This window comes from Montanilutibacter psychrotolerans, assembly GCF_003719825.1.
Lineage (GTDB): Bacteria > Pseudomonadota > Gammaproteobacteria > Xanthomonadales > Xanthomonadaceae > Montanilutibacter > Montanilutibacter psychrotolerans.
Genome location: NZ_RIBS01000005.1, coordinates 226037 through 341379, shown reverse-complemented (window position 1 = coordinate 341379; position 115343 = coordinate 226037). Strand labels below are relative to the sequence as shown.

Sequence of the window (115343 nt, the reverse complement as noted above, 5' to 3'; positions counted from 1 at the left end):
GTCATCTGGGCCACCTGGAGGCGCTGTTGCGCGGCATGGTGCGCGACGACGCACAGGCCATCGATGCGATCGCGATCATGGGCGAGCCGGAGCGACATCAGGCGCTGAAGGCGTGGAACGACACCAAGCGCGCCTACCCGCAAGACCGATGCGTCCACGAACTGTTCGAGCAGCAGGCCGCGAGTACGCCGGATGCGGTGGCGCTGGTGCACGAAGGGCTGCAACTGACGTATGCGGAACTGAACCGCCGCGCGAACCGGCTGGCGCACTACCTGCTGGCACAGGGCGTGAAACCGGAGGATCGGATCGCGCTGTGCATGGAGCGCAGTCCAGAGCTGATCGTCGGGCTGTTGGGAATCCTGAAGGCAGGCGCGGCTTACGTGCCCCTGGATCCGAGCTATCCGGCCGCGCGCCTGGCCCATCTGTTGCAGGATGCGGCGCCAGTGATGCTGTTCACGCAGGAGCGCCTGAAAGGGAAGCTGCCGGAAAGTGCGTTGCGCACAATCGCGTTGGATGCGGACAACGACGAGATCGAGCTTGCGCCCGACGGCAATCCTGATTCAGTCGCGCTCGGACTGAAGCCCCAGCAGGCGGCGTACATCATCTACACCTCCGGTTCGACCGGCGAGCCGAAGGGCGTGATCGTGCCTCACCGTGCGATTAATCGTCTTGCGATCGACAATGGATACGCAGCGATCGGCAGCGACGATTGCATCGCTCATTGCAGCAATCCGGCATTCGATGCCTCGACCTTCGAGATCTGGACGGCATTGCTCAACGGGGCACGCGTGCTCATTCTCGCCAAAGAGGATCTGCTGGAACCGGCGCGGTTCGCCGCAGCGTTGCGGTCGCATCAGGTCTCGGCCCTGTTCCTGACGACGGCCTTGTTCAACCAGTACGCGGTCGCCCTGCCTGGGATCTTCGGTGGTTTGAAGTATCTGCTGTTCGGCGGTGAGCGTTGCGATGCGGGGATCGTCCGCCAGCTGCTGCGCGACGGTGGGCCGGAGCATCTGCTCCACGTTTACGGCCCAACCGAAACAACGACCTTCGCAACCTCGCACGTGGTCGCGGCCGTGGCGGACGATGCACTGACCGTGCCGATTGGCGGGCCCATCTCCAATACCACCGTTTACCTTCTGGATCGGCATGGCGAGCCGGTGCCGGTCGGAGCGGTCGGCGAGATCTACATCGGTGGCGCGGGAGTGGCGCTTGGGTATCTGAAGCGGCCTGAATTGACCGCCGAGCGATTTGTGGTCGATCCGTTCCAGCCCGATCCGCACGCCAGGATGTATCGCACCGGCGATCTCGCACGCTGGCGAACAGACGGGGGCATCGAGTTCCTGGGCCGCAACGATCATCAGGTAAAGATCCGCGGCTTCCGCATCGAGCCGGGCGAGATCGAAGCGCAATTGCTGCTGCATGGCCAAGTGCAGGAGGCGGTCGTGCTCGCACGCGACGACATCTCCGACGGCAAACGCCTGGTGGCTTACCTGACGCATACCGGGATCGCGCCGGAGATCGAAGACTTGCGCACGCACCTGCAGAAAACGCTACCCGCGTACATGGTGCCGAGCGCATTCGTAACGCTGGATGCGTTGCCGCTGACGCCCAACGGCAAGCTCGATCGCAAAGCGCTTCCGGTGCCGGACGCCGATGCGCTGCCGCGGCGCAAGTTCGATCCGCCGCAAGGCGAGGTGGAGATCGCGCTGGCGCAGCTGTGGAGCGAACTGCTGCGGGTGGGGCGGGTGGGGCGCAACGACAACTTCTTCGAACTGGGCGGACACTCGCTGTTGATCACCCGTCTGATCGACGCGGCGCGTCGGCGCGGCCTGATCATGGACTTGCGCCAGGTGTTCGATGCCCCGACGCTCGCAGCCCTCGCGGCCGTGGCAATGCCGGGCGAGCAGGGGGCGAACGCGCAGACCAATCTGATACCGGTCCGAATCGCCGGAGCCCAGGCGCCGCTCTTCTGCTTCCATGAAGGTTTCGGCAGCGTGCTGGCCTATGAACGGCTGGCCCGCTTCATCGACGCCGACATCCCGGTCTACAGCATCGAAGCCAGGGCGATGCACGAGGACCCGCCGGTCTACCGATCGCTCGTCGACATGGCGCGCGACTACCTCAAGCAGGTCCTTTCCGTGCAGCCGGTGGGGCCTTATCGGCTCGCCGGATGGTCGGGTGGCGGACTGGTGGCCTACGAGATTGCGCGTGGGTTGCTCGAGCTAGGCGAATCGGTGAGCTACCTGGGAATGATCGATACCTACAAGCTCAAGCCGGAGGACCTGGAAGGCGAGATCGCCGAGACCAAGCACTATCTGATCCGCACGCTCGAGTACTTGCGTCCGGATCTGTCGCCAATCGTCCTGAGGGGGCTGCTCGCGTTCGACAATCTCGACGCGATGGTCGCCGAGTGCCATCGCAACGGTTGGCTGATGCCGGAAGTGACCAGCCACGAGATGGATCGGCGTTTCCAGGTCGCCAACGACATCGCACGCGCCTGTGTCGAGTACACGCCGTCGTTGCTCGCGATGAACGTCGATCTGTACAGCGCACAGGAACCAGCTCGCGCCGACCGCAGCAATGGCTGGTCGGCACTGCTTGGGCCGCGCCTGACGATCACTCAGGTGGGCGGCACCCATATGTCGATGATGCAGGACGACACGCTGATCGCCCAGATCGCCGGCCCCATGAACCAATCGCTGCGCGTCACCCATGACGCGCCGACCCGTCCTGCGCAGACGGAGTCGCGCAGCGCCGACTTCACTCTCTCCCAAGGAAAGGTATGACCCAGAAGACCTTCAAGTCGCTCGCTCCAGGAATCCGCAGCATTCCGCTGATCAATTCGTGGTTCGCGCACATGTATCTCGTCGCCCCGTCGACGTTCGGGCACTACACGCGCTACCACCTGGACCTGCTGGACTCCTTCGTCGACGATCCGTCGCAGCATCTGGAGTCCATCAAGATTCCCGAACTCATCGGTGGCCCGTTCATCAACTACACCGGCGATCCGGCCGACATGGCGAAGTTCCGCGACCGCACCCGCGAGCGCTGCGGAACCCAGTTGCGCGGCGCCGAAGCGATCAACGGCATGTACCAGATGCTGCTTGCACAGGCCAAAGGGTCGGGCGTGCCCGGCCTGTACGCGCAGGTCGACGAGCTGATCCGTCACGGCGTCGAACTTTCCTACGACGTCTGCAAGAATCCCGTCGCGCGCATCATCGAGAAGGTGTTGTACGAGAGCCCGCTCTACGATGCCTCCCTGCAGACCTGCATTCTCGAGAAGGCGACTTACGAGCCGCGCACCTTCGTGTTGAGCACCCCGCAGATCCGTCGGCAACCTTCCTCGGTGGAACTGCGCCTGCCGTTCGGCGATCCGCTCTGGAACCACATGAGCAGCGGCAGGCACGACATCGGCGAACTGCTCGAGATGCTGCGGCCCCACATCGACGATCCAGCGCGGGAAATGCCCCTGCTGGAGGGAATGTTCATCGATCACCCGTCCAGGCCAAAAGCCGACGATCTGGCCGCAGACAAGGTGCGCGTGCGCTATTTCGGTCATGCCTGTGTGCTGGTGGAATGCGCCGGCGTGAGCGTGCTCGTCGACCCGCTGATCAGCTATCCCGGCGAATCGACGGTCGATCACTTCACCTTCGACGATCTGCCCGCGCGCATCGACTACGTGTTGATCACCCACCCGCACCAGGACCATGTCGTGCTGGAAACGCTGCTGCGCCTGCGCAGCAAGGTCGACCACGTGGTGGTCGGGCGGGCCGGCGGCGGCAACCTGCCGGACGTGTCACTCAAGCTGATGTTGAACTACTGCGGCTTCGGGCAGGTGATCGAGCTGGGCGAGTACGAAAGCATCGAGTTCGAGGGGGGGCGCATCATTGGCGCGCCGTTCTACGGCGAGCACGCCGACCTGGACATTCGATCGAAGCTCGCCTTCGGCGTGCAGATGCACGACGTGAATTGCCTGTTCTTCGCCGATTCCAACCCGCCCATGGCGGAGTTCTATGCGCCGTTGAAGAAGCTGATGCCGCGCATCGATTGCCTCTTTCTCGGCATGGAGTGCGTCGGCGCACCGGCGACCTGGCTCTATGGCCCGCTGCTGCAGAAGATGCTGACCCGCGGCGAAGACCAGTCGCGCCGCCTCGACGGATGCGATGCCGCCAAGGCGCTGGAAATGCATCGCTACTTCGACCCCGAGCGCATCTTCGTCTACGCAATGGGTGCGGAACCCTGGCTGACGCATATCACCAGCATCCTGTACTCCGAAGAGTTGCCGCAGTTCAAGGAGGCGAGGGTGCTGGAATCGACCGTGCGCTCGCAGGGCCGTCAAGCGGAAGTCCTGTATGGCAAGAGGGAGCTGCTGCTTTGAACGCCCCCCGTTCGTCCCTGGGCTCGTTGTGGCGGCTGCTGCGCCTGGCCAAGCCGTCCGGCGTGCTGCTCTCGACCGCAGCTGCCATGAGCCTGGTGTCCGTCGCCGGTACGCTGGCCTTTCCGGTACTGACCAAGCAACTGGTCGACGAACTTGCAAAGGGTGCCGTCGATACTTCCAGCATCACGCTGCTGGCAGTGGTCATGCTCGCCGGGGCGGTCGCTTCGGCGTTGTCGGCCTACCTGTTGAGCCGCGTCGGCTACGATCTGATCGCCGCCTTGCGCACCTTGTTGATCGACAAGCTGCTCAGACTGCCCGTGGCGTCATTCGACCAGGAAAGCACCGGCGAGCGAGTCAGTCGCGTTCTCAACGACTGCCAGTCGATCTCGGAACTGGCGACTCGGCAGGCGATCAACCTGCTGAGCGGCGTGCTGGTGCTGGTGGGTTCCATCACCGTGCTGATGTTTCTGGATACCTGGCTCACGCTGACGGTTCTCGGCTGCATCGTGCTGGCCTTCGGCGTGGTGCTGCCCCTGGTGGCGTTCCTGGAAAAGTTGGCACTCAGCACCCAGGACCGCACCGCGAAGCTGGGCGGCATCTTGACCCATGTCCTCTCCGAGATCCGTCTGGTGAAGGCGTTCACGGCCGAATCGCGCGAACGCGAGCGCAGCCGGCTGGAGATCCAGGACATACGCAACCTCGGCATCCAGGTGGCGAAGATCAGCGCGGTGCTCGGACCACTGATCAGCCTGTCGCTGACCGCGGCGATCCTGGTCGTTCTGATCTATGGCAGTTCGCGGGTGAGCAACGGCAGTATCAGCATCGGCACGCTCACGGCGTTCATTCTCTACATCTTCAATGTCGCCGTGCCGCTGATCCAGCTGACGACGTTCCTGGAGGAACTGCAGAAGGCCAGGGGCGCTTCCACGCGCATCGCCGGGCTGCTTCAGGGTACGGAAGAATCCACCGGGGGCGAAGCCGTGGCCAGCAGCCACGGGACGCTGGAGTTCCGCAACGTGTCTTTCAGCTATCCCGGACGCGAATCCAAGGTGCTGCACGAGATCAACCTAGTGTTCCAACCGGGAACGACCAGCGCGCTGGTCGGTGCCAGCGGCAATGGCAAGACCACCGTCCTGTCGCTGATCGAGCGGTTCTACGCGCCGACCGACGGCAGCATCCTCTACGACGGCAAGTCGATCGGTGACTTCGCACTGGCCGCGTGGCGGGAGCGCATCGGCTACGTGGCACAAAGCGCGCCGATCATGCCGGGCACTGTGCGCGACAACATCCTCTACGGACTCAGCGACGATTTTCCCGACGACATGGTGAACATGGCCGCCGAGAAAGCTGGAGCGTTGGCGTTCATCGAGCAGATGCCGCAGGGGTTGGACACCATTCTGAGCGAGCAGGGCGCAAACCTTTCAGGAGGGCAGCGGCAGCGTATCGCCATCGCCCGGATGTTCCTGCGCAATCCCGACATTCTGATACTGGACGAAGCCACGTCGAGCCTGGATAGCGAGACCGAACATCAGGTCAAGCTGGCGCTGGAGTCCCTGATGCAGGGGCGCACCAACATCGTCGTCGCGCATCGCCTGTCCACGGTCATCCATGCCGACCGGATCTACTTCCTCGATCGTGGACGCATCTCGGGCTCAGGCAGCCACGATGAGCTGCTGACCACGCATTCCCACTACGCGCGTCTGGTTTCACGGCAGTTCCGCGAACCGGTCCGCGAGGCAGTGGAGGAGCCGCTGCTCGAAGCAGATGCAGGTTGATGCGCGCCCAGCAGCGGCGGCCACGCACACCGGTGTGTGGTCGACCTGAAACAACGGAACGCTTCTTGATACTTCTACACGAGAGAATCTCCATGAGCATGCGCAATGAGCTTCAGGAAGTGGCGGGGCGCAAAATTCGCTTCAACGTCCAGCCGCTTACCCAGGCGCTGAGCTGGGCAAGTCAGAACAGGGAGTCGGTCAAGACCATCCTGCACGAGCACGGCGCGTTGCTGATTCGCGGCCTGCGCTTCCACGGCACCAAGCAGTTCGGCCAGTTTCTCCAAGAACTGTTCGGCGAAGACCTGGCCGAGTACACCTACCGCTCCACGCCTCGCACCAAGCTCGGCGGAAATGTCTACACCGCGACGGAGTATCACCCCAGCGAGACCATTCCCCAGCACAACGAATCCTCCTATGCAAACGTGTGGGCCATGCATATCGGCTTCTTCTGCATGATTCCTCCGGCAGCGGGCATGGGCGGCGCCACTCCGCTGGCCGATAGCCGCGCGGTGCTGGCCCGGATCCCGCCCGAGATCGTCGAGAAGTTCGAAACCAAACAGCTGCAGTACGTGCGCAACTACGGCAACGTCGATCTTCCCTGGAGCGAGGTGTTCCAGACCGATGACAAGCAGCAAGTCGAAGCCTTCTGCGAAAGCAACAACATCTCGTTCGAATGGACCGAGAACAACGGACTTCGCACCAAGCAGATCACCCCGGCCACGGCAGTTCATCCGGTAACCGGCGAGAAGATCTGGTTCAACCAGGCCCATCTGTTTCACGTCTCCGGCCTGGCGGAGCAGGTCGCCCGCGACATGCTGTCGGTGTACCGGGTGGAGGATCTTCCGCGGAACGTGTACTTCGGCGATGGCACCCCCATCGACGTCGAAGATCTCGACCGCATCCGTGCCGCCTACGACGAAGTGAAATTTCATTTCGACTGGCAGAAAGACGACATCGTCCTGTTGGACAACATGTTGTATACCCACGGCCGGCAACCCTATTCGGGTGCACGCAAGATCCTGGTCGGCATGGCCAAAATGCACGGGCGCGCATGAAGATCGCAAAGGCGTTGCGACATGCCGCACAGCGATCCAGCTGTCGCAACGAACTCTGGAGGCGTCTACGCGAGCCGGGTTGGGTCATCTGCATCACGGTCTTGGTCAATCTGAGCGCCTGCAGCGAGCAGGGCAAGACCGTGTCTGCACCGGCTACCACGCCCAGCCTCACCGTCGAAACTGTCACGCCGCGCATGCAGGTGCTGGCGCGCCAGGTCAATGCCTCCGGCGCGATCGCGGCCTGGGAGGAAATTGCAGTGGGTGTGGAAGTGTCCGGCCTGCGCGTCACCGAAGTATCGGTGGAAGTCGGCGATACGGTGCGGCGCGGCGACGTGCTGGTCCGTCTCGACGCACGCACATTGCGCGCGAAGGCCGCCCAATCCGAAGCCGCGCTGGCCCAGGCCCAAGCCAATGCCGCGGTTGCGGCCAAGCGGGCCAAACGCACCCGCGAGCTCGCCACACAGCATTTCATCTCGCAGCAGGATGCCGACCAAGCCGAAGCGGAAGCCATCAACGCGGAGGCGCAACTGCGCACCGTGCGATCGGCACTCGAAGCGGCACGCGTGGAACTCGACTTCACCGAAGTACGGTCACCACAAGATGGCGTCGTCTCCGCGCGCAGCGTGCATCCAGGACAGGTCGCCGGCGCGACGGGCGAACTGCTGAGGCTGATCCGCGACCGCCGGCTTGAATGGCGGGCTGAGCTGGCGGAGGCCGACCTGACGCGAGTGACGCCCGGAATGCTCATACGCCTGGCCGGCCCGGACGGCGCGACCGTCGAAGGCCGCGTGCGCCAAGTCTCGCCTGCGCTCAACGAGCGACGCAGGACCGGACTGATCTACGCCGACCTGCCCCAGCCCGGCCCACTGCGGGCCGGCATGTTCACTTCCGGAGTCATCGTGCTGGGCAACGAACAAGGTCTGGTGATCCCGTTCGACGCGGTGGTCCGCCGCGACGGCCGCGCCTATGCCTACGTCGTCGACGACCAGAACCGTGCGCGCGAGCGACTCATCCAGACCGCAGTCACCGCCGGCACCTACGTCCACGTTCGCGAAGGACTGCGCGCCGACGAACGGGTAGTCGCCCGTGGTGGCGGCTTCCTGGGTGACGGTGACCTCGTACGTGTGACCACACCCAAGTCCCGCGGCGGCGGGCAGGCGATATCGAGCTCGGCGGCGAGATGACATGAACGGATCTTCCTGGTCGATCCACCGGCCGCTTCCCGCGATCCTGGTGTTCATCCTGTTGTCTGCGGCGGGCCTGTTCGGATTTCTAAAGCTCGCGATCTCCGAATTTCCGGACATCAGCGTGCCCACGGTAGTCGTGACCGTAAGCCTGCCCGGCGCGTCGCCAAGCACGTTGGAGACGCAGGTCACCCGCAAGATCGAGGACGCCCTGGCCAGCGTGCCCCACATCGACGAGATGCGGTCCACGGTGAACGAAGGTGTCTCGGTTACCCATCTCAGGTTCGCGCTCGAGCGCGATGGCAACGTCGCCAAGGACGAAGTACGCGACGCCGTCGATCGCATACGCGCAGACCTGCCCAAGGAGATCGAAGCGCCCATCGTGTCTCTGGAGAATGTCGAGGGCGGTGATGTCGTCACCTTCGCCATCGCAACGGAAGGCTGGAGCGACGAGGAACTGAGCTGGTACATCGACGACACGGTGAGCAAACGTTTGTTCGGCCTGGCTGGCGTCGGCGGGGTAAGGCGCATCGGCGGCGTCAATCGGGAAGTGCGCGTGGATCTGAGGCCGGAGGCCTTGCAGGCCCTGGGCGTCAGCCCCGCGACGTTGTCGCAGCAACTCGCAAGCATTCAGCAGGAGCAGCCTGGCGGTCGAACGACAGTCGGTGGAGGCGAGCAGGCGGTGCGGACAGTGGGCACGGTAGACGAGCTGTCGGATCTCGCCGACTTCACGATCTTCACTCCCGATGGCCGGCAAGTGCGGCTGTCGACCATTGCCGACGTGCGCGACGGCGATGCGGAAGTTACCCAGATCGCCAGCCTCGACGGCAGGCCGGCGATCGGCTTTGCCGTCCAGCGCACGATTGGTTCCAGCGAGGTCGATATAGGTAAGGCGGTACGAGCCGAGATCGAAGCGCTCGCGCACGGGCAGCCGCGCCTGAAGTTTGTCGAGGCTGCGTCCACCACGCCCGAAGTCGAGGCGTCCTACGAATCCTCCATGACGATGCTGTGGGAAGGCGCGCTACTGGCGACGCTGGTGGTGTGGTGGTTCCTGCGCGACTGGCGCGCCACCCTCATTGCGGCGGTCGCACTACCGCTGTCGATCATTCCCACCTTCGCGGCGATGCACTGGTTCGGCTTCAGCCTCAATGTCGTCTCGCTGCTGGCGCTGGCGGTGGTGGTGGGCATCCTGGTTGACGATGCGATCGTCGAGGTCGAGAACATCGATCGCCACCTGCGCATGGGAAAGACGCCGAAGGTCGCAGCGATCGAAGCCGCCGACGAGATCGGGCTCGCGGTGATCGCCACTTCATGCACCCTGGCCGCGGTGTTTATCCCGGTGGCGTTCATGCCCGGCATTCCGGGAAAGTTCTTCAAGGAGTTCGGCTGGACAGCGGCGACCGCGGTGATGTTCTCCCTGCTGGTGGCGCGGCTGATCACTCCGATGATGGCTGCTTTCATGCTGAAGGCGTCGCCTCACAAAGTAGGTGATTCCAAGTTGATGCAGTGGTACCTGCGCTGGGCCGATCGCGCACTGCGCCACCGCGGCAAGACCTTGCTGCTGTCGGCGACGCTGTTTCTCGGATCGATCGCCGCCATGCCATTTCTGGAGACCACGTTCATCCCGGCCAGCGACGGCGATCACAGCAGCGTCCTGTTAGAACTCCCGCCCGGGACGCCGCTGCGCACCACGCGGTCGGTGGCCGAGGACGCGCGACGGCGCATTGCCGCGATGTCCGAGACGGAGCACGTCTTCGTCACGGCCGGAACCGGCGGCCTGGATGGCGAGGGCGGGGCAGGGGCCGATGAGGTACGCAAAGCGACGCTCATGGTGAAGTGGCGCAGCGGGCGCGGGCGCAACCAGCAATTGCTCGAAGCCGACTTGCGCGATCGCCTGCAAGACTTGCCCGGCGTGCGCATCAGTTTCCAAGGTGGCGAACCGGGGCGCGCTCTGCAACTGGTGCTCGCGGGCGATGACGCGACGAAACTGTCCCAGGCTTCGCGCGACGTCGAGCGCGCGATTCGGCAGATGCCGGGCTTGGGTGCGGTCAGCTCTACGTCTGCATTGGTGCGTCCGGAAATCATCGTGCGACCGGACTCCGCGCGTGCCGCCGATCTGGGCGTCTCCACCGCGGACATCGCCGCCGCTGCGCGCGTCGCCACGCGCGGCGACTATGAGCAATTCCTTGCCAAGCTAAATTTGCCCGAGCGGCAGGTGCCGATCCGTGTCCAGCTTGCCGGCGGCGCGCTGTCCGATCCGGAGTTGCTGGCGCAGCTCAGAGTGCCTACCGCATCGGGGGACGCGGTGCCGTTGTCGGCGGTGGCGAACATCAGCACTGGCAGCGGCCCGTCGCAGATTGATCGTTTCGGTCGCAAGCGCAACGTCACCATCACTGTCGATCTCAACGGCCGCCCGCTCGGCGAGGCCGAGGAACATATCAATGCGCTCGAAGAACTGCGAAATCTTCCGCCGGGCGTGGCGCTGCAGCCGGTTGGCAATTCAAAGATCTTCGTCGAGATGATGGTCGGCTTCGTCGTTGCGATGTTCACCGGCATCTTCTGCGTTTACGCGGTCCTGGTGCTGCTGTTCAACCACGCCAGCCAACCCGTCACCATCCTGGTCGCCGTACCGTTGGCGGTAACCGGCGCGGTCGCGGCGCTCATGGTCACAGGGACCGACATTTCGCTGCCGGTCCTGATCGGCCTGATCATGCTGATCGGCATCGCAGTGAAGAACTCGATCCTGCTGGTCGATTACGCCGTGATCGCGCAGCAGAAACTCGGCATGACCCGACACGAGGCACTGCTGGACGCCTGCCACAAGCGCGCGCGCCCCGTGCTCATGACCACGCTCGCGATGGGTGCCGGGATGCTGCCGATCGCGCTGGGATTCGCTGTCGATTCAAGCTTCCGCGCGCCGATGGCGATCGCAGTCATCGGCGGCCTGATCTCCTCGACCGTGCTGAGCCTGGTGGTGGTGCCTGCTGCGTTCACGCTGATCGACGATGTCGAGGACCGATTGATCCGGCGTTTCAGGGGCCGACTTCCACAAGACGGCAGCGCGCAGGAGCCTGCGCGAGCCTGATCGCTGAATTCATGGGGCAGGGTGCTGGCATTTCCGGCGCCATTGCCCCGCAAACGGCCTGTTCAATCGCGACGCGAGCGGGATCGTCAGGCGACCCAGGACATGGGTTCCGGCGGCGAAGTCGGCACGCGCGCCCATCGCCGTTTGACGGCCAAGCCACGGTGCCTAGCGGTGACCGGCCCGCTCCAGGAAAGTGAGTAGCTCCACTGGCGTGCGCACGCCCAGCTTGTGCATGACGCGGGATCGATGGACCTTGATGGTTTTCTCCGCCACGCCAAGATCCGCGGCGATCTGCTTGTTCAGCCGTCCCGTGAGCAAGTAGGGAACGACCTCGCGCTCCCGTGGCGTAAGCGTGTCCAGCAGGGCCTGCGCGTCCTGGCGCTCCACGGCGGTCCGATGTGCGGCGCAAGACCGGGCCACGCCACGCTTCACTGCATCCAGCAGCGTGTCGGCGTCGACCGGCTTGGTCAGGAAGTCCACCGCGCCGGCCTTCATCGCACGCACACTGCTGGGGATGTCGCCGCGGCCGGTGAGGAAGACCACCGGACAGTCCACGCCACGCGCCAGCAACTGCGCCTGCAATTCCAGCCCGGTCATGCCCGGCATGGCGACGTCGAGCACGATGCAACCCGGAACCTCCGGGTTGTAGGCATCCAGGAACTCGTACGTTGACTGGTTCAGCGACACCTGGAACCCATCGCTCGTGAGCAGGCGGGCCAACGCCTTGCGAACGTCTGGGTTGTCATCCACCACGTAAACGATCGGCTCCATGCACTTACCCCTGCCGCGGAAGTTCGAAGCAGACGCGCGCGCCGCGCGGCGCGTCGTTCTCGGCCCAGATTCGTCCGCCGTGCGCCTGGATGATGGTGCGGCATACGGCCAGCCCCAGGCCCATTCCCGTCGCCTTGGTCGTTTCGAACGGCGCGAAGATGCGTTCGAGCATTGCCTCCGGAATCCCGTCGCCGACGTCGGCGACTTCGGTGAGTACGCCGACCTCAGATGGCGCCGTGTGCACGCGCACGACGCGTTGACCGGGCGAAGACTGCATTGCATCGCAGGCATTCATGACCAGGTTGAGCAACACCTGCTGTAGCTGGACGCGATCGCCAAGGCAGGACGGCAGGCCGGGCGTGAGATTCATGCACACCGCCACGCGTTGATCGAGTAGCTCGCTCCGCATCAGCCGCATGCAATCCTGCACCACCTCGTTGATCGCCAGCGGCGCATGTTCACGCGCCTCTTTCTTCAAGAAGCCGCGCATGCGTCCGATCACCTCGCCGGCACGCCGGTCGTTCTCGATGATGTCCGACAGGATTTCCGGGATCTCGGAAAGGTCCGAAGGATCGCGGCGCAATATCCGCTGTGCGGCCTGCGCATTGCTGAGTATCGCGGCCAGCGGCTGGTTGAGTTCGTGGACCAGCGATCCGGACAATTCGCCAAGCATGGTCACGCGCGACAGGTGCGCCAGGCACGCGCGTTCGGTCGCCACCTCCTGCTCCGAGCGAAGGCGGCGCAGCTCGCTCTCCTGCAACTGCATCGCCAGACGGTTGGAACGGACCAGTTCGCTGACCAGGCGGTAGCTCGTCGCGACCAGGACGATAACGAAGCCGGGTGCCGCGATGAGTGGGGGCCTGGGCAGGCCAAGCGTCATCAAGACGGCGGAAGCCAGCATGATCCCGATCAGCAGGAACCAGCTGCCGCCAACGACCAACGCCGCGTTGCGGATCGGCGCAGGTTTGCGCATGGCACGCGCGATGGTCTGGCCGATGTAGATCAGTACCAGCGCGTTGCTGACCTGAGCCACGACGACCCAAGGATTGGCTTCGCCGATCGGATGCGATAGCGACACACCCCACCAGGTGGACCGACCGACCTCCTCGACGGCAAGGAAGTTGAGGTTGTCGCCCACGGTGAAGTCGATCGCCAACGCCAGCACTCGGAACGTGGCCGCAGTGATCGCGATGCGCACGGAGCCGTAACCGAACCAGTGGTGCAGCACGTACAGAAGCGACAGCACGATGGCCGCGATGGCCACGTGCATCCATCGTATGAAGCCCGCCATTTCGCCCGGCGACAGCGTGCGGTAGGCGGCGAGCTCCAGCAGCGCGAGCATCGCGATGGAGCCGGCCGCCAGTGCGAATGCCAGATGCACACGCTGCGCGGGCCGTGTGAACCAGACCACAACGTGCGCGAACCCGACAACCAGGCTTGCGCTCGCGAGCATGGGCCATGCGAGGTCGATCCAATTCATTGTGAGCCCTCGGCGCGCCTCGCTCCGCCGAGGAAATTTAGCACACCGACCCTGCTGATCGGAGGACTCCCAGGGTTGACGGCGGGCATGCCTGTTGCGATGCGTGCGACCGTTCGCGACGCCGGTTCACGTGCGCGAGCGTAGGCCCAAGGGCCAATAGCCGGCTTGCAATCGAGACCGCTAACGTAGCGCCGATGCACAGAAGGTCGCCCGTCGTAGCCGTCGTAGATGACGAAGAACACGTCAGATTCGCACTGCATCGCCTGCTTCGTTCCGCAGGATTCGAAGTGCTCGTTTACGGCTCTGGTAGCGAGTTTCTACGCCACGCGGCAGCCAGCGCGCCCGACTGTGTCGTGCTCGATCTGCACATGCGCGGTCAAAGCGGCTTCGATGCGCAGGAGGCCCTGGCCAAAGCACAGCTGTCGATTCCCGTTGTGATGCTGACCGGCAACGACACGCGCGAGAACCGCGCGCGTGCGATTGCCAATGGCGCCAACGCCTACCTCACCAAACCCATTGACGACGAGATCTTGATCGATGCCATTGTCGCGGCGATACGGTCCCGCGGCTCCCATGCATAGCGTTGCGGAACCCAGCCCATGAAATCCTCTTGCTTTCGGCCACCACGAACCCGCCACGCGCTGCGCGCGTTGGCAATCCCGTTGCTGTCGTGCGCCGCGACACTGCCGTATCCGGCGCACGCGTCGTTGCTGAGCGGCGACACACTCGATACCGCTGCCAATGTCGTTTCCTGGCTCGCGTTGCTGATCGTGCCGGTGGTTCTGATCAGCGTGTTCTGGCTGGTCCATATCCTGCCGGAGAAAATCGCCGAGAAGCGCCGGCATCCTCAACTGGCGGCGATCAAGACGCTGTGTCTGCTGTCGCTGTTCTTCGGCGGGCTGCTGTGGCCGCTGGCCTGGCTCTGGGCCTACACGAAGCCGGTGTTCCACAAACTCGCCTACGGCACCGACGTCGATGATCACCCCGAGCATGGCGAGGCACTCACCCCTCTGCACGATGCGGGCATCGAGCGCCAACACGAGATTGCAGCCTCTGCGGCGCCGGCGCACGACGCGCGTCAACACGAGGCAGACGAACTCAAGCAACGCATCCAATCGCTGGAAATGGCGCTGGCGATGGCCAAAGGTCCGGCGCATGCCGACAGCAAAAGTACAGGCAGTTCCGCGGAGTAACCCATGGAAATCATCCTTCTCCTGATCTATTCGTTCTTCGTGTGGCTGGTCTTCTTCAAGTTCAAATGGCTGCCGTGGAACTTCGTCTCGCAGATCATCGTGGTTACGCTGCCGATCTTCGCCATGAGCGCGATGATCCTGATCCTCAACGTCGTTGCCCCTTCCTCGGCCGACGTGCGCGTCGTCAACTACGTCGTGCAGGTGGTTCCCCGCGTGGCCGGACGCGTGATCGAGGTGCCGGTCGAGGCCAATCGCCCGGTCAAGAAGGGCGACGTGCTGTTCCGCATCGACCCGGTGCCCTTCCAACAGGAACTGAAGGCGCTGGAAGCCAGGGTCCCCGAACTGTCCGCCAAGCTCGACAGCGCGAGGGCCTACCAGCGCGAACTCAATGAGCAGCTGAAATCGGCGCGATCCGTACGAGACGCGGTGGGCTCCCGCCTCGCACTGGCCGAACGCCGCGAACGCCAGACCGGCGAACTGGCGCTGTCCGGTGCTGGCCCCAGATTCGACCACGAGCAGGCTCAGACCGAAACGGCGAGCCTTCGCTCGGAACTGGCGTCGACCTCGGCGCAGGTGGCCCAGGTGCAGCAGAAGCTGTCGGCGCGGACGAGCGAAGGCCAGCTGTCTGAAGTCGTGCAGGCGCATGCCGCGCTGGAACAGCTGGAGGCGCAGATTGTCCAGGCGCGCTGGCAGCTCGACCAGGCCACCGTACGTGCGCCGTCCGACGGCACCGTCATCAACCTGCAACTGCGCGAAGGATCCTATGCCGCGAACCTGCCGTTGACGCCGGTGATGAGTTTCGTCGAACGCGAGCAATGGGTGCTGGCGATGTACGCGCAGAACGAACTTGGCAATGTCGAGCCCGGGAACGAGGCCGAGATCGCACTGAAGACGCATCCGAACCGGATCATCAAGTGCGAGGTCGACTCGATCGTGTGGGCCACGGGCATGGGCCAGATGCCGATCAGCGGCATGGTCCCGCAATCGGGTGCGCAGTCGATCCCGCCGGGGCGCATCGCGGTGCGCTTGCGTCCCGCCGGAAAGCACAAGGACGTGTTCCTTGCGATGGGTGCGCACGGGCAGGGCGCGATCTACACCGATCACGGTGAGCTGCTCCACATCATCCGCAAGGTGATCATCCGTGTCAGCTCGAAGCTCGACTGGCTGGTCCTTAAACTTCACTGAGGCTGCCATGTCCCCCGTTGTTCGTTTCCGTTTCCCCATCGCGCAATGCCTGCTGACGTCCTGCCTGCTCACCTCACTCGTGGGTTGCGCGGTGCTGCCCGAGCCCACCGGCGCACAAGTGCAGGCGCAGGCGCTTGGCCGCACAGTGATCCCGCCCAACTGGTCGGCCACGGCGAGCGCGGCGCAGGTCGACGAAGGCTGGCTGGCGAGCTTCAACGACCCCGTGCTCACCCAGCTCGTGCACGAGGCACTGGCCAACAACCCCGACCTGCACATGGCCGCGGCGCGGCTGGAGCAGGCCAACGCGCAGGTCGACATTGCCCAGGCCCGGCTCAAGCCGAGCATCGGCCTGCTCACCCGTGGGGGCTCCAAGCCGGTGGCGGACATGGTCCCGCTGCTCAGCGGTGCGATGCTGCGCCTGTCGTGGGAAATCGATCTGTGGGGCGGCATGCGTTACGGGCGCAACGCCGCACGCGCCGCACGCGACGCGACGAGTGCCGAGTATCGCTACGCCCAGCAGTCCCTGGCGGCTTCGGTCGCGCGTGCGTGGTTCCTCGCCAGCGAAACTCGCCAGCAGCGGGAACTTGCAACCGAGATGGTGCAGTCGGCCCAGACGCTGCTGCAACTCACCGAGCAGCGCAAGCGCGTGGGCGCAGGCAGTGACAGCGACGTGATCGCGGCGCGTATCGACCTCAGCAGTTACCAGGACGCGCAGCAGCAGATCGAACTCGCGCACCGTCAGGCCCTGCGCGCATTGGAACTGCTGCTAGGACGCTATCCGGGTGCCGATCACGCCGCATCCGCCACGCTTACCCCGTTTCCCGGGCCGGTGCCCGCCGGAATCCCCATGGACGTTCTCAATCGTCGTCCAGACATGCTGGCCGCCGAGCGGCGCGTCGCCGCGGCCTTCGACAAGATCGGCGAAGCCCGCGCTGCGATGCTGCCGACATTGTCGCTCTCGGCCGGCTACGGGCGCCTCAGCAACGAGGTCCTGGAAACGCGCGACAACCTGGAGCGGCGAGTTTCCAGCATCACCGGCACCGTCGCCGCGCCGCTGTACACCGGCGGCGCTCTCACCGGGCAGGTGGCGCTGCGCACGGCCGAACAGAAGGAAGCCGTCGCCGACTACGCGCGCCGAGCATTGATCGCACTTGGTGAGGTCGAGGGCGCGCTCAACGCCGAGCGCATCCTGGGCGAGCGCGAACGCATCCTCAATGACGCCGTCCTCGCGAGTCGAGAAGTGACGCGTCTGGAACAGACCGCCTACCGGGTGGGCAAGTCCGACCTGCGCGCGGTTAACCAGCGTCAGCTTGCGACTGGCGCCGCAGAGGTCGCGCTGCTGGCGGTGCGGCGCGAGCGTCTGAGCCGTCGTGTCGATCTGCACTTGGCGCTCGGCGGGAGTTTTGACGGCCGGACGGCGGCCTCGGAAGCGAGTGATCCGATGCGGCCATTGTGATTCCATGGTCGTGACTCGGAACGCGCGACAGCAGGCGGTGCTCTTCCCGCGGCGGAGCAGGTCGCTGAGCATGGTGGCATCGCGCCGCGTCCCGTTGAAGTCGGTCCGGATCCAATCGGGCTACCTGGGTGAGGGCGGGTAGGGGATCCCTATGCCATACGCCTCAGCCGCGCCCGCGTCCCTCGATGGGGGGCGTGGTCTTGCCACCCGGTCCGGGACGCCGCCGCTCCCAGAATGGCATGTGCGCCCAGCGCGGCTGCGTCGCATAGAAGGAGCGCAGCTGCCCGAGATGCACACGATGAATGTCATGCAGATGTTCGGCGTATCGAGTTGGCGCTTCGAGGTCACCGCCATCATGGGCGATAAGCGCCTGCGCTCCCTTCAGGCCTGTGTACAGCGCATTGCTGATGCCTTTTGCCGACAGCGGGTCGAATGCGCCAGCGGCATCGCCGACGGCGAGCCAGCGGTCTCCGGCGGCGTGGTCGAGTTCGGTGCTGCTGGCATCGGCGCCTCGAGCGCGGCCGCTCGGGCGATAGCCTTGCTCGGCGAACAGCTCTCGCAAGCGGCGGGTCTGCTGGAGCTTCACCCATACGCCATTGCCGTCGAGCAGAGCGCGGGAGTCGACCAGGTCGGCGTCCGACAGGAAGGCGGCCACGCGCTCTCCTCCAGGCAACAACACGCTGTACCACCAGCCGTCCTCTACCGCCTCCACGCAGGTGCGACCGTCTTGATCGCTTCCGTTCTCGCTGCGCATTCGCAGATAGAAGGCGAGTAGACGGCCGTGCTGCCTGCGCAATGCACCGAGCCGGCGTGCGAGCGTCGCAGCACGGCCACTGGCGTCGATCAGCCAACGCGTCTCGACCTCGCGCATGTCGTCATCGATAGGGCGCAAGCGCAACCGCTGGGTCGGTTGCGCACCTGCGTCCGTCCTTGCATCGAGGTGCAAACGCGCAGATTCGACGACTTCGGCACCTGCATCGTGCGCGGCAAGCCGGAGCAGACCATCGAAGCGTGCGCGATCGAGTTGCAACCCATGGCCGTGCAACTGGAACAGGAAATCGCTGGCATGCGGCGCGTCTTCGCCCCAGAAGGCGAGCGTGCCGTGGCTTGGTCGATGGCCATCGGCCAGAACGCGATCGAGTACGCCCAGTTCGTGCAGCAGGCTGCGCGCGGAGGGGGGCAGGTTTTCGCCGATGCGGAACGCGCGCTCGCATCCGCTATCGGCGAGCAACACGCGCATGCCCGCCCGCGCCAGCACGATAGCGGCGGCGGCCCCCGCAGGGCCGCCGCCGGCTATGGCGACATCGAAACCGCGCATGCGCTTCAGTCGCGTTGACGTGCGCGGCGCACCGGCAAGGGCGCAGCGTTCGCATCCTCGTGCGAGTCGAAGTTCGCGCCGACGGGCAACGGACGTGCCTTGGGATGCACTTCGACCGTGACCGCTTTGGCTTTGAGCATCGGTGCCGCCAGTGCCGCCTCACTCATGCTGGCTGCATCGGCCGGTGCGACATCAGGGCCGTAGGACGCGACCATCATGTTCGCGGGGAACGCCGGATCTCCGACTACACCGGGACGTGCTTCTACCAGTCCCATCGAGCCGAAGATGAGCACCATCTGCTCCATCTGCGCAGCCGTCGTGCCGTGCAGCGGCTTGTTCCAGTTTGTGCGATTGGAGAATGCCTCGATTCGTTGCGCCATGGGCTCCTGCGAGTCGACCACGATGGCGTAATCGTCCGCGGTCAACACGTGGTTTGGCACGCGGGCGGGCCAGAATGTCGGCGCGAACGGGTCGTACTGGGTGTCGTAGCCGGCGCGGCAGAAGGCGGTGTCTGCCTGCCAAGGCAGCCCCATCCAACGACTGATGTCGCCCGGACCTTGCGCATGCAACGGGCCTCGTGCGGACAGTATCGTGGCCTGATCGACCGTGGCCCCGTAGTCCGGCTCGGGCACGCCTTCGGGACGCAGTCGGATGCGGTATGGCTTGTGGTAGAGGGTGAGATGACGCATCGGCCAAGTCATCTCGCATCCAGGATGAAAGGCGTCTGCGAGACAGAACTCGAGCGCAGCGCGATCCAGCATGGCTGGCTGCTGTGCCAGGGGCACGTCCTCGATGCTTGCCGGCGAGCTGCGTTCGGGATCCCAATCGTCAACGAAATCGCCGCTCATCCAGCGCTTCAGGATGTCGTATTGCGTCTGGCTGATGCTGGCATTCTGGCGCGGGCTTTCGCCGGCCGGCACCTCCATCGCGTCTCCGTATACCCAGGGCCAAGGCAGTTGGTTGCCGTCTGGCGGATTCGGCGGACGGAAGCTATTGAGCACTTGCCGGCGTAGCTCGGCGTTGAGGTCGTAGTCGCCGGCCGGTGGCAGCGCCGACAGCCGCGCAATCAGAGCAGGGTTCTCGAAGTCGTAGCGGCCGCTGTGGCCAAACTGCGTAGCAAACCCCTGATTCACCCACTGCAGGCCGGAAAGACGCTGCAGGATAGGATAGACATCGTCGGCGAATGAAATCGGGCCTGTAGCCTGTATCCATCCGGCTTGAAGATAGAGGTCGTTGAGAAGGTCGTACATCGTTCGCACGGCCTTGACCTGTGGCGCGTAGTTCGGCGGCGCAGTCACCACCCACGCGGATTCGACCGGGATGTCGCGACCTTCGATGGTCACCGTGGCCGCTACCGGCCCGTCGCAGGTGTCGTCGTACCAGCCGTCGGCGTTGATGAAGGAATTGCCATCGCTGGGAATGAATATCGGCGTGCCGGTCGGTGAAGCCGATACACCGTAGCCGCCCAGGAACAGCAAACGCCCGTTCGAGTCGGTCTGCAATTCACCGATTTTTACCGACACGCCCGTGAACTCCCCAGCACAATCGACGGCGGGCGCGTTGCGGCCGGCAATGCTCTGCTTGCCGGCGTCGATCACCAGGGTATTGCGCGCCGCTACCTTGGCGTTGCGCCGGGGCAGTACGGTGTTCGCGGCTTCAGGAATGTCCATCGCAATCTGCCATTGGTAGCAGGCAGCCTTGCTGTTGGCGACGTGGACCGTCCACGCGATGTTGGCCCAGTCCGAGGTCAGCTCGCGCACGACTTCACCGGCCGAGTTGTAGCCGTAGATTCGAAACTCCACGGCCTCGCGTTTGAGAGCACCGCTGGCGTCACGGTAGGAGCCAGGGGCGCGTGGCGGCGGATCGGCCACCTGGGGGCCTATGTAGAACGCTTCGCTATTGCCGACTCGGGCAATTCCGATGGCCGGATGGATCGCGGCGCGGACGATGCGGGTGTCCTTGGCCTGGGGGTAATCAACACTTGGCGCGTATTGCGGTGGGCGCTCCACCACAGGCTCGGCAAGCGGTACGCCGTTGACGTTGCGACGGTTGTCTGCCGAGGCGCTATAAACGACTTTGCGCGCCTGAGCGATGCTGCCCACCGGCGTGTGGTCGGGTAGGGCATGCCAGGGGTTGTAAGCGAGGTTTTCGCCGTAGGCGGATTGGCCTCGTGCGTCCAGGTCCTGCTGCGGCAATTCGAGAATGCCGAGCTCCACGGGCGGGCTGGCCTGTTCGCTCCAGCGGACGGTTGCCGCGTCGAGTGGCATGTCCTGATCGTTGGTCTGGAACTGGGCGAGAAAGCGGAAGCGAGCGAGGCCTTTGCGCAGGCGGCCATGCAGATCGGCACGTAGGTAGAAGGGGTCGGCGTAGTCGGGCGGCGCATCGGCCGGCGGCGCGGTCAGCGGCTCCAGCTTGTACTTCACGAAGCGACGTTCTCCGAAGCGCGACGGAAGCACGCTCCAGTAGTCGGTGGTAAGCACGGATCCGACGGTCTTCTTCATGTCGTCGAGAATCTGCGCGGTGACCGGATGCGCTTGCAGGTACTCGTCGCCCTTGCCGTGCAGGGACTGGCAGGTGAATTCGCACATGTCCTTCACGGTATCGACAAAGAACACGTCGTGGTTCTGCAGAATGAAGTCGTGGGTAGTCGCGTCCTGGTCGGGCTCCAACAGCGTTCGGCCTTCAACGCCGAACAGTTTGATGGCAATGCCGGTGGTGCCTTGGAGGTCGGGACTGCCGGGCTGCACGTCGGCGGAGAACCGCACCCACACCGGATACTCGGGCTTCTGCGCAAACACGCCGACTCGCAACGACTCGGGCAGATCGGGGGCCACCGTGAAGCGACCGTGCGCTACGCCGTGCAACCTCAGGAACACCGGTCGGGTTGCCGGATCGCGACCCGCGGCCATGCCGCGCCCCTGGAAGTAGTCGACGAACAACTGCTTGAGTCCTGCAACCGGATCGCTATCGCAGCAACACGGACTGGGCGGCAGGATCGGTGGCAGGCGAACGGGCGCGTTGGCAGCGCACTCGCTGTCTGGTTGCGGCGATGCAGATGGAGTGGTCGTGATCATGCCAAACCTCCTTGTCGGGCGATTTTGGAGCGTAGGCAGCTCTCCGGCGCAAACAGCCACTTCGAGCTGATGGGAGAATCAAACACGCAAGGCACGAGTGAGTCGACAGTACCGAGTTTCTCGTCTGCTGTGTGTGGCAAGAGAGGCTCGACCACCTGTCGGTATCGCCAGTTTCGGCACGGCCCCCCACTGCTAACCTGCCGTTGACGTTCCGGGGCAGGGGGCTCTGTGATTCGACTGGCTGCAGTTCTCGTGCTGTTGGCGCCCGGCGTTGCCGGCGCACAGCAGGTTTACAAGTGCGTCGGCGGTGGCGGCGCTATCAGCTACCAGAGCGAGCCTTGCGCGGCGTCTCAGCGAGCCGTCAAGGCGTGGGATGCCACGCCCGAGGCTCCACCAAGCAACGAGGAGCTTTGGCGCCGTCACCGGGCGCAGCGTCGTGCTGCCGCGGAATCAGCGTACTTGTCGCGCCTCGCGGGCACGGATCGCCTCAGATCGCCCAGCGTCGCGTCTGGTGCGATCGTTCGAGTAGAGCGAGATTCCTCGCAATGCGACTACTGGCGCCAAGAGCGGCAGCGCCAGCTGTACGACAATCCGAATGCCCAGGTATCGGCGCAGCATCGAAGCTGGCTTCACATGAAGGTTGCGGAGGCCTGCAAGTAGACTCTCCTCGCGCCCGGCTTGCTCCGCACCTGGACGCAATATCGCAGCTGGCTTCAAAGGTTGAGGAAGGAGGCGGCATGTCGGCTGAATTTTGCGTCGGATTTGAAAGTGACGTCTGGCTCAATGAACATCGCTCAGAGGTCGAGAATAGGATCGCTACTTTGAGTACTTTCGTCCGCCGCTCCGGACGGGCGTTTTGGCTGCAGGGAATTGAGAGCAGGTCTGTGCCTGATGCACGGGATTACGATGTCAGAATTTTCCTCGATAGTGCTCAGACCATTCTCGTGGAAGTAAGCGCACATCCCGCAACCATAGAGCGTGAGTTGACTGACTTCTTGGCCTGGCTGAGAAGCCATACGTCGATTTCTATGGAAGACGAAGATGGCGAGCCTTCGAACTGGTGCAAGTAGCTCACTCGCGCCCGGCATGCTCCGCACCTGGGCGCAACTCAGCCACTCGTCGACGGAACTCGACCACCTCGTCCGTCCTACGGCAAACCTTCTTTTTCGCCTCTGAGCGCTCGCGCCACAAGATCCCGAGCAGCCGCCTGAAACGCCAACCGGCCCACTCGGGGCCGGTCAGATCGAATCGGTTGTTCGCAATGCGGTCGTGCAACGCGGCAGCGCAGCTATTCGGTGGTGGCTGTCCTTCAAGCCAGCAGGGCGGTCGCTTCATGCGTCAGGCCTCGTTCCATGAGTTGGGAAAGGAGGCTGTGCAGCTTCCGTGCCACCCGTCGAACACTTCGCATAATGTCTATTATGTAAAATGCCAGTCGGGCTGATCCGCGAGCCCGAATGCCTATCATCGTGCGACCTCGACCACGACCACGCCATGCTGCGGGGTCTTTGCTATCAGGGGACTGAAATGAGCGATGGGAACGACACCGACCACGTTGACCTAGGCGGCCGCCGCGGCACAACGGCGTCGTAGTACATGCCGCGTTGCTCTGCACACTGAGTTGCATGTAGCTTCGGCCACGGCCTACAGGACTTGTCGTCCACCACCTCTGCGAAATCCTCAAACCAAGGAGCCATGGCATGTCACTCATGTACCAGCTGGGCGGTTACGCAGTTCGACTCGATGCGGTCAGTGCTGTTGGACCGATTCGCGGCAACGAAGAAGCCGAATGGAGCTTTGACCTCTTCGTTGACGGCCAGATGATCTCAGTCACATTTGAGCCAAAAACGGCTGAGCAAATGCGCGACAACCTCTTGAAGGCAATTGAGCGCCGTGGGCTCCCACCGGTAGCGCTCCCTGCCGGCACTGCCCGGATGCTTTAGGCCTGAAGCAAGAAGCAATGAGCTACTTGCAGGCTTCCGCGACCCCCGAATGAAGCCAGCTGCGATGCTGCGCCGAGACCTGGGCATTCGAGTTGTCGTACAACTGGCGCTGGCGCTCGCCGCGCCAGCAAACGAGGCGTCCATGGCTCGCATCCATCAATGCACGTCAACGCGCTCGCCGCGTCTGCGCCGGCGCTGGTCGTACAACTGCTGATCCGCTCGGGCCATGGTGCGCTCCAACGTTTCGTCGTCGGTCCGAGTGGCCCATCCGAGCGAGAGGACGCAAGGAGGTTCTCCTCGGGTCATCGCTTCGATGACGCGCTGGGCAAGCGCGGACACGGTGTCGGCTGCCTCGTTGCACAAAAGGACCATGAACTCGTCCCCGCCCATGCGCACCACCACGTCGTCCTGTCGCGTTTGCGACCGAAGAAACTCAACGACGCCCACAAGTACCTCGTCACCGCGCTCGTGCCCAAAGGTGTCGTTGATCTGCTTGAAGTGGTCGAGATCCACCACCAGACACCCCCAGTTCGACAACGCGCCGCCGCGAGTGAGGTAGTCCAGGTAGCGTCGGTTGCGGGCACCCGTCAGTGGATCCGTGAGACTCGCATCCTGCAGCTCCTGCTGGTGCCGCATTTCGTCGGTAATGTCCTGGGCATGGCCAATGACCAGCGGCGCGACGCCGCTGTCGGCATAGAGACGATTGTGGAAGCGCCAGGCACGCCACTGCCCATCGCGTCGCTGCACCGTCATCATTCCGGTAAAGCGCCCTTCCCTGGCGACCGCTTCGAGGTAGAGGTCGACTTGGTCGCGAAAGCGCTCCGGGACCAGCTCGGTCAGGGATACTCCAATCAACTCGGCAGGCTCGTAACCCAACGCGTGAGCTGCGGCCGGATTGATCGCCAGGACCCTGCCATCGAGGGTGTGCTCACAGATGAGCCCCAAGCTCATCTCGAACAGTTCGCGATAGCGTTGTTCGTTGGCACTCAATGCCTCGACCATGCGCTGGGTTTCGGTGACGTCCAGTGCCAGCACCAGACAAGCCTTTCTCCCGCGAAAGTCCATGGTGTGGAGGCTGACATCGGTCAGGATCTCGTGCCCGAACCGAGTGCGATGCCTCTGGATCACACCGTCGAGGTCGGCGTCCTCTGCGGTCCCCTCTTCCGTGGCAGTCTGCTCCGTTGCGATGTCGCTCACGCGCATGGCGAGGAACTCCTCGCGCGTCCAGCCGTAGTTGCGCTGTGCCGCCTCGTTTACCTCCAGGATCTGGAGCGTCTCAACATCGTAGACCCAGATCGGCACGGGGTTTTGATCGAACAATGCACGGTTCTCGGCCTCCCGCTCGCGTACTTGCTGCTCCAGGCGTTGACGCGTGATCGCGTAGTTGAGAACGCGAGCCAGCGATTCCGCAGTGACCCGGCCTTTGATCAGGTAGTCCTGCGCGCCGTTCGCGACGGCATCCATCGCTGCCGTTGCATCGTCCAGGCCAGTCAGCACCACAATGGGTAGCGCCGGAAAGCGCTCACGCAGGGTGCCGATGGCGCTGGATCGACTGGCGTCAGGCAAACCACGATCCAGAAGCAACACGTCGTACGAACGATCGCGTTTGGAAAGCAGTTCGACCGCAGCGCTGAAGCGCGTCACCCGCTCGACATGGAACGTTGGTCCGCGTACGAGCGCGGACTTGCTCAGATACGCTTCAATCAGCGCAGCATCGATGCTGTCGTCTTCTACCAACAGCACATTCCGTGTGTCGCTCACCGGTCATCCTCCAACCAAGCACACCGCAATCGTCACTTCGGGCCGTCGGCCCAGGTCCCTTCGATCCGGCGCCGCCATCGGGTTGCGCATGCACGCAGGGGTACCACGGATGGACCTACTGGCTCAACCTTACGCACTATGCGATTGACCAGGATGCCAGCGCTCCGTAGGTCCAGCCCCTGACCCGACGCCGGCGCGTCGGGCGGCGCACGGCCCTCCGTGGCTCGCACCGAGTCGATTTTGCCTTCCCTCTGACCGACTGGCCGTCGAGGCGTCCGCGGGCAATGACGACGGCCCCAGGATGCACTTCTGGATGGACGGGCGGGAAGGCGTGACTGTGCGCACCCAGGTTGCGAACCAGGCGCCGCAGCGCTGCGCTACAGCCATTGCGCGATCACGACCACGACGTCACCTGCCCCGAGTGGGTCGATTGCCGAGAAGGATGAACGAACCCATCAGGCAACATTGACATGGAGGTGCGGTCGGCGCCTGCTGCAGGCAGTCAATAGCAGATGGAGCAACTCGTGATCTACAAGCTGCAACTAGCCGACAGGAAGGCTCAAGACTTCACCTTCGCCTACTCTCTCGATGATCTTCTGCAAAAGCTCGAAAGCGTCAGCCCCATCATCGCCGAAGAGATCAGCCTGAAGCGGTCTTGTCTGGGAAATCTGGGGGCGGGCAACTATCTCGGGAACGGTTGGAAGCTGAACGTCATCGAGTACTAGTCGTGTTGCGCCAATCCTGCACTGGTTGAATGTGGACGCGCGCGCCTGCGCGCCCTGCCCCGTCACAACAACGCCTGCGTAGCGAGCACTCTGGCGCATCGAACGCTTGTAGCACGCTCACGCCGTGCGCGGTCGCGCCTTTGCGACTAGGTGCGATTCGCCAACGCCACCGCCCTGGCCTGCTTGAACTCCAGCAGGGCCGGAACGCCGCACAGCACTACCGCGGGTACGAGTACGCCCAGCCACAGGTTCGGCGATGCGGGAGGCGTGCGCAGCTCGATCGCGCTCCAGCTCATGGAGTCGGCCTGCATCCCCGAGGCGGCCCAGCACAATGCCGCGATCGGGGCGATGTCGAGCACGCTGTGCAGGTGCTGCTCGATCGGGCGAATATCGCGACGCGCGTAGGCCTGACGGGTGTCCAGGTACCCGACGACGGCGTGTGCAATGACGATCGACGACAGGACGCACAAGACCGGTAGCGTGATCGCGACGGTCAGCCACAACAGCACGCCCGCCCCGATCAAGGCCAGTTGCACCAGGTGCAGGGAGGATTCGTGCACGCCTGAGGTGTACGCCAGGCGCGTGCGACGGTGGCAGACGAAATCCAGGCCGCCCGCCGCCAGCCACACCAGGTACACCACGTAAGCCAGCAGGTCACTCATGCCACGTCCTCAAGGCAGGTGATCGCGTTGCGTGTCCCGATGGGATGCCGCATGGATCGTCTCCGCCAAAGTTCGTCACGAACCGGTCGACTCACCATCCGCGAAGGATCGTTAGCGCGCTGTTCACGTATCCGTTCACCGCTTCTGAATCTCGCCACCCCTACTTTGGAAATCCCCGCCGCTCCGGCAACGGGCCCCGACCGTGGCCAGCGAGGTGCGTGCGGCGGAAATTTCTTCGTACGCCGAAAGAGGCTGGCGCACGGCACGGCCGCCACGACAGCTCGATCGGCCGGATGCCCACCCCCCTGGGCGCCGATGCACCTTCGCTGCGCCCCGCATGACTTGCCGCGCAATCGCACGATCCACGAGAGATACGCCATGGCCCGCACGCCCAAACAACCGCCTGCCCCGAAAGCAAAGAGTGCTTCGCGTCCTGCGGCCGCAAAGCCCAAAGCGGGGCAAAAGCGCAGCACACGCTCTTCGAGCGTCGCCCCGCCTTCGCAGAAGGCCGAGCTGGACGCAGCGGTGGACAAACTTGCCAGGCGATTCACCCACAATCGCGAGAAGGCCGGCGAATACGGCCGTGAATCGGCGCTGTCACCCGCCGAGGGTGCCCACGCGGACACACCCGACCTGATCGCCGCGAGCACCGTGAGCGAGGCCAATCGGGGCGACAAGACCGGCTCTCGAGCGGGTTCTGGAGACTCACCTGGCAGCGCAAGCCTCGATCGGGTGCGCACCGACGCTCAAGGGCAACGGCTCACCACCAACCAGGGTGTGGCGATCGCCGACAATCAGAACTCCTTGAAAGCTGGCATGCGTGGCCCGGCCCTACTCAAGGACTTCATTCTTCGCGAGAAGATTACCCACTTCGATCACGAACGCATTCCCGAACGCATCGTCCACGCCCGCGGTTCCGGCGCCCACGGCTTCTTCGAGGCCTACGACTCCCTGCGCGCGATCACCCGTGCGGCGCCGTTTGCACGGGCCGGAAAGATCACCCCGGTGTTCGTGCGCTTCTCCACCGTGGCTGGCGAGCGTGGCTCCAAGGACACCGCCCGAGACGTGCGTGGCTTCGCGGTGAAGTTCTACACCGACGAAGGCAACTGGGACCTCGTCGGCAACAACATCCCGGTGTTCTTCATCCAGGATGCGATGAAGTTCCCCGACTTGGTGCATGCGGTGAAGCCCGAGCCGCACCATGCGATGCCGCAGGCTGCGTCAGCGCACGACACCTTCTGGGATTTTGTCTCGCTGATGCCTGAATCGACCCATATGCTGATGTGGGTCATGTCCGACCGCGCCATCCCGCGCAGCTATCGGATGATGCAGGGTTTCGGCGTACACACCTTCCGCCTGGTCAACGAAGACGGCGAGGCAACGTTGTGCAAGTTCCACTGGGCACCGAAGCTCGGCACCCATTCGCTGACCTGGGATGAAGCGGTCAAGATTTCCGGTTGCGATCCCGATTACCATCGCCGCGATCTGTGGGAAGCGATCGAATCGGGCGCGTACCCCGAGTATGAGCTTTCCGTGCAGCTGTTCTCCGAGGCGCAGGCGGCGAAGTTCAGCTTCGACGTACTCGATTCGACCAAGATCGTCCCCGAAGAACTGGTACCGCTGACGCCGGTCGGGCGCTTGGTGCTGAACCGCAATCCGGACAATTTTTTCGCCGAGACCGAGCAGGTCGCGTTCTGCGCTGCGCACGTGGTTCCGGGCATCGATTTCACCAATGATCCGCTGTTGGCAGGACGCATTCACTCCTACGTGGATACCCAGCTGAGCCGGCTGGGTGGGCCGAACTTCCACGAGATTCCGATCAACGCGCCGGTGGCGCCCGTCCAGAACAACCAGCGCGATGGCTTGCACCGGCAGGCGATTCACCGCGGTCGCGTCGCCTACGAACCCAACAGCCTCGGCGGCGGTTGTCCGTTCCAGGCCGGCGCGGCCGGCTTCGTTTCCTTCCCCGAGCCCGTCCGCGCCGACGAACTCCGCGCCAAACCGGAGAAGTTCGCCGAACACTACAACCAGGCCACGCTGTTCTATGCCAGCCAGAGCCCCATCGAGAAAGCGCACATCATCGCCGCGTTCCGTTTCGAGCTGAGCAAGGTGATGGTTCCGGCGATCCGTGCGCGGGTCGTGTCGATGCTGGCCAATGTGGCGCCCGACTTGGCCGCGGGCGTCGCCGATGGCCTGGGCATCAAGGTTCCCGACGCGATGCCGCGCGCCATCGCGCGCACGCCGCGTGCCGAGGTCAAGCAGTCGCCCACACTGTCGCTGCTGGCGCGGCCGGGAGAGTTGGGCATACAGACACGCAAGATCGCGGTGTTGGTTGCGCCAGGCGTCGAGGCGGTATCGCTGCGCAAGGTTGGCGACCGGCTTGTCGCAGCAGGCGCGACGGTACGCCTGGTCGGCCCGCGAGTTGGCCCGATCGCGTTGTCCGACGGAAGCGTGGTCGAGGCCGAGGCCTCACTGGAGAACGAACCCTCGGTGTTGTTCGATGCGCTGGTGCTGCCTGACGGCGAAGCAGCGGTGGCGCGCCTGGCCAGCGACGGACGGGTGGCCGAATACATCAAGGATCAGTACCGCCATTGCAAGCCCATCCTGGTCGTGGGCGCCTCGCGCAGTCTGCTCGAAGGTATCGGCGCATCCACGGTCCTGGCCGATGGTAGCGAAGACGCCGGCATTGTCCTGGCAACGTCGAAGGAACTGCCCGATGCTGTCGAACGCTTCGTCGAGGCGATTGCCGCTCACCGGCATTGGCAACGCGAAACCGATCGGCCCCTGGTGTGATGGCCCTTCCAGAGACCGATGGCGTCTTGACGTTCCACGGCCGCTACACGGTCCGCGTCTCCACCCGTTCGATTCTCGCGCTGACGCGCGATCGCGCGTGCCGCCCGCGTATCGCCAAGGTCGCGCGACGCGGGGTGATCTACGCAGATGGGACGCCATTTGCGCTATCGCATGAACCTTGCGATCACATCCGCGCCCGTAGCATCGCCGCATGGATGGCAACGACACATTTCGCAGTCGCCCGCCGCGGCTGCGCTCGGACTGGGCCCTGTTCCTCGATGTCGACGGTTGTCTGCTGGATCACGCGTCCTCTCCTGCGCAAGTCGAGGTTCCCCAGCGTCTGGGCGAGCGCTTATGCGAGATCGGGAGCGAACTCGACGGCGCGATCGCTCTGGTCAGCGGTCGGTCGATCGTCGCCCTGGACGAGCTTTTCCCCGATTGCTCGGGGTTGTGCGCGGCGGGTCTGCACGGCCTGGAGCGCCGCATGCCGGGCGCGCGGGTCGATGCGCCGGCGCCTCCGCAAGCCTTGAACCAACTGATTGATGAGGCCCGGAAGTTGCTTCGTGACTATCCCGGCGCCTGCGTGGAAGCGAGCGGCCCCTGTCTGAACCTCCATTGGCGCGGCGCGCCCGGCGCATCCGGGGCGCTTGGCGAGTTCGCCCTCCTCGCACTTGCAGCGCTGCCAGGCTACCGGCTGCATCCCGGCGTCCACGGCGTGGAGATCCGACCATTCGGCTTCGACAAGGGTCAGGCCATCACCGATTTCATGGCCCATCCACCGTTTCTGGGACGCAAGCCGGTATTTGCCGGCGACGATCTGGCCGACGAATGCGGATTCGCCGTGGTCAACGCCCGCTCCGGCATCAGCGTGCTCGTGGGCGATCGTGATGACAGCGTCGCGCGCCATCGACTGGCCGACCCCTCGCGGGTGCGGGTCTGGCTCGGCATGAGGGAGGCGGCCTGACATGGCGCGCACTGTCATCGCAGCCAATCGCGCGACGCCCACCGGGCCGAAGCGCCCCGTGCGCGGCGATATCTCGATACGCGCCGGCAATTGCCTGCAGGCGATTGGCCGAGCGCGATGTCCCTGTTCCGAGAAGCCCGCCGAAGCCATCGGCACTTCCCACTCCAGCGTCGCCCTCCCCGCCGTTCGAAGGTTGGCGGTCTTGCAACACATGCGTCCCTTTGGCGAGAACGTGCCATGAGAATTGCCCAGATTTCTCCTCTTTACGAGTCGGTGCCGCCGCGTCTGTACGGCGGCACCGAACGGGTCGTCGCGCACTTGTGCGATGCCCTGGTCGACGCCGGCCACGACATCACCTTGTTCGCGGCGGCCGATGCGAACACGCGGGCCACGTTGATACCGGTACGCGATCAATCGATACGCCTCGACTCCAGCCCATTGCAGTCCAACGTGGCCGCGCACCTGAGCATGATGCACGAGGTCCGGCGGCGCGCTGCCGAGTTCGACGTGTTGCATTTCCACGTCGACCTGTTGCACTTCCCGTTCTTCGAGGACCGTGTCGACCGCACGCTCACCACCTTGCACGGGCGCCTGGACAACAAGGACCTGCCCGAGGCCTACCGGCGCTGGTCGCGCTATCCGCTGGTGTCCATCTCCAACCATCAGCGGCGGCCCCTGCGGCAAGCGCGTTGGGTGGGCACGGTGTATCACGGCATTCCAGGCGACCTGTATCCGTTCGTGGCCGAACCCAACGGGGGCTACCTCGCGTTCCTCGGCCGGATCTCGCCGGAGAAGCGCGTGGATCGCGCCATCGAGATCGCCCGGCGCAGCGGCTATCCGATCAAGATCGCGGCCAAGGTGGACCAGGCCGACCGGGAGTACTTCCACGAAACGATCGAACCTTTGCTGGATTCGCCCGGAGTGGAGTTCATCGGCGAGATCGGCGATGCGCAGAAGGGGGAGTTTCTCGGCCAAGCCGCGGCGCTGCTTTTCCCGATCGATTGGCCCGAGCCATTCGGCCTGGTGATGATCGAGGCGATGGCGTGTGGCACGCCGGTGATCGGGTGGAACTGTGGATCGGTGCCGGAAGTGCTGGACGAAGGATTGACCGGCTGCATCGTGGATTCGATCGACGGCGCCGTGGAGGCGGTGGGCAATTTGCGCGCGTTCGACCGTGCCCAGGTGCGGTCCACGTTCGAGCGGCGCTTCTCCGCATCGGCGATGGCCCAGGATTACGTCCATCTGTATGCGCTTCTGGCCGGCCAGGACGACCGCGGGCTCAGAATGAGGGCGTAGGCGTGGACCCGGCTGCCAACGCCGCGCTGTACACCCGGCATGTGCTCAAGGACGGCGACTGCTTCCTGATCGCGAACGGCTTCGGCGATATCGCCGGGTCGACTGAAGGCCTGTTCCGCGACGACACGCGGCTGCTGAGTCTTTACCGGCTGAGCCTGGGAAACGGCGATCCGGCGCTGCTGAGCGCCTCGGTTTCCAGCGACAACGTCTTCTTTGTCGTGCACTTGACCAACCGCGCACTCTCGCCGCTCGGCGAGCCCGGTACGCCGCAGGGATTGGTGCACATCGCACGCACCCGCCTCCTCTCGCAGGAGCGCATGTACGAGCGGATCTCCTGCACCAACTACGATTCCAAACCTGCGGTGCTGCCACTGCGCTTCGAATTGGCGGCCGATTTCCGCGACATGTTCGAGGTGCGCGGCAGCGTCCGCAAGGCGCGGGGCGAGATGCTGGCCTCCCACCACGACAGCTGCCGGCGCAGGTTCCAGTACCTAGGGCTGGACGGCGTGCTGCGCAGTTCCTTCATCGCCTTTTCGCAACAACCCGTCGCCGAAGACGACGCCGGGATCGCCATCGATCTGCGCATCGAGCCGGGCGAACACAGCGAGTTGTACGTCGAGGCGGGACTCGCCTCGGAGGCCGAAGAGACGCCGTCGCGTGAACGGTTTCGCCAGGCTGGCGCGCAAGCGCGCGTGCGCATGCGTCATCGTCAGCGTCGTGGCGCGCGGATCTCCAGCAACGGGCCCTTGTTCGACGAATGGATGCGCCGGTCGCGCTCCGATCTGGCGCTGCTGACCAGTGAACTCAACAGCGGCCCCTATCCGTATGCAGGCATCCCGTGGTTCTCGACGCCATTTGGCCGCGATGCGGTCGTCACCGCGCTGCAGACCTTGTGGTTGGACCCGGGCCTGGCGCGCGGCGTGCTGCAGTTCCTGGCCGACCACCAGGCCCAGGAAGAGTCGGCGTTCCTGGATTCCGCGCCAGGCAAGATCATGCACGAGACCCGCAAGGGGGAGATGTCGAGCCTGCGCGAACTGCCGTTCGGCCTGTACTACGGCGGCGTCGATACCACGCCCTTGTTCGTGATGCTGGCTGGGGCGTATGCCCGGCGTACCGGGGACCACGCCTTCATCGAACGCCTGTGGCCCGCGCTTCGTGCGGCGACGGCCTGGATCGAGCGCGTTTGCGACGCCAGTCCCTGGGGGCTGCTGGACTACGCGCGGCGAGAAGCGTCTGGACTGTCCAATCAAGGCTGGAAAGACAGCGAAGATTCGGTCTTCCATGCCGATGGCCACTTCGCGGTCGGCCCGATCGCGCTGATCGAGGTGCAGGGCTACGCGTTTGCTGCATTCCGCGCCATGGCCGAGTTGGGGCGAGCCCGCGGTGAGCCGTCCGCGGCTCAATGGGATTCACGCGCCGATCGGCTGCGCGATACCGTCCAGGCCAAGTTCTGGATGCCCGCAGCGGGCTATTACGGCATCGCGCTCGACGGGAATGGCCGGCTTTGCGAAGTGCGGGCCAGCAACCCCGGCCATTTGCTCTATGTCGGCTTGCCCGATGCGGCCCGCGCGCAGGCCGTCGCCGAGCAGTTGATGTCGCCGGCGTTCTACACCGGCTGGGGCCTTCGCACTCTCGCCAAGGACGCACCGCGCTACAACCCGATGTCCTACCACAACGGGTCGGTGTGGCCGCACGACAGCGCCCTGTGCGCCAGCGGGATTGCCCAGCATCAAGGGCGCGACGTCGCGGCGCGTTTACTGCGCAGCGCCTTCGAGGCTGCCGTGCATTTCGACATGCGCCTGCCCGAGTTGTACTGCGGTTTCACCCGCCGGGCGGGCGCACCGCCAATCCCCTATCCGGTCGCCTGCCTTCCGCAGGCCTGGGCGGCGGGCTCGCCGTTCATGCTGCTGCAGGCCTGCCTCGGCGTGGAGATCGACGGCGAACACAACGTGATCCACGTCGATCGCCCTCACCTGCCCCCCGGCATCGACGACGTTCGGGTGCGCGGGCTGATTGTCGGCCAGGAACGCGTCGACCTGGTGTTCAAGCAGTTCGGAGGGCGCGTTGGCGTATTCACCGAAGGGCGCCACGCCGATGCGATACCGGTCAATCTGCGGAGTTGAGCCTGCCCGTGCGCAGCCGGATACGAGCAGGCGATCAGCGGCGTCGCGTGATCGCGCATACACGCGCCCCATGGTATGCATCCGAGTCCCTATTTTCCGGCTGCTTGCGCGGAATGGTGCACGCGGCTGCCCCGGCATTGGAGAACCGATATGGCCAACAAGAACACGATCTGTCTGTGGTACGACGGGACCGCGTTGGACGCTGCGACGTTCTACGCGGAAACGTTTCCCGATAGCGCGGTGACGTCTGTCCTTCGCGCGCCCGGCGACTACCCGGCGGGCAAGCAAGGCGATGTCTTGACGGTGGAGTTCACCGTGTTGGGCATCCCGTGTCTGGGCTTGAACGGGGGGCCCGAGTTCAAGCACAGCGAGGCGTTCTCGTTTCAGGTTGCCACCGACGACCAGGCCGAAACGGATCGCTTGTGGAACGCGATTGTTGGAAACGATGGCCAGGAAAGCGAATGCGGCTGGTGCAAGGACAAGTGGGGACTGTCCTGGCAGATCACGCCGCGCGCCCTGACGGCCGCGATCAGCGACCCTGATCCAGCCGCCGCCAAGCGGGCGTTCGAAGCCATGATGGACATGCGAAAGATCGACATCGCTGCGATCGAGGCCGCCCGACGCGGCTGACGCTCGCCACGAGTACGCCCAGCCCGCTGCACCACGCTGGCGGGTCAAGGCGATGCATATGCATCGAGGTCTGGCGCTACTGCACCGCGTCCGAAGACTGACCGGTCTGGGGTGGCTTCCGGACACCGCGGGCCCGGACTTCGGACTTCGCCCGCTCGTACCCGGTCGGATTCATCGACTGCCATCGCCACGCGTCGCGACACATGGCGTGGACGTCGAGCTGGGTGCGCCACCCAAGCAGGCGCTGGGCCAACGACGGGTCGGCGTACACCTGGGCGACGTCGCCCGGACGGCGCGCCTGGATCTCGTAGGGAATGCGGCGTCCCGACGCCGCTTCGAACGCGTGCACCAGCTCCAGGACGCTGATGCCATGGCCTGTCCCCAGGTTCACCGTCAGGCTGGCGTTCGCGCGCGCCAGGTACTCCAGGGCATCCACGTGTGCCCGTGCCAGGTCCATGACGTGTATGTAGTCGCGGACACCGGTGCCGTCGGGTGTCGGGTAGTCGTCGCCGAAGATGCTCAACTGGCTGCGACGACCGGCGGCGACCTGGCAGATGTACGGCATGAGGTTGTTCGGAATGCCGGTGGGGTCCTCGCCGATCAATCCCGAGGGGTGCGCGCCGACGGGATTGAAGTACCGCAGTACCGCGGCCCGGAACATGGGGCGCGCGCAGCACAGGTCGCCGATCAACTGTTCCATGACCAGCTTGGTCCGGCCATAGGGATTGGTTACGTCCAGTCGTGCCTGCTCATTGACCGGCAGGCGTTCGGGGTCGCCGTATACGGTGGCCGATGAGCTGAACACCAGGCGCTGCACACCTGCACCCTGCATCGCCTGCAGCAGGTTGATGGTGCCGCTGATGTTGTTGTCGAAATACTCCAACGGGCGGGCGCATGACTCGCCGACGGCCTTGAGTGCGGCGAAATGCACCACGGCGTCGAACTGGTGGGTGGCGAACATCCGCGCAAGCGCCGTCTTGCTGCGCAGGTCCAGATGCTTGCACTCCAGGGGAGCGCCCGTGATGCGCTGTAGTCGCAGCAGTACGCGTTGCGAGCTGTTGGCGAAATTGTCCGCGATGACGATGTGATGGCCCTGCGCCGCCAATGCCACGCAGGTGTGGCTGCCGATGTAGCCAGCGCCGCCGCAAACGAGAACGCTCATGGGTGCGACGCTAAGGGGTGCCTGGCGTGCCATTCGATTCTTCCGCTGGTGGTCCCACCTCCCTGCAGAACGGGGGATGGGGGCATCGGCGTCCAGGCGCGATCGCGCTGGGCCCGGCATGCCGCGCACCGGCGCGTGTCCTCGGCCCGGCTGGATTGGCGTTACCAATCCGCAACCAGGTGGGCATCTGCCCTGGGCATCGCTCCAAGGGGAAATCTGCTTGGCAAACAATGCTCCGTTGGCCACGATCGATCAGGCCCGCATCGCGGTCATCGGCCTGGGCTACGTCGGCTTGCCGCTCGCCGTGGAATTCGGCAAGCGCTTCCCGACCGTCGGATTCGACATCGACGCGGCCCGCGTGGCGGAACTGAACGCCCATCACGACCACACCCGCGAGGTCACCGCAGACGGGCTGCGCGAGGCGACCTTGCTGACATGCGCAAGCGACGCGTCATCACTGGCCGGCTGCAACGTGTTCATCGTGACGGTGCCCACGCCGATAGACGACTACAAGCGCCCCGATCTCCGCCCGCTCGAATCGGCCAGCCGCACGGTGGGCGGGGCGATCAGTCGGGGCGGGATCGTCATCTACGAGTCGACGGTGTACCCGGGAGCAACCGAGGAAGTCTGCATTCCCATCGTCGAGCGCGAGTCCAAGCTGGCGTTCAATCGTGACTTCTACGCCGGCTACAGCCCCGAGCGCATCAACCCGGGCGACCCCCAGCATCGGCTTGAAACGATCATGAAGGTCACCTCGGGCTCGACGCCCGAGGCGGCCGAGTTCGTCAACGGTCTCTACGGCCAGATCATCAAGGCCGGCACCCACAAGGCATCCAGCATCCGCGTGGCCGAAGCGGCGAAGGTCATCGAGAACATCCAGCGCGACGTCAACATCGCGCTGATCAACGAACTGGCACTGATCTTCCACCGGCTCGACATCGACACGCACGAGGTGCTGGAGGCCGCCGGAACGAAGTGGAATTTCCTGCCGTTTCGTCCCGGTCTCGTTGGCGGCCACTGCATCGGCGTCGACCCGTACTACCTTACCCACAAGGCGCAGCAGATCGGCTACCACGCCGACATGATCCTGGCCGGACGTCGCATCAACGACGGCATGGGCAGCCATGTCGCACGTCGCGTGGTGAAGCTGATGCGTCAGCGCAACCAGGACATGACCCGGTCGCGCGTGCTGATCCTGGGCCTGGCCTTCAAGGAGAACTGCCCCGACCTGCGGAACACCCGCGTGATCGACATCGTGCGCGAGCTTCGTAGCTACAACGCCCATGTCGACGTGCACGACCCCTGGGTGAACGCCGAGCGCGCGCGCGACGAGTACGGCGTGGAGCTGATCGCCGATCCCGCGGTTGGCCACTACGACGCGGTGGTACTGGCCGTGGCCCATGACGAATTCGTCGCGATGGGAGCGGAGCGGATCCGAAGCCTCGGCGCGCCCGGGGCCATCCTGTTCGACGTGAAGCGCGCCTTGCCGCGCGCCAGCGTCGACGGCTGCCTGTAGCGGCCATGCGCGTCCTGGTCACCGGCGCGGCGGGCTTCATCGGCGCAAGGCTCAGCGAGGTGCTGCTCGCGCGCGGCGATGAGGTGCTCGGCTTCGACAACCTCAATGCCTACTACGACCCCCGCCTGAAGGAAGCCCGGCTGGCGCGTTTGCTGCCCAGCCCCAACTTCCGCTTCATGCGCGGCGCACTGGAGGACCGCGACGCGCTTGGCGAGGCGTTCACCTCGTTCGATCCGCAACGGGTGGTCAACCTGGCCGCGCAGGCCGGCGTGCGCTACTCGCTCGAGAATCCCCAGGCCTACGTGGACAGCAACGTCACCGGGTTCCTGAACGTGCTCGAAGCCTGCCGTCATCGCGCGATCGAACACCTCGTCTACGCCTCATCCAGCTCGGTATACGGCGCCAACCGCAAGCTGCCGTTCTCGGTCGACGACAGCGTCGACCACCCGGTCAGCATGTACGCCGCGACAAAGAAGGCCAACGAGCTGATGGCGCACACCTACAGCCACCTGTTCGGGGTGCCCACGACGGGATTGCGCTTCTTCACGGTCTACGGACCGTGGGGCCGGCCGGACATGGCGCTGTTCCTGTTCACGCGCGCAATCCTGGCAGGTGAACCGATCGACGTGTTCAACCACGGTCGCCATCGCAGGGACTTCACCTACATCGACGACATTATCGAAGGCGTCGTCCGCACGCTGGACCATCCCCCGACCTCCTCCCCCGCCAACGGGTCGGACCACGCCCCGCAGGACCCCTCCCCCGCCACCTCCAGCGCACCCTACCGGCTGTACAACATCGGCAACCACACGCCGGTGGAACTGATGCGATACATCGAGGTGCTCGAGCAGTGCCTGGGTCGCAAGTCCGAGCGCCGCCTGCTGCCCATGCAGGCCGGTGACGTACCCAACACCTGGGCCGATGTGGAGGCCTTGACCCGGGATGTCGGCTACTCGCCGTCCACGCCGGTCGAGGTCGGCGTATCACGCTTTGTTGACTGGTATCTGAAGTATCACGGGATCTGACCGCCCCGGTCAGATGCCGTGCCGCGGGTTGGCCGGGTGCACCTGAGAACGGCGTTGCCCAAGTGGGGACAATCGGAGAATCGCCATGCGCGTCGCATCTGCCCTTCGGGCCTTGTGCCTGCTTCTGCTGCTTTCCGGTTGCGCTTCCTCGGGCAACCTGATGTCCGGCGCCCCACAGGCCCCTCCCCCGGCAGACGACTACCTGATCGGTGTCGACGACATTGTCCAGGTGTCGGTCTGGCGCAATCCCGAACTGGGTGTCACCGCTCCCGTGCGCCCCGACGGCAGGATCTCCGTGCCCCTGGTCGGCGACATCGTGGCCGGCGGTCGAACGCCCGACGCCGTCGCCAAGGAGCTGCAGGAAAAGCTGGGCGCATTCGTTCGCGAGGCGCAGGTCACGGTCATCCTCACCGAGCTGCGCAGTCACGAGTACCTGTCCCGGGTGCGCGTCACCGGTGCGGTCCGTCAGCCGGTTTCGATCCCCTATCGCCAGGGCATGACGGTGCTGGATGCCGTGCTGGCTGCCGGCGGCGTCACCGAATTCGCCGCCCCCGACCGCTCCAGCCTGCACCGTACCAACGGCCCGAGCGCGCAGGCCTACGGCGTGCAGCTTGGCGACATCCTCGAGAACGGCGACCTCACCACCAACTACAAGGTCGCCCCCGGTGACGTGATCACGGTTCCGGAGCGCGTACTGTGAACACCGTATACAGGCAACTGCCCGGTCCGGGGCCCGAACGCCCGCCTGTGCTGGGACTGCTGCCGATTGCCTTCAAGGAAGCGCGCCGCTACCTGCTTCCCTTGGCGACCATCTTCGCAGTGGTGGCGCTGTTCTTCCTGGCGTGGGGCCTGACCAATCCGCCCACGTACAAGTCCTCGGCGACCGTGCTGGTCCAGGACAACACGCCCATCGCGCCACTGCTCGAGGGCCGGGCGACGGCACCCAACGATTCGTCCCGCGCCATCATCTCGCGCGATGTGCTGTTTGGCCGTCGCGTCATGGCCGACGTGCTGATCGCTGGAGGTTGGGTCGGCGGACACCTCAGCGAGCTGGAGAAGGAACAACTGATCCGCGGCATCATCGGACGTACCGACATCACCGTCACCGAGCGCACTCAGACGCGCTCGAACGATCCCAAGCTCAGCCTGGTGAAGATCACCTACGCCGATTCCAATCCCCGGCGTGCCTACGCCGTCACCAAGCGCTTCTCCGAAGCGCTGATCGAGCAGGTGCTGGAATCCCGGGCGCGCGCAAGCCAATCGGCGTACCAGTTCATCGATGCCCAGGTCGGGAAGTACCAGGAGGCGCTCGGCGAAGCGGACAAGAAGCTCCAGGACTATCGCAACATCAATCCAGATGCCTTTCCGGGCGTCGGCTCCGACGTCTCGGCCCGCATCGCGGAACTGCGCCGGGCGACAGACAACGCCAGCATGGACCTCGCGCAGGTTGGCGCCCAGGAGCGTCAGCTGATGGGCCAGCTGTCCCGCGAGAGCCAGCTCACCACCATTTCGCGCTCCGCCCAGGCCAACGTGCAGCTGGCCACACTGCAGGCCGAAGAGAGCCGACTGATGCTGTCCTACACGGATCAGCACCCCGACGTGGTCCGGGTCCGCAACCAGATCCGTGACATGCAGGCCCAGGTGCGGAGCGGCGCCAACAGCGGCGGAACCACCGTCCTGCCCGGCTCGACCCCGTCGATGAATCCCGTCTACCAGCAACTGCGGACGCAGATCGCCGGCGTCCGCAGCCAGGGCGCCGCGGCGGCATCCCGGGTCGCCATCGCACAGGCGTTGCTGCGCGAGGAACTGGAGCGCAGCCGCCGGATCGCCGGATCGGAGGGCGAGGTCTCGGCATTGACCCGCGCGCACGACGTCAACCGGGAAATGTACGAAGACCTGCTCAAGCGGCGCGAGAACGCACGCGTTTCGATGAGCCTGGATGCCGACGGGCAAAGCCTGGGTTTCCAGATCCAGGAGCCGGCGTCGATCCCGCTGCTGCCCACGGGGCTGCGCCTGATGCACTTCGCGCTGACCGGCATCGTGCTGGCCATCCTCATTCCGCTGCTGTTGCTGTCGATCCTGGTCAAGCACGATCCCCGCGTGCGCCTGCCGCTGCAGATCGAGCGCGAAGCGGGCCTGCCGGTGCTGGGGACGATCCCGTTGTACATGACGCACAACCAGTTTGAACTGCGTGCCAAGCGAATGAGGATCGGGTCACTGCTGCTGGTCGCCGTGCCGCTGATCTATGGGCTGGTTCTCTTCCTGAAGGTGGCGGACGTCCTATGAATGACCTCAATCATCATGCGGCCGAATCCGTGGAGAAGATGAGCGTCGACGACCATCGAAGCGTCGTGCGGCGCAACGAGCCGACGACGCTCACGCCTTCCCAGCTGATCGATCGGTCGTTCATCCCCTTTGCCGACGGCGCCAACCGGCATCTGGTCGACTCGTTCAGGGAGCTGCGCACGCGGCTGCTGGCGATTTCGAACGACAACTTCATCACCCTCGTCGCGCCGGTCAGTCCGACGTGCGGGGGAAGCTTCGTCGCTCGAAATCTCGCGCTCGCGATGACCTTCGACCAGTCCAAGACCGCGCTGCTGATCGATTGCAACCTGCACCATCCCACGCAGCACACGACGATGAAGATCGATGCGTCCAAGGGCGGTCTGATCAACTACCTCGAGGACCCCGAGGTCAACGTCGAAAGCATGATCTACGGCACCGGCGTTGCGCGCCTCAAACTGATTCCGGCAGGGAAATCGCAGTTCGGCGACCTGGAAGCGGAGTACTTCATGTCGTTTCGCATGCGCTTGCTGCTGGACTCGCTGCGAAGCAGCTACAAGGACCGATACATCTTCCTCGACAGCCCGCCGATCCTTGGTGCGCCCGATGCCCGCCTGCTGTCGGAACTGGCTGACGTGGTGGTCCTGGTTGCGGGCTACGGCCGGAACACCGCGGCCGACATCGCAGCCGCTGCCGCCAACTTCGACCCGTTGAAGTTTGCCGGCGTGGTGTTCAATGAGAACGTCTGACCGACGCGATCGTCGCGCTTCCCCGTCCGCCGCGCGCATGCGCCCGACCGTCCTGTGCGCCGCGATCCTGGCGGCGACCTTTGGCGGCCAGGCCAACGCGGCGCGCATCAACTACCAGATCGAAGTGGTGGCGCTCCACAGCGACAACCTCAACCTCAGCGAAGACAACCAGGTGTCGGAGACGGTCCTCGTCCCGCGCCTCAAGTTCGACGTCAAGGAGGAAGGTGCGTCGATCAAGCTGGAAGCGCGTGGCGAGATCGAACGCCGCCACTACCGGGGCAACGAGTTCCCGGACGAGAACCGTAGCCGGTTTGCCGGACAGCTCAACTGGTCGCTGCTCCCGGAGCGGCTGAGCCTGGTGTTCGAGGATTACCTCAGCGAAGAGTCGATCAACCTGCGCGATGGCCGGTACCCGGGCAATCTGCAGCGCGTGAACGTGTTCCTCGCCGGGCCAAGCTATTTCGCGCGATTCGACGATGCCACCCGCCTGCAGCTCGATCTTCGCGCGGCCGACAACACCGCCGAGGTGTCGACCGGATTCGACGGCAGGCGCTACAGCGCGGCCGCGGCCCTGCAGCGCGACTTGACGCCCTCGTCCAAGGCATCGCTCAACGTGGCGTATACCCGGGCCGAATTCGACGATCCGGGTGCGACCGTCGACTACACCCGGGAGGATGGCTTCGTCCGCTACGAAGGCAATCTGCGCAACGTCGAATACCAGCTGGATGCCGGTCACTCGCGCTTGAACCGCGAATCCGGCGGTGATGCCTCGACGGCCATTGCCCGTGCGACGGTGCAATGGCAGATCTCTCCGCAGAACCGGCTCCGCTTCCGCGGCCGGCACCAGTTTGCCGATGAGGTACAGGACCTCATCATCCGGTTGAGCGATCCCGATGAATCCCTGGCACCCGACCTGGTGGACATCTCCGATTCTCTGGTGACCGCCGGTGTGTATCGCCAGCATGCCCTGGAGCTCGACTACCGCTATGCCGGGGACCGCTTCGGGCTGAGGCTTCGCCCGATGTACAGGCGGCTTCGCTACATCGACCAGCCCGACGGTGATCGCACAGAGCGCGGCGCGTTCTTCCAGGTCGACTACCGCCCGCGCCCGAGGATGAACGTCTTTCTGAGTGGTTCCGCGCGCAAGCGTGAGTTCCTTGCGCGCGACGAACAGCACCGCGATCGCGTCTACAGCCTTGGCATCGACTATCAGCTGACGCGGCACTGGGGCTACCGCGCCGAGGCGATCTGGAACGAGCGCGACTCCAACCTTTCCGACCCGCGCTACGAAGAGAAGGCGGTGCAATTCACGGTCTGGTGGAAGCGCTGAAGACGGAGTCAGGGGAATGTTCGAGGCACTGCTCTGGAGCGCGATCGCCCTGCTTGCGTACATCTATGCGGGGTACCCGATCCTGGCGATCGCGCTTGCCCGCATCCGGCCGCGCACGACGGACAAGGGCTTCGTCTCCGCCTCGGTCACCGTCGTCATCACCGCCTACAACGAAGAACGGCACATCGAGCAGAAGATCCGGAATGTCCTAGCGCTGGACTATCCGATGGGCCAGATCGACGTCATCGTTGCTTCGGATGCGTCGAGCGATGGTACCGACCAGATCGTGCTCGGCCTGGGCTTGCCCAACGTCCGCCTGCTTCGGGTGGAAGGCCGCCGCGGGAAGACGGCTTGCCAGAATGCGGCCGCCGCCGCGGCATCCGGGGACATCCTGCTGTTCACCGATGCCACGACCCTGATCGAGACGCAGGCGCTGCAGGCGATCTGTCGCAACTTCCATGACCCGGCGGTCGGCTGCGTCGCCGGGCGTCTGACCTATGTCGCGATGCAGGACGATGCGACCGGCCGAGGCGGCACGTCGTACTGGAACTACGAGATCATGTTGCGGATGGCGGAGAGCGCGCTGGGTTCGCTGATTGGCGTCTCTGGCTGCCTGTACGCGATCCGCCGCGATGCCTACCGCGCCATCGCCCCCGATCTGATCAGCGATTTCGTGGTCGCGATGGTGGTGCGCGAGCAAGGTCTGCGCACGATCCTGGAGCCGGACGCACTCTGCTACGAGCACACCCTCGACCACCCGGATCGCGAACTGTCCATGCGCGTGCGCGTCGGCATGCGCAGCCTGGCGGCCCTGGCGACACAGAAGCGGTTTCTCAATCCGCTGCGCTTTGGCGCGTTTGCCTGGCAGCTGTGGTCGCACAAGCTTCTGCGGTACCTGTCGCCGGTCTACTGGATGATCGCGTTCCTCGCCAACGCGGCGCTCGCAATGCAGGGGCGCTATGTCTGGTTGCTGGCGATGCAGTTGATCGTGCTGCTGTCCGGGTTGGTCGGATTCACGCCGTTGCGCATGTTCGCCAAGTCACGCCTCCTCGCCCAGCCGTACTACTTCCTGCTGACCAACCTGGCATCGGCCGTGAGCCTGTTCCGGTTCCTTCGCGGGGAACGCATCGTGACCTGGACGCCGTTGCGTTAGAACGCCGGCGCATCGCGCCTGCATCCGGCTACTGGCCGTCGACCGTGACCAGCAACGTTTCTCCTTGGAGATGGGTTGGGACAACGCCGATGCAGTCGAGGGCAGACAATTGGCCTGATGGTCCTGATGGCGCCCACACTGCGGCGTCGCAGGAGCCTTGGGCAGAATCGCGGGAGCTCGCGGGCCCTGCATTGCGGCGCGTGGTGTACGTGGTCTCCCAGTTTCCCAGCCTGTCGGAGACGTTCATCGTCCGCGAGATCCATGCGTTGATCGATGAAGGCGTCGACGTGCGCATCCTCTCGCTCAAGCGTTCCACCGAATCGATGGTGCAGGCGGATTCGGCCGCACTGCTGGATCGCGTGCGCCAGCCCCCCGGACTGCTGGCGACGGTGGGCCTGGCCGTGCGCGCGATGGTGACGCATCCGCGTCGGGTGGTTGGGGCGACCGCAACGATCGTGGCTGACACCTGGCGCACGCCGACGGTGCTGGCGAAATCGCTGGGCACGCTGATGCGCAGCCTGTGCCAGCTTTCCTGGCTGCGCCAGTTCGATCCGCAGTTCATTCACGCTCATTGGTCGACCTACCCGACCACCGCCGCGTGGACGCTGGCGCGCGTGATGTCGCGTCCGTTCGGATTCACCTGCCATGCGCACGACGTGTTCAGGAACCAGCAGCTGCTGCCGCGCAAGATCGCCGATGCGGCGCTGGCCATCACGATTTCCCGGCACAACGTCGACTGGCTCGACCGCAATGTCTCCACGTTGGCGCCGCGCAAACTGAAGGTGGTGCACTGCGGTGTCGACCTGCGCCAGATTCCGTGGCAAGCCGACAACCGAACCGGAAACCGCATCGTGGGCGTGGGACGACTCTCGCCCGAGAAGGGCTTCCACACCCTCATCGACGCCCTGGCACTACTGCGCGATGGCGGCACCGCATTTCACTGCACGGTGATCGGCGAAGGTCCGGCGCGACAGGACCTGCAGGCGGCCATCGAGCGTCACCGGCTCCAGCACCACGTCACCCTGGCTGGCGCACAACCGCAGGAAGTCGTTCGAGCGGCATTGGCAACGGCCACCGTGTTCACCCTTCCCTGCCAGATCGCTGCCAACGGCAGCCGCGATGGCATTCCGGTGGCCTTGATGGAGGCGATGGCGTCGGGGTGCCCGGTCGTGAGCTGCCCGGTCTCGGGCGTCCCGGAACTGATCGGCCATGACGTGCACGGACTGCTGGCCGAGGAGCGCAGTGCAACCGCGCTGGCGCGCGCGCTCCGGCGATTGTTGGAGGATGCGCCGCTGCGCACGCGGCTGTCGATCGCGGCGCGCCAGCGAATCGAGCTGGAGTTCGACGCGCGAAAGGAAGCCATCAAGCTGCATGGCTTGATGACGGGGGCCATCGGCGATGCGGCGTGATCGGCTGCTGGTGGTGATCGACGGCATGGAAGTTGGCGGAAGCCAGCGCCAGGTCCAGCAGTTGCTCAAGGGCCTGGATCGGCAGCGCTGGGAACCCGAGCTTGCCTACTTCCGCAGCGACTCGTTCCTGGTCGATGCGATCCGCCGCGATGGTATCCCCGTGCACTTCGTGCCCAAACGCCGTCGGGTGGACCTGCGATTCCTCTTCGCCTTCGCCCGGTTGTTGCGCCGGCGCGACTACGCGCTCATCCACGCATTCTCGTTGACCGCGGAACTGGCGTCGGTGCTGGCACGCCCGTTGTCCGGACGGCAGCCGTTGCTGGTGGCATCAGAACGAAGCTTTGCACTCGACCGGCCTGCCTGGTTCTGGTGGCTCAAGCGCCTTGTCCTGGGCCGAAGTGCCGCCGTCATCGCCAACTCCAGCGCAGGCGCGACCGCGACCGCCCGGCGTACCCGCATGCCCGACGCGATGTTCGCCACGGTTGCCAATGGCGTCGATGTCCCCACGCCCATCGCCGCTGGCGAGCGCGAGCGGATGAGGCGTTCGATTGGCGTGCCGGCTGGGCGGCTGTTCGGGCTGTTCGTCGGACGACTGGTACCGGTCAAGAACCTGCCATGCCTGGTGCGCGCGCTGGCGGCCCTGGCACCCGCGCAACGTCCGTGGGTCGCGCTCGTTGGCGAAGGGCCGGCCCAGTCATCGACGCGACAGCTCGCCCACGACCAGGACATCACCGACGACCTGAGCTTCCTGGGCGAACGAAACGACGCGACACGGCTGATGCAGGCGGCCGACTTCCTGGTGCTTCCCTCGCACTTCGAAGGCCTTTCCAACGCCGTGCTAGAGGCGATGGCCGCGGGCTGCCCGGTGATTGCGTCCGCGGTGGGTGGCAGCCCCGAGCTGATCGACAACGGGCGCACCGGGATGTTGTTCCGGTCGGACGATGTCAACGCGCTGGCCAGTGCGATGGCGCACATGGCCGACCCCGCGCTCCGCTTTCGCCTGGCGCACGGGGCCCGGCAGCACGTCGAACAGCACCACACCGGCGCGGCGCTCGGCGCGGCGACAGCGGCCGTGTATGACCGTTGCCTTCGCGCCAGCCAGTCCAGCTCCCAGTTGATCGCGCACCCTACCCGCGGATCGGCGAAATGAGCACCGTATCGTCACTGCCAAACGCGGTCATCAGTGCCGGCGGGGCGGATTGAGACCATGCGTCTGATCTACGCCATTCCGATCGTGCTGCTGCCGAACACGGCCCACTTTCCGCCGGACGTCAGCGTCGGTGTTTCGGTCGCCCTGCTGGTGATGGCGCTGTTCCTGCGCGAGCCCGATCCGCCGCACCTGAAACAGCCTGGCTATCTCTTTCCGCCGCTGGTCGCGTTGTTCCTTGCGATGGCGATCGGCTTCATCGCCGCGCAATGGCACGACATGTCCAACGCCGGCAAGGACCTGCGCGAAGCCAAGGTCGCCGTGCTCTTCCCGTTCCTGTACCTGGCGTACCGGAAATGCGGGCTGGACCTGAAAGCCACCAAACAGCTGATCGTCGTAGTGCTTCTGGTGGCCGTTGCCGCCGGGTTTGAAGCGCTTCTGCAAGGGCTGCGCTTCAACCTGGGTGAGTTCTCGGAAACGCAGCGGGCCGTGGGTCCGTTCGGCCAGATCCGAATGGCCAATCGCGCCGGCGTGTTCTTCTCGATGTTCCTGCCGATGCTGACCGCTGCCGCGCTGCAGCCCAAGCTGGGGCGGGTCCCGCGTGCGGCGGCGATCGCGGGCAGCGTGATCCTGGCCGTGGCGATCATGCTCACTTACTCGCGCCAGTCCTATTTGATTGCGCTGTTCGGGATCATGGTGGTGCTGGTCTGGCGAAGCATTCCTGCCGCGGTTCTCGCCACCCTGTTGCTGGCCGCGACCGCGACCAGCTTCCTGCCCGGAAGCGTCGTCGACCGTGTCCAACAGACACAGCAGGTGGATCCCAGTGGCGCGGTGACGTTCGACCTCAGCACGACCAGCCGCTTCACGATCTGGGAAGGCACGATCGACATGCTGCGCGATCACCCTGCCGGCGTTGGCCTGGGGCGATTCACCGGGCACATCGGCAACTACACCAACTACGCCGGAAAGGACGCCCACAACGGTTTCCTGCTGACCCTGGCAGAGTGCGGGCCATTGGGGCTTCTGGCGCTGCTGTGGGTGTTCTGGCGGCTATGGGTGCTGGCGCGCCGCTTGCGCCGGTCTGCCGGTCCCGCCCGGATGGGGCTGCGCACGTTCGAACTGGGTTTCACGCTGGCCGTCGTCTCCATGGCCTTGGGCAACATGTACGGCAGCCCGTTCTTCGACAGCGTGATCATGGCCAACTTCTGGATTCTGTGCGGGCTGATGGAACGCTATGGCCTGCTCAAGGTGCACGCTGCCGCGCAACTGGCGGCTGCCAGCAAGCCCGTGGTCGAGCCGGAACCGCTGGGCCTGCGCTTTCCGCTGACCGCCCGCGCGGTACCGGGGACGGTGCGGCTCACACGACTGCTCCGCTGAACCGCGACGCCACGCTGGGCATCGGACAGGAGGAACCGTCATCAGCCGCCCAGGTCATCGCCAGCGCCATCATCGGCACAGCCGAGCATGCACTCACCATCGGGCGTGGCGGCTCGCGCTGGCGACGTGCGCGCTTGCCAGTCTGGTCGCGTGCGCCGCCGAACCGGAACCCGAACTCGCGCCTGCGCCGGACACCTGCGCGGCGGCGAGCGCCGCCCCGTCCGGGATCCCGATTGCCACGGCGGCGTCTGCCGATGCCACGACCTATTACGTGCGGACCGATGGCGGCGATGCCACCCAGTGCACGGGGCGGGAGGATGCGCCTTATTCGGGCAGCGGCGCCGTCCAGCCCTGCGCCTGGAAGGGACCTGAGATGGCGCTGCCCCCTTCAGGGCAGCCACGCATCGCGGGAGGCGACATCCTGCGCATCGCACCGGGCACCTACCCTATCGGCGATTCCGGCCACATGCAGCCGGTTCCCAGCGGCCCAGGCCCCGACGCTCCCACCCGCATCCTGGGAAAGCCCGGCGCCGTCGCCAGGCTGGTCGGTACCCGGGGAATCCATCGCGTGCTCAACCTCGACGGCAGTTCCAACGTCGAAGTCGGCAACCTGGAAATCACCGACGACAGCGATTGCGTCTTTCGCCATTCGCAGGCGGACGCGGCCTGCACCGACGCCATGCCCTGGGCCCGCGTTGGCCTGTACGCCCGCGCCTCCAGCAACGTCTGGCTGCACGACCTCGACATCCATGGCCTGGCCGCGCGTGGCATCAATGCCGGCGGCCTGCGCAACTGGACGATCGAGCGCATCAAGCTCAACAGGAACGGCAGTGCCGGCTGGGACGGCAACGTCGGCGACGGCGGGTCCAACGCCGGCAGGATGATCATCCGCGACATCGAAATCGCCTGGAATGGCTGCGGCGAACGCGCTGCCACCGGTGAGCCGTGGGCGTGCTGGGCACAGGCTACCGGCGGATACGGCGACGGATTGGGCACCACCGATACCGGCGGCCAGTGGCTGGTCGAGGATGCATACATCCACCACAACACCTCCGACGGCCTCGACCTGCGTTACATGGATGGCGCCGACGCCACCCGTGTGACCCTGCGCCGCATCCATGCCGTGGCCAACGCCGGCAACCAGGTCAAGGTCAAGGGCAACGCCGTGATCGAGGACTCGGTGCTGGTGGGCCATTGCAGCTTCTTCAAGAACCGGTTCTTCATGGTCGACGACGACCTGTGTCGCGCCGACGGCAGCACGCTGCAGCTGGTCATGACGGGCAACGACACCGCGATCGTGCGACGCAATACCCTCGCCGGGGAAGGCGCGGTACAGATCGGCCACAGCGAGGGCGACGGCAGCGACAGCATCCAGATCCGCAATAATCTGGTGATCGGCTTTCCCTATTACCGCTCCCCTGCCAGGCCCTCGGCGTTCGATGGCGGCAACAGCCGGGCCGCCAAGGGCTACGTCGGCAACCAGGCCTGGCGGGTGTCGGCCTGCCCCGCCGACACCGTCTGCAACCAGGAACTCAAGCTCGCCAACCCGGACCTGGCGAGCTTCGACGCCAAACCGCTTGCCGGCAGTCCGGCGATCGGCAAGGCCGGTGCCGCGTCATGCGGCAACGCCGCAACCCCCTGATCCACGACCGGATACCGCCATGGCGCTGACGGACAAGATCTATGCCCACCTCCCGCAACGGGGCCAGGACGTTGCCGCATCGGCATTCGGCCTGTACCGCCATTGGCTGCGCTCGGGCCCCGGGTACGGCGACCTCGTGCGCGGGTACCGGGAGCGCGACCGATGGTCGGTGGACGAGTTGGCTTCGTACCAGTCCGAGAAGCTGCGCATCCTGCTGGGCAATGCGGCCGACCACGTTCCCTACTACCGGCAGGCCTGGGGCCACGAGGAAAAACGCGCAGCCCGGGCCGGCTGCCTGTCGGCGTTGCCGCTGTTGGCCAAGGAACCCGTCCGCAGCGCGCCCCTGGACTTTGCCCGCGACGACATGCGTCCGTTGCTGCGCTACCGATTCCTCACCAGCGGATCGACAGGCACCCCGGTCTCGACCTTGTGGACGGCCCGCGAGGCCCGCGATGCACGGGCGCTTCGCGAGGTCCGATCGGCCAACTGGGCAGGCGTGTCATTCACGCAGGGGCGCGCGACGTTCTCCGGTCGCATCGTGGTACCGGACGCAAACAGCAACGGCCCCTTCCACCGCTACAACCGGGTCGAGAAGCAGGTCTATTTTTCGGCCTTCCATCTCAGCGGCGAGAACGCCGACCAGTACGTCGAGGCACTGTGGCAGCACGGGACTCAATGGCTGACCGGCTACGCCATGTCCTACTACCTGTTGGCGCGCCACATCCTGGACCGCGGTCTGGACGTGCCCGTATTGAAGGCCGTGGTGACGACCAGCGAAAAACTCACCCAGACCATGCGGACCGTCATGGAAGAAGCCTACCGATGCCCGGTGTTCGAGGAGTACGGCACCGTCGAGAACGCCGTGTTCGCGAGCGCGTGCGCGCACCATCGCCTCCACGTCAGTTCCGACGCAGGCGTCGTCGAGATCCTGCGCCCGGATGGCACCCCCTGTGCACCGGGCGAGGCCGGCGAAGTCGTCGCCACGGGATTCGTACGGCAGTACCAGCCGTTTGTTCGCTATCGGGTCGGGGACGTGGCGGCATGGGACCCGGAACCCTGCAGCTGTGGACGCCACTTGCCCGTGCTGAAGGAGGTGCTGGGAAGGATCGAGGATGTCGTGGTGGGCCCGGACGGCCGCCAGATGGTCCGCTTCCACGGGATCTTCGTCGGACAGGCCAACATCGTCGAAGGGCAGATCATCCAGGAGGCACTGGATCGCATCCGGGTGAAGATCGTGCCCACGGCAGCGTTCGGAACGAACGACATCGCCGACGTCGAGAAGCGCGTCCGGCAGCGCCTGGGCGATGTCAACGTCGTGGTGGAAACGGTGGAGTCGATACCGCGATCGGCCAGCGGAAAATTCCAGGCGGTGGTTTCGCAAATGAACGGCTAGCACGCCGCTCGAAGGGGCCGGCTGCAGGGGCGCGGGGACGTGAGCACGGACACCAGGGGAGCGTCGATGACCTTCAAGGAATACAGGTTTCTGGTGTTGTCCGACCTCTATCGCATCACCGGACACGCCAGGCGTGGGCCGCTGTTGCGCTACGTCTTCAGGGGCGAATCGTTCCGCTACAACTTCTGGCTGCGCACCTGTGCGTACGCACGGAGCAACCCGGTCCTCAAGTTCACGGTCTATCCGTTCGCACGCTTCGTACTTGGGCACCTCACCTACAAGCTGGGAATTTCGATCCCCGTCGGGACCGTCATCGGAAGCGGCTTCTACATCGGCCACTTCGGTGGAATCGTGGTCAGCCAGAAGGCCGTGATCGGGCGGAACTGCAACATCTCCCAAGGCGTGACGATCGGTCGGGCCAATCGCGGGAAGAACAAGGGCTATCCCGTCCTGGGCGACAACATCTACATCGGCCCCGGCGCGGTGATCGCCGGCAACGTGCGGATCGGAAGCAACGTTGCCATCGGCGCCAACTGCGTCGTGGCCATGGACATCCCCGATGACTGCGTCGTGGCGGGTGTTCCTGGCACGATAATTTCCCGCAAAGGATCGACCGGTTACGTGAACCGTACGGACTACGACGGGAAGATCGGCTAGCAACCCCGCATCCAGCCCGCTGTCTTGCGGAGTCCGGATTTCCCACCCGCGGGTCCGTTTACGCCAACCAGCGATGCGCTCGCGTCGCAGTCAGTCACCTGACCAGCCTGCCTCCCGCCCCCGTGTCCACCTCCGGGGGCGGCTTTGCGCTGCCCGTGTACTGCTGGCCCGCGCCCCGGTCGTCCCGTTGCGCCCGTGAAGGTGCGTCGTGAGATTGGCGGCCACTTCGGCGCTCGGGGCCTGGCTACGCGCGCGTCGCAATCTGAATTGGGCGTGCCCCTGTTCAGAACTTCATGTCACCAACTCCCAGCTGAACCTTAACAATTCAGTCAAGAGACGTCGGTCACAGAAAACTGCGGCGATCGGCTGCCGCGGCCAGAACTGTGGACTGGCGCACAACAGCGCCCCCCCCCCCTTCCTACGATCCGCTCCGACCTAAGGAGGGGCGCACCCGGGTGGTTCAACCGCCACCCACCTTTGTCATTGAATTTCGGAGTCGCTGTCTGATGTCTGTCGCAACTGCCCGCAGCCGCAAGCTGCCCAAGGTTTTCCTCTCCCTGCTGCTGCCCTCGGTTGGCCTCGCCGCCATCGGCTCCGCCAACGCAACGACCTTCTATGTCCGCGCCGATGGCGGTGATGCCAATCAGTGCACCGGCCGCTCCGACGCGGCGTATTCCGGTAGCGGCACCGCCCAGGCCTGCGCCTGGAAGAATCCCAACATCGCCCTGCCCTCGTCGGGTTCCGCGCGCATTGCCGGTGGTGACACCCTGATGATCGGCGCCGGCTCGTACCAGGTCGGCAGCGGCGGCTACATGCAGCCCATCCCCAGCGGCACCTCGTCGGTGCGCACCCGCATCCTTGGCAAGCCCGGCACCGCTCCCAAGCTGATCGGTGTTGCCGGCACCCACCGCGTGCTCAACCTCGACGGCAGCTCCAACGTCGAAGTCGGCAACCTGGAAGTCACCGACAACAGCGATTGCGTCTACAACCACTCCAATTCCGCGGCGGCTTGCTCCAGCTCGATGCCGTGGGCCCGCGTCGGCCTGTACGCCCGCGCCTCCAGCAATGTCTGGCTGCACGACGTCAACATCCACGGTCTGGCGGCACGCGGCATGAACGCCGGCGGCCTCAACAACTGGACGATGGAGCGCATCAAGCTCAACAAGAACGGCAGCGCGGGCTGGGACGGCAACGTCGGTACCGGCGGCTCCAACTCCGGCAACATCACCATCCGCAACATCGAAATCGCCTGGAACGGTTGCGGCGAGCGCGTTGCCACCGGTGAGCCGTGGGCGTGCTGGGCGCAGACCACCGGCGGCTATGGCGACGGCGTTGGCACCACCGACACCGGCGGCAAGTGGCTGATCGAAGACGCCTTCATCCACCACAACACCTCCGACGGCCTCGACCTGCGTTACATGGACGGCGCCGATGGCACGCAGGTGACCCTGCGCCGCATCTACTCCGTGGCCAACGCCGGCAACCAGGTCAAGGTCAAGGGCAATGCCCTGATCGAGAACTCGGTGATGGTCGGTCACTGCACCTACTTCCGCGGCAAGGATTTCATGGCGACGGCGGATCTGTGCCGTGCCTACGGCAGCACCCTGCTGCTGATCCTGACCGGCAACGACACCGTGACCGTGCGCCACAACACCATCTCCGGTGAAGGCGACGCGCAGATCGCCTACGGTGAAGGCGCGTCCAGCGACAAGGTCAACGTCCAGAACAACCTCGTGGTCGGCTTCCCGTACTACGCCAACACCTCGACCCAGACCCTGTTCAGTGGCGGCAGCGCTCCGGCGGCCAAGTCCTTCTCGGGCAACATGGGCTGGAAGGTCCGCACCTGCCAGACCGGCACCACCTGCACGCAGGATCCGAAGCTGACCAACATGACGCTGGCCGCCTTCGACGCCGAGCCGCTGACCGGCAGCCCGCTGATCGACAAGGCCCCGATGATCAGTGGCGTCTCCACCGACTTCGTGCTGCAGCCGCGTCCGTCCGGTTCGGCCAATGACGTGGGTGCCTACGAGATGCAGTCCGGCAGCACCGTCCCGAATCCGGATCCGACTCCGGACCCGACGCCGACCTGCACCCGTGCCGCTCCGACGCTGACCCTGACCGGTCCGATCAGCGCTGTCGCCGCCGGTAGCCGGAACAACTACCCCATCACCGTCAAGAACAACGACAGCAGCGCCTGCAGCAACACCACGTTCTCCGTGGCCCGCAGCGTCAAGACGGGTTGGACCGGTGACCTTTCGACCAGCACGATCGCTCTCGCTCCGGGCGCCACGGGCAGCGCCACCCTCTCGGTGACCTCGGCCACCGACGCCCTGGCGGGTACGTACAGCGTTGGCGTGGGCGTCGGTAGCGGAGTTGGTGCCATCCACACCCGCAATGCCGCGATCATCTATACGGTCTCCCCGGCCATCTCGACCGGTCTCACGGAAACCGTCTATGCCAGCAAGACCAGCTACAAGGCCGGCGAAACGGTCAGCCTCGCCGCGCGGGTCCTGAAGAATGGCGTGGCGGTCAAGGGTGCGACGGTCAGCTTCACCGCGCTCAAGCCCAACGGCATCAACAAGGTGATTCTGAGCGGTACGACCGACGCCTCCGGCTATGCCCGCGTGTCGTTCGTGTCCGGCTCGGGCCCCAGCTCGATCGGTACGTACAAGCTCACCGCCGTTGCCACCAGCGGCAGCCTGACCACGCAGGCGACCACCACCTTCTCGGTCTACAAGTAACAGCCTGCCTGATCGACAAAGAGCCCCGGATTTCCGGGGCTCTTTTTTTTGTCCGCGAAACGCCCCGCCGACGCTTGCCTAGGCCGGACTCGCTGACGCGTCCAGACTCGCGGCCTTCCCGACCTTCCGTCGCGCACGATGCGCAGGCGGATCGGCCGCCGCATCACCCGCGCCCACAGCAGACCTGCTGCCACGCCGCCCCGGGGACCCTGAGCGAAACGGACCTTGCCGACACGTTGGTTAGCGCGCTTGCGCGCCTTTGCTAGGATCGCCCGTCCCCGCGGTTGTCGATCCGCCCCGGCCTGGCTGGGGAAATGCGGGGTGCCCTCTCACGCTGGAGCCCGAATGCGATCCGCATCGCCGTTGAACCGCGCGCTTTCCGTCGGCCTGTTGGCCTTGGCAACGATCGCTCCCTGGGCTTCTCGAGGTGCGCCGTCCGACGCCGCCACGTTCGACGTTCGCCAGTTCGTCTGCCCACTGAGCGGCGAGACGTTCTCCCAGGACGTCGGGTATGCCGCCATGCCCCTTGTCCAGTTCGCCGACGGCAGTTGGCTGGGTGACCACCTCGTCGATGCCCAGATCCCGGAATGCCCCCGCGACGGGCTTGTGCTCATCCCCGACTATGCGAACGCGGACCAGGCCCAATCGCTCCCGTACCTGGAGTACTCGCTGGATCAGCTGATGCAATTGCACGACCTGCTTGGGAGCGACGCGTATCGAAAGCTCCGTCACAGCAGTCGGCACGAGCGTGCGCAGTGGCTTGCGACACAGCTGGGCATGCCCGCGCAGACGCGCATGCAACTGCTGGTTCGTGCCAGCTGGGCCACGACGGACCGGGCCGACCGCAGGCGACTGGTAACCCGCATTGCCGATGAAGGTCCGACGTTGATCGAAGCGTTCACCACGCCCGAGGCGGAAAAGCGCACGGCACGATTGCTGGTGGCCAACGCACTACGCGAGATGGGCCGGTTCGCCGACGCGAACACGCTGCTCGATTCAATGCTCGCGTCGATTCCCGCCGATGCGAACGTCACCGACCCGGACAACACCCAGGCACTGGTCGGCACGATCTCGGGATTGCAGGAGGCGATCGCGCATCGCGACGACGACCGCTTTCCCGTCGACCTCTCGTCCGCGAAGTGGGCCGCCAGCGTCTGCAACGGCGGCGATCTGCCGCCGCCGTATGGCCCCATCACGACCAACGCCAAGGCCGCCTGTGAAAGGCGACAGCGCGACAGGCAGTCCCGCGAAGACTCGCTGCAGGAAACGATTCGGCTTGGCGAGACGCCGGAAGAGCTCGAACGACAATGTCGGACCACTCCCGCTGGCCAGCAGACCCCCGGTCTGGCGCGGGCCTGCGAACTTGCCCAGGGCGTCCGGGACGAACGGGTCGGACATGAGCTGGTAGTGCATCAAGCGCGTCAGGTCGCTGCGGACTGCGAGGCCACACCGGCGCAGGAGCGAAACGGCCCCTTGGGCTCGGCGTGCTTTTCCTACGAGACGGCACTTCAGTTTGCGTTGGCGAACGTGCTCATCGACGACAACGCGGCGTACGCAATCATCTGCGCCGACGACGAGTTGCCTGAGGACCGCGCGGGTTTTGCCACCCTGGCGTGCTCCACGGCGCAAAGCGATCGACTCGATCGCGCCATCGAAAAACTGCTCGCCGCCCCGGCGTCGCTGGATGCCGCCTGTGCCGCAACCCCGGAAAGAGATCGGGGCCTCGAACTCAATCTGGCCTGTCATCGACGCCACAGCGAACTGTGGCAAGCGCGGGTGGATCGACTCGCCGCCGACCCCGCGGCGTACGACACCGCATGCGCCAAGATCGACACGCGGACCGTCGATGCGCCGCGCGAGGGGGAGTATGACGATGTCCTGTGCGACGACGCGAGGCGCGCGCGCGAACGATCTGCATCAGCACAAGCACGCGTCGCCGCCGAATCGAACGAGCCATCGGGGGAGAAACCTTCGCAGGACGATGAACGGCCGCAAGTCGACGTGTTCGCACCCGATTCCGACCTGAGCAAGGTCGCACTCGAGTATGCGCAACGTGTGGTCGACAAGGCCAAGGCCGAAGGCACCTACCCCAAACGCAAACGCGGCGACCTGTTCTGATCCACCGCAACCAACGGCTGCCTTGGGTGGATCCAGGCAACGGCTCTACGTCTGATGCGATGCGTGTGCGAGGCCGGTTCTTGTCCAGCAAGAACCGGCCAGGGTTGGCTACAACGGAGACGGACCGGACGCAACGACTCGCCAGGTTGACCAGCCCGCTGGCCCGCCAGGCAAGCGTTTGGTCGCCTCGTTCGGCCCGGCCTGGCCTCAGTGCCTGCCGCGCAACATCTGCTCACGCGACTGCTCGGCCCGGGACGCGCCGATCGCCGTTTCCACCTGCTTGACCTCTTCCGGCGGCGGCAATACGGCGGGGAAGCCCAACGACTTCAACCACAGCTCTCGGCACCAGCCCTTGGTGTGGTAGAGGTGGTGATCCTCGTCGTTCTCGACCGCGTTGAACGCCGCCTTCAGCACCTTGCTGGCATCGCTCTTGGCGTGCTCGGCGACATGGCCGATCAACTCCCAGTTCTGGTGATCCTTGGTCTCCGCCAACACGACGCATTCGGCCGCCACCAGTTCGGCCGCGTCGGGATCGGCGTTCTTCACCGCGAATTCGATGGCCCGCACCAGGGCTTGTCCCAACTGCGCCACGACCTCGCGTCCCGGGCTCCGGGCTTCGGTGTCCAGGCCCAGTTCGCCGAACACGCGGGTAAGTACTTCCTCGTGGGTACGCGTCTCTTCCAGGTACTCGCCCCACTCCTTCTTGAGATCGTCGTTCTGCGCCGCGGTGATCGCCGCGGTGTAGACCTGGATGCCGCCCCGTTCCGTCTCGAGCGCTTGCAGCAGCAGCTCTTGTACCTGGGCAGAATCGAATTTGGATGTACGGGCCATGGTGATGCACCTGCTGTGGGGAGTCGCCCTTTTAGCAACGCGCCGATCGTTCGGGCGTGAACAAATTTCCTTAATGCGGCCGACGCCATCGGACACGGTTCAGGTTTTTGGCAGGCACAAGTCACCCCGCCTTCACGAGCGCGGCCTTGTCGTCGCGCGATTCGATATGGGCACGTGCCGTACCACCAGATCGACCCGGAGTGATTCGCTCGCGGCCCGTCGTCGCTACTTCGCGCCGTCGACCTCGTGTCGTGCGCGCCAGCGGTAGTACGCCAGTCCCACCCATTCGTGCAGCGTGCCCTCGGTGCGGATCAGGGCACTGCTGCGTGGCACCAGCGCCCACGGCAGGCGCGACGGCAGGCGCCGGTCATCGGCACCCATCGGGCAGACCGCGAATCCGGCCACGGCAAATGCCCGCTGCGCACGCGGCATGTGAACCCGCGACGTGACCAGCTCGATGCGCTGTGGCAGACGTGGCGACAAGCGCGCCGCGTGCTGCGCGCTCTCCCACGTATCGCCCGATGCGGTATCGATCCGCAGCGCTGTCGCGGGCACACCTTGCGCCTGCGCGTACGCCGCCATCAGCCTGGCAACGGGAACCGCGCCGCGGTGCGGCGAACCTCCTTGCAGCACGAGCACCCGCCCTCCCCGCTCCCGCCACCACGCCAAGGCACGATCCATGCGGCGACGGCTTGGCAGGTTGAGCACCGAGAAATCCGCATCGCCACGCGGCCGCCCTTCCATGCCTCCGCCCAGCACCACCGCGGTCGATGGCGGCGCCTCGATGCAGGCGCGCGGGACCGGCATCGCCCGTTCGAGCGGCATCGCCAGCAGGTTGGCTCCCAGGGGTGTCATCGCTGCCAGCGCGATCGCGATCATCGCAACGCCTGCCGCAACCAGCCGGCGTCGGCGACGATGTCCTGCCCAGAGCACCAGCACGGTGGCGATCAGCAACCAGGCCAGTGGCGACAGGAACCAGCCCAGCACGTCAGTGCGGCCTTCTCAGGTCCAGCAACATCCGGCGCAGCCTGGAGTCCAGCACCAGGACGGGGAGCGCGTACAGCAGGACGAACAGCGTCCCGGCGACAAGCAGCCGTGCCCACGTGCCGTCCACGCCGAACAGATCGGTGCCGCGCGCCACGCCCAGGAACACCGCCAGGCACGTCAGTGCCACGGCAACTGCGCGGATACTGGGCAAGCGCGCCAGGCCCTTCGGGCACATCGCGAACTCCGCAACGCACAGCGCCAGGTAGCCGATTGCCGTCGACCAGGCGGCACCGATGTAGCCCATGCGCGGTACCAGGATGAAGTTCATGGCCATGTTGATGAGCGCCGCGCCCAGCGTGATCATCAGCACCTGCATCGTGCGCTTCTTCAGCAGCAGCCCGTAGTTGGCGATGGCGAACAGTGCAGCCATCGACACCGTCAACCCGACCACGATGAACACCTCGCCCGACGCGGCCTTCTCCGGCCCGCTCAATGCCACCAGCAGGTCCTGGCCCGACACCAGCAGCATTGCCGCGATCGCGACCACCGCGTACGTCATCGGCAGCAGTACACGCTCCTTGAGCGCCCGCACGGCGCTGCTGCCGCCGGTCTCGTAGGCGCGGTTGACAACGGGAGTGAAGGCCTCGGACAGCGTGGCGTCGATGAACACGTTGAGCTGCATCGCCAGCGAGTACCCGATGGCGTAGATGCCCACCGTGGCGAAGTCTCCGGTGAGATGCTTGAGCAGCACCCGGTCCATGTTGGCCAGGACGCTGTAGGCGATCTCGTGCACCATCATGGGCAAGCCGTAGATCAGCATGCTGCCGAAAGCGCGGAAGTCGATCGCATCGCGTGCCACGCGCACGTTGCGGAACATCCAGTACGCCAGCCAGCCAAACAGCAGCACCGCGGCGACGATCTTGCCTCCATAAACGGCCAGTGCGCTCTGCTGGATCAGGATAACCGCGCCCAGCACCAGTGCCAGCTCGAGCATGCGCGCGGTGATGCGCGTGGCCATCACGATGTCCGAGCGCTCGCTCGCGCGGATCGCCATCTGCACGATGCTGGTCGTGGCCAGCAGGGGGATCATCGCCAGCGCGCACCAGAACAGCGGCGACAACGTGATCCCGCTCATCGACGACCACAGCGTCGCCGCGGCAACGAACAGCGCCCACAACGTGCACGAAAGCAACACGGGCATGAGCACCATGTTCGTGCCGAACGCGCGCAACTTTTGTGCGTCGCCGTCGTAGGGATAGAAGCGCACGATCGCGTGCGGTGTGCCCAGCTTGACCAACGCGACGCCAAGCACCATCAGGGTGTCGTAGTAGCGGAGGATGCCGAACTGGGTGTTGTCCAGGAGCCGGGTCAGGATCGGGAACGAGATGAACCCGGCCAGCATCACCATGCCGTTGGAAAACGAATAGCGCAGGTAGTGCGTTGCTATGCCAGGCCGCCGGGGTGGCGCTGCGATGGTCTCCTCCACGGTTTCCCGAGCGATCCTCGCCTGGTCATCCATCGTGCGTACCCGTGGCTGCCATCACGTAACCCTCCGTGTCACCGGGGTGGCGCACCCGGATGCGCCGGGCCGCTCGTGGCAAATCTGTTCGGGACCTGCTGAAAGCTCGGAGGATCGTCGGCTTCGACGTCGTCGAACACCTGCAGGTACGACGCGCCGCCCGGCAGATGCCCGAGGACATCGAGGACCTCGATGCCGCCGTCGCAGTTGTAGGTGTGGCACCCATCGACCGGGCGCGTCAAGTAAGGCGCCAGGCGTGACAGTCGCCGCTCGCGATAGACCGTCGGCCCCAGTTCCAGCACTTCGTGGAACACGATGGCGTTGCCGTAGCCAGGGCCGCAGTCCTGTGCGGGGCGGATCAGCCGGCCGCGGTGCTGGAACAACCGGCCCGCCATCCGCGCGCGTCGCACATCGCACACGATGGGTGACGCGGGGTGCGGGTAGAACGGCCCATCGAGACAGTCGGCCACGAACAGGAACAACTCATCGCAGGTGCTGTTGTTGTTCTCGGCGACGTTGACGAACAGATACCAGCGGCCTTCGTGGTGGTGGAGAGTCGGATCGGCACAGGCACGTCCCGAGATCAGATCGCGCACACGCGTCCACCCAAGCGGGAAATCGTTGGCCCGATACAGGCTGACGCGCCGGTCGTAGCCGGATTCGACCGTCATGTACTGCTGTCCTCGCCACTCGAAGACCTGGGGGAAGGACAGATGCCCGGCTTCTTCGAGCACGGTGCCCAGCCGGCGCGCTCCGCCGTTGACCAGTTCGACGCAGGCGATGTTGGCCTTCTTGAGCTTGGGTTCGATCATCTCCTCGACGAAGATCAGCTTGCGCCCTTGCGCCATCACCACGCACGGATCGCTCCACCATCCCTTCGGCGCCTTCAGCAGCGCGTGGGATCCGACCGCCGGGGCGTCAGGATCGAGCCGGGATCCGCCCAGCCGTACGACCAGCGTCCAGCCGATGCGACCGTTGCGACGCCTGGCGGTCAACCAGCGCGGCGATGCGCGAAGCGTCGAGAGAAGAACCCGCATGCCGGCCGGACGACCCATCGGCCGCTGTGGAGGCAACTGCAACGTGGCCACCGTGCGCCGAGGCGTGGGCAGATGCCCTTCGGCGAGCCGATGCAGGGAGCGAAGCAGCAGCGCGGGCACCTTGCGGAAGGCATCCTCGCGCTGAAACAGGAACGACGTGCGTCGGGTCTTTCCCCAGCTGGCGGCCAGCTCGATCGATCCGGCGGTCTCTTCCTGGAGCATCAGTGTCATGTGCGTCGCCGACTCCCTGCGCAACATCGGTCCCAGCAGCGAGAGCCCGGCATGCCGTGCATCGATCAGCGACCCGTCCACCAGCCAGCACCCCCACGGCACATCACCCGCCAGGGCGGTCGCCCACGCCCGCGGGCCGATCAGGATGACCAGGTCCGGAAGCAGTGCGCGGATCCGGTCCGGCAGCGGCGTGTCGTGTGGCTCGTCCGATTGGACGTCCTGATCGTCCGGAATCTCCACCGGATCCAGGCTGCGATTGCTTCCCAGCACTGCGTGCTCAAAGGCGACGTAGGCGCGAAGACTGGCGGGAACGCCGGACACTTCCGGCAGGATCGCATCGGGAGCGGTCAGCGTGATCAGCTCAACCCAGTCGCAGTCCATCGCCAGCGCGTGGAACGCAAGCACCCACGCGGGCGCTTTCGGAGGGGCCGCCAGCACCACGCGCAGCGGTCGGGTGAGACCGCAAGGGCGTGGATAGAGCGGCGTTACGATGGGCTTGGCTGCGTTCATGGAAGGGGTCGCCACGGCAGGGCGCCCATCCACTGGGCAATGGTTTCGATCAGGCGATCGCGTTGCGCCTGACTGAAGTAGGTGTGATCGCAATCGGGCCAGTAGTGCATCGCCACCCGCGGATCGCGCGTGGGTGCACCGAACGACCATCCGAACTGGCGCGGATGCAGGAAGCGATCGGCGTAGCCGCCGCTGAAGATGCACAGCAACCGGATGTCACGCGCCACGAAACGCGCGAACTGCTCGCGGGCCTGATCGTGGCTGGGCCAGGTGCGGAAGGCATCGGAGCCCAGATCCGAGCTTGCGCGCAGACGCCCCGGCAGCTTGCGGGCGAAGCGTCGCCATTCGCTGGGCAGACGCCGCAGGAGGCCAAGCACACGGGCGTAGTGGTACCAGGGCCCGGCAAAGCACACTCCATCGAGCAGCAGCAGCGCGCACACCCGCGGATCGACATTGGCGACGTCCCAGCCGGTGTCAGCCGCGCTGCAGATGCCGCCGATAGCGAACGTGCGGCACCCGTGCATCGCCTCGAGCTGGTCCATCGCCGCGATGGTTGCCTGGGTGGCATCGCACGACGGCATGCGCGGCGCTTCCCCGACACCGGGGATGTCGTAGCGGAAGGTTCGAATGCCGATCGCCGCGAGCTTCTGGGCCAACAGGGCATGCAGCCGGAAGGGTCCCGAACGCGGTTGCAGGCCGGCGCTGGGCAACAGCAGGGTCGGCCCGGCCTCGGCCACGCCACTGAGCACGCCCACCAGCTGCCCGCCCGGCCCGAAGCGCACGAACACGTCACTGCTGGCCGTCGATTGCGCGCGGCTGGCTTCCAGCACGGCACTCATGCCTGCACCTCCGCACGCATGGCCCGCCCCACATCCACCACGGCCTCGCGAATCTCCGGGGTCAGGAAGAACGTTGCATCCATGGCGGCACCGCCCTTGAAACTGGGCGCGTTTGCCGGCAGGTGCAGCACCTTCGCGATGCCCGGTGGCAGGTCGTCCACATCGGCGCGGACCACGCCCCACACGGGCGCGTTGCCACGCAGGATGCCGGTGCCCATGCGCGTCCTGGCCAGGTCGCCGCGCAGCGTCCGCGACGCCGGAAAGCCCATCAACTGCCCATCGGCTGGATCGGTCGCGCGGGGAACTCCCTTGCGCGGCGGCGGCCGCAGCTCGCGCTCTTCGGCATCGCATTGCGCAATGTCGCGCAACCACGCGTCGCCATCGACGACGGGCTCCCACAGCACCACCAGGTCGGCGAGACCGCCCCGCTCCACCCAGCCCTGCAAGGCAAGCGCGCTGGTGCGCCAGGCCACCAACGCCACTCGGGCCACGCCGGCTTGCTGGCGCAATGCCGTGATGGCCAGGTCGAGGTCATGCTGCATCGACGTGAAGTCCAGCTCGGTTCCGCAACCGCCCGAATCGCCGGTGCCGTGAAAATCGAACCGCAGGCAAGGCAGGCCCAGCGCCGCGAACTCGCTGGCCACCTGGACGAGGAACCGCCGGCTGCGTGGCAACTCGTGCAGCAACGGCGGCACCAGCACCACACCCGCCGGTGAGGGGGTCCGCGTGCCATGGAACGCCGCGTACAGCCGGCGCGAAGGCGTTCCCAACCACAGCGGTTCCCAGTCTCCGATGCTCATCGTCATCGTCATCGCCTGCGTCGGGGTGTCGTTGCGGTGCGGGCGAGGCTCATGGCGCACGCCCCGGAGCCAGGCCGAACAACCTGCGCAGCCCGTTACTGAAGCGGCCGCCCGCGCCGGTGGCGTTGCCCTCGGCCGCGACAGGGAGCCCGTCAGCCACCTGGGCCAGCGTCTGCGTGCCAAGGCGGATCATCTTGATGCGAACGCCCGTGTCGCTTTCGACACGGCTCGCCATCTGCACGGCAAGCATCGAGTGACCGCCCAGCTCGAAGAAGTTGTCGTCCGGGCCGGCGCGCGTACCCAGCAGCTCGGACCACACTTGCGACAGGTAATGGACGCGTGGGTCGGCTGCCGCCCCGGTCGCGCCAGGTCGAGGCGCCATAGTGGCCTCTTCCAACACGACCGGCAGCGGCAGCGCGTTCCGGTCGATCTTGCCGTTGGGCAAGAGCGGAATCTCGCTGAGCACCACGAAGTGGTGCGGCAACATGTAGGCCGGCAGCAGCTCCCGAAGGTGCGCGCGAAGCGCACCCGGGTCCACGACGGCAGCGGGGCTTGCGACGAGGTACGCGACCAGGCGCTGATCGCCCGGCCGGTCCTCGCGCACGATCACCAGCGCACGGGCGACGCCCTCGCACGCGGCCAGGTTGGTCTCGATCTCGCCCAGTTCGATGCGGTAGCCGCGAACCTTGACCTGGTAGTCCAGGCGCCCGAGATGCTCCAGATTGCCGTCCGCACGCCAGCGACCGCGGTCGCCCGTGCAATACAGCAACGCACTGGTGTCTGGCGTGCTCGCCGGCGACACCATGCGATCGGCCACGAAGCGCTCGCCGGTCAGCTCCGGACGGCCCAGGTACCCCTTGGTGACGCCGTCTCCGCCGATCCAGATCTCGCCGGGCACGCCGAACGGGCACAGCTCGCCGTGGGGATCGAGGATCCAGATGCGCGTGTTGGCGATGGGATGGCCGATGTGGATGTCGGGCGCGTGTCCGTCCTGGGGTGGCACGATGCGGGCACACGTCGACCACACGGTGGTCTCGGTCGGGCCGTAGACGTTCCACACCGACCCGCACCGGGAAAGCAACGACGTCGCCAGATCGACGGCCATCGGCTCGCCACCGCACAGCGCCTTGAACTCCGGCGAGCCCTTCCAGCCTGCGCCGATCAGCAGGCGCCAGGTGGACGGCGTGCCCTGCATCACCGTGGCGCGGGAGTTCTCGAGCAGCGCACGCAGCGACTGGCCGTCGCCGGACGTGTCCCGATCCGCCAGCACGATCTGAGCGCCCACCGCGAGCGGCAGGAGCAGCTCCAGCACGGCGATGTCGAACGACAGCGTCGTTACCGCCAGCAGGCGGTCGCTCGCGTCCAGTCCGGGTTCCTCGCGCATGCTGGCCAGGAAGTTCGAAACGGCGCGGTGCGGGACGATGACGCCCTTCGGCCGCCCCGTGGATCCGGAGGTGTAGATGACGTACGCCGGGTCCTCGGGCTGCGCGGCACCGTCGTCGTGCGAAAGCCGGCCCGTCGGGGCCTGTGCCAGCGTCTGCGCGTCTTCGTCGAACAGGAGCATCGGCCTGCCACGCAGGTCAAACCGCGCGGCGTGCTCGCGCGTGGTCAGCAGCATCGCAAGGCCCGCATCGGCGGCCATGTAGGCCAGGCGCTCGGTCGGGAACTGCGGATCCAGCGGCACGTAACCCGCGCCAGCCTTGAGGATGCCCAGCAGACCGGCCAGCATGTCGGTACCACGATCGAGCGCCAGCCCCACCAGGGCGCCGCGCCGCACGCCGTGGCTTCGCAGCACATGCGCGACCCGGTTGGCCCGCGCCTCCAGGTCGGCGTAGCCCAGCGAGATCGTGCCGGCACTCAGCGCGATACGCGAAGGTGTCTTGTCGCATTGCGCTTCGAAGTACTGGTGCATCGCGCGATGGCGGTCGAAGTCGGTCGGCGCCGGCTGCAGTGCATCCAGCTCCGCGCGCGCCACGGTATCGACCAGCGGCAGGCGCGCAAACGGAACGGCATCGCGGTCGATCGAGGCGCGCAGCATCGTTTCGTAGGCGCGCAACCAGCGCCGTATCGTGCCGGCATCGAACAGGTCGCTGTTGTACTGGCATTCGAGCCGCAACTGCCCGCCCACCTGCACCGCGTTCACGAACAGCTCGAACAACTCGAAGCTGCGCGGATTGCTGTCGAACTCCATGGCCAGGCCCGGGAAGGCCGTGCCTTCCTGATCGAGTGCCTGGTCCAGATTGAACAGCACGCTGATCAGCGGCATGCGCGCGGGGTCGCGTCGGATCTGGAGCTTCTTGAGCAGCGTTCCGAAGGTGTAGCGCTGGTGTTCGAGTGCATCGAGCAGCATCGATTGCGCGGCGTCGACCATCTCCACGAACGGCGCGGATGGATTGACGTCGAATCGCAGTGGCAATGCGTTGACGCAATGCCCGATCAGATCGTCATAACCATCCACCGGCTGCCCGGCAGCGGGAATGCCGACTACCACTTCCGTCTGGCCGGTCAGCCGATACAGAAGCCCCGAGAAGCTGGCAAGCAACGTGGCAAACAGGCTGGCACCCCGACGCGCGCCCAGCCGGCGCAGGTCGGCCAGCAGGTCTTCACTCAGGATGTGGTCCTCGCGCGCGGAGGCAAAGGTGCGCAGCGCGGGCCGCGAACGGTCCGTGGGAAGCTCGAGTACAGGCACCGCGCCGGGAAAGCGCGACACCCAGTACGCTTCATCGGCCGCGTGCACAGGGTTGGATTGCCGCTCGACCTCGCCCATGGCGTAATCGGCAAAGCTCTCGGGCTCTGGCAACGCATCGCCGCCGGAGCCGCTGCGCTGCGCGTACAACGCGCCGAGCTCGCGCACCAGCACCCACCAGGACCACCCGTCACAGACGATGTGGTGGGCGGTGAGCAGCAACAGGTGCTCCTGCTCGCCCAGTCGCAGCAGTTCGGCCCGGAATAGCGGTGCGTCGCCGACCTCGAACGGCGTCTCGACGGTTGCACGAAGGCGCTCGGCAACGGCGAAGTCGCGGGCGGCCTGGTCCTGGCCACTGAGATCGGACACAAGGAACGGCACGTCGAGCTGCTTCAGTACCGCCAGTGTCTGACAGTCCGGCCCGATCCACGAGCGCAAGGCGTCGTGCCGGTCGACGAGGTCCTGGACAGCTCGGCGCAAAGCATCCACCTGCAGCGCGCCAGTGAAACGCAGCGACACCGACAGGTTGAATCCCAGCGACGCCTCCTGGCACAACTGGTCGGCCAGCCAGATCTCGCGTTGCGCTTCGGTCGTGGGCACCACCACGGCCAGCTCGCCACCGGCGAAGGGGTCGTAGTCCACGGGCTCGAACGGGTGCGATGCCATGGGCGTTGCAGTGTTCATGTGCCCACCTTGAGGAACTTGCCAAAGCGGCTGGGATCGGGGATGAACCAGGCAGGACGGCCATCGGGCTGGCGACCCAGTCGCGCGCCAGGCATCGGCGGGCAGGTCGCATCCATCGGTGCACGACGCGGTGTCCGGTGAGCTGTCGCGCCCGACCGGGACGCTGCGACCTCCACCGCGGGTGCGACAGGCGCCGGCGTGACCGCAGCCGCATCGGGCGGCAGGGCGTCATCCAGCGCCACCGCGAGCCGTTGCAAGCTGGCGCATTCGCCCATCAGCTGACGGAACGTGATCCGGGCGGCGAATGCCTTGTGCAGCTGGGAAGCCACCTGGGTGAGCATCAGGCTGTCGAGCCCGAGCTCGATGAAGTTGCTGTCGGCGTCATCGTCGGAGATCGTTATTCCCGACGCTTCCTCGAACATCGCCCGGAGCTGCACCACGATGCGCGTGCGGCGATCGGGCGCCGCCGCAACGTCGGCCGCGTGCACCGACTCGGCCGTGCCCGGTGACGGCGCCTGCGCATCGTGCACGGTGCCTGCCACGGCACGTGGCGCGGCCGCGGGATGCGCAACCACATTGGATGCGATGGCCGGCGCGGCATCGACCCAGAAGCGCTGACGCTCGAACGGATAGGTCGGCAGGCGAAGGCGCGCGCGAACGTGGCGACGGTCGAACCCGCCCGGATCGAACGCGACGCCGCGCGCCCACAGCTGCCCGGCAGCCAGTCGCAGGTTTGCCACCTCGGTCGCGGGCGTGTCGGCCAGTGTCGGCACGGCCGTCAGGTGCCGCCCCTGGAACGCCGGGTGCTGCCGCGACAACGCGCAGAGCGTGCCGCGCGGACCGACTTCCAGCAGCAGGTGCGGCGAGGTCTCCAGCGCCCGCCCCAGGGCGGCGGCGAACCGCACGGCTTCGCGCAGATGCGATGCCCAGTAGTCGGGCGACATCGCCTGCTCGGCACCGAGCCAGTCACCGGTTGCGGTCGAGACGATGGGGATCCGGGGCGCAGACAGGTTCAACGCCGCGACTTCGGCACGGAATGGCCCCACCACCGGCTCCATCATCCGCGAATGGAACGCATGCGAAGTGCGCAATGCGCGGCAGACGATGCCGTCGGCTTCCAACTCGGCCTGGAAGCTGGCAATCGCGTCCAGCGCGCCGGACACGACGCAACTGCCCGGCGCGTTTTCCGCGGCCAGCGACAGCGTTTCCGGCAGGCGCGTCAGCAGGTCGTTCAGCGACAACCGCACCGACAGCATGCCGCCGGGTGGCTGTGCCTGCATCAACGCACCACGCCGCGCGACCAGCCGCAGCGCATCGGGCAAGGCGAACACGCCGGCAAGCGTCGCCGCGACGAATTCGCCGACGCTGTGGCCGATCATCGCTACCGGCGAGATCCCGTGGCTGAGCCACAATTGCGCCAGCGAATACTCGATGGCAAACGTTGCCGGCTGCATGACCGCCGTTGGCAACAGCGCTTCGGGATCGTCCGAGAACACGCGCTCGCGAAGATCCCAGCCAAGCTCGGCGAGCAACGCATCGGCGCATGCGTCGAACGCCACGCGGAACGCGGGTTCGCTGTCGTACAGACCGCGCCCCATGCCCGGATACGTGGCGCCCTGCCCCGGGAACAGGAAGATCACCTCGTCCTTTCGCGCCGGCCGTCCACGGGCTGCGGCGGCCGCAACCTCGGGACTGCGAAGCTGCGCAACCGCATCGGCGACATCCTCGGCAGCAATCGCGATGCGGTGCGCGAACGCCTTGCGACCGACCGCAAGCGTCCATGCCACGTCCGCCAGGTTGGTGTCGGGGTCGGCTTCGAGGTGATCGGCCAATTGCGCGATGGCGTGCGCCAGTGCGGCGGGGGTTCGCGCCGACAGCGTCAGCAACTGCGCCCCGCTCGCCGGTTCCGACACGGGCAACGCCGGCGCCTCTTCCAGCACCACGTGGGCGTTGGTGCCGCCCACGCCGAACGAACTCACGCCCGCCCGTCGCGGCGTGTCGCCGACTGGCCAGGCGCTCTGCGTGGCGTTGACAACGAAGGGCGAGCCGGCGAAGTCGATGGTCGGGTTGGCCGATTCGAAATGCAGGCTGGCCGGAATGCGCCGTTCGGCGAGCGAAAGCGCGGTCTTGATGACGCCGGTGGCGCCGGCAGCGATCACCAGGTGCCCGACATTGCTCTTCACCGATCCGATCCGGCAGAACCCGCGATCGGGGGTGCCGAGCCGGAACGCCCGGGTCAGTCCCTCGATCTCGATCGGGTCCCCTACCGGCGTGGCGGTGCCGTGCGCCTCGACGTAGCTGATGCTGCGCGGCTCCACCTGCGCCCGCTGGTGGGCCATGGCGATGACAGCCGCCTGCCCTTCGCTGCTTGGCGCGGTGAAGCTGGCCTTGCCGCCACCATCGTTGTTGACCGCACCGCCGCGTATCACCGCGAAGACGCGATTGCCGTCGGCCACCGCATCGGAGAGGCGCTTGAGCAGGACGATGGCCGCGCCGTCGCTGAACACCGTGCCCCCGGCATTCGCATCGAACGTGCGGGTATGCCCGTCGGGCGACAGCATCGCCCCTTCCTGGTGGAAGTAACCGCTGCGCGGCGGACAGGTCACGGTGATGCCACCGGCCAGCGCCATGTCGCAGTGGCCCAGCCGCAGGCTATCCGCGGCCTGGCAGATCGCCACCAGCGACGTCGAGCACGCGGTGTGCACGCTGATCGCCGGACCGGTCAGGTTGAGCTTGTGCGCGACACGCGTTGCGATGAAGTCCTTCTCGTTGTTCAGCATCACCTGGAACGCGCCGACGTTGTCGATCAGCTCCGGGTGCGCGGAAACGTGGCGCTGGAAGTAGCTGGCGTTGAACATTCCGGCAAACACGCCCACGGGGCCGGGCGTCGCATCGGGCACGTGTCCCGCGCGCTCCAGGCACTCCCAGGCCAGCTCGAGGAAGATCCGCTGTTGCGGGTCCATCAGCTCGGCCTCCTTCGGGCCGATGCCGAAGAACGCGGCGTCGAACTGCTCGACGCCGTCGATCACACCGCGCGCCCGAACGTACGCCGGGTCGTTGCGGTCCTGCTCGCTGACGGCGGGATCCAGGTCGTCCGGCCCGAAGACCGTGATCGAATCGCGGCCGTCGCACAGGTTGCGCCAGAATGCTTCGAGGTCCGCCGCTCCGGGGAAGCGACCGGCCATCGCCACGATCGCGATCGGCTCGTCGGCCATCCGCGCAGGCGTGCGCTGGGTGGCCACGAAGCGCGCCGGGTCGATGCCGGGACGGTGGCGGCCTTCGAGCGCTGCGGCCAGCGTGGCCGGTGTCGGGTGGTGGAACAGCAGCGTCATCGGAATGCCATTGCCGGATTCGCCCGCGCCCGACTCCCTGACGCGCTGCAACAGACGCGCGGCCAGGAGGGAGTCGCCGCCGAGTTCGAAGAAGTTGTCGTGCCGACCGACGTTGTCGATGGCCAGCACATCGCCAATGGCCGCGCACAGCGATGTCTCAAGCGCGCCCACGGGCGGCTCGTGGGCACAGCTGAGCTCGGGACGCTGCCGCGCCGGCGCCGGCAACGCGCGGCGATCCAGCTTGCCGTTCTCCGTCAGCGGCAGCGCCGCCAGATCGACGAACGCGCTGGGAAGCATGTAATCGGGCAGCGTGCTCGACAGATGCGCGCGCAGCACCGCGTGCGACGCCTGCGCGCCACGCGGAACGACGTAGGCCACCAGCCGCGGCTCGCCGCCGGCGCCGTCGTCGCGCGCGATCACCGCGCACTCGCGCACCGCCGCGTGCCGGATCAGGGCGCTCTCGATCTCGCCGGTCTCGATGCGGAAGCCGCGGATCTTGACCTGGTGGTCGCAGCGCCCGAGGTACTCGAGGTCGCCATCGGGCAGTCGACGCGCGAGATCGCCCGTCTTGTACAACCGCACCGGTTCGCCGTCCGGCGATTGCCAGTCGATGAACCGCTCGGCCGTGAGTTCAGGACGATTGAGGTAGCCGCGTGTGACGCCGGCGCCAGACACGTGGATCTCGCCGACGTCGCCGATGGCCACCGGCACGAGATCAGGATCGAGCACGAACAGGCGCAGGTCCGGGATGGGCTCACCGATCACGCTGCCGGCGTTGCGCTCCAGGTCCGCGCACGCGATCGGCCGGTACGTGACGTGGACCGTGGTCTCGGTGATGCCGTACATGTTGATCAATCGCGGGCACTGGTCGCCGTGCCGATCGAACCACGGCCGCAGCATCTGCAGCTCGAGCGCCTCGCCTCCGAAGATCACGTGGCGCAGGGACAGCGCGGAAGGCGCATCGACGGCGGCGAGGTCGGCATGGATCAGGCCGCGGAACGCCGATGGCGTCTGGTTCAGCACGGTGACGCCCTCGCGCATCAGCAGCGCATGGAACATCTCCGGTGAACGGCTGACCAGGTGCGGCACCACCACGACACGACCGCCATGGATCAGCGCGCCCCAGATCTCCCAGACCGAGAAATCGAACGCGTGCGAATGGAAGAACGTCCACACGTCGTCGGGCCCGAACTCGAACCATGCCCGGGTGGCGGTGAACAACCGCGCGACGTTGGCGTGCGTGACCTGGCAGCCTTTCGGCTTTCCGGTCGATCCGGAGGTGTAGATGACGTACGCAAGGTGGTCGGGCTGCGCGAGCGGCGTCGGGTCCGATGTCGGCTCCGATGCCAGTTCGGTCCAGTCGGCGTCCAGCAGGAGGGTGGGCACGTCGGTGGCGGGAAGCGACGTCCGGTGCCCGGACGATGTCATCAGCACGGCCGGACGGGCATCGTCGAGCATGAACTGCACGCGTTCGCGCGGGTAAGCCGCGTCGACTGGCAGGTACGCGCCACCGGCCTTGAGAATGCCGAGCAGGCCGACCACCATTTCCGTCGAACGTTCCAGGCCGATCGCGACCAGGGTATCGGGACCCACGCCCAACGCACGCAGGCGATGGGCCACCTGATTGGCGCGGCTATTGAGATCGCGATAGCTGAGGCTGACACCTTCGCAGGTCACTGCGATCGCGTCCGGCCTTAGTGCGGCCTGCTGCTCGATCTGCTGCTGTATGCACGGCGCAGCGTCCAAGGACAAAGGCGACGAACTGTCGGGCTGCCGATTCATTCCCACCTTCCCATGCGCGTGCGTGCATGACCATGCGCGACCCTCCTTAGTGGTGGTCAAAACCAGCTTCCTTGATGAGGTGAGAAACGCCTTGGGGAGGGGCTGGCGGCCACCCGGGTGCCCCGGTGTATCGTTGGAACTCGTGCAGGGCCTGATGGCGCGCTAGGATGCGGACATGGACGGTGATCGATGAAACCGGATCTGACGCTGCTCTATTCCCAGCTCGGGCTGAAGCCGAACTGCAGCCTGGAGGAGCTCCAGCTCGCCTATCGCCGGCGGATCTCCGAGCTGCAATCAAACCGCGAGGCGGGTAGTACACCCTCGCCCGAATCTGCCGCCGCACTGCGCGACCTGATCGGCCTGTACACCACGGCCAGTCGATTCCAACGGCGTTACGGTCGCCTGCCCGGCGCGCCGCCGCGACGCTCCGGCTCGGCCGGCCATTCGATGTACGCCGCCCCGATGCGCGTACGTGCCCGGTACGCCGCTCCCCCGTCCGGCAACCGGCCATCGACCCGGTCGCGCGTCATGCTGGGAATGGCGGTGACGATCCTGGTCCTCGTGTTCGGCCTGCTGGCCGTGGCCTCGGGAGAGTGGCTGCGGTAGTGATGCCGCACCGTCGTGCCGGGTGCCAACGCGGACGAGCGTCGCAGAAGGCAACGCGCGCACTCCGTGACCGAAGCGCTGCCGCCCTGCCGTTGTCGCCGGCATGGCCTCTGTCGACCGTGACGGTCCAGGGGCCGAACGGCCGGCACCAAGCCGACTGCAAGCCGAAAGGCGGATTGGGGAACCACAGGCGACAACGACGATGGACACCAGGAAGCTCTTGCTCGATCCATCGGCCATCGCCTGGCGACTGGCCCTGGTGGTGGCGCTGATGGTCGCCGCCAACCTCGGGCTGCAGGCGTACCGCCTCGCCATCCATCGCGATCAGGTGTCCGGCCTGGCACTGGTTGCCATGGACGGCGAGCAGAACCTGCCTGCGCTGTTCTCGACCGGGCTGCTGTTCTGCGCCAGCGCACTGCTCGCGCTGATCGCCTTGCTGAGCAGAAGGGACCAGGCCCTGGACGTGTCGAAGTGGGCGATCCTGGCGACAGGGTTCCTGGTGATGGGGCTGGATGAAGCCTTGTCGTTCCACGAGCGGCTGATCGAGCCGATGCGCGCCCTGCTCGGCCGCCAGCACCTTGGGATCTTCTTTTTTGCGTGGGTGATTCCGGGCATCTCGCTGGTTGCGGCGCTGGGCGCCTTCTTCCTGCCATTCGTCCTGCGTCTCCCGCGCCGGACCGCGATCGCGTTCGTGATGGCCGCCGCGATCTACCTGGGCGGCGCCCTGGGCGTCGAACTCGTCGAAGGGTGGTGGCGCGAAGGGCACGGTCACAAGAACCTGCTCTACCACGTGTTCTCCAGCCTGGAAGAAGGCATGGAGATGACCGGCATCATCGTCTTCATCCATACGCTCCTGCGCCATATCGGCTGGCGCTTCGGCGAGGTGCGATTTGCATTCGACGGCGTGCCGGCGGCGGCGGAAGCGTCCGGAACCCAGTCGCCGGAGCCCGGCCAATCGGGCATCGACCAGGCGGCGCTTCTTCGTTCGACGGGTGAGTAGCCCGCCCCAGGTGGTGCCGCTGGCCGGAGTCAGCGCGAGCCTCGGTGGAACAGCACCACTTCCACCGTCTGCAGCAGGATCATCAGGTCGAACACCAGCCCGTGATTCTTGACGTAGAACAGGTCGAACGTCAGCTTCTCTTCGGCGTCGCTCACCGAGGCGCCATACGGATACCGCAGCTGCGCCCAACCCGTCAGCCCCGGCTTCACGCAATGGCGCACGTTGTAGTACCAGACCTCGCGACTGAGCATGTCGACGAACTGTGGCCGCTCCGGCCGCGGGCCGACGAAGCTCATGTCCCCCTGGAGGATGTTGAACAGCTGCGGAAGTTCGTCGAGTCGCGACAGGCGGATGATCCGTCCGACCCGCGTGGTGCGATCGTCGCCCTGGCTGGCCCACCGGGCGACGCCATCGGCTTCGGCATCCACGCGCATGCTGCGGAACTTGACCAGCTCGAACTTGCGACCGTTCTCCCCCACGCGCGTCTGCCGGTACAGGATCGGGCCGCGTGACTCCATCGCGATGCACGCCGCCACCACCAGCATGATCGGCCAGGCGATCAGCAGCAGCGCCGACGCAGCGGCGAGATCGAAGAAGCGCTTGCTGAGGCGACGCGGGACGGAGTGGTCGAACCCGCCGGAGAACGCTAGCCAGGAAGGATCGGCCACGTTCAACTTCACCATGCCCACTTCGCGCTCGAAGAACCTGGACAGATCGGTGACCGTGATGCCCCGCTGCGCGCACTTCAGCATCTCTTCCATCGGGAGCACGCCGCGTCGCTCGTCGGGGGCGACCACGATCTCGAACACCTGCATCCACTCGGCGATCTCCGACAGCGAGAAGTCCGTATTGAGCAGCATGCTTTCCGGAACGCGGATGGGCTGGCCCAGCACCGGCAGGAATCCCACCACGACAAACGATTGCCTGTCCGAGCGCCGCCGCAGGCGGCTGTTGATGAGGTCGGCGTTCACGCCCGCGCCCAGCACCAGCACGCGTCGCCGGAAGACATCCGTCTTGATCACGCTGCCGACGAGGAAACGCATCATCGAGATGGCCAGGAACCCGATCGCCAGCGCGATGGCCAGGACACCACGGCCGATGTAGGTGGAAGGCATCAGGTAGTACAGCACCAGCAATCCGATGCCGCCGAACGCGAAGGACAGCGACAGGCGCACGAGGAACTCCATGCGGTTGTGCCGCACGTGCACCTGGTACAGGCCAAACGCCACCATCGACACCGTGATGAAGACCGCAAACACCACGGCGCGTGCCCACGCCGACTCGAGAAACAGGTAGTAGCCGCCGGGACTGCCCAGGAAGCGCAACCAGGCCCCGATCACGACGGCGGACATCAACAGCCCGATCTCCGCGAACCACAGCAGCAGCAACGCGCGACTCTTGCGACTGGCCGAAGCGATGCTCATCGCGTTGCCTGCCATGCGCGTGATGGAGAGACGTTCATCGACACGCCGCGGCGCCGCGGCATGGCAGCACCGGGTGGTCTGTCGGAATCCGATGGTGGGGCGATGGAACGGACGCGGTTCCGCGGTTGCGCACGCTGATGTGCCCGATGCATACGGCCCCCTGCTCGACCAGCTGCTCGGCCACCTGCCACTGCGGGCAACCGGCCATGACCCGGACGGGTCTGCTCGACGAGTGGAACGACAGAATCGCGACACGCCGGCCGCTGGGTGGCGCATCAGGCCGGCCGCTTCCTCAGTACCACTGCTGCGCTGTCGCTCCGTTCGGGCGCAGCCAGACACATTCGACCGACGCCCCAGGAGGCTTCGCCACTGCCGCCACCCAATGCGGACCAGCGTCGAGCATTCGCACCTGGCTGGTTACGCCGCCACGCCGTGGCAGCACGGCATCGTCGGGCGCGGCAAACGTCTGCATCTCCCGCTGCAGGCCAATGCCGATGGCCTTCAGGAAAGCCTCCTTGCGAACCCACAGTGCAAGCAGCGCCTGGTTTCGTTCGTCTTCGGCCAATGCTTCCATTGCAGCGCGGTCGGCCGGATGGCACAGGCGCTCGACGATCTCGGGCATGACCGCCGCCCGCGCCAGCGACTCGATGTCCACCCCGACCGGGCCCGCCGCCGAGACGGCCACGGCCAGACACCCGTCGGCATGGCTGAGACTGGTGGCCAAACTTCCGCCGGCAACCCGGGGGCATCCTGCGCGGTCGCGCCCGATCGGCACGCTGGCGACATCACAATGCAGTGCGCGGCCCAGCACGAGACGATGCAGCGCGTAGCAAAGTGCCAGTTGATCGCGCCGGGTTGGAGAGCGCCGGGATCGGACGCGCCCGGATTCGGTGGCATCGAGAACCGCATAGGCGTCGTCCACCCACGCTTGCCAGTCCCGCAGCTCGAACAACCCGACAAACACCGAGAGGCTCGCCGCCGCGCGCCAGCGGCTTGACGACAGGACGCCTTCGAACTGCGTGTCCAAGGTACTGCGCGGTGGCCAGGTGTCTACGCAACCCGGTGACAACTCAACCTGCCGCATGTGCGTTTGCCTTCAACGGGCTTCGCAGCGCCCCGATCCTGACGGCAACGCCCCGCCACCGGTGGAACGGACACCTCCCAATGGTTTGAGCGAGCCAGCGACGAGGTTCCATCGCATTCAGCCGATCCCATCGCGCACATCCCATGCCGCCGATCCCTTCAGCGAATCGCGGTCGAGGGTGCCGTCGCGGGCACACGAGAGCTCCCCCCCAGCTCGTACTCGATTCTCACCCAGGCATTGCCGGGCCGATCGTAGATGGCCTGCAACACCACGGGCGTGCCCGGGTCCTCGCGGCTGACGTAGGCCACACCTTCGGCATTGATCCGCAGGAACCGGTTGCCACCCTCGACCGTGGCAATCCAGTCCAGCCGAAGCCACGTCGACGGCTTGCGGAACCGGCGCGCGAGCGCTTTGGCCGTATGCGATTCGAGGTGCCGGATCAGCGCGCCGTCGTTGGGAACGTCTCGCTCGCCCGCCGCGACGCCGCCGATGCTGACGGCGGGATACCCGGCGCGACGCCGACGATTGTCATAGGGGACATGGAAGCGGAAGCCGACCTTGTCGCTGCCGCCATCGACCATCACGCCGCCCGTGCCGCTGATCGCGCTGGCGCGGGCATCCACGTCCTGGACGGCGATCGCCTCCAGCCACATGTCCACGGCCCGGTTGCCGAACTGCTCCGAAAGCGCCCTCACCAATGGGCCGGCGATCGCGTCGCTGAGGGCGAGTTGGTCATCGCGAACCGGACTGGTTGCCCCGTGCGAGCCGGCATCGAACCCCGCACGCGGCAATACCGGCTGCGAAGCCGCGGCACCGGAGGCGCAAACGCAGACCAGCAGGACGGCAGTGGGGATACGGCAGTGCAATGACGTCATCCGGCTCGGCTGGCAAGGCGAGACGCGCTTGCCTGACTGGACTAACGCATGCCCACCGCGTTCCCGGGCAACGGCGCGGTCGCGACGGCCGGTACTGGCCACCCGTCCGGCCGGGCCGGCGGGCACGGGAATCGCCAGCACCGACCGTGCTATAAGGCGCTGGCATGGTGAAGAACTGGTAGAGCGCTGGCGTTTTGCGCGGCAGTCGACAGGGCGGATCGGGTCGACAATCCCTACAGGACTGATGGGGTGTCACATGCAACGGAAAGCAAGCCGAGCTCGTAGCGTCCGTCAGGCGGCAGGCCGCACCTTCGGCACTCCCTGCGTCGCGCTTCTCGCCTTCTCGATGGCCGTCTGCCTGCACCCGGCGAACGCGACCGAGGCGTCGGGCGATCTCGTCGATCTCAGTCTCGAACAGCTGTCGCAGATCCAGGTCACTTCGGTCTCCAAGCGCCACGAAATGCTGCTGGATGCCGCCGCGTCGGTCTTCGTCATCACCAACGAAGACATCCGCATGTCCGGCGCCACCAGCATTCCCGAGGCGCTGCGGCTCGCGCCCGGTGTCGAGGTCGCGCGCGACGGTTCCAATTCCTGGTCGATCTCGATCCGCGGATTCAACAACGACATCTCCAACAAGCTGCTGGTGCTGATCGATGGCCGCAGCGTCTACTCCCCGCTCTTTGCCGGTGTCTTCTGGGACGTCCAGGACCTGATGCTGGAGGACGTGGACCGGATCGAGGTGGTTGCCGGGCCCGGTGGCACGCTGTGGGGCGCCAACGCGGTCAACGGCGTCATCAACATCATCACCCGATCGGCGGGCGACACACAGGGCGGCCTGGCGCAGGCCAGCGGCGGCGACGAAGGCGAATCGTTGGCCTTGCGCTACGGCGCGCAACTGGCCAACGGCGCATCGTTGCGCGGCTACCTCAAGTCAACCCATCGCGATGCCTCGACCAATGCCGCCGGCACGCGCGGGTTCGACGACTGGCGCATGACGCAGGGCGGGTTCCGCTACGACTGGGACGCTTCCCCGTCCGACCAGTTCACGTTGCAGGGGGATGCGTACCGCGGCAAGGCGGGCGGACTGTTCCGTGGGGCGTTCACCCTGGGCACATTGCCCGGTCCGAGTTTCCGCGACGATTCGGACCTGGCCGGAACCAACCTGCTGGGGCGCTGGACCCGGCAGCTGGACGAGGATTCCGATCTCAGCGTGCAGGCCTACTACGACCACACCCGGCGCGACATTCCGAGCACGTTCAACGAATCGCGCGATACGTTCGATGCCGAGTTCCAGCACCACTTCCGGCACGGTCGCCACGATGTCCTGTGGGGACTGGGCTTGCGCTGGACGAGCGACGACGTCGACAGCACGCTGTTCGCCACCTTCGATCCGGCGCAGCGGACCGACCGCACGTACAGTGCATTCGTGCAGGACCGGATCGACTTGTGGAACGAGCGACTCTTCCTCACGCTCGGATCGAAGTTCGAGCGCAACGACTACACGGGGTTCGAATCCCAACCCAACGCGCGCCTGACCTGGCTGGCCAGCGAGCGGCAGACGCTGTGGGCCGCGGCTTCGCGCGCCGTGCGCATTCCCTCGCGGCTGGATGCCGACCTGCGACTCACGTCGCCGGTTTCCATCCCCGGCCTGCCCTTCCCCATCTACGTCAACATCAACGCCAACCACGATTTCGATTCGGAAGAGTTGCTGGCCTACGAGGCCGGGTACCGCGCGCAGGTGCGCGACAACCTGTCATTCGATGTCTCGGTCTTCTACAACGACTACGACCGGCTGCAGACAACCGAACCGGAACAGCCCGTGGTGGTGGTCAATCCGCCCGTGATCTACATCGTCCTTCCCAATTCGCTCGCCAACGGCATGAAAGGCCATTCCTATGGCGGCACGCTGGCGGCGAAGTGGAGTCCGATCTCCAACTGGCGGCTGCAGTTCCAGTATTCGTACTTCGAGCTGCACCTGCGCAACCTGCCCGGCAGCCTCGATACATCGGCGCTGCGTGCGGAAGGCAACAGCCCGAGAAACCAGGCCTCGCTGTTCTCGTTCCTCTCGCTGCCCGGCGACGTGAGCGTGTTTGGCGGTGTGCGGTACGTCGACGCGCTTCCCAACCGGGGCGTCGACAGTTACACGGCCTTCGACCTGGGGCTGTCGTGGACACCACATCCAAACCTCAGCCTGTCCGTTGCAGGAAAGAATCTCGCCGGCAGCCGGCACCAGGAGTCCGCTGCAACGGGCAATCCCACGGGTCGAAGCGTGCAGGGCAACGTCACGTTCCGCTTCTAGGCCGAACGCCGGACGAAAAGAAAGCCCCGGCCGAAGCCGGGGCCCATCGTGGTCAGCGCCCTCGATTGCCGGGCAATGGCACGATCAGAACGTGATGCTCCAGCTGTCGATCTTGCCGACATCGCCCGCGCCGGCGTCGTTGACGCGCAGCTTCCACGTGCCGTTCAACGCCTCGGTCGACAGGTTCAGCGTGACCGTCTTGTTGATATTGTCCGTGCTGCTGCCGGTGCGGTTGTGGATGTTGTAGAGGCTGCCATCGGGTGCCACCAGGTCGACCTTCAGATCGCCCTGGTAGGTGTGCACGATGGCGACCGTCACCGAGGCATTGGCCGGGGCGTTGCCGGTGCGACCGGACACGGTGATCGGGCTGTCGACGGTGGTGTTGTCGCTGATGGTGTAGTCGGCAGCGTTGCTGTAGGTCTGCGTGCCACCGGTGCCGGCGGTGTAGCTACCGGTCAGGCTGGCACCGGAGAACGCGCTGTAGCCCTTCACCAGCACGTGGTAGGTGCCCGCCTGGGCCACGGCCACGGTGCAGGTTTCGGCGTTGGCGCTGCCTTCGGACTTGCAGGCGAAGCTGGTGGTGGTCGGCTGCGAACCAAGCTGCGCGTAAAGGTCCAGATCGCCGGTGCCGCCGCTGGTGACGAACTTCAGGTTGGTCGCACCGGCCGGCACGACAAGCGTGAAGTACTGGCTGCTGCCCGCCGCACCGGACAGCCCGGTCTTGGCGACGCCATTGGTCAGCACGGTGCCGCCGCTGGACGCGACCGTGACCGAGGCGGTCTTGGTGTGGGTGGCGCCGTCGTCGTCGGTGACCGTCAAGGTGACGGTGTAGGTGCCGGCCGCGGTGTAGGTCTTGCTCGGACTGGTGGCCGTGGACGTGGTGCCATCACCGAAGTTCCAGCTGCGCGACACGATCGAGCCGTCGCTGTCGGTCGAGCTGTCGGTGAACGTGGCCGTGAGGCCGTTCACGCTCGAGCCGAAGTTGGCCACCGGGTTGGCGTTGCCGCCACCACCGCCGATGCGGATCGCTTCGACGACGGCGGCATCGGCATCGACCAGACCCAGGCCGCAACCACCGGGGCACGCGCCCGCCAGTGCACGGGTGGAGTCCTTCAGCGCCTGCTCGATCTGGGCCGGCGTCAACGGCGCCGCCACGGCCGACTGCATCAGTGCAACCACGCCGGCCACGTGCGGCGCGGCCATCGAGGTGCCCTGGTAGAACGCGTAGCTGGACGCACCCTGCACGGTCGCACCGGCGTTGAGCGTCGATAGCACGCCCTGGCCCGGCAGCGGGGTGTTGCAGTTGGTGGGCGACGTGGCAAGCGGCAGGTGCTCGCCGACCAGGTAATCGGGTTTGCAGGTTTCGCCGCCCGGCGCGGCGACGTCGATGCGGGCGCCGTAGTTGGAGTACCAGGCGCGGTTGCCGCCCTGGTCGCTGGCGGCGACGGCCACGACGTTGTTGCAGCTTGCCGGCGTGAAGCCCGCCACGTCGCGGTTGGAGTTGCCCGCCGCAACCACGACCGTGGTGCCGCGGCCCACCGCGTCATTGATCGCATTCTGATAGGTGGCCGAGCATGCCGAACCGCCGCCCAGGCTCATGTTGATGACTTCGGCCGGATTCGCGTTGGCGGGAACGCCAGCGACCGCGCCGCCGGACGCCCACACGATCGCGTCGGCGATGTCGGCCGTCGAGCCACCGCACTTGGCCAGCACGCGTACCGGGACGATTCGCGCGCCGTGCGCCACGCCCGCGACGCCGGTGGCGTTGTTGGTCACCGCCGCGATGGTGCCGGCGACGTGCGTGCCGTGCCAGCTGGAGTTGCTGACCTGACAGTCGACAGCGCTGGAGTTCCAGTCGCCTTCGTCGTTGGGGTTGTTGTCGCGGCCGTTGCCGTCGCGGGCGCGGGCTGCGTCGCTCACGAAGTCGTAGCCCGGCAGGATGTTGGCGTCGAGATCGGCATGCGGAACGATGCCGGTATCGATCACCGCCACGATGGTGCCGGTGCCGGTCGCGCGATCCCACGCGGTGTTGGCGCGCAGGCCGTTCGCGGCCGAGTAGTGCCACTGCTCACCGTAGCGGGTGTCGTTCGGGTCCGCGGTGTGCGTCCACAGCCGGTTGACTTCCACCGACTCCACGTTCGGGTCGGCCGCCAGCTGCCGCATCAGCGACTCGGCCTCGGCGCGATCGAGCTTGCTGCCGGCACGCACCAGGTCCGAACCGATGGCCAGGCGGCGGATGTGTCCCAGGGCAACGCGCTTGCCGCCCACCTGGACCTGGGCCACGCGGTTCAGCGAGGTCTTCACGGCGGCGGTGCTCATGCGCTCGGAGGTGCCGCTGCGGTACTTGACGATGAAGCCGTCGTAACCCTGCGGCGACTGCAGGCCGTCCAGGTTCAGCTGGCCGGCAACGGCGGGCGCCGCGAGGGCCGACAGGGCCAGGGCGGTGGCGGTAGCCAGTGCGGTCGTGCGAATGCGGTGGTTCGAAAACGTGGACATCAAGAACTCCCTTGAATGATTGGATATTCGAATCGGGAACCGCACGACCAGGCCCGGCCCCCGACCCCGGGCGAATCCGCCGAAGGAACGTGAGCACTGCCCAGTCCGCCCGCCGATACCGGCGCGCCGCGGCAGCTGCCACGACACGCCGCCGTATGGCGTGACCCGTCCGATGGCCCTTCCGTTGCGACTTCGTCAGTGAGGAGGTCGCTACATCCGGAGCATTCACCGGCGGTCCGGCGAAACGCCTGGACCGTTCAGGATCCGGGCATCTGGCGCCCCCACCCGTCGAAGGCCGCCGTCATCGATTTACTAGGCGCGCCGCTCTGTCTGCTTCTTCCTGAATCTCACTTTTGTCTCACTTGTCTCTCAATCGGCGACATCGGTCACGACGCTGACGCATTCATCCGAGCGGCCCGCGGCGCATTCAGGACCATTCGTCATGTCGCGAGTAGGGTGATCGGTCCCGGACGTGCGTTATTCGATGAACAGGTGACCCACTTCGTCGCGAGATGACGAGGGGTTGTTCATCGCCAACGTCGATCGCGTGATGCCCAGGGAGGTTCCGCCGTGACAGATCAGCGCAGCCCGCCATGGCCGGACGACGCTCGGTACCTGCACCTGAATGGATTGGTGATCGACCTGTGCTACCGGCGCGCCTGCGTCGAGGGCATCGAGGTGGAACTGCGGCATCGCATCTTCGACCTGCTGTTGCTGCTGATGTCCGAGCCGCACACCCTGCACCGGCGAACGGACCTGTTGGAGCGCGTTTGGCCCGGCGTGATCGTCGAGGACGCCAACCTGTCACAGAGCATCTGGCTGCTGCGCCGGGTGCTTGGCGATGAGCGCAAACAGTGGATCCGCACTGTCCCGCGCAGCGGCTATGTGTTCGATGCGCCCGCCCCCGTGCAGTGGTCGATCGCAGCGCCATGCCCGCCATCGCCGGTAGCGATCGCCAAGGACTTCGAAAGCGACATCACACCGGAGACGGACGACGTCCTCGACGGCGCGATCGCCCCCGTGGACGTCGCCACGGCGGCGCTGCAGCAAGCTGTCGTGGTCTCCGCCGAGGCTGCGGACGCGTCACCGCCACGGGTCGACGATCGCATCCTCGCGCCTTTGGTCGACGCCGACGTCGGGCCTGCAATTGAGCCTGAAGTCGGACCTGCCGTTGCGCAGGAAGCCGAACCCCCATTCCAACCCGCCGCTCCCCTGCCGCACGTTTCCGCCGCGGCGCGCCCTGCCGCGTCCAGGCCCCGCTGGCTGCGCGCGGGCACCTGGATGGTGTTCGCCCTCGTCGCTGCGGTGATGTCGTTCTGGGCAACGCGGTCCGCGGGTCCGGCAACGTCCTCTCATGCCTCGACCACCGATCCGCGCTCGTTCGTGCTGATCGAAGTGGAAGACCGCGCCAACCCGGTCCGCTGGCCGGTGAAACTGCTGCGCGAATGGCTGGGTTGGAAGCTCGACAGCCTGCCGGAGGTGCGGCTGCTGAGCGAATCGGACCTGGCAGCCGACACCAACGCGCAGTCGCCACAGGTGATTTTCCTCACCGCCGGAAGTGCCCCGAACGACCCGTCACAGGTGGTGATGCGCGTGCGTCTGCCGGGTGCGGGAAAGGAGCAGCGCCTCGAACTCACCGGTCCGGCGTCGCAGGTCCCGGCCATGGTCGACCAACTGTCGCGCCAGGTCATGTCGCGGCTGTTGCCCCAACGCGCCGACCCGTGGCCGCCGCTGGTGCTCGATAGCACCGCCGCACGCCGCTACGCCGATGCGGTTGAGGCGATCGACCGGCGCGACTGGATGACCGCCGCGGCGATCTCGCAGGAAGTCGTCCAGCAGGCACCGCGCTTCGGCCTGGCACGGATGCAACTGGCGCAGGCGCAATCCCGCCTCGCGCAGGGCATCTCGGCCACCGGACACATGCAGGCCGCCACCACGCTCCTGCAGCCCGCGCCGGCCGAGGTAGTGGCATTGATGCGCGCAAAGGCGCTGGCCGCCGATCCCCAGCGCCACCAACAAGCGGCGGCGGCGTTTGCCACGCTATCGGCGCGTTACCCCGACAAGTCCGGCTATGCCCTCGAACACGCTCGCCTGCTGTCGCAGACCGGAAACCTCCAGCAGTCGCTGAAGATCCTTTCCGCGCCGCGTTGGGAGCGCGAGTCCATGGGCGTGCGCATCGCGCGCCTGCTCGCCCTGAGCGGTGTCCACCAGATGCTCGGCGATCCCGAGCGCATGCGCCAGGACGCGGCGTCGGCCGAACGCCTTGCGCGCGACGCGGGCACAGGCTGGGAGCTGGAACGCGGCAGCGCGATGCTGCAGGCGGCCATCGCCGATACCGTGCAGTACGAAGATCGCGACAACACCCGCCAGTACGAGCAGGCAGCCGCGCAACTGGAGTCGGCCGGCAATGCCACCCTGGCGCTCTACGCGCGCTTTCTTTCCGAGGTTGCCACTCCGCCGCAAGGCGCCGACAACCCGCGCATGGAGAACCTGCTGACACAGGCGCGCGCGGGCGGGTACCGCCGACTCGAGATCGACATCCTGGCCAAGGTGGCGGGACGGCACTTCGCCGCCGGCGATCTGGTCACCTACCGAAAGCGACTGGACGAAGCGCTGCTTGCCAGCCGCGACTCCGGCGATGCGCTGCTGACCAACCGGCTCACCCTCGCATTGCTGGTCGAGGACATCGTGGGTGGTCGTTTCGATGTCGCCGACAAGCGCCTGCAGCACCTGCGCCAGGCCCGCTTGCAGGGCCATCCGGCGGTGGCGCTGGCGCAGCTCGACGCCGCGCTGGACACCTTCCGCGGGCGTCATCTGCATTCCATCGCAACGCTCGATGGCGCCGAGCGCGCGCTCGCCCCACAACAGGCAGGCCCGGGCGTGTCGGAGCCGCAGGCGCGCCTGGCCTGTTTCCGCGCCGAGTCGCGACTGTCGCTGGGCGACCTGGCCAGTGCACGCAGCAACTGGGAGCGTTGCGCGGCATCGGACGAACCGTCCAACCGCATGACCGCCATCGCCGGGCGCGCCCGGACCGAGCTGCTTGCCGGCGATCGCGACGGGGCCAGGAAGCTGCTGCGTAGCGCGCAGGAGCAGCTGCCCACGATGACCAGCCGGCCGGAAGGATGGGAGTCGGCGATCCAGATCGCCACCGTGCTGACCCGCACTGGCAACACCGTCGAATCGGATCGCTTGTACCGGCAGGCGCTGTCGCCGCTGCGTTCGGCAGGTTACGAGTTCCTGGTCGCGCACGCGGAAACCGGCCTGGCCGAAAATGCCGCCGCGCGTGGCGAATGGGCAACCAGCCGTCACCACGGGCTGCGCGCCAGACGCGCCCTGCCCGCCGACGCGTGGTCACTGCATCGCCGGCTGGACGCCCTCGACATTGCCCAGGCCTTGTCTCGCGGCGACCGCAGGTTGGCCCTTGCCCTGGCATCGCGCCTCGACGCCAAGGCCCGGCGGCTGGGCGACGTGCTCGCCCAGATGGAGATCCACAGCCTGCTGCCGCGCGACGCACTGGCGGTCGAGGACGGCCGCGCACCGTGGGTCGTGGTCGCCGCACGCGCGGGCGTGCGCGGAGCGACGCTGGGTTGGCTGAACCTGCCGCCACGCCAGGACACGACCGCGCTGCTGGCAAGCGCCCGCTGAAAGAACCGGGCAAGGACTGCCCGCGCCATGCGTGGCCGCGGGCTGCGAATCAGCGATCAGGGAATCAGGCGTTGCCCTTGGCCTTGGCGAATGCCGCGGCGAGCGCGTTGTTGGCCGGCGCAGCCGCCGGCATCCGTGCGGGAGCACCGCCGCGGTTGCGATCGCCGCCGCCGTCGCGGCCACCACCACGCGGCGCGCTGCCGGCCGGGCGTCCGTCTGGCTGACGTCCGCCTGCACCACGCGCTCCCGCCCGTTCGTCCGGGCGCGGCGCCGGCACGGCGTCGTCCAGCCGGCAGGTCAGTGCGATGCGCTTGCGCGGGATGTCCACTTCGAGCACGCGCACCTTCACCACGTCACCGGCCTTGACCACGTCGCGCGGGTCCTTGACGTAGGTGTTGGACAGCGCGGAGATGTGCACCAGACCGTCCTGGTGCACGCCGATGTCGACAAACGCGCCAAACGCGGCAACGTTGCTGACCACGCCTTCGAGAATCATCCCCACCTGCAGGTCCTTGAGGTCCTCCACGCCATCGGCGAAGCGCGCGGCCTTGAACTCCGGGCGCGGGTCACGGCCGGGCTTTTCGAGCTCCTTGAGAATGTCGCGCACGGTCGGCAGGCCGAAGGTGTCGTCGGTGAACTGCTCAGCGCGGACCGAGCGCAGGTACGACGCATCGCCCATCAGCGACTTCACCTCGCGTCCGCAGCTGCGAACGATGCGCTCGACCACCGGATAGGCCTCCGGATGCACCGAGGAGGCGTCCAGCGGCTGGTCGCCGTCGGCGATGCGCAGGAACCCGGCGCACTGCTCGAAGGTCTTCTCGCCCAGCCGCGGCACCGCAAGCAGCGCCTTGCGCGAGACGAACGGGCCGTTGGCATCGCGGTGACGGACGATGTTTTCGGCCACCGTCGAGGACAGCCCCGACACGCGCGACAGCAGCGCCGCCGACGCGGTGTTGACGTGCACGCCCACCGCGTTGACGCAGTCTTCGACGCGGGCGTCGAGCGCGCGCGCCAGGCGGTAGCCGTCGACGTCGTGCTGGTACTGGCCAACGCCGATCGCCTTGGGTTCGATCTTGACCAGCTCGGCCAGCGGGTCCTGCAGGCGCCGTGCAATCGACACCGCGCCACGCAGCGACACATCGAGCTCGGGGAACTCCTTGGCGGCAAACTCGGACGCCGAGTACACCGAGGCGCCCGCCTCACTGACCACGATCTTCTGCATCGCCAGCTCGGGAGCCAGCTTGATCAGCTCGCCGGCCAGCTTGTCGGTCTCGCGGCTGGCCGTGCCGTTGCCGATCGCGATCAGCTCGACGCCGTGGCGGATGCACAACGCGCGCAGCGAGTGCAGCGACTGGTCCCACTGATTGCGCGGCTGGTGCGGGTAGACGGTGTCGGTGGCAACCAGCTTGCCGGTGCGGTCGACCACCGCCACCTTGCAACCGGTGCGAATGCCCGGGTCCAGGCCCAGCACGACCTTCGGCCCGGCCGGCGCGGCCAGCAGCAGGTCCTTGAGGTTGTCGCCAAACACGTTGATCGCCTCGGCCTCGGCCTTTTCGCGGGCCTGGCCGAACAGATCGAGCAGCAGGTGCAGGTGCAGCTTGGCCTTCCACGTCAGCCGGCAGGTGTCGAGCAGCCACTTGTCGGCCGCACGTCCTTGCGCGCGGACGCCCGCGTGGTGCGCGACGCGCCCTTCGGCCTGCAGGTGGCCCGCCTCGGCGTCGCTGCCAGGTTCCAGGTCCAGGAACAGCACCTCCTCGCGGCGCGCACGGAACAGCGCGAGCAGGCGGTGCGAGGGAATCCTGGCCAGCGATTCGGCGTGGTCGAAATAATCGCGGTACTTGGCGCCATCGTTCTCCTTGCCCTCGGCGACGCGCGCGCGGATCACGCCGACATCCACCAGCCAGTGGCGCAGTTCGCCGACCAGCGCCGCGTCCTCGCCCCAACGCTCCATCAGGATTGCGCGGGCGCCGTCCAGCGCGGCCTTGGCATCGGCCACGCCCTTGTCGGCGTCGACGTATCCCTGCGCGACGACCTGCGGGTCGAGGTCGGGGTCGGCCAGTAGGCCATCGGCCAGCGGCTGGAGCCCGGCCTCGCGGGCGATCTGCGCCTTGGTGCGGCGCTTGGGCTTGAACGGCAGGTAGAGGTCTTCCAGTCGCGCCTTGTTGTCGGCGGCGAGGATGTCGGCGCGCAGTTCGTCGCTGAGCTTCCCCTGCTCTTCGATGCTGGCCAGCACCGCGGCCCGGCGGTCTTCCAGTTCGCGCAGGTAGACCAGGCGCACTTCGAGGTTGCGCAGCTGGGTGTCGTCGAGGCCGCCGGTGACCTCCTTGCGGTAGCGCGCGATGAACGGCACGGTCGCGCCCTCGTCGAGCAGGGCGATCGCGGCCTTGGCCTGCGCGGGCTGGGCACCGATCTCGTTGGCGATGGTGGCGGCGATGTGCTGGGCGAGCTTGCTGTTGTCCTGCATTGGTTCCGTTCGACTGCTCCCGCGGACGCGGGGGGACAGCGATTGTGGCAACCGCGACGCCCCGGCGTAAGCCGTTGACAGCGGCGCCGGGACGGGGTGGGTTCCCCTGCCCGGCAACCGTTTTCCGAGCCGCATTCGCCTGCCCTCGGCAATCACCGGTACGCCGGGGCTACCCGGCGCGGCGTTGCCGGGTCAGGCCCTCCCGGTGCCAGAACGAGCCGACGCATGCGGGTGAAGTCGACGGCCACACCACAAACCCGCCACCCCGCCGCCGACATCACGGGGCACTGCACCGGGTGCTGCTTGGGTTCCTGCATCGGAATTCCAGATGCGCGCCCTGCGCCCGCAAAGCAAACGGGCCACCCGAGGGTGGCCCGTTGGTCTGGATCGACTGTCTTACCCGAAGGCGGACGGTCGCGCCACGCCACCGCGGATCAGGAGCGCAGCGGCACCAGCGTGATCTCGACGCGGCGGTTCTGCGAACGGCCCGATTCGGTCTCGTTGCTGGACACCGGACGGCTCTCGCCGGCACCGGTGATGATGAAGCGGTCACGTACCAGGCCACGCGACATCAGGTAATTGCCGACCGCGTTGGCGCGCTGTTCGGACAGGGTCTGGTTGTAGGCGTCGGAGCCCACGCTGTCGGTATGGCCGGCGACCTCGACGATGGTCTGGTTGTACTCGCGCAGCGTGCCGGCAACGTTGTCGAGCACCGGATAGAACTGCGACTCCAGGTTCGAGCTGTTGAAGCCGAACGTGATGGCGCTTGGCATGTTGAGCGTGATGTTGTCGCCGTTGCGGGTCACGTCGACGCCGGTACCGCGCATGCGCTCACGCAGGGCGCGCTCCTGGCGATCCTGGTAGTTGCCGATCGCACCACCGGCAAGACCACCCACGCCGGCACCAACCAGGGCACGCTGGCGACGTTCGGTGGCGTCGTCACCGCTGAGCAGGCCGGCCACCGCGCCGGCGACGGCGCCGATGATCGCGCCCTTCTGGGTGCGGTTGTTGTCGTTGTCCTGCGGGTACTGCTGCGACTGCCCGTAACCGCCACCGGTGGTGGCGCAGCCGGCCAGCAACGTGGTCATCAGGGCGGCGGCGAGCGCGATCTTGGTTGGGTTCTTCATGGTGCTACCTCGGGGGAGTGGCCAGGACGGCGCAAAGCTAAACACGCTCCCGTATGTAGCGGGTGATGGACCGACCTCCCCGTTCAGTCGACGGCAGGCATCAGCGATTCGGCCCCGGCGGCATCGAGTCGATGATCCCAGTTGCCCATCAACGACAGGTACAGCAACTTTTCGAACTCGGCACCGAAACGACGAATCACCGCGTCGAGATCGGGGATCAGCTTGCCGTCGCTGATCAATCCAAAGTGCACCCGCCCGTTGTAGCTGAGGATCGAAATGCCCACGCCGATCGAGCCGGTCTGCGGCACCCAGAACATCATTTCCTGCAACTGGCATCCCGCCAGGTAGAGCGGCTGCTGCGGGCCCGGCACGTTGGTGGCAACCGCGCTGGCCTTGCGGCTGAACAACTCCAACGCCAGGCCCTGCACGGGCGACGGCGCCATGCCCAACGCGGCCAGCAGGCCGAACGCGACGATCGCCTGGCGCGAGTTCTTGAGGTTGTCCATGCACTGCGCGACGCGCTCGATGCGACGGATCGGGTTGTCCTCGCCGACAGGAAGATCCAGGAACACCAGGCCGAAGTGGTTGCCCAGCTTCTTGGCGTGTTCGAGCGGGCGCAAGTTCACCGGCACGGTTGCGCGCAATGTCACGCCGTCGACATCGTCGCCGCGTTCGATCATGTAATTGCGCAGGGCGCCGGCTGCGGTGGCCATCAACACGTCGTTGACGGTGCAGTCGCAGGCGCGCCCGACCGCCTTGACCTCTTCCAGGTCGATCGGCTCGGCCCAGGCGACGCGCTTGCTGGTGCCCAGCTTGCCGCGCAGCAGCGATGGCGGATCGTCCGACAGCGACAGCGCGTTGAGCAGTTCGCGGGCAATCTCGCCGCCCTCCTTTGCCAGCACGCCGGCCAGGCTGGGGTCGCGGTACATCTCCATGCCCTTGTCGAGCATCCGGCTGCCCAGCTTCATGTACTTGTCGACGGCGCCGACGCGACGTGCGACATCGGCGTGGTCCTTCTTCAGCCAGGCACGCGCGAGTTCGCTGTCCTTGTCCGGCGACGGGCTGGTGTCGGTCAGCGACAGCAGCACCTGCACCAGCGCGATGCCGTCGGCGTAGCTGTGGTGGATGCGTGCCACCAGCGCCGAGCCGCCACCGCCGTATTTCTCGACCAGGTGGAACTGCCAGAGCGGACGGCTGTGGCTCAACGGCGTCGACGCGAGCTGGCTGACGAAGCGTTCGAGCGCGCGCTTGTTGCCGCGCCCGGGCAACGCGGCGTGCTGCACGTGCCAGTCGAGATCGAAGTTCTCGTCGTCCTGCCACGACGCGCCCGCGGCGGTATCCACGGCCTTCTGACGAAAGCGGCTGTAGGCCAGAAAGCGCTGCTGGACCACGCGCCGCAGTCGCTCCAGTGGCATCGACTCGGCGAACATCAGCACGCCGGTGATCATCATCGGGTTGGTCGGGCGTTCCATCCGCAACCACGCGGTATCGACCTTGGACATCGCCTCGCGGCGTGGTGCCTTGGGTGCCTGACGCGCCTGTGCGCGTGGTGTTGCAGTGGCCATCCGCCCTCCCAGGCGAGTCGCCCTCGCGAGGGCGTCCCGAGTGAATCACGCGTTCGCGCGCAGCGTCAACGCGGCGATGCGACAGGCAGGCAAAGCCACGTCATCCGTGGCATGCGACACGTTGCTGGCGGGCAGGATGCTCTCGGCGTGTACGACGTCGTTCGTCGGCACACGAATCGCTGTGCCTTTGACGGCGCGAGCGACGCGATCAGGAGGAGGCGCAGGCGCGATACGCCGCGAGCGCGGCCTCGCGACCGGCCGCCAGGTCGACCAGTGGCTGGCGCGGATAGTCCGGGGCCAACGCGGCCAGCGTTCGCGGATCGGTCCACGGCGCGAACCGCAACGGCAGCGGTATTCCGGCCAGTTCGGGCAGCCACCGGGCAATGTACCGGCCATCGGGATCGAACGACCGCGCCTGCGTTACCGGGTTGAACATCCGGAAATACGGCGCGGCATCGGCGCCGGTTCCCGCGGTCCACTGCCAGCCCTGGGTGTTGTTGGCCAGGTCCGCGTCCACCAGCGTGTCCCAGAACCAGCGTGCACCGTGCCGCCAGTGCATGCGCAGGTGCTTGCACAGGTAGCTGGCGACGATCATGCGCACGCGGTTGTGCATCCAGCCGGTGGCGTACAGCTCGCGCATGCCGGCATCGACGATCGGCACGCCGGTGCGACCGTGCCGCCACGCGTCCAGGCGCGCTTCATCGGCGGGCGCCCAGTCGAAGTCCTGGAAGCGCGGATTGAGGTTGCTGTCGGGCGTGTGCGGAAAGTGGTGCAACAGGTGGTGCGCGAACTCGCGCCAACCCAGCTCACGCAGGTAATGCGCGACATCGCCCGGCGGCGCGTCGGAGCGCGCACGCAGCCGATCGACGACGCGCTGCACCGAGATCTCGCCGAAGTGCAGGTGAGGCGACAGCCGCGACGTGGCACGACGCGCTGGCACGTCGCGCGCGGTTGCGTAGCCTTCGATGGCCTCATCGAGAAAGGCGTCGAGCGCGGCACGCGCGCCCTGCCCGCCCGGTGTGAAGCGCTGCCAGAATCCCGCGTCCCAGGGCCGTGCCGGCGCCAGCCTCAGCGCTTCCAGTGGCAGGCCGTCGGGGATGGCGTGGCCGTCGTCGGGCGCGGCGATACGCACCGGCGCGTCCCACGGCCTTGGTGTTCGCCAGGCCTGCACCGCGGCCTTCCAGAACGGCGTGAACACGCGGTAAGGATCGCCCTGCTGCGTGGCCAGGTCCCAGGGTTCGAACAGCAACGCGCCGTTGAAGCTCTCCGCACGCAGCCCTTGCCGGCGCAGCGTGCGCTTGATCATCGTGTCGCGCTGTTCGATCGCCGGCGCGTAGCGACGCGTCCAGAACACCGCCTGCGCGCCACTGAACGCCACCAGTGCCTGCAGGATCGACAGGCTGGGTCCGGCGAACACGCGCAGGCGCGATCCGCGCTCGCGCAGCTGCCGGTCAAGTGCGGCCAGCGAGCGGTGCCGCCAGGCGTTGGAGGCGGCACCAGGCGCCCAGCTGCCCTCTTCGTCGGGGGCATGCACGTACACCGGAAGCGGGACGTAGCCACCGTCGATGGCGGCGCGCAGTGCGGGCTGGTCGTCGAGGCGGAGGTCGTCGCGGAACCACACCAGCGCGATTGGCGCGGTGGCTTCGGGCGGGTGCGGGTCGTGGGGCATCTCAGTGCGATGCCCGGCAGCAGGCAGGTTCGCGGCGGCGCCCGACCGCGCGCAGGCAAGCCAGCCCTGATGCGTGGTCGGCGGGCCGGCTCGCCACGGCTCAGCCTTCGACGAACCGAACGCGGCGCGTGATCGAGCAGGTCAGCTCGTAGCTGATCGTGCCGGCGGCATCGGCAATCCGCTCGACCGGCAGCTCCGGTCCCCACAGCGTCACGGGCGCGCCGACGCGCGCGTCGGGCACGCCACGCAGGTCGATCGTCATCAGGTCCATCGACACGCGGCCGATCACCTGGGTCTCCTGCCCGGCCACCAGCACGGGCGTTCCGGCCGGTGCCGCGCGCGGGTAGCCGTCGCCGTAACCGATGGCCGCGACGCCCACGTCCATGTCCTCGGGGCACTCCCAGGTGGCCGCGTAGCCGATCCGCTCGCCCTTGCGGATGCGGTTGACCGAGATCAATCGCGTCGAGAGCGTCATCGCCGGGCGCAGCCCGAAATCGGCGCCGGTGCGTCCGTCGACCACCGACATGCCGTACAGCGCTCCGCCCGGACGCACCCACTCGGTGTGCGCCTCGGGCCAACCCAGCACGGCGGCCGAGTTGGCCAGCGAACGCGCGCCCGCCAGCCCGGCCGTGGCCTGCTCGAACAGCCGCATCTGCAGCCGCGTCTGGCGACCGTTGCTGGGGCTGTCGTCGTACTCGTCGGAGCTGGCGAAGTGGTTCATCAGCACCACCTCGCCCACCACCGTGCGCAGCGCGGACAGCCGCGCGTGTGCATCGGCGACGTGCTCAGGCGCGAAGCCCAGCCGGTGCATGCCGGTATCGAGCTTGAGCCAGCAGCGGATCGGGTCGCCGGCCGGGGCCTGCTCCAGCATCTCGAGCTGGCTGTGGTGGTGGACCGCGGTATCGACGTTGAGGCCGCGCAGGCGCGCGATGTCCTCGGGCTCGTCGAAGCCCGACAGCAGCAGGATCGGCTGCGAGATGCCGGCGGCGCGCAGGCGCTCGGCGTCGGACAGGGCCGCCACGCCGAAGGCATCGGCACCGCCCAGTGCGCGGGCGACGCGTTCGAGGCCGTGACCGTAGCCGTCGGCCTTGACCACCGCCATCACGCGGCTGTTGGGTGCCCGCTGGCGGACTTGCGAGAGGTTGTGACGCAGGGCGTCGGTATGGATGGTTGCGGAAGTGGGTCGGGCCATCGGCACAGTTTAGCGCCGGGGCCGCGTTGGTCGGAGCCCGCCGTTTGGGTGCATTGTGGCCGTCGACGGTGCCCCGGAGCCCTGCCCCGGCCTTTCCGAATGCCGGTCCCCGGTCCGCCCGCCCTGCCTCACGCCTGCGAGGAACGCCATGGAACCCGTCGTCGATCCCGATGCCTCGATCTGCCGGATCCTGTTCTTCGAGGAAGTCTTCCCGGCACGCGCGGCACAGGAACAGGCCGAGAAGAGCAAGCTCAACGCCTTTGGAACGCTCGCCCGGCTCAACCCCTTGAACCGCCCCAAGACCGACACGGTTCACCTGGCCAAGTGGGAGCTGCGCTACGAGCCGTTCTGGCACCTGACGGCACGCCGCGAGATCGACTACGTCCACGAGGCCGGCTACGCGCTCGCCATCAACAATCCGCACGCCCAGCGCATCGAACTCGACGGCCACACCATCGAGATCCTGCCCGGAAACGGCAAGCCGCACGTCGACCTGCTGGTGCGCGAGCTCTGCCATCGCCGCATCGACACGACGCTGTACCAGGACGGCCTCAAGCGGCCGGTCAAGCCGCAGGTGCTGCAAGGCTATGTCGACAAGTTCAAGGCGCTCGAGCGCCAGCAAGTCGACATCGAAGGCGCGATCCCGCCGCAGTTGCCGTTCGCGGCGGCGGTGCAGATCGTCAAGTCGCGGCTGGCCGCCGAATCGATCGACGCGCACGTGATCAACAGCGACACGCTGGTGTTCGAGAAGGTGCACCTGTGCTATCGGCCGGTGTTCGCGTTCGAGTACGCCTGGACCGCGGGCGGCAAGATCGGCGTGATCGAGATCGACGGCCTCACCGGCGAGGTAGTCGAGAACGGCGAATGGTTCCGCGACAAGATCGACAAGGTCATGACGCGCGAGATGCTGTTCGAATTCGGCGCCGAGGCGGCATCGGCAGTGCTGCCCGGTGGCGGTTTCGCCATCAAGGTGCTCGGCAAGCTGACCCAGCCGCAGTAGGTTTCGCCGGCTGTGCCGACCACCCTGTCGGAACTGCCGGTGCGCTGTCGCGTGGGAACACCGGCGCGCCACCTATGATCGCCGCCTCCGCCCCCATCTTGCGCAGGCATGCGAAAGCACATTCTCGTCATCAACGGAAATCCCAAGCCCGACAGCTTCTGCCGGTCGCTGGCCGAATCGTATGCGCGTGGCGCCAGCGAGCGCGGGCACCACGTCGAAACGGTGCACCTGGCCGAACTGCGCTTCGATCCGAGCCTGTGGCACGGCTACGACCAGCGCCAGGAACTCGAACCGGACCTGCTGGCGCTCAAGCAACAGATTCTCGCCGCGCAGCATCTGGTGTTCGCCTACCCGATCTGGTGGGGCGGCATGCCGTCGTTGATGAAGGGCATGTTCGACCGGTTGTTCCTGCCCGGTATCGCGTTCCGCTACCACGATGGATCGAACACGCGCTGGGAGCGCCTGCTGGCCGGGCGCAGCGCGCAGTTGCTGGTGTCGATGGACACGCCGCCGTGGTACTTCCGCTGGATCTACCGGATGCCCGGCATCCACCAGATGCGCCGGACCATCCTTGAGTTCTGCGGGGTCAAACCCGTGCGCGTGGCGACCTTTGGCGCGATCCGCGGCGCCGATGACCAGCGCCTAAAACGCTGGCTGCACGACGCACAGATGCTGGGCGCGCGCGCCTGAGACGCGCCGGACGCCAGCCTACCCAAGGACAGCGGCAACCGGGCTACCGCCCCTTCCCGGCTGCGAGTGGACGCATGCCGCAAGGTGCCCAGGACTGGGCAGGGGCGCGTGCGTGCCGAGCTCCACCAACGGCTCAACGACTCTTCCTCCTGCCAGCATCAGGCAACGGTCGGCACTGGCGAGCGTCTCCGGTCGATGCGCCACGATCACGCGCGTCAGGGACAGTGAGTCCACCGCATCGTTGACCAGCCGCTCTCGGCCGACATCCAGATTGCTTGTCGCCTCGTCCAGGAAAAGAAACAGCGGACGCCGATAGAGCGCGCGCGCAAGAATCACGCGCTGACGTTGCCCTCCGGACAACGAGTGGCCCATGTCACCGATCAAGCTCCGGTACGCCATCGGCATTTCGACGATCTCGTCATGGATCGCGGCCATGCGCGCAGCCGCTTCGACGCGCGCATCGTCCATTTCCGGGTCGAACAAGGCGATGTTCTCCGCGATGCTGCCGGCGAACAGCTGGTCGTCCTGCATCACGACGCCTGCGCGCATCCGAAAATTGCGTGCGCCGATGTCGCGAAGATCGCGTCCACCGATACGAATATGACCGGAACTCGGCGTGAGCAAACCGAGCATCAGCTTCAGCAAGGTCGATTTGCCGCAGCCGGAGCCTCCCGCGATTGCCACGGACTCGCCAGCCGCGATCCTGAAGCTGCAGTCTTTCAAGACCCAGGATTCGCCATCGGCGTATCTGAAGGACAAATTGTCAACTTCGATGTCCTGTGTCGCCAGGATGTCGCATTCGCCGTGATTCGCTTCTTCGGTCGGTTCAAGCAGTACGTCCGAAATCCGATCGACATGCAGGCGGAGCATCTTGAAGTCGATCAGGCGGTCGACAAGGCCTGAAGTTCGCGCGGAGAACTGCTCCTTGTAGGCGAGATAGGCCACCATCATCCCCACGGAAAAGTGATTGTCGACCGCCAGGAGAGCCGCGAGCCATATCACCACAACCCGTTCGATGCCGAAGATCAGTTGGCTCGAGGCATCGAAAGACACGCCAATCCGCGCCAGCTTTGCGTCCTGATCGACCGTGTCCACCACGAGGTTCTCGTACGTGGCCTGCCGAACCCCCTCGATCCCGGAGACTTTGATGCTCTGCATTCCGCGCAGGCTCTCGACAAGGTGCGAGTACTGTCTGGCGGACGCAATCAGTTGGCGTTCGTTGGTGCGGCGATTCGCGCCGTAACTCAACGTGCGAACGAGCAGATAGATTGCGACGGCCGCCAAGGTGATCAGCGCCAGTTTTGCGCTGTAGAACAGCATCAGGCAAAGCGTAGCGACCGCCATCATGCCGTCGATGATCGTCTCGACGAAGGTTCCCGTCAGGGTGCGCTGTATCGTCTGCACGGCTCCCATTCTTGATACGACATCGCCCAGATGCCGCTTCTCGAAGAAGTCCAACGGCAGGCGCGTCACGCGCGCAAAGACGTTGGAGAGCCACTGGGCGCTCAGGTTCGATGACAGGTAAGCGATGGTCCATCCTCGCAATGCACCCGTGCAAACCTGCAACACCATGGCCATCGAGAATCCGATCGCCAGGACTGCCATCAGGTCACGATCGGCCGACACGAGCACCTGATCCACGACCCACTGCATATAGAACGGGGCCAACGCCGCGAAGATCTGCAGCGCCAGCGATAGCATCAGAAGCAGCGCCAGGAACCGTTTCAGGCCACCGACATCCCTCAGCAGTGTCGAAATCCCGAATCGCTCCTTGAAATCCCCGGAGACGAACCCCTCGGCCGGGCTAAGCTCGAGCGCGACACCGGTAAGATGCGCTGACACTTCCGCAAGCGGCAACGTGCGGCGACCCGATGCGGGGTCGATGATGGTCGCCTTCCGCGAATCGGCCGCGACAAGCACGACGAAATGATTGAAGTCCCAATGCAGGATCGCGGGCGCCTTCAATCTCGCCAACTGGTCGAGCTCGACTTTGACCGGGCGGGCGCGAAAGCCAAGCTGCTGCGAAATATGGATGATCTGCGAGAGCTTTGCGCCCTTCATGGAGAGCGGAAACCGTCTGCGCAGGTCGCCAAGTCCCACTCGCATGCCATTGAAGCCGCAGATCATCGCAACGCAGGCCAAACCGCACTCCGTTGCCGCCGATTGCAGGACAACACCGACTTTCTTCACTTGCACCGCCTCATTCGCTCGTTCGCATGGCGCGCAGTCTCGACGTCCACCGGGTCATGGCGCGGACACGTTCTCTCGGAGCGAGAACAAGGGCTCGAACAGCCATTCGATCAAGCGCCTCTGCTCGCCGAGAATGTCCGCTTGCACCCGCATTCCGGGCATCAGTCTTTCGCGCTTTCCGTGCGCCGATACGTACTGGGAATCCAGCTCCACAACCACCTTGTAGTTGCCACTCTGCCGGTCGTCGCTCGCGGCGGTGGTCAAGCTCGAACTGCGCCCGACGTGGCGTATCGTCCCCAGGTACTGCCCGAACTTCTGATAGGGAAACGCCTCATACCGCAAGCGGACCCGATCGCCCTCCGACATGAACCCGATCGCGGAGGTCGGAACCGTCAGCTCCGCCTCCAGCGTGCTGCCCTTCTGCAGGATGGAAAGGATCGGCGCCCCCATTTGTATCGCCTCCCCTCGCTTCGCAAAGCGCACCGACACGACGCCATCGGCCGGCGACTGGATCACGACTTCGCGCCTCGACGCTGCTTCGATCGCTTCCTGGTCCAACTCCGCCAGGTCGCGTCGTTCTCCCGCTGATTGCGCGCCCCTTCTGAGTGGAAGTTCGCGAATCGTCTGCTCGATTCCTGCGATATCCCTGCGCAGCGCCAGGCCCTGGCGATTGAGCGAGCTAAGTGCTGACGTATGCCCGATGAGCTCCAGTTCCTTGTCCTTGATCTGGAGTTCGCTTACGTAGCCGCCCTCGCGCAATTGCGACAGCTTCGACAACAAGGCGCGTGCGATCTCCACCTTGGCCCGGCTCGCCTCGATCTCCGATTCAATGCTGCGCAGCTCCATCCCCATGTCGCTGCGCTGCTTGGCGGCCGTCGCCATCTGAACGTCCAGCATCTCCCGCTGTGAGCTCGCGTCGAGCTCGATGCTGTCGCGTCGAACGGAAATCTGGCGGGCGATCGCTTCCATGGAATTGCCTGCCGCTGACGTGGCGCCTGGCACCGAGACCACTACCGCTCGTTTGCCGGTGAACGTTTCGTTTCCCTGCTCAAGATTTATCTCGGTGATAACACCCGATACCGGTGCGAGTATGGTCGCAACGCCGCGATCCGGCGCGATCACGCCGACCACGCGCGTTCGCCGCGTGTATTCGCCAAGGAAGAGAAATGCGATGAGCGCGATGGCGGCGCCCCCCAGGAACAATCCGACCCACCACGCGCCGATCGGCTGAGAGATCGAGACGGCGCCAAGCGTCGCATCGCGCTGCGCCGCCACCGACTCCTTGCGAAAGAGCTCCGTCCGATCCATGTGCTACGCGCGCATCACGCTGAGACGCACATGTTCTCTCTGCCGCGCAAGGCGACCGCATCGAGCAAACGCGCCTCGAATGCATCCGCGAATGCCCTGCCGACGGCGCCATCGACGATGTCGTCGACCCATCCCCACGCGCCGTCCTGATTGCATTCAAGGAACCAGACGCGATCGTCGGTGTCAACGATCAGGTCGATGCTTCCGCTGAACAGGCCCATGCTCCGCATGTACCGATCGATCGCCGTGCGCGTGGATGCATCCAGATCTCCGCTCGCGAACTGCACGAACCCGAACCCTTTGCGCCAGTCCACCTCCCCGGTGCGGCATCCTTGAGAGTCCACGCGGAATGCGTGCATCCTGCCGTCGATATACACGACGCGAAGTTCATGCTTCTTGATGAGTTCTTGCTGGAAGAAATGTGGGCAATGCCCGATTTCTTCTTCGGTCGCGGATTGGAGATCGTCTTCGCCGACCCGCATCGTCATCACGACGTACGGGATGTTCTCGCCTTCGCCGCTCGGCTTGACCTTTCCAGCCGACACGGACTTCATGATGATGCGTCCGTCGCATTCGTCAATGAAGGAGAGGACGCTACCTCGATCGTTGGTGATCATGGTGTTCGGCACCAGAAAACCGGTCTTTGCCGCCATCATCTGCTGATACGGCTTGATCATGCACCGCCTCGAAGCGAGGGAATTGACCGCCATGTCCCCGTTCACGCCACAAAGCAGGCTATAGAACGCCCGCCACTCCTGCGCCGCATAGCCGCTGGAACGTTCGTCCCCTCGGATATAGAGATCCGTGCCGGGCATGATCTTCGTTCGATCCCAGACGAGATAGTTCTCCGATAGGCGACGGCCAGCCAGTTCGAACGAGACGCGGCCCTGGATGTCGGTGCGGAACTCAAAGCGAACGCCATTCAGGTAATCGACCACCAGTGGATCGATCCGGCCGCGCGAGCGCAGCTCGTTGCAGACTCTTTCGACATGTGGGTCTTCCATGCTTCCAAGGACTACCAGAACCGGATTGCTCATCTTCGTCGTTGCCCTGCTGTGTTGTTGAACCGGGGAATCAGCCGGGGAAGGGGCGAGTTATCGCCCCTTCCTGTGCCAAATGGCAGAACGAAGGATCAATCCTCGTCCTTGCCGTCATCGCCACCATCGCCATTGTTGGTGATGGTCACGGTGTTGAGCTTGTGGTGCATGACCCTGCCGCCAGATACGTGTTCCAGGTCGACGCTTTCCAGCTCCTTCAGTTCCGCGCGATCTTTTTCATGCTGCTTCAAAATGAAAGGGATCATTTGATTTCCTGTTGATCTTCGTGGTGGGCGCTTCCTGCGCCCGGGGTTCGCTCTGCCGTCGCGGGCCCTGCGGCGGCGAGACGCTCTTACTGTTTCGACGAACGGGAGGAAAAGCGGACATGGCCGATTCGCGAGCTTTCCTGACGTCGCGAAGATCGCATCATTCCTGCAGAACGAAGGATCAGTCCTCGTCCTTGCCGTCATCGCCACCGTCGCAATCTCTGGTGATGGTCACGGTGTTGAGCTTGTGATCCATGACGCGGCCGCCAGATACGTGTTCCAGGTCGACGCTTTCCAGCTCCTTCAGTTCCGCGCGATCTTTTTCATGCTGCTTCAGAATGAACGGGATCATTTGATTTCCTATTGATCTTCGTGGTGGGCGCTTCCTGCGCCCTGGTTCGCTCTGCCGTCGCGGGCCCTGCGGCGGCGAGACGCTCTTACTGTTTCGACGAACGGGAGGAAAAGCGGACATGGCCGATTCGCGGGTTTTCCTGGCGTCGCGAAGATCGCATCATTCCTGCAGAACGAAGGATCAGTCCTCGTCAGCGCCGTCATCGGCACCGTCGCCACCTACGGTGAAGGTCACGGTGTTGAGCTTTTGGTTCAAGACGCGGCCGCCAGACACCTGGTCGACGTCGATGCTTTCCAGCTCCTTCAGTTCCGCGCGATCTTTTTCATGCTGCTTCAGAATGAACGGGATCATTTGATTTCCTGTTGATCTTCGAGGTGGGCGCTTCCTGCGCCCGGGGTTCGCTCTGCCGTCGCGGGCCCTGCGGCGGCGAGACGCTCTTACTGTTTCGACACGCAGGGGCGAAAGCGGACATGGCCGATTCGCGGGCGTTCCTGACGCCGTGCGCGCCAGCGGCCGGATCGCCTCCCAGACCTCTCGCGATCCGGAGCGCGCGAATCGTGCGTTCCTTGTCGTCGCGGCCTTCGAGCGCTTTGATGCCTGGCCGCGAAGATCGCATCATTCCTGCAGAACGAAGGATCAGTCGTCGCAGCCGTCATCGGCACCGTCTTCACCGCTGCAGGTGATGGTCCAGGTGTTGGTGTTGAGCTTGTGATCCATGACGCGGCCGCCAGACACCTGGTCGACGTCGATGCTTTTCATTTCCTTCAGTTCCGCGCGATCTTTTTCATGCTGCTTCAGTACGAACGGGGTCATCTGGTTTCCTGTTGATCTTCGTGACGGGCTTCTTGCGCCCGAGGTTCGCCACGCCGTAGCGGGCCCTGCCGCGGCGGGACACTCAGACTGTTTCGACACGCAGGGGCGAAAGCGGACATGGGCGATTCGCGGGCATTCCTGACGCCGTGCGCGCCAGCGGCCGGAAGCGAAACGGCCGCGCCAACATCCGGCACCGTGCGGATCCGCGTGGGTCAGTCAGCGGCCGTCCCTGCGTACCGGGCGGCCCGTCGACAGATCGATGCCTATCCGGGTTGCGGTCGCTTGGGCAGGTCGTTGCGCGTGAGCGGGGATCAACACCGCATCGGATGCTTCTATTACGCCTCGTTGGCACCAACGGCAGGCGGTGCCTCGAAACGGCTGCGCCTTGCGGTACACGTCCGTGCTCGACTCGAGTTTTCGCCGTAAGTCTTGATGGCGAGCGCTTCGGCGCGTCGCGCATACGCGATCGCCGCTGCACGATGATGAAGCGAGAATTCGAGGTCGGCGCGCTCCTCGAGAATCCCCTGCATCATCGGATGACCTGAGCCCAGGTGATTGGCGATGAGCGCTTCCGCACGGTGCAACGCCACCCTCGCACGGCGCGAGTTCGTGCCCGCTGCTCTCCAAAGCTTGGCCATGACCAGCCAGGCCCGCGCGGTTTCGACATGGTCGTCGCCGTAGACGCGCAGGCTTTCACCCATGGCGCGCTCGGCGAGTTCGCGACCGCTGTCGCTATGCCCCGCTTGCATGCGCAGGACAGCCAACGACTGCATGATCGATATCCGGACAGCGGGCGTCGACGTCGCCATGCGATTCATCGCCTCGGTGAGATCGCGGTCGGCTTCCACGACCCGGCCGATCGAGGAGAGCATGACCCCGCGCTGGCGCACCAACCCCGCCAACTGCGCCTCGTGATCGCTTCCCTGGCCTCTCGCGACTCGGATCGCACGATCGATAATCTGCAGCGCTTGCGATGTATCGTCGCGCAACCAGTACGACCGCGCCAACGAGAACTGCAGCGACAGTCGAAGCATCGTGCTTTCCTTGTCGTCGCGGTCTTCCAGCGCATCGATGCCTTGTCGCGAGAATCGCATCATTCCTTTGGTATCGACGCGCTTGTTCGCCAGACTGGCCAGCGAGTCGAAAGTGCGTGCGCGCAGCATCGGATCGTCCGGGCACTGCGCCAAGACCTCCAGCCACAACCGTTCGGATTGCGCATAGTTGGACTGTTCGTAGTACGCGCCGGCCAGTGAAGCCAGGCCGCGCGCCAGGAACTGCGGCTGGTCGCCGCCGGCGGCCGAGCGCAATCGATGCTCGGCGTGATGCAACAAGGGACGCACATCTTCCCGGCCGCCGCTTCGCGCGTTCTGGGAGGCGGCCAGCACAGAGATCCGGAACAGTTCTGCGAGCGCGCGATCGTTTTCTCCCTGCGCTCGCGCCTCGCGCTGCTGCGCGAGCACAACCCATGCCGTCGCAACAGCTGCCACCGTCAGAGTCGATGCAACGATAGCCGCCAGGACGTGGCGACGGAGAAAGCGTCCCACGCGATAGCCGCCCCCGCCATTCCGTGCGGCCACCGGCCGTCGTTCCAGCCACGCCTTCACGTCGTTACGCAGCTCGGCGACGGAGGCGTAACGCGCGACCGGGTCGTTCGCGACGCAACGTAGCGCAATCACATCCATGTCGCCGCACAGCGATACAGACAAACTCCTGGCGGTCGTCGCGCCTCGGTTGCGGGTCTCGACGGCGGTTGCGCGCAAGGCGACTGTGCTCGGAGGCGTGGGAAAGCCTTCAACGGGCGCAGCGCCAATGACGCTACCGCAGGGGCGCGGCCAGCCGGCACACAGCAGGCGATACAGCATCACGCCGAGCGCATGCACGTCGATCGCGACGCTCGGCGGCGCGTCCGAGAAGATTTCCGGTGCCGCGTACGGCATGCTCGCGCCAATCCGCTGCGGAATGTCGTTCTCCGAGCGCGACAGCAGCGCCGACAGCCCGAAATCGAGCAATTTGATTTTGCCGTCGTCCGTCACCAACACGTTGGACGGCTTGATGTCCTGGTGCAGGACGCCGTGGTCGTGCGCATGGACGATGGCATCACAGACGTCGACGAACAGCCCGACCCGCTGTCGTAGCGATGCATGGCGCGAGTCGCACCAGGCATCGATGTGCTCGCCGACGATGCGTTGCATCGTGATCCAGGGTTGCCCGTCATCGCCGACGCCGGCGTCGAATAGGCTGACGATGGCCGGGTGATCGAGGCGAGCGAGAAGATTGCGCTCGATTCGGAACGCATCGAGCAGTTGCGGCGACGACACCTCCGCCCGGATCGTCTTCAGCGCCGCTTCGCGCTCGTACAACCCGTCCGCACGGCGTACAGCGTAGATCACGCCCATGCCGCCGATGCCGAGAACGCCCTCCGTGCGCCATGGTCCAAACAAGTTGCCGTCGGCATGGACCTCGTAACCACCTGTCGCTTTCGGCGTTCGTTCTGCGAACCACCGCAGCGGCGAAGCGAAGGAATGGGTTCGCTCGTCCGCGGCGAGCAGCCCGATCAGTTCGCGGCAGGCGTCCGGGTCGTTGAGTTGCAATTGCGCGAGCGCCCGCTTCAGCGCATCGGGCGGCAGCTCCGAATACGGGTCGAACAGCGACAAGGCTCGGGTAAGCGCCCCGTCTCGTGTCCCGACTACTTCGTGTGCACCGCCCTCCGGCGGATTTTCTGGGTCCCAATGGGCATCGCCCGCATCGACGACTCGGGGCACTGGCGCTTTCGGCGGATCAAGCGAGGATCGCATTGTCGCCGAGCTGGGTCAGCAAGAACGCGCGCGCCCGCCGCCAGTCTCGACGCAGGGTGCGATCGGTCACGCCGAGCAGAGCGGCGATCTCCTGCTCGTCCAGGCCGCCGAAATAGCGCAGCTCGACAAGTTGCCCCAGCCGTTCGTCGATCGAGAACAGCCGCGTCAGCGCGGCATCGAGACAGAAGAGGTCCTCGAGCGTCTTTTCGTCCGGGATGTCGAGATCGTCGGTGAGCGTCTGCTTCGGCTGCCCGCTGCCGTGCTTGGCCGCCATATCGCGGCGGGCCTCATCCATCAGCACATAGCGCATGGCTTTGGCCACCAGCGCGATGTAATGGCGCCGGTTTTCGGCCTTTGCGGACGAGCCGGCCAGACGCAGCCAGGCTTCGTTGACCAGCGCGGTGGCAGAGACGTCGCCGAAAGCCCTCTGCCGCAACTGGGCGCGCGCCACGCGATGCAGGTCGTCGTAGACCCGCGGAAGGATCTGGTCCCAGGCAGAGGCCTGCCCCGCCCTGACTTGCATCAGCAACCGCGTCACCGAGTCGTCGCGGGTCTGGTCCGACAGGCCGGGCGCGTCGCTTGGCAAGGTATCCATCGGGGGCTTGGGGCATCAGTAGGAAGGATTCACGGCAACCGGGATCAGTCGCATGAACAGGCGCCGAGTATAGTCACGGCGCTCGCGTCCCGCAGCATGACTCTAGACAGGGCAAGCAGGAGCGACCGCGATCCGACGCCCTCAGCAAGTTCGCGGCACCCAGTCGTAGCGTTCGACCTGGACACCGTGCCAATGGATCGCGGCGAGGGTGAAGCCGGGAGTTTCGGACGCAGGGATCGGGGCCGCCGCCGCACCAGCCCCCGCTTCGACGGGCATGATTGCTGCGCAATGGAGTTCTAGCGAGCGATCGCTGGCACACGCCGCAACGTCATGCCGGCGACGGCCGAAGGCCGGTGCTGGCCCACCGGGCTTGCCGTCGGAATCGACCAGCCGCGGGAACCCGGCGAGCTGGGATACGCAGGCATTCGCCGCGGCGGGCATCAGCCGCAACTACCGCCCGCCATCTCGAGGCTAAGCCGTTGATGGTACGGCTTATTCGAAAGAACCAACGCTATCGTGACTGAGGTTGTCGAAGCGCGTGTACTCGCCGAAGAATTTCAGCTTCAGCGAACCGGTCGGACCGCTACGCTGCTTGCCGATGATCACTTCGGCAAGGCCCTTGTCGGGCGAGTTTTCCTTGTTGTAGTAGTCGTCGCGGTAGATGAAGACGATCATGTCCGCGTCCTGCTCGATAGCGCCGGATTCGCGAAGGTCGGCCATCACCGGACGCTTGTCGGCGCGCTGTTCGAGCGAGCGGTTGAGCTGCGACAGCGCGATCACCGGCACCTGGAGTTCCTTGGCCAGGCCCTTGAGCGAGCGCGAGATCTCGGAGATCTCCGTCGCGCGGTTCTCGTTGTTGCCCGGCACCGACATCAGCTGCAGGTAGTCGATCACGATCAGGCCCAGGCCGCCGTGCTCGCGCTTGAGCCGGCGCGCCTTGGCGGCGAGCTTGACCGGTGACAGGCCGGGCTCGTCGTCGATGAAGATCTTGACCTCGCGCAGCTGGCGGATCGCACTGGTGACACGGCTCCAGTCCTCGTCCTCGAGCTGGCCGGTACGCAGGCGCTGGGCGTTGACGCGGCCCACCGACGAAATCAGACGCAGCGCGAGCTGGCTGGCCGACATTTCCATCGAGAACACCGCGACCGGCAGCTTGCTGCGGAACGCCGCGTACTCGGCCATGTTCAACGCCAGCGTGGTCTTACCCATCGCCGGACGCGCGGCAAGGATGATCAGGTCGGTCTTCTGCAGGCCGGCGGTGAGTTCGTCGAACTCGGTGTAACCGGTGGGCAGGCCCGTGACGCTGCCGCCGCTCTCGTAGCGCTTCTGCAGCTCGTCGAACGCATCGGTCAACGCCTGGTGGACGTTGGTGAAGTCGGACTTTCCACTGCTGTTGGTCTGGGCGATCGCCAGGACCGTGCGCTCGGCTTCCTCGAGGATCTGCGAGCTCTCGCGGCCGTCGGGCTGGAAACCGTCGTTGACGATGCTGGTGCCGACCTCGATCAGCTTTCGCAGCACCGCCTTGTCGCGCACGATCTCGGCGTACGCGGTGATATTGGCCGCCGAGGGCGTGGTGCTGGCCAGTTCGATCAGGTAGGCGCCACCGGCGACCTGCTCGGCCAGGCCCATCGATTCGAACCACTCGCCAAGCGTCACCGCATCGAACGGACGGTTCTTCTGGGCCAGCTCGCCGATCGCCCGGTAGATCAGCTGGTGGTCGCGGCGATAGAAGTCGCTGTCGGCCAGCTGGTCGGCGATGCGGTCGTACGAATCGGGGACCAGCATCAGGCCGCCCAGCACCGCCTGCTCGGCCTCGATCGCCTGCGGCGGGATGCGCAGGTGGTCGGCACGTTGTTCGGCGCGGGTTTCGAAACGCTTTTCGCCGCGGGATTCACCGCGATAGCCGGGTCGCAGACTCATGGTCGGATGCGTGCTCTGGTTGGGGTCGGCAGGCCGGCCGGGCTGGAACGGAGGTTGTCGCGGGCGCCAGAGGTGGCACCACGCAACCGTGTTGCGCGACGACTCCCCGGACCGGCGATCGTAGGTCGCCAGACGCACGGGGTGTTGCAGACAAATCTGTGGTCAGCCTGTGGATAAGCCTGTACAAAACCGGTCCGCACGGCGCATGCCGGTGCGCGCAGGAAGTGTCTACAGGCCCCATCGGCAGGTTCTGTCCGTGCGACGGACGGTTGTGCACATCCCCCCGACTTGCTGCCTGACACGGGCGTCAGCACCGCAGATCGCACCACGGCGTCTCAGCCATTGCGACGAATCGACGGCCACGACGCAGATTCGCAAGCCGATCGGCAAGCCGGTTCGGCAAGCGGCCGCGCCCGCGGGTTCCGGAGTACAGGTTCCGCAAAAAAACGAAAGGCGCCTTGCGGCGCCCTTCGCTCTACCGCCCGGATCGAAGGATCAGGTGGCTTCGCCGACCACGACGACCTTGACGACGGTCTCGATGTCGGCGTGCAGGCGCACAACGACTTCGTGCTCGCCGGTGCGGCGCAGCGGGCCTTCGCCCAGCACCACTTCGGCCTTGTCGACCTTGTGGCCGATCTTGGTCAGGGCCTCGGCGATGTCGCGCGGGCTGACCGAGCCGTACAGCTTGCCTTCGGTCGAAGCGTTCGCGGTGATCGTCACGGCGATGCCTTCGAGCTGGGCCTTGCGGCCTTCGGCGCCTTCCAGCTGGGCCTTGGCATTGGCTTCGTACTCGGCGCGGCGCGCCTCGAAGTCGGCCAGGTTGCTGGCGGTGGCCGGAACGGCCTTGCCGTGCGGGACCAGGAAGTTACGGCCGTAGCCCGGCTTCACGTCGACCTTGTCGCCGAGCTTGCCGAGGTTCTGCACGTTCTGCAGGAGGATCAGTTGCATGGGTTTGCTCCAGGTTCGTTAGCGGGCACGCGGCCCGCAACTTTCAGCTGTCCGAACGGACGATTGCATGGGTGTCAGCCGCTTGCCGGGCAAGCTGCAGGGCGTTCGCGTCGCGAACCGCGAGGCGTCAGTGACTGACGCCCCACTGCCTGCTGACGGCGGATGCCGTCGGCCGACCGCCTCAGACGTTGTGGTTGTCGGTGTACGGGATCAGCGCGAGGAAACGGGCGCGCTTGACGGCCGTTGCCAGCTGGCGCTGGTACTTCGACTTGGTACCGGTCACGCGGCTCGGCACGATCTTGCCGGTCTCGGTGAGGTACTGGCGCAGGGTGTTGAGATCCTTGTAGTCGATCTCTTTCACGCCTTCGGCGGTGAACTTGCAGAACTTGCGGCGACGGAAGAACTTGGACATGGGTGCGTTCCTTATGCGGCTTCGGCGGAGTCGTCGTTGGCGGAATCGTCGGACGCCGGGGCGGCATCGCCCTCGTCGTCACGGCGACGGCGTTCGCCACGCTCGGCGCGCTCGGGCTTGTCGCCCTTCTCGTCCTTGAACTTCATGATCAGCGACTGCTCGGTGTCGGCACCGTCGCGCTTCATGACCAGGTGACGCAGCACGGCGTCGTTGAAGCGGAAACCGTCGACGATCTCGTTCAGCACGGCCTGGCTGCACTCGATGTTGAGCAGCACGTAGTGGGCCTTGACGAGGTTCGCGATCGGGTACGCCAGCTGGCGGCGGCCCCAGTCTTCGAGACGGTGGATCTTGCCCTCGCCGCCTTCGATCAGCGACTTGTAGCGCTCGATCATGGCCGGCACCTGCTCGCTCTGGTCCGGGTGGACCAGGAACACGACTTCGTAATGACGCATGGTGTTGTCCTTGTGGATGATGGCGCGGCCTGATGGCCGGCCGGATCAGCCCCCCGGCGCCCGGAATGGGCGCGGTGGAGCAAGGTTCCCACGGGCCAAACCCGCGGGAGCCGGAAATTATGGCAGCTTCAATGGCTTAGAGGCAAATGCGGCGAATTGCCGCCCCGGGCGGCGCCGCGCCATTGCCGGGCCAACCCGCGCGTTCAGGCGGACCGGCTCAAGCCAAAGTGTTCAGGTGGCTGGGTTCAGGCCGGATTGTTCAGGCCGCGTCCGCGTCGGTGGTGAAGCTCTCGCCACAGCCGCACTCGGCGCTGGCGTTGGGGTTGCGGAACACGAACTGCTCGCCAAGGCGCTGCTTGACCAGGTCGATCTCGGTGCCGTCCACCAGCGGCAGGCTCACCGCATCGACGAACACGCGCACACCGTCCTGCTCGAACACGTGGTCGCCCTCACGCTGGTCGCGCGCCAGGTCGGCAACGTGCTGCCAGCCCGAGCAGCCGGTCTTGGTCACGCCGAAACGCAGGCCAAGCGCGTCGGGCGCTTCGCTCAGGTAGCGCTGGACGCGTGCCAGTGCAGCGGGGCTGAGGGTGACGGACATGGCGCAGGGCTCCTGGGTGGGACGTGATCGCGGTGCCTGCCCGATTACCGTGGCGGGCAAACACCCGGCGCGCCGGATGCGGATTGAAAAAGTATAGCGGCGTATGCCGGGTTGCTCCGGTAAACTCCGCCCTCCCCATATCGGCCCGAACAGGCAAGGATTCAAGGCATGACGGTGGTCAGTGTCGAGCATGCGCTCGCAGGCAAGATTCCTGCAGGCGGCGAAGTCACGGTGCGCGGCTGGGTGCGTACCCGGCGCGATTCCAAGGCCGGCCTGAGTTTCGTCAACGTCAATGACGGCTCCTGCTTCGCGGCCATCCAGGTGGTGGCGCCCAGCACGCTCGACAACTACGAATCCGAGGTCAAGCGCCTGACGGCGGGCTGCTCGGTCATCGCCACCGGCACCCTGGTGGCATCGCAGGGCCAGGGCCAGTCGTTCGAGATCCAGGCCAGTTCGATCGAAGTGGTCGGCTGGGTCGAAGACCCCGAGACCTACCCGATCCAGCCCAAGCCGCACTCGCTGGAGTTCCTGCGCGAAGTCGCCCACCTGCGTCCGCGCACCAACCTGTTCGGCGCCGTCACGCGCATCCGCCATTGCCTGGCGCAGGCCGTGCACCGCTTCTTCCACGAACAGGGCTACTACTGGATCAGCACCCCGATCATCACCACCAGTGATGCCGAGGGCGCGGGCCAGATGTTCCGCGTGTCCACCCTGGACCTTGCCAACCTGCCGCGCGACAAGGCCGGCGCGGTCGATTTCAGCCGCGATTTCTTCGGCAAGGAAACCTTCCTCAGCGTGTCCGGCCAGCTCAACGTCGAGGGCTACTGCCTGGCGCTGAGCAAGGTCTACACGTTCGGCCCGACCTTCCGCGCCGAAAACAGCCACACCACGCGCCACCTGGCCGAGTTCTGGATGGTCGAGCCGGAGATCGCGTTCGCCGATCTCATGGAAAACGCCCAGGTCGCCGAGGACTTCCTCAAGTACCTGTTCCGCGCGGTGCTGGCCGAACGCGGCGACGACATGGCGTTCATCGCCGAACGCGTGCAGCCCGATGCCATCAGCCGCCTGGAAGGCTTCGTCAACGCGCCGTTCGAGCGCATCGATTACGGCGACGCGATCACGCTGCTGCAGAAGTCCGGCCACAAGTTCGAGTTCCCGGTTGAATGGGGCCTGGACCTGCAGACCGAACACGAGCGTTGGCTGACCGAGCAGCACGTCGGACGTCCGGTGGTGGTGATGAACTACCCCGAGCACATCAAGGCGTTCTACATGCGTCTCAACGATGACGGCCGGACGGTCGCGGCAATGGACGTGCTGGCTCCCGGCATCGGCGAGATCATCGGTGGCAGCCAGCGCGAGGACCGTCTCGATATCCTCGACGCGCGCATGGCGCAGTTCGGCCTCGACCCTGCGCATTACGGCTGGTATCGCGACTTCCGCCGCTACGGTTCGGTGCCGCACGCGGGCTTCGGCCTGGGTTTCGAACGCCTGGTGGTCTACGTCTGCGGCCTGTCCAACATCCGCGACGCGATCGCCTATCCGCGCGCCCCGGGCAGCGCCGAGTACTGAGTTGCACCGGCGTCCGCGCCAGCGCGGACGCCCTCCCCGTCCACCGGCACGCACGGCGTGACCGGTGGCCGGCTCCCGATGAGGTGGCTGCACCGTGATCCTGTTTCTCGCCCTGCTCTGCGTCGCCCTGGCCATCGCCGGGGCCACCGCGTTCGTGATCTTCTGGCCATTGGCACTGGTGCATCTGCGCGACCGTCATCCGGCGTTGCAGGCGCAGCTCGGCCCGCTGGCCTTCATCCACCCGTCCGCGTTGGGCTGGCTGCTGCGCGGCGGCTACCGCGCCGCCGGCGACCGCAACCTGGACGGGTTGGCGACACCCGCGCGCATCTCGCTCTCGGCGATCATCGCCGGCCTGCTGGGCGCGGGCGCACTCTGGCTGCTTTCGACGGTGGTGGCATGGTGAACACGATGGACAGCGACAACCCGACCAGCTGGTGGCTGGCAACCATCGGCCGCACGGTGGTATGGGCCCGCCTGCGCGTGCGGGAGGCCGGCACGGCCGAGGTGTTCGACAGTGACGGCAACACGCTTGCCTACGACAGCGAGGACAGTGCCCGCGCCGCCCTGATGGATGCGGAGTTCGTCGCCTACGAGGGCCTGGACGACGACGACGCGCAACAGCGCGGGTTCGCTCTGGACGAGCTGCAACCACCGCAAGGCGACGACGACGCCCTGCGGGGACTGATGATCCAGAAGCTGCCTCAGCGCCACTGAGACACGCGATGCAGCCCGCCGACACGCCACCGCCGGGAGCCCACACGGGAGCACGCACGCAAGACGGACTTGGCCAGCTCTACCTGCCCGGCGCATTTGCCGAGAACGACCTGGCCGCGCTCGATGCGCTGCTGGTGCGCGACAACTTCACCACCCTGGTCACCGTGCGCGACGGCGCGCCCACGGTCAGCCATCTGCCGGTGCTGTACTACCGGGACGGCGATCGGGTGGTGCTGCGCGGCCACTGGGCCCGACCCAATCCGCAGTCCACGCACGCCGGTCCCGCGCTGGCGATCGTGCATGGACCACACGCCTACCTGTCGCCCGCCTGGTACCCCGACAAGGAAGAACAGGCGCGCGTGCCGACCTGGAATTACGCGGTCGCCCACCTCGACGGCGTCATCGAAACCTTCGACGACGAGGCGTCCCTGGCCGACCTGGTGAGCGATCTCAGCGACCAGCACGAGGCGCGCGTCGACAGCGACTGGCGCTTCGAATCCGAGCGCGACGACCTGCGTCGGCAGTTGCGCGGCATCATCGGGTTCCGCTTCGTTGTCGACCGCATCACACTGAAGTTCAAGCTCAGCCAGAACCATCCGGTGGCCAACCGGATGGCGGTGATCGAACAACTCGATGCGCAACCGCGCGACGCCAGCCGCGAGATCGCGGCATTGATGCGCGCGCGCAGCCACCACGCCCCCAACGGAGATTGAGATGGACCTGAACCTCGCCGGCAAGCACGCTCTGGTCTGTGGGGCGTCCGAAGGCATCGGCCGCGCCACCGCCCACGAACTGGCCCTGCTCGGCGCCGACGTGACCGTGCTCGCGCGCCGCCCGGAGGTGCTGGCCGAGGTGGCTGCCTCGCTACCGCGCCAGGGTGAGCAGCAGCACGGCTGGATTGCCGCCGACGTCGCCGACCACGCGGCGCTGCGTGCGCAGGTGCAGGCACTGGCCGCCGGCAAGGCCGTGCACATCCTGGTCAACAACACCGGTGGCCCGCCCGCCGGCCCCGCGCATACCGCCGACGGCGCGGCCTTCCTGGAGGCCTTCGGCAAGCATCTGCTGGCCAACCAGGTGCTGGTGCAGGCCGTGCTGCCGGGCATGCAGTCGGCCGGTTGGGGACGCATCGTCAACGTGATCTCGACCTCGGTGAAGGAGCCGATCGTCGGTCTGGGGGTGTCCAACACCATCCGCGGTGCGGTCGCCAGCTGGGCCAAGACCTTGTCGCGCGAACTCGCCGCGCAGGGCATCACGGTCAACAACCTGTTGCCGGGCTTCACCGAGACCGGCCGCATCACGCAGTTGGTGGGTGATCGCGCACGCGCCACGGGCCTGCCGGAAGCACAGATCGCCGAAGACATGCGCAAGACCGTGCCCGCCGGCCGTTTCGCCAAGCCCGCCGAAATCGGCGGCGTGATCGCCTTCCTGTGCTCGCCGGCGGCGGCCTACGTCAACGGCGTGAGCCTGGCGGTCGATGGCGGCCGGATGAACTCGATCTGACACCAACGGGCGCGCCCGGCGCTCCCGCTTGCCGGCCCCGGGCGATGAGCGCCGTGCATTCCGGTCCGCACCCGCGCTCGGGTACGCTTGCGCCATGCGACAACTTCGCCATCTGATCGACGGAACGTCCCGTGACGCGACCTCGGGTCGCTGGCGCGAGGTGTTCGATCCCGCCAACGGGCAGGCCTACGCGCAACTGGCCGATGGCGACGCCGGCGACGTCGAGGCTGCCGTCGCCGCCGCGCAGGCGGCGTTTCCCGCGTGGTCGGCATTGCCCAACACCGAACGCGCGCGGTGGCTGGAGAAGCTGGCCGACGCGATCGAAGCGCGCCTGGACGATTTCGCCCACGCCGAATCGCGCGACGGTGGCAAGCCGATGGCGCTGGCGCGAGAGGTCGAGATACCGCGCGCGATCAGCAACCTGCGCTTTTTCGCGCACGCCGCGACCCAGTTCGCCAGCGAATCGCACCACGGGCAGGCCGGGCTGAACTACACCCTGCGCCAGCCGCTGGGCGTAGTGGCCACCATCTCGCCGTGGAACCTGCCGCTGTACCTGTTCACCTGGAAGATCGCGCCGGCGCTCGCGGCCGGCAACACGGTCGTCGCCAAACCGTCCGAGGTCACGCCGGTCAGCGCGACGATGCTCGGCGAACTCGCCGCCGAGATCGGTTTTCCTGCCGGTGTGCTCAACATCGTCCATGGCGGCGGACCGGAGGTCGGCGAGCCGCTGGTCACGCACGCCAGGGTCAAGGCAGTGTCGTTCACCGGCAGCACCGCGGTCGGGCGACGCATCGCCGGCCTTGCCGCGCCGCTGCTGAAAAAGCTTTCGCTTGAGCTTGGCGGCAAGAACCCGACGCTCGTGTTCGCTGACAGCGACTGGCGCGCGCAGCTGGACACGATCGTGCGATCGGGATTCCAGAACAGCGGGCAGATCTGCCTGTGCGGCTCGCGCATCCTGGTCGAGCGAAGCATCCACGCCGAGTTCCGCGATGCGCTGGTCGAGCGCGTGGTCGCCCTGCGCGTCGGCGACCCGATCGACCCGGACGTGCAGTTGGGCCCGCTGGTCTCGCAGGCGCATTTCGACAAGGTCGTCGCCGCGCTGCAGCGCGCGCGCGACGAGGGCGGCACCGTGCTGTGCGGCGGCGCGGCAATCGATCGGCCCGGCTGGTTTGTCGCACCGACGGTGATCGAAGGCCTCGGCCCCGATTGCGCCAGCAATCGCGAGGAGATCTTCGGCCCGGTCGTGACCCTGCAGGCGTTCGACGACGACGCGCACGCGCTGGCCCTGGCCAACGCCGGCGACTACGGCCTGGCCGCGATGCTGTGGACCCGCGACCTGCACCGCGCGCACCGTTTCGCCGCGCAGCTGCACGCGGGTGTGGTGTGGATCAACACCTGGCTGCAGCGCGACCTTCGCACCCCGTTCGGCGGCAGCGGCGCTTCCGGCCTCGGTCGCGAAGGTGGCGTGGAGGCGCTGCGCTTCTTCACCGAACCGCGCAACGTCTGCATCGACCTGTCGCGCTGAACACGCGCCGGCCGGGTGGGCCGGCGCGTGCCCAGTGCACCGGGTCGGACAACATCACAGGCGGCGGATGCGCCAAACTCGTCGCCCTTCCCACAAGGACCCCTCGCCGATGCAACGCCTTGATGACCTGCTGCGCAAGAACCGTGAATGGGCCGAGCGCATCAATGCCGAGGACCCGGCGTTTTTCCAGACGCTGTCGCGCCAGCAGGCGCCGGAATACCTCTGGATCGGCTGCTCGGACTCGCGCGTTCCGGCCAACCAGATCATCGACATGGCGCCGGGCGAGGTGTTCGTCCACCGCAACATCGCCAATGTGGTGGTGCATACCGACCTCAACTGCCTGTCGGTCATCCAGTTCGCGGTCGACGTGCTCAAGGTCAAGCACATCCTGGTTGTCGGGCACTACGGTTGCGGCGGCGTGCATGCGGCGCTCACGGGGCGTCGCATCGGCCTGGCGGACAATTGGATCCGTCACGTTGGCGATGTCGCCGACAAGCATGCCGACTGCGTGCACACCAACGCGTCCGAAAGCGACCGAAACGACCGCCTGTGCGAGCTGAACGCCCTCGAACAGGTCGTCAACGTGAGCCAGACCACGGTCGTCCAGGACGCCTGGGCGCGCGGTCAGTCACTTGCCGTGCACGGTTGGGTGTACAGCCTGCAGAATGGACTGGTGACCGACCTGGGCATCGACGTCGACAGCCTCGAATCGCTGGCTGCGTCGTACCCGTCGGCCCTGGACCGCATCCGCGCCCGCAGTTGAACCCGCGGGGCGGTCGGCGCCGCGAGGCATACCCGCGTTCAGGCGATGCCCGCCGCACCGTCGTCCCGCGTCACTCGTCGATGGAGTGCCCATGAACACCGCCACCAAGACCCAGCCCGCCTCCTCCATTCATGCCGCATCGGCGCCGCGTCCGGTCGGCCATTACCCGCATGCACGCCGTGTCGGCGGGCTGTTGTTCCTGTCCGGCATCGGCCCACGCGACGCCGCCAGCAACGCCATCCTCGGCAACGTCCACGATGCCGAAGGCCGACTGATCAGCTACGACATAGACGAGCAGTGCCGGGCCACGTTCGCCAATGTGCGCGCGGTGCTCGAAGCCAGCGGCGCACGCTTCGAGGATCTGGTCGACGTCACCGTGTTTTTGACCGACATGGAGCGCGATTTCGTCGTCTACAACCGCGTCTGGGCGGAGTTCTTCCCCCGCGCGGAGGCCGCGCCGTGCCGCACCACGCTCGGCATCACGGCGTTGCCCACGCCGATCGCGATCGAGATGAAGTGCGTGGCGGTGCTGGCCGACGACTAGCTGCAGCGTGATTGGATCGGCATGATCTGATTGGCATGGCCTGATCGGCAAACGCGCCTCGGTGCAGACTGCAGCGCAGCGCCGCCGCACCGCTGTCGCCCCCACTCGCGCCCAAGGA

The 115343-nt window shown here is 66.1% G+C and carries 86 protein-coding genes and 1 pseudogene (1 of these 87 cut by a window edge); 48 read left to right on the top strand and 39 right to left on the bottom strand.

Annotated elements, in window-relative coordinates; all coding sequences use genetic code 11:
* The 6 genes from EER27_RS12590 to EER27_RS12565 all read left to right on the top strand — a co-directional run.
* Positions 1-2786: the 3' portion of an amino acid adenylation domain-containing protein gene (locus EER27_RS12590; protein ID WP_123088454.1), read on the top strand. The gene continues 4543 nt to the left of window position 1, outside the view; only the last 2786 of its 7329 coding nucleotides appear in the window; its start codon lies beyond the left edge, outside the window; the stop codon is at positions 2784-2786.
* On the top strand, positions 2783-4378 hold the full coding sequence (locus EER27_RS12585; RefSeq protein WP_123088453.1) for an MBL fold metallo-hydrolase: 1596 nt from the start codon (positions 2783-2785) through the stop codon (positions 4376-4378). Before EER27_RS12590 ends, EER27_RS12585 begins: the two co-directional genes overlap by 4 nt.
* Complete coding sequence (locus EER27_RS12580) at positions 4375-6153, top strand: ABC transporter ATP-binding protein (protein WP_148041022.1); 1779 nt, start codon at positions 4375-4377, stop codon at positions 6151-6153. The genes EER27_RS12585 and EER27_RS12580 overlap by 4 nt, the downstream gene beginning before the upstream one ends.
* Before the next feature lie 92 nt (positions 6154-6245).
* Positions 6246-7208, top strand: a complete 963-nt coding sequence (locus tag EER27_RS12575; RefSeq protein WP_123088451.1) for a TauD/TfdA family dioxygenase — start codon at positions 6246-6248, stop codon at positions 7206-7208.
* On the top strand, positions 7205-8392 hold the full coding sequence (locus EER27_RS12570; RefSeq protein ID WP_123088450.1) for an efflux RND transporter periplasmic adaptor subunit: 1188 nt from the start codon (positions 7205-7207) through the stop codon (positions 8390-8392). The genes EER27_RS12575 and EER27_RS12570 overlap by 4 nt, the downstream gene beginning before the upstream one ends.
* Before the next feature lies 1 nt (position 8393).
* Entirely contained in the window at positions 8394-11477 is a 3084-nt protein-coding gene (locus tag EER27_RS12565) for an efflux RND transporter permease subunit (RefSeq protein WP_123088449.1), read from the top strand.
* Positions 11478-11642: 165 nt separating this feature from the next.
* Here the strand turns inward: EER27_RS12565 and EER27_RS12560 are convergent, their stop codons facing one another.
* The gene (locus EER27_RS12560; protein WP_123088448.1) at positions 11643-12248 is read right to left on the bottom strand and encodes a response regulator transcription factor; all 606 of its coding nucleotides are present in this window, start codon (positions 12246-12248) and stop codon (positions 11643-11645) included.
* Between the two features lie 4 nt (positions 12249-12252).
* On the bottom strand, positions 12253-13386 hold the full coding sequence (locus EER27_RS12555; protein ID WP_190285778.1) for a sensor histidine kinase: 1134 nt from the start codon (positions 13384-13386) through the stop codon (positions 12253-12255).
* Between the two features lie 536 nt (positions 13387-13922).
* Here EER27_RS12555 and EER27_RS12550 point away from each other — a divergent pair.
* The 4 genes from EER27_RS12550 (at position 13923) to EER27_RS12535 (ending at position 17562) form a co-directional block, all read left to right on the top strand.
* On the top strand, positions 13923-14309 hold the full coding sequence (locus EER27_RS12550; RefSeq protein ID WP_123088446.1) for a response regulator transcription factor: 387 nt from the start codon (positions 13923-13925) through the stop codon (positions 14307-14309).
* A 69-nt stretch (positions 14310-14378) separates the two neighbouring features.
* The gene (locus tag EER27_RS12545) at positions 14379-14921 is read left to right on the top strand and encodes a DUF3302 domain-containing protein (protein WP_223807312.1); all 543 of its coding nucleotides are present in this window, start codon (positions 14379-14381) and stop codon (positions 14919-14921) included.
* Positions 14922-14924: 3 nt separating this feature from the next.
* Positions 14925-16106, top strand: a complete 1182-nt coding sequence (locus EER27_RS12540) for an HlyD family secretion protein (RefSeq protein ID WP_123088444.1) — start codon at positions 14925-14927, stop codon at positions 16104-16106.
* 7 nt (positions 16107-16113) lie between these two features.
* A complete protein-coding gene (locus EER27_RS12535; protein WP_123088443.1) occupies positions 16114-17562 on the top strand; it encodes an efflux transporter outer membrane subunit in 1449 nt (482 codons plus the stop codon).
* A 163-nt stretch (positions 17563-17725) separates the two neighbouring features.
* Here EER27_RS12535 and EER27_RS12530 read toward each other — a convergent pair whose 3' ends face one another.
* Together EER27_RS12530 and EER27_RS12525 are read right to left on the bottom strand one after the other, a co-directional pair.
* On the bottom strand, positions 17726-18880 hold the full coding sequence (locus EER27_RS12530) for an NAD(P)/FAD-dependent oxidoreductase (RefSeq protein ID WP_123088442.1): 1155 nt from the start codon (positions 18878-18880) through the stop codon (positions 17726-17728).
* Between the two features lie 5 nt (positions 18881-18885).
* Positions 18886-21954 (bottom strand): LodA/GoxA family CTQ-dependent oxidase, encoded by a 3069-nt coding sequence (locus EER27_RS12525; RefSeq protein ID WP_223807311.1) that lies wholly within the window; start codon positions 21952-21954, stop codon positions 18886-18888.
* A gap of 228 nt (positions 21955-22182) precedes the next feature.
* On the opposite strand from EER27_RS12525, the gene EER27_RS17620 reads away from it, so the two are divergent.
* The 3 genes from EER27_RS17620 (at position 22183) to EER27_RS12515 (ending at position 23894) form a co-directional block, all read left to right on the top strand.
* A complete protein-coding gene (locus tag EER27_RS17620; RefSeq protein ID WP_123088441.1) occupies positions 22183-22614 on the top strand; it encodes a DUF4124 domain-containing protein in 432 nt (143 codons plus the stop codon).
* Positions 22615-22691: 77 nt separating this feature from the next.
* Entirely contained in the window at positions 22692-23024 is a 333-nt protein-coding gene (locus EER27_RS16950; RefSeq protein WP_148041021.1) for a hypothetical protein, read from the top strand.
* Positions 23025-23651: 627 nt separating this feature from the next.
* On the top strand, positions 23652-23894 hold the full coding sequence (locus tag EER27_RS12515) for a hypothetical protein (RefSeq protein WP_123088440.1): 243 nt from the start codon (positions 23652-23654) through the stop codon (positions 23892-23894).
* Between the two features lie 156 nt (positions 23895-24050).
* On the opposite strand, the gene EER27_RS12510 is transcribed toward EER27_RS12515, so the two are convergent.
* Positions 24051-25655, bottom strand: a complete 1605-nt coding sequence (locus EER27_RS12510) for a PAS domain S-box protein (RefSeq protein WP_123088439.1) — start codon at positions 25653-25655, stop codon at positions 24051-24053.
* A gap of 524 nt (positions 25656-26179) precedes the next feature.
* On the opposite strand from EER27_RS12510, the gene EER27_RS12505 reads away from it, so the two are divergent.
* Positions 26180-26380 carry a hypothetical protein gene (locus tag EER27_RS12505; protein ID WP_148041020.1) on the top strand — a complete coding sequence of 67 codons (201 nt, stop codon included), beginning with the start codon at positions 26180-26182 and terminating at the stop codon, positions 26378-26380.
* Positions 26381-26526: 146 nt separating this feature from the next.
* Here EER27_RS12505 and EER27_RS12500 read toward each other — a convergent pair whose 3' ends face one another.
* Complete coding sequence (locus tag EER27_RS12500) at positions 26527-27042, bottom strand: hypothetical protein (RefSeq protein WP_123088437.1); 516 nt, start codon at positions 27040-27042, stop codon at positions 26527-26529.
* 732 nt (positions 27043-27774) lie between these two features.
* Between EER27_RS12500 and EER27_RS12495 the strand changes: the two genes are divergently transcribed.
* From EER27_RS12495 to EER27_RS12475, 5 genes are all read left to right on the top strand, one after another.
* Entirely contained in the window at positions 27775-29835 is a 2061-nt protein-coding gene (locus EER27_RS12495) for a catalase (RefSeq protein WP_425480844.1), read from the top strand.
* Positions 29836-30046: 211 nt separating this feature from the next.
* On the top strand, positions 30047-30799 hold the full coding sequence (gene otsB, locus EER27_RS12490; protein ID WP_123088435.1) for a trehalose-phosphatase: 753 nt from the start codon (positions 30047-30049) through the stop codon (positions 30797-30799).
* 237 nt (positions 30800-31036) lie between these two features.
* Complete coding sequence (locus tag EER27_RS12485) at positions 31037-32095, top strand: glycosyltransferase family 4 protein (RefSeq protein WP_123088434.1); 1059 nt, start codon at positions 31037-31039, stop codon at positions 32093-32095.
* Between the two features lie 2 nt (positions 32096-32097).
* Positions 32098-34218: an amylo-alpha-1,6-glucosidase gene (locus tag EER27_RS12480; protein WP_123088433.1), complete on the top strand. Its 2121-nt coding sequence runs from the start codon at positions 32098-32100 to the stop codon at positions 34216-34218.
* 150 nt (positions 34219-34368) lie between these two features.
* Complete coding sequence (locus EER27_RS12475; protein ID WP_123088432.1) at positions 34369-34848, top strand: VOC family protein; 480 nt, start codon at positions 34369-34371, stop codon at positions 34846-34848.
* Positions 34849-34924: 76 nt separating this feature from the next.
* On the opposite strand, the gene galE is transcribed toward EER27_RS12475, so the two are convergent.
* Entirely contained in the window at positions 34925-36010 is a 1086-nt protein-coding gene (gene galE / locus EER27_RS12470; RefSeq protein WP_123088431.1) for a UDP-glucose 4-epimerase GalE, read from the bottom strand.
* A 238-nt stretch (positions 36011-36248) separates the two neighbouring features.
* Between galE and EER27_RS12465 the strand changes: the two genes are divergently transcribed.
* The 15 genes from EER27_RS12465 to EER27_RS12395 all read left to right on the top strand — a co-directional run bounded on the left by EER27_RS12465 (position 36249) and on the right by EER27_RS12395 (position 56550).
* Positions 36249-37526: a nucleotide sugar dehydrogenase gene (locus tag EER27_RS12465; protein ID WP_190285777.1), complete on the top strand. Its 1278-nt coding sequence runs from the start codon at positions 36249-36251 to the stop codon at positions 37524-37526.
* A 5-nt stretch (positions 37527-37531) separates the two neighbouring features.
* On the top strand, positions 37532-38551 hold the full coding sequence (locus EER27_RS12460; protein WP_123088429.1) for an NAD-dependent epimerase: 1020 nt from the start codon (positions 37532-37534) through the stop codon (positions 38549-38551).
* Positions 38552-38636: 85 nt separating this feature from the next.
* Positions 38637-39251, top strand: coding sequence for an XrtA/PEP-CTERM system exopolysaccharide export protein (locus tag EER27_RS12455; RefSeq protein WP_123088428.1), 615 nt, complete (start codon positions 38637-38639; stop codon positions 39249-39251).
* Complete coding sequence (locus EER27_RS12450) at positions 39248-40837, top strand: hypothetical protein (RefSeq protein WP_148041019.1); 1590 nt, start codon at positions 39248-39250, stop codon at positions 40835-40837. The genes EER27_RS12455 and EER27_RS12450 overlap by 4 nt, the downstream gene beginning before the upstream one ends.
* On the top strand, positions 40834-41583 hold the full coding sequence (locus EER27_RS12445; protein WP_123088426.1) for a P-loop NTPase family protein: 750 nt from the start codon (positions 40834-40836) through the stop codon (positions 41581-41583). Before EER27_RS12450 ends, EER27_RS12445 begins: the two co-directional genes overlap by 4 nt.
* A gap of 37 nt (positions 41584-41620) precedes the next feature.
* A complete protein-coding gene (locus EER27_RS12440; RefSeq protein WP_123088425.1) occupies positions 41621-42913 on the top strand; it encodes a porin family protein in 1293 nt (430 codons plus the stop codon).
* A gap of 16 nt (positions 42914-42929) precedes the next feature.
* Positions 42930-44066, top strand: coding sequence for a glycosyltransferase family 2 protein (locus EER27_RS12435; RefSeq protein ID WP_123088424.1), 1137 nt, complete (start codon positions 42930-42932; stop codon positions 44064-44066).
* A 209-nt stretch (positions 44067-44275) separates the two neighbouring features.
* Entirely contained in the window at positions 44276-45475 is a 1200-nt protein-coding gene (locus tag EER27_RS12430) for a glycosyltransferase (RefSeq protein WP_190285776.1), read from the top strand.
* Positions 45465-46625 (top strand): glycosyltransferase, encoded by a 1161-nt coding sequence (locus EER27_RS12425; protein WP_123088422.1) that lies wholly within the window; start codon positions 45465-45467, stop codon positions 46623-46625. Before EER27_RS12430 ends, EER27_RS12425 begins: the two co-directional genes overlap by 11 nt.
* A gap of 57 nt (positions 46626-46682) precedes the next feature.
* Positions 46683-47999 (top strand): O-antigen ligase family protein, encoded by a 1317-nt coding sequence (locus tag EER27_RS12420; RefSeq protein ID WP_123088421.1) that lies wholly within the window; start codon positions 46683-46685, stop codon positions 47997-47999.
* Positions 48000-48372: 373 nt separating this feature from the next.
* On the top strand, positions 48373-49641 hold the full coding sequence (locus EER27_RS12415; protein WP_148041018.1) for a hypothetical protein: 1269 nt from the start codon (positions 48373-48375) through the stop codon (positions 49639-49641).
* A gap of 19 nt (positions 49642-49660) precedes the next feature.
* Positions 49661-51034 (top strand): phenylacetate--CoA ligase family protein, encoded by a 1374-nt coding sequence (locus EER27_RS12410; RefSeq protein WP_123088419.1) that lies wholly within the window; start codon positions 49661-49663, stop codon positions 51032-51034.
* A 66-nt stretch (positions 51035-51100) separates the two neighbouring features.
* Positions 51101-51691, top strand: coding sequence for a serine O-acetyltransferase (locus tag EER27_RS12405; RefSeq protein WP_123088418.1), 591 nt, complete (start codon positions 51101-51103; stop codon positions 51689-51691).
* 506 nt (positions 51692-52197) lie between these two features.
* Positions 52198-54432, top strand: a complete 2235-nt coding sequence (locus tag EER27_RS12400) for a choice-of-anchor Q domain-containing protein (RefSeq protein ID WP_123088417.1) — start codon at positions 52198-52200, stop codon at positions 54430-54432.
* A 345-nt stretch (positions 54433-54777) separates the two neighbouring features.
* Complete coding sequence (locus tag EER27_RS12395; protein ID WP_123088416.1) at positions 54778-56550, top strand: hypothetical protein; 1773 nt, start codon at positions 54778-54780, stop codon at positions 56548-56550.
* Between the two features lie 207 nt (positions 56551-56757).
* Here the strand turns inward: EER27_RS12395 and EER27_RS12390 are convergent, their stop codons facing one another.
* The 8 genes from EER27_RS12390 to EER27_RS12355 all read right to left on the bottom strand — a co-directional run bounded on the left by EER27_RS12390 (position 56758) and on the right by EER27_RS12355 (position 71752).
* On the bottom strand, positions 56758-57381 hold the full coding sequence (locus EER27_RS12390; protein ID WP_123088415.1) for a hypothetical protein: 624 nt from the start codon (positions 57379-57381) through the stop codon (positions 56758-56760).
* A gap of 225 nt (positions 57382-57606) precedes the next feature.
* Complete coding sequence (locus EER27_RS12385) at positions 57607-58368, bottom strand: YdcF family protein (protein WP_123088414.1); 762 nt, start codon at positions 58366-58368, stop codon at positions 57607-57609.
* Position 58369: 1 nt separating this feature from the next.
* Complete coding sequence (locus tag EER27_RS12380; protein ID WP_123088413.1) at positions 58370-59887, bottom strand: oligosaccharide flippase family protein; 1518 nt, start codon at positions 59885-59887, stop codon at positions 58370-58372.
* A 38-nt stretch (positions 59888-59925) separates the two neighbouring features.
* Positions 59926-61665 (bottom strand): glucosamine inositolphosphorylceramide transferase family protein, encoded by a 1740-nt coding sequence (locus EER27_RS12375; protein WP_123088412.1) that lies wholly within the window; start codon positions 61663-61665, stop codon positions 59926-59928.
* Complete coding sequence (locus EER27_RS12370; RefSeq protein ID WP_123088411.1) at positions 61662-62504, bottom strand: hypothetical protein; 843 nt, start codon at positions 62502-62504, stop codon at positions 61662-61664. Before EER27_RS12370 ends, EER27_RS12375 begins: the two co-directional genes overlap by 4 nt.
* Positions 62501-63304 carry an alpha/beta hydrolase family protein gene (locus tag EER27_RS12365; RefSeq protein WP_148041017.1) on the bottom strand — a complete coding sequence of 268 codons (804 nt, stop codon included), beginning with the start codon at positions 63302-63304 and terminating at the stop codon, positions 62501-62503. Before EER27_RS12365 ends, EER27_RS12370 begins: the two co-directional genes overlap by 4 nt.
* Positions 63305-63353: 49 nt before the next feature.
* The gene (locus EER27_RS12360) at positions 63354-66674 is read right to left on the bottom strand and encodes a non-ribosomal peptide synthetase (protein ID WP_123088409.1); all 3321 of its coding nucleotides are present in this window, start codon (positions 66672-66674) and stop codon (positions 63354-63356) included.
* Positions 66671-71752, bottom strand: coding sequence for a polyketide synthase (locus tag EER27_RS12355; protein ID WP_190285775.1), 5082 nt, complete (start codon positions 71750-71752; stop codon positions 66671-66673). Before EER27_RS12355 ends, EER27_RS12360 begins: the two co-directional genes overlap by 4 nt.
* Before the next feature lie 225 nt (positions 71753-71977).
* Here EER27_RS12355 and EER27_RS12350 point away from each other — a divergent pair, with 225 nt between their 5' ends.
* On the top strand, positions 71978-72394 hold the full coding sequence (locus tag EER27_RS12350; RefSeq protein ID WP_123088407.1) for a hypothetical protein: 417 nt from the start codon (positions 71978-71980) through the stop codon (positions 72392-72394).
* Positions 72395-72596: 202 nt separating this feature from the next.
* Positions 72597-73394, top strand: coding sequence for a hypothetical protein (locus EER27_RS12345; RefSeq protein ID WP_123088406.1), 798 nt, complete (start codon positions 72597-72599; stop codon positions 73392-73394).
* A gap of 29 nt (positions 73395-73423) precedes the next feature.
* Here the strand turns inward: EER27_RS12345 and EER27_RS12340 are convergent, their stop codons facing one another.
* The 3 genes from EER27_RS12340 to EER27_RS17145 all read right to left on the bottom strand — a co-directional run bounded on the left by EER27_RS12340 (position 73424) and on the right by EER27_RS17145 (position 76918).
* Complete coding sequence (locus tag EER27_RS12340; protein WP_123088515.1) at positions 73424-74818, bottom strand: TIGR03013 family XrtA/PEP-CTERM system glycosyltransferase; 1395 nt, start codon at positions 74816-74818, stop codon at positions 73424-73426.
* Positions 74819-75110: 292 nt separating this feature from the next.
* Positions 75111-75845: a 4'-phosphopantetheinyl transferase family protein gene (locus EER27_RS12335; protein WP_190285774.1), complete on the bottom strand. Its 735-nt coding sequence runs from the start codon at positions 75843-75845 to the stop codon at positions 75111-75113.
* A gap of 215 nt (positions 75846-76060) precedes the next feature.
* Positions 76061-76918 (bottom strand): hypothetical protein, encoded by an 858-nt coding sequence (locus EER27_RS17145; protein WP_190285773.1) that lies wholly within the window; start codon positions 76916-76918, stop codon positions 76061-76063.
* A 205-nt stretch (positions 76919-77123) separates the two neighbouring features.
* Here EER27_RS17145 and EER27_RS12325 point away from each other — a divergent pair, with 205 nt between their 5' ends.
* A complete protein-coding gene (locus tag EER27_RS12325) occupies positions 77124-79076 on the top strand; it encodes a TOL_0244 family TonB-dependent receptor (protein WP_190285772.1) in 1953 nt (650 codons plus the stop codon).
* Positions 79077-79160: 84 nt separating this feature from the next.
* On the opposite strand, the gene EER27_RS17615 is transcribed toward EER27_RS12325, so the two are convergent.
* Both EER27_RS17615 and EER27_RS12320 read right to left on the bottom strand, forming a co-directional pair.
* Entirely contained in the window at positions 79161-79820 is a 660-nt protein-coding gene (locus EER27_RS17615) for a proprotein convertase P-domain-containing protein (protein WP_425480843.1), read from the bottom strand.
* A 12-nt stretch (positions 79821-79832) separates the two neighbouring features.
* A pseudogene (locus EER27_RS12320) lies at positions 79833-81572 on the bottom strand (S8 family serine peptidase); the annotation flags it as partial.
* A 570-nt stretch (positions 81573-82142) separates the two neighbouring features.
* Here EER27_RS12320 and EER27_RS12315 point away from each other — a divergent pair.
* Positions 82143-85217 carry a winged helix-turn-helix domain-containing protein gene (locus EER27_RS12315; protein WP_148041014.1) on the top strand — a complete coding sequence of 1025 codons (3075 nt, stop codon included), beginning with the start codon at positions 82143-82145 and terminating at the stop codon, positions 85215-85217.
* A gap of 64 nt (positions 85218-85281) precedes the next feature.
* Here EER27_RS12315 and EER27_RS12310 read toward each other — a convergent pair whose 3' ends face one another.
* The 5 genes from EER27_RS12310 to alr all read right to left on the bottom strand — a co-directional run bounded on the left by EER27_RS12310 (position 85282) and on the right by alr (position 93234).
* Positions 85282-87681, bottom strand: coding sequence for a Tex family protein (locus EER27_RS12310; protein ID WP_123088400.1), 2400 nt, complete (start codon positions 87679-87681; stop codon positions 85282-85284).
* A 434-nt stretch (positions 87682-88115) separates the two neighbouring features.
* On the bottom strand, positions 88116-88808 hold the full coding sequence (locus EER27_RS12305; RefSeq protein WP_123088399.1) for a YiaD family glycine zipper/OmpA-like lipoprotein: 693 nt from the start codon (positions 88806-88808) through the stop codon (positions 88116-88118).
* 83 nt (positions 88809-88891) lie between these two features.
* Positions 88892-90373, bottom strand: coding sequence for a WS/DGAT/MGAT family O-acyltransferase (locus tag EER27_RS12300; RefSeq protein ID WP_123088398.1), 1482 nt, complete (start codon positions 90371-90373; stop codon positions 88892-88894).
* A 208-nt stretch (positions 90374-90581) separates the two neighbouring features.
* Positions 90582-92042 carry a cryptochrome/photolyase family protein gene (locus EER27_RS12295; RefSeq protein ID WP_123088397.1) on the bottom strand — a complete coding sequence of 487 codons (1461 nt, stop codon included), beginning with the start codon at positions 92040-92042 and terminating at the stop codon, positions 90582-90584.
* A gap of 100 nt (positions 92043-92142) precedes the next feature.
* A complete protein-coding gene (gene alr, locus EER27_RS12290) occupies positions 92143-93234 on the bottom strand; it encodes an alanine racemase (RefSeq protein ID WP_123088396.1) in 1092 nt (363 codons plus the stop codon).
* A 148-nt stretch (positions 93235-93382) separates the two neighbouring features.
* On the opposite strand from alr, the gene EER27_RS12285 reads away from it, so the two are divergent.
* The gene (locus EER27_RS12285; protein ID WP_123088395.1) at positions 93383-94234 is read left to right on the top strand and encodes a hypothetical protein; all 852 of its coding nucleotides are present in this window, start codon (positions 93383-93385) and stop codon (positions 94232-94234) included.
* Positions 94235-94342: 108 nt separating this feature from the next.
* On the top strand, positions 94343-94924 hold the full coding sequence (locus EER27_RS12280; protein WP_123088394.1) for an NAD(P)H-dependent oxidoreductase: 582 nt from the start codon (positions 94343-94345) through the stop codon (positions 94922-94924).
* Between the two features lie 18 nt (positions 94925-94942).
* Here EER27_RS12280 and EER27_RS12275 read toward each other — a convergent pair whose 3' ends face one another.
* The 14 genes from EER27_RS12275 to EER27_RS12230 all read right to left on the bottom strand — a co-directional run bounded on the left by EER27_RS12275 (position 94943) and on the right by EER27_RS12230 (position 108610).
* Positions 94943-97120 (bottom strand): peptidase domain-containing ABC transporter, encoded by a 2178-nt coding sequence (locus tag EER27_RS12275; protein ID WP_223807309.1) that lies wholly within the window; start codon positions 97118-97120, stop codon positions 94943-94945.
* 48 nt (positions 97121-97168) lie between these two features.
* Positions 97169-98422, bottom strand: a complete 1254-nt coding sequence (locus EER27_RS12270) for a beta-barrel domain-containing protein (RefSeq protein WP_123088393.1) — start codon at positions 98420-98422, stop codon at positions 97169-97171.
* Positions 98423-98436: 14 nt separating this feature from the next.
* Positions 98437-99459: an MvdC/MvdD family ATP grasp protein gene (locus EER27_RS12265; protein ID WP_148041013.1), complete on the bottom strand. Its 1023-nt coding sequence runs from the start codon at positions 99457-99459 to the stop codon at positions 98437-98439.
* A 95-nt stretch (positions 99460-99554) separates the two neighbouring features.
* Positions 99555-99725 (bottom strand): hypothetical protein, encoded by a 171-nt coding sequence (locus EER27_RS17140; RefSeq protein WP_190285771.1) that lies wholly within the window; start codon positions 99723-99725, stop codon positions 99555-99557.
* Positions 99726-99906: 181 nt separating this feature from the next.
* Positions 99907-100077, bottom strand: coding sequence for a hypothetical protein (locus EER27_RS17135; protein ID WP_190285770.1), 171 nt, complete (start codon positions 100075-100077; stop codon positions 99907-99909).
* 180 nt (positions 100078-100257) lie between these two features.
* Entirely contained in the window at positions 100258-100428 is a 171-nt protein-coding gene (locus EER27_RS17130) for a hypothetical protein (protein ID WP_190285769.1), read from the bottom strand.
* A gap of 285 nt (positions 100429-100713) precedes the next feature.
* On the bottom strand, positions 100714-100890 hold the full coding sequence (locus EER27_RS17125) for a hypothetical protein (RefSeq protein WP_190285768.1): 177 nt from the start codon (positions 100888-100890) through the stop codon (positions 100714-100716).
* A 335-nt stretch (positions 100891-101225) separates the two neighbouring features.
* On the bottom strand, positions 101226-103544 hold the full coding sequence (locus tag EER27_RS12260; RefSeq protein ID WP_190285767.1) for a serine/threonine-protein kinase: 2319 nt from the start codon (positions 103542-103544) through the stop codon (positions 101226-101228).
* A 124-nt stretch (positions 103545-103668) separates the two neighbouring features.
* Complete coding sequence (locus tag EER27_RS12255) at positions 103669-104280, bottom strand: ECF-type sigma factor (RefSeq protein ID WP_123088390.1); 612 nt, start codon at positions 104278-104280, stop codon at positions 103669-103671.
* 492 nt (positions 104281-104772) lie between these two features.
* Entirely contained in the window at positions 104773-106200 is a 1428-nt protein-coding gene (locus EER27_RS12250) for a replicative DNA helicase (RefSeq protein ID WP_123088389.1), read from the bottom strand.
* Between the two features lie 495 nt (positions 106201-106695).
* A complete protein-coding gene (gene rplI, locus EER27_RS12245) occupies positions 106696-107148 on the bottom strand; it encodes a 50S ribosomal protein L9 (protein ID WP_123088388.1) in 453 nt (150 codons plus the stop codon).
* A gap of 181 nt (positions 107149-107329) precedes the next feature.
* A complete protein-coding gene (rpsR, locus tag EER27_RS12240) occupies positions 107330-107560 on the bottom strand; it encodes a 30S ribosomal protein S18 (RefSeq protein ID WP_123088387.1) in 231 nt (76 codons plus the stop codon).
* Positions 107561-107571: 11 nt separating this feature from the next.
* Positions 107572-108012, bottom strand: a complete 441-nt coding sequence (gene rpsF, locus EER27_RS12235; protein ID WP_123088386.1) for a 30S ribosomal protein S6 — start codon at positions 108010-108012, stop codon at positions 107572-107574.
* A gap of 259 nt (positions 108013-108271) precedes the next feature.
* On the bottom strand, positions 108272-108610 hold the full coding sequence (locus tag EER27_RS12230; protein ID WP_123088385.1) for a HesB/IscA family protein: 339 nt from the start codon (positions 108608-108610) through the stop codon (positions 108272-108274).
* Positions 108611-108778: 168 nt separating this feature from the next.
* On the opposite strand from EER27_RS12230, the gene asnS reads away from it, so the two are divergent.
* The 8 genes from asnS to EER27_RS12190 all read left to right on the top strand — a co-directional run bounded on the left by asnS (position 108779) and on the right by EER27_RS12190 (position 115225).
* A complete protein-coding gene (gene asnS / locus EER27_RS12225) occupies positions 108779-110179 on the top strand; it encodes an asparagine--tRNA ligase (RefSeq protein WP_123088384.1) in 1401 nt (466 codons plus the stop codon).
* Between the two features lie 94 nt (positions 110180-110273).
* Positions 110274-110582, top strand: a complete 309-nt coding sequence (locus tag EER27_RS12220; RefSeq protein ID WP_123088383.1) for a hypothetical protein — start codon at positions 110274-110276, stop codon at positions 110580-110582.
* Positions 110583-110587: 5 nt separating this feature from the next.
* Complete coding sequence (locus EER27_RS12215; protein WP_123088514.1) at positions 110588-110893, top strand: hypothetical protein; 306 nt, start codon at positions 110588-110590, stop codon at positions 110891-110893.
* A gap of 8 nt (positions 110894-110901) precedes the next feature.
* Complete coding sequence (locus EER27_RS12210) at positions 110902-111606, top strand: FMN-binding negative transcriptional regulator (RefSeq protein WP_123088382.1); 705 nt, start codon at positions 110902-110904, stop codon at positions 111604-111606.
* A 1-nt stretch (position 111607) separates the two neighbouring features.
* Entirely contained in the window at positions 111608-112393 is a 786-nt protein-coding gene (locus tag EER27_RS12205; protein WP_123088381.1) for an SDR family oxidoreductase, read from the top strand.
* Positions 112394-112487: 94 nt separating this feature from the next.
* Entirely contained in the window at positions 112488-113918 is a 1431-nt protein-coding gene (locus EER27_RS12200) for an aldehyde dehydrogenase (protein ID WP_123088380.1), read from the top strand.
* 109 nt (positions 113919-114027) lie between these two features.
* Positions 114028-114681, top strand: coding sequence for a carbonate dehydratase (gene can / locus EER27_RS12195; RefSeq protein ID WP_123088379.1), 654 nt, complete (start codon positions 114028-114030; stop codon positions 114679-114681).
* A gap of 91 nt (positions 114682-114772) precedes the next feature.
* A complete protein-coding gene (locus tag EER27_RS12190) occupies positions 114773-115225 on the top strand; it encodes a RidA family protein (protein WP_123088378.1) in 453 nt (150 codons plus the stop codon).
* The last annotated feature ends 118 nt before the right edge of the window (positions 115226-115343 follow it).

Excerpts from the sequence above, each read along its gene's own strand:
- EER27_RS12585 (WP_123088453.1), top strand. The coding sequence starts at position 2,783 with ATGACCCAGAAGACCTTCAAGTCGCTCGCTCCAGGAATCCGCAGCATT.
- EER27_RS12575 (WP_123088451.1), top strand. The coding sequence starts at position 6,246 with ATGAGCATGCGCAATGAGCTTCAGGAAGTGGCGGGGCGCAAAATTCGC.
- EER27_RS12570 (WP_123088450.1), top strand. The coding sequence starts at position 7,205 with ATGAAGATCGCAAAGGCGTTGCGACATGCCGCACAGCGATCCAGCTGT.
- EER27_RS12565 (WP_123088449.1), top strand. The coding sequence starts at position 8,394 with ATGAACGGATCTTCCTGGTCGATCCACCGGCCGCTTCCCGCGATCCTG.
- EER27_RS12560 (WP_123088448.1), bottom strand. The coding sequence starts at position 12,248 with ATGGAGCCGATCGTTTACGTGGTGGATGACAACCCAGACGTTCGCAAG.
- EER27_RS12550 (WP_123088446.1), top strand. The coding sequence starts at position 13,923 with ATGCACAGAAGGTCGCCCGTCGTAGCCGTCGTAGATGACGAAGAACAC.
- EER27_RS12540 (WP_123088444.1), top strand. The coding sequence starts at position 14,925 with ATGGAAATCATCCTTCTCCTGATCTATTCGTTCTTCGTGTGGCTGGTC.
- EER27_RS12535 (WP_123088443.1), top strand. The coding sequence starts at position 16,114 with ATGTCCCCCGTTGTTCGTTTCCGTTTCCCCATCGCGCAATGCCTGCTG.
- EER27_RS12530 (WP_123088442.1), bottom strand. The coding sequence starts at position 18,880 with ATGCGCGGTTTCGATGTCGCCATAGCCGGCGGCGGCCCTGCGGGGGCC.
- EER27_RS12525 (WP_223807311.1), bottom strand. The coding sequence starts at position 21,954 with ATGATCACGACCACTCCATCTGCATCGCCGCAACCAGACAGCGAGTGC.
- EER27_RS16950 (WP_148041021.1), top strand. The coding sequence starts at position 22,692 with ATGTCGGCTGAATTTTGCGTCGGATTTGAAAGTGACGTCTGGCTCAAT.
- EER27_RS12515 (WP_123088440.1), top strand. The coding sequence starts at position 23,652 with ATGTCACTCATGTACCAGCTGGGCGGTTACGCAGTTCGACTCGATGCG.
- EER27_RS12500 (WP_123088437.1), bottom strand. The coding sequence starts at position 27,042 with ATGAGTGACCTGCTGGCTTACGTGGTGTACCTGGTGTGGCTGGCGGCG.
- otsB (WP_123088435.1), top strand. The coding sequence starts at position 30,047 with ATGGATGGCAACGACACATTTCGCAGTCGCCCGCCGCGGCTGCGCTCG.
- EER27_RS12485 (WP_123088434.1), top strand. The coding sequence starts at position 31,037 with ATGAGAATTGCCCAGATTTCTCCTCTTTACGAGTCGGTGCCGCCGCGT.
- EER27_RS12475 (WP_123088432.1), top strand. The coding sequence starts at position 34,369 with ATGGCCAACAAGAACACGATCTGTCTGTGGTACGACGGGACCGCGTTG.
- galE (WP_123088431.1), bottom strand. The coding sequence starts at position 36,010 with ATGAGCGTTCTCGTTTGCGGCGGCGCTGGCTACATCGGCAGCCACACC.
- EER27_RS12460 (WP_123088429.1), top strand. The coding sequence starts at position 37,532 with ATGCGCGTCCTGGTCACCGGCGCGGCGGGCTTCATCGGCGCAAGGCTC.
- EER27_RS12455 (WP_123088428.1), top strand. The coding sequence starts at position 38,637 with ATGCGCGTCGCATCTGCCCTTCGGGCCTTGTGCCTGCTTCTGCTGCTT.
- EER27_RS12445 (WP_123088426.1), top strand. The coding sequence starts at position 40,834 with ATGAATGACCTCAATCATCATGCGGCCGAATCCGTGGAGAAGATGAGC.
- EER27_RS12440 (WP_123088425.1), top strand. The coding sequence starts at position 41,621 with ATGCGCCCGACCGTCCTGTGCGCCGCGATCCTGGCGGCGACCTTTGGC.
- EER27_RS12435 (WP_123088424.1), top strand. The coding sequence starts at position 42,930 with ATGTTCGAGGCACTGCTCTGGAGCGCGATCGCCCTGCTTGCGTACATC.
- EER27_RS12425 (WP_123088422.1), top strand. The coding sequence starts at position 45,465 with ATGCGGCGTGATCGGCTGCTGGTGGTGATCGACGGCATGGAAGTTGGC.
- EER27_RS12420 (WP_123088421.1), top strand. The coding sequence starts at position 46,683 with ATGCGTCTGATCTACGCCATTCCGATCGTGCTGCTGCCGAACACGGCC.
- EER27_RS12415 (WP_148041018.1), top strand. The coding sequence starts at position 48,373 with ATGGCGCTGCCCCCTTCAGGGCAGCCACGCATCGCGGGAGGCGACATC.
- EER27_RS12410 (WP_123088419.1), top strand. The coding sequence starts at position 49,661 with ATGGCGCTGACGGACAAGATCTATGCCCACCTCCCGCAACGGGGCCAG.
- EER27_RS12405 (WP_123088418.1), top strand. The coding sequence starts at position 51,101 with ATGACCTTCAAGGAATACAGGTTTCTGGTGTTGTCCGACCTCTATCGC.
- EER27_RS12400 (WP_123088417.1), top strand. The coding sequence starts at position 52,198 with ATGTCTGTCGCAACTGCCCGCAGCCGCAAGCTGCCCAAGGTTTTCCTC.
- EER27_RS12395 (WP_123088416.1), top strand. The coding sequence starts at position 54,778 with ATGCGATCCGCATCGCCGTTGAACCGCGCGCTTTCCGTCGGCCTGTTG.
- EER27_RS12390 (WP_123088415.1), bottom strand. The coding sequence starts at position 57,381 with ATGGCCCGTACATCCAAATTCGATTCTGCCCAGGTACAAGAGCTGCTG.
- EER27_RS12380 (WP_123088413.1), bottom strand. The coding sequence starts at position 59,887 with ATGGATGACCAGGCGAGGATCGCTCGGGAAACCGTGGAGGAGACCATC.
- EER27_RS12375 (WP_123088412.1), bottom strand. The coding sequence starts at position 61,665 with ATGAACGCAGCCAAGCCCATCGTAACGCCGCTCTATCCACGCCCTTGC.
- EER27_RS12370 (WP_123088411.1), bottom strand. The coding sequence starts at position 62,504 with ATGAGTGCCGTGCTGGAAGCCAGCCGCGCGCAATCGACGGCCAGCAGT.
- EER27_RS12365 (WP_148041017.1), bottom strand. The coding sequence starts at position 63,304 with ATGAGCATCGGAGACTGGGAACCGCTGTGGTTGGGAACGCCTTCGCGC.
- EER27_RS12360 (WP_123088409.1), bottom strand. The coding sequence starts at position 66,674 with ATGAACACTGCAACGCCCATGGCATCGCACCCGTTCGAGCCCGTGGAC.
- EER27_RS12350 (WP_123088407.1), top strand. The coding sequence starts at position 71,978 with ATGAAACCGGATCTGACGCTGCTCTATTCCCAGCTCGGGCTGAAGCCG.
- EER27_RS12345 (WP_123088406.1), top strand. The coding sequence starts at position 72,597 with ATGGACACCAGGAAGCTCTTGCTCGATCCATCGGCCATCGCCTGGCGA.
- EER27_RS12340 (WP_123088515.1), bottom strand. The coding sequence starts at position 74,818 with ATGAGCATCGCTTCGGCCAGTCGCAAGAGTCGCGCGTTGCTGCTGCTG.
- EER27_RS12325 (WP_190285772.1), top strand. The coding sequence starts at position 77,124 with ATGGCCGTCTGCCTGCACCCGGCGAACGCGACCGAGGCGTCGGGCGAT.
- EER27_RS12310 (WP_123088400.1), bottom strand. The coding sequence starts at position 87,681 with ATGCAGGACAACAGCAAGCTCGCCCAGCACATCGCCGCCACCATCGCC.
- EER27_RS12305 (WP_123088399.1), bottom strand. The coding sequence starts at position 88,808 with ATGAAGAACCCAACCAAGATCGCGCTCGCCGCCGCCCTGATGACCACG.
- EER27_RS12300 (WP_123088398.1), bottom strand. The coding sequence starts at position 90,373 with ATGGCCACTGCAACACCACGCGCACAGGCGCGTCAGGCACCCAAGGCA.
- EER27_RS12295 (WP_123088397.1), bottom strand. The coding sequence starts at position 92,042 with ATGCCCCACGACCCGCACCCGCCCGAAGCCACCGCGCCAATCGCGCTG.
- alr (WP_123088396.1), bottom strand. The coding sequence starts at position 93,234 with ATGGCCCGACCCACTTCCGCAACCATCCATACCGACGCCCTGCGTCAC.
- EER27_RS12285 (WP_123088395.1), top strand. The coding sequence starts at position 93,383 with ATGGAACCCGTCGTCGATCCCGATGCCTCGATCTGCCGGATCCTGTTC.
- EER27_RS12280 (WP_123088394.1), top strand. The coding sequence starts at position 94,343 with ATGCGAAAGCACATTCTCGTCATCAACGGAAATCCCAAGCCCGACAGC.
- EER27_RS12270 (WP_123088393.1), bottom strand. The coding sequence starts at position 98,422 with ATGGATCGGACGGAGCTCTTTCGCAAGGAGTCGGTGGCGGCGCAGCGC.
- EER27_RS12265 (WP_148041013.1), bottom strand. The coding sequence starts at position 99,459 with ATGAGCAATCCGGTTCTGGTAGTCCTTGGAAGCATGGAAGACCCACAT.
- EER27_RS17140 (WP_190285771.1), bottom strand. The coding sequence starts at position 99,725 with ATGATCCCTTTCATTTTGAAGCAGCATGAAAAAGATCGCGCGGAACTG.
- EER27_RS17135 (WP_190285770.1), bottom strand. The coding sequence starts at position 100,077 with ATGATCCCGTTCATTCTGAAGCAGCATGAAAAAGATCGCGCGGAACTG.
- EER27_RS17130 (WP_190285769.1), bottom strand. The coding sequence starts at position 100,428 with ATGATCCCGTTCATTCTGAAGCAGCATGAAAAAGATCGCGCGGAACTG.
- EER27_RS17125 (WP_190285768.1), bottom strand. The coding sequence starts at position 100,890 with ATGACCCCGTTCGTACTGAAGCAGCATGAAAAAGATCGCGCGGAACTG.
- EER27_RS12255 (WP_123088390.1), bottom strand. The coding sequence starts at position 104,280 with ATGGATACCTTGCCAAGCGACGCGCCCGGCCTGTCGGACCAGACCCGC.
- EER27_RS12250 (WP_123088389.1), bottom strand. The coding sequence starts at position 106,200 with ATGAGTCTGCGACCCGGCTATCGCGGTGAATCCCGCGGCGAAAAGCGT.
- rplI (WP_123088388.1), bottom strand. The coding sequence starts at position 107,148 with ATGCAACTGATCCTCCTGCAGAACGTGCAGAACCTCGGCAAGCTCGGC.
- rpsR (WP_123088387.1), bottom strand. The coding sequence starts at position 107,560 with ATGTCCAAGTTCTTCCGTCGCCGCAAGTTCTGCAAGTTCACCGCCGAA.
- rpsF (WP_123088386.1), bottom strand. The coding sequence starts at position 108,012 with ATGCGTCATTACGAAGTCGTGTTCCTGGTCCACCCGGACCAGAGCGAG.
- EER27_RS12230 (WP_123088385.1), bottom strand. The coding sequence starts at position 108,610 with ATGTCCGTCACCCTCAGCCCCGCTGCACTGGCACGCGTCCAGCGCTAC.
- asnS (WP_123088384.1), top strand. The coding sequence starts at position 108,779 with ATGACGGTGGTCAGTGTCGAGCATGCGCTCGCAGGCAAGATTCCTGCA.
- EER27_RS12215 (WP_123088514.1), top strand. The coding sequence starts at position 110,588 with ATGGACAGCGACAACCCGACCAGCTGGTGGCTGGCAACCATCGGCCGC.
- EER27_RS12210 (WP_123088382.1), top strand. The coding sequence starts at position 110,902 with ATGCAGCCCGCCGACACGCCACCGCCGGGAGCCCACACGGGAGCACGC.
- EER27_RS12205 (WP_123088381.1), top strand. The coding sequence starts at position 111,608 with ATGGACCTGAACCTCGCCGGCAAGCACGCTCTGGTCTGTGGGGCGTCC.
- EER27_RS12200 (WP_123088380.1), top strand. The coding sequence starts at position 112,488 with ATGCGACAACTTCGCCATCTGATCGACGGAACGTCCCGTGACGCGACC.
- can (WP_123088379.1), top strand. The coding sequence starts at position 114,028 with ATGCAACGCCTTGATGACCTGCTGCGCAAGAACCGTGAATGGGCCGAG.
- EER27_RS12190 (WP_123088378.1), top strand. The coding sequence starts at position 114,773 with ATGAACACCGCCACCAAGACCCAGCCCGCCTCCTCCATTCATGCCGCA.